The sequence below is a fragment of the Streptomyces sp. NPDC085931 genome (assembly GCF_044540565.1).
In the GTDB taxonomy this organism is placed as follows: Bacteria; Actinomycetota; Actinomycetes; order Streptomycetales; family Streptomycetaceae; genus Streptomyces.
On record NZ_JBITSK010000008.1, the window covers coordinates 173268 to 286007 of the forward strand.

105 protein-coding genes, 5 tRNA genes and 1 pseudogene (1 of these 111 cut by a window edge) are annotated in these 112740 nt (G+C 72.7%); 80 read left to right on the top strand and 31 right to left on the bottom strand.

Annotated elements, in window-relative coordinates; translation table 11 throughout:
• Positions 1-382: 382 nt before the first annotated feature.
• Positions 383-961 carry a hypothetical protein gene (locus ACIGAN_RS18875; RefSeq protein WP_365737053.1) on the top strand — a complete coding sequence of 193 codons (579 nt, stop codon included), beginning with the start codon at positions 383-385 and terminating at the stop codon, positions 959-961.
• A 60-nt stretch (positions 962-1021) separates the two neighbouring features.
• Here ACIGAN_RS18875 and ACIGAN_RS18880 read toward each other — a convergent pair whose 3' ends face one another.
• Positions 1022-1327, bottom strand: a complete 306-nt coding sequence (locus ACIGAN_RS18880; RefSeq protein ID WP_399858837.1) for a ferredoxin — start codon at positions 1325-1327, stop codon at positions 1022-1024.
• 246 nt (positions 1328-1573) lie between these two features.
• Here ACIGAN_RS18880 and arc point away from each other — a divergent pair, with 246 nt between their 5' ends.
• The 5 genes from arc (at position 1574) to prcA (ending at position 7466) form a co-directional block, all read left to right on the top strand.
• Entirely contained in the window at positions 1574-3340 is a 1767-nt protein-coding gene (gene arc, locus ACIGAN_RS18885; RefSeq protein WP_114251065.1) for a proteasome ATPase, read from the top strand.
• A 234-nt stretch (positions 3341-3574) separates the two neighbouring features.
• Complete coding sequence (gene dop, locus ACIGAN_RS18890) at positions 3575-5086, top strand: depupylase/deamidase Dop (RefSeq protein WP_399858841.1); 1512 nt, start codon at positions 3575-3577, stop codon at positions 5084-5086.
• Positions 5087-5264: 178 nt separating this feature from the next.
• Positions 5265-5483, top strand: a complete 219-nt coding sequence (locus ACIGAN_RS18895) for a ubiquitin-like protein Pup (protein ID WP_030244016.1) — start codon at positions 5265-5267, stop codon at positions 5481-5483.
• A gap of 325 nt (positions 5484-5808) precedes the next feature.
• Positions 5809-6654 carry a proteasome subunit beta gene (gene prcB, locus ACIGAN_RS18900; RefSeq protein WP_365090761.1) on the top strand — a complete coding sequence of 282 codons (846 nt, stop codon included), beginning with the start codon at positions 5809-5811 and terminating at the stop codon, positions 6652-6654.
• Positions 6655-6722: 68 nt separating this feature from the next.
• Positions 6723-7466 carry a proteasome subunit alpha gene (prcA, locus tag ACIGAN_RS18905; RefSeq protein WP_399858844.1) on the top strand — a complete coding sequence of 248 codons (744 nt, stop codon included), beginning with the start codon at positions 6723-6725 and terminating at the stop codon, positions 7464-7466.
• A 190-nt stretch (positions 7467-7656) separates the two neighbouring features.
• Here prcA and ACIGAN_RS18910 read toward each other — a convergent pair whose 3' ends face one another.
• Positions 7657-8667: a LacI family DNA-binding transcriptional regulator gene (locus tag ACIGAN_RS18910; RefSeq protein ID WP_365737047.1), complete on the bottom strand. Its 1011-nt coding sequence runs from the start codon at positions 8665-8667 to the stop codon at positions 7657-7659.
• Positions 8668-8755: 88 nt separating this feature from the next.
• Between ACIGAN_RS18910 and ACIGAN_RS18915 the strand changes: the two genes are divergently transcribed.
• From ACIGAN_RS18915 to ACIGAN_RS18995, 17 genes are all read left to right on the top strand, one after another.
• Positions 8756-10015, top strand: a complete 1260-nt coding sequence (locus tag ACIGAN_RS18915; protein ID WP_399858847.1) for an MFS transporter — start codon at positions 8756-8758, stop codon at positions 10013-10015.
• Between the two features lie 9 nt (positions 10016-10024).
• Positions 10025-11386: a Pup--protein ligase gene (pafA, locus tag ACIGAN_RS18920; RefSeq protein ID WP_365090770.1), complete on the top strand. Its 1362-nt coding sequence runs from the start codon at positions 10025-10027 to the stop codon at positions 11384-11386.
• Between the two features lie 132 nt (positions 11387-11518).
• Positions 11519-12520, top strand: coding sequence for an FKBP-type peptidyl-prolyl cis-trans isomerase (locus tag ACIGAN_RS18925; protein ID WP_399858850.1), 1002 nt, complete (start codon positions 11519-11521; stop codon positions 12518-12520).
• A gap of 61 nt (positions 12521-12581) precedes the next feature.
• The gene (locus ACIGAN_RS18930) at positions 12582-12953 is read left to right on the top strand and encodes an FKBP-type peptidyl-prolyl cis-trans isomerase (RefSeq protein WP_019754140.1); all 372 of its coding nucleotides are present in this window, start codon (positions 12582-12584) and stop codon (positions 12951-12953) included.
• A gap of 127 nt (positions 12954-13080) precedes the next feature.
• The gene (locus ACIGAN_RS18935) at positions 13081-14058 is read left to right on the top strand and encodes a helix-turn-helix transcriptional regulator (RefSeq protein ID WP_365737040.1); all 978 of its coding nucleotides are present in this window, start codon (positions 13081-13083) and stop codon (positions 14056-14058) included.
• Positions 14059-14099: 41 nt separating this feature from the next.
• On the top strand, positions 14100-15263 hold the full coding sequence (locus tag ACIGAN_RS18940; RefSeq protein ID WP_399859188.1) for a helix-turn-helix transcriptional regulator: 1164 nt from the start codon (positions 14100-14102) through the stop codon (positions 15261-15263).
• 87 nt (positions 15264-15350) lie between these two features.
• Positions 15351-15644 (top strand): hypothetical protein, encoded by a 294-nt coding sequence (locus tag ACIGAN_RS18945; protein ID WP_365090782.1) that lies wholly within the window; start codon positions 15351-15353, stop codon positions 15642-15644.
• A 45-nt stretch (positions 15645-15689) separates the two neighbouring features.
• On the top strand, positions 15690-15884 hold the full coding sequence (locus tag ACIGAN_RS18950) for a hypothetical protein (RefSeq protein ID WP_365090785.1): 195 nt from the start codon (positions 15690-15692) through the stop codon (positions 15882-15884).
• A 259-nt stretch (positions 15885-16143) separates the two neighbouring features.
• Positions 16144-16425, top strand: coding sequence for a Sec-independent protein translocase subunit TatA (gene tatA / locus ACIGAN_RS18955; protein ID WP_351365575.1), 282 nt, complete (start codon positions 16144-16146; stop codon positions 16423-16425).
• Between the two features lie 47 nt (positions 16426-16472).
• Positions 16473-17435: a twin-arginine translocase subunit TatC gene (gene tatC, locus ACIGAN_RS18960; protein ID WP_365090789.1), complete on the top strand. Its 963-nt coding sequence runs from the start codon at positions 16473-16475 to the stop codon at positions 17433-17435.
• Between the two features lie 31 nt (positions 17436-17466).
• Positions 17467-18357, top strand: coding sequence for a diacylglycerol kinase (locus ACIGAN_RS18965; RefSeq protein ID WP_365737034.1), 891 nt, complete (start codon positions 17467-17469; stop codon positions 18355-18357).
• 608 nt (positions 18358-18965) lie between these two features.
• Positions 18966-21812, top strand: a complete 2847-nt coding sequence (locus ACIGAN_RS18970; protein ID WP_365090795.1) for a DEAD/DEAH box helicase — start codon at positions 18966-18968, stop codon at positions 21810-21812.
• 341 nt (positions 21813-22153) lie between these two features.
• A complete protein-coding gene (locus ACIGAN_RS18975) occupies positions 22154-23797 on the top strand; it encodes a sensor histidine kinase (RefSeq protein ID WP_365737032.1) in 1644 nt (547 codons plus the stop codon).
• Positions 23794-24201 carry a roadblock/LC7 domain-containing protein gene (locus ACIGAN_RS18980; protein WP_010045319.1) on the top strand — a complete coding sequence of 136 codons (408 nt, stop codon included), beginning with the start codon at positions 23794-23796 and terminating at the stop codon, positions 24199-24201. The genes ACIGAN_RS18975 and ACIGAN_RS18980 overlap by 4 nt, the downstream gene beginning before the upstream one ends.
• Positions 24198-24602 carry a DUF742 domain-containing protein gene (locus ACIGAN_RS18985; RefSeq protein WP_365737030.1) on the top strand — a complete coding sequence of 135 codons (405 nt, stop codon included), beginning with the start codon at positions 24198-24200 and terminating at the stop codon, positions 24600-24602. The genes ACIGAN_RS18980 and ACIGAN_RS18985 overlap by 4 nt, the downstream gene beginning before the upstream one ends.
• Positions 24583-25203: a GTP-binding protein gene (locus ACIGAN_RS18990; RefSeq protein ID WP_365090804.1), complete on the top strand. Its 621-nt coding sequence runs from the start codon at positions 24583-24585 to the stop codon at positions 25201-25203. Before ACIGAN_RS18985 ends, ACIGAN_RS18990 begins: the two co-directional genes overlap by 20 nt.
• Before the next feature lie 63 nt (positions 25204-25266).
• Positions 25267-26814, top strand: coding sequence for a cytochrome P450 (locus ACIGAN_RS18995; RefSeq protein WP_365737029.1), 1548 nt, complete (start codon positions 25267-25269; stop codon positions 26812-26814).
• Here ACIGAN_RS18995 and ACIGAN_RS19000 read toward each other — a convergent pair.
• The 3 genes from ACIGAN_RS19000 to ACIGAN_RS19010 form a co-directional block, all read right to left on the bottom strand.
• Complete coding sequence (locus ACIGAN_RS19000) at positions 26808-27809, bottom strand: RluA family pseudouridine synthase (protein WP_399858857.1); 1002 nt, start codon at positions 27807-27809, stop codon at positions 26808-26810. The two genes, ACIGAN_RS18995 and ACIGAN_RS19000, sit on opposite strands and share 7 nt — an antisense overlap.
• A 95-nt stretch (positions 27810-27904) precedes the next feature.
• On the bottom strand, positions 27905-28747 hold the full coding sequence (locus ACIGAN_RS19005; protein WP_365090809.1) for a siderophore-interacting protein: 843 nt from the start codon (positions 28745-28747) through the stop codon (positions 27905-27907).
• A 102-nt stretch (positions 28748-28849) separates the two neighbouring features.
• Positions 28850-29779 (bottom strand): 5'-3' exonuclease, encoded by a 930-nt coding sequence (locus tag ACIGAN_RS19010; RefSeq protein WP_365737245.1) that lies wholly within the window; start codon positions 29777-29779, stop codon positions 28850-28852.
• A 195-nt stretch (positions 29780-29974) separates the two neighbouring features.
• On the opposite strand from ACIGAN_RS19010, the gene ACIGAN_RS19015 reads away from it, so the two are divergent.
• The 4 genes from ACIGAN_RS19015 to ACIGAN_RS19030 all read left to right on the top strand — a co-directional run bounded on the left by ACIGAN_RS19015 (position 29975) and on the right by ACIGAN_RS19030 (position 35300).
• Entirely contained in the window at positions 29975-31066 is a 1092-nt protein-coding gene (locus tag ACIGAN_RS19015) for a quaternary amine ABC transporter ATP-binding protein (protein WP_365737027.1), read from the top strand.
• A complete protein-coding gene (locus ACIGAN_RS19020; RefSeq protein WP_399858861.1) occupies positions 31059-33674 on the top strand; it encodes an ABC transporter permease/substrate binding protein in 2616 nt (871 codons plus the stop codon). Before ACIGAN_RS19015 ends, ACIGAN_RS19020 begins: the two co-directional genes overlap by 8 nt.
• A 337-nt stretch (positions 33675-34011) precedes the next feature.
• Complete coding sequence (locus ACIGAN_RS19025) at positions 34012-34584, top strand: helix-turn-helix domain-containing protein (RefSeq protein WP_365090821.1); 573 nt, start codon at positions 34012-34014, stop codon at positions 34582-34584.
• Positions 34581-35300, top strand: a complete 720-nt coding sequence (locus ACIGAN_RS19030; RefSeq protein ID WP_399858864.1) for a helical backbone metal receptor — start codon at positions 34581-34583, stop codon at positions 35298-35300. Before ACIGAN_RS19025 ends, ACIGAN_RS19030 begins: the two co-directional genes overlap by 4 nt.
• Here ACIGAN_RS19030 and ACIGAN_RS19035 read toward each other — a convergent pair.
• The gene (locus ACIGAN_RS19035; RefSeq protein WP_399858866.1) at positions 35212-36366 is read right to left on the bottom strand and encodes a TDT family transporter; all 1155 of its coding nucleotides are present in this window, start codon (positions 36364-36366) and stop codon (positions 35212-35214) included. The genes ACIGAN_RS19030 and ACIGAN_RS19035 overlap by 89 nt on opposite strands.
• 70 nt (positions 36367-36436) lie before the next feature.
• Between ACIGAN_RS19035 and ACIGAN_RS19040 the strand changes: the two genes are divergently transcribed.
• On the top strand, positions 36437-37366 hold the full coding sequence (locus tag ACIGAN_RS19040) for a LysR family transcriptional regulator (RefSeq protein WP_399858869.1): 930 nt from the start codon (positions 36437-36439) through the stop codon (positions 37364-37366).
• 37 nt (positions 37367-37403) lie between these two features.
• Here the strand turns inward: ACIGAN_RS19040 and ACIGAN_RS19045 are convergent, their stop codons facing one another.
• From ACIGAN_RS19045 to ACIGAN_RS19055, 3 genes are all read right to left on the bottom strand, one after another.
• Positions 37404-38078 carry a gamma-glutamyl-gamma-aminobutyrate hydrolase family protein gene (locus ACIGAN_RS19045; protein ID WP_365090978.1) on the bottom strand — a complete coding sequence of 225 codons (675 nt, stop codon included), beginning with the start codon at positions 38076-38078 and terminating at the stop codon, positions 37404-37406.
• Between the two features lie 35 nt (positions 38079-38113).
• Positions 38114-39559 (bottom strand): ethanolamine permease, encoded by a 1446-nt coding sequence (gene eat / locus ACIGAN_RS19050; RefSeq protein WP_365090830.1) that lies wholly within the window; start codon positions 39557-39559, stop codon positions 38114-38116.
• A gap of 151 nt (positions 39560-39710) precedes the next feature.
• On the bottom strand, positions 39711-40445 hold the full coding sequence (locus tag ACIGAN_RS19055; protein ID WP_365090832.1) for a FadR/GntR family transcriptional regulator: 735 nt from the start codon (positions 40443-40445) through the stop codon (positions 39711-39713).
• Between the two features lie 86 nt (positions 40446-40531).
• Here ACIGAN_RS19055 and ACIGAN_RS19060 point away from each other — a divergent pair, with 86 nt between their 5' ends.
• From ACIGAN_RS19060 to ACIGAN_RS19075, 4 genes are read left to right on the top strand one after another with little or no spacing between them, the layout of a single operon-like run.
• Complete coding sequence (locus ACIGAN_RS19060) at positions 40532-41896, top strand: glutamine synthetase family protein (protein WP_365737018.1); 1365 nt, start codon at positions 40532-40534, stop codon at positions 41894-41896.
• Between the two features lie 46 nt (positions 41897-41942).
• On the top strand, positions 41943-43316 hold the full coding sequence (locus ACIGAN_RS19065) for an aldehyde dehydrogenase family protein (RefSeq protein ID WP_399858873.1): 1374 nt from the start codon (positions 41943-41945) through the stop codon (positions 43314-43316).
• On the top strand, positions 43313-44098 hold the full coding sequence (locus tag ACIGAN_RS19070; protein WP_365090840.1) for a 3-oxoacyl-ACP reductase: 786 nt from the start codon (positions 43313-43315) through the stop codon (positions 44096-44098). Before ACIGAN_RS19065 ends, ACIGAN_RS19070 begins: the two co-directional genes overlap by 4 nt.
• A gap of 47 nt (positions 44099-44145) precedes the next feature.
• Positions 44146-45054, top strand: coding sequence for a DUF2510 domain-containing protein (locus ACIGAN_RS19075; protein WP_399859191.1), 909 nt, complete (start codon positions 44146-44148; stop codon positions 45052-45054).
• Between the two features lie 12 nt (positions 45055-45066).
• Here the strand turns inward: ACIGAN_RS19075 and ACIGAN_RS19080 are convergent, their stop codons facing one another.
• Positions 45067-46269, bottom strand: coding sequence for an amino acid deaminase/aldolase (locus tag ACIGAN_RS19080; RefSeq protein WP_399858877.1), 1203 nt, complete (start codon positions 46267-46269; stop codon positions 45067-45069).
• Positions 46270-46533: 264 nt separating this feature from the next.
• On the opposite strand from ACIGAN_RS19080, the gene ACIGAN_RS19085 reads away from it, so the two are divergent.
• From ACIGAN_RS19085 to ACIGAN_RS19095, 3 genes are read left to right on the top strand one after another with little or no spacing between them, the layout of a single operon-like run.
• Positions 46534-48711, top strand: coding sequence for a hypothetical protein (locus tag ACIGAN_RS19085; RefSeq protein ID WP_399858880.1), 2178 nt, complete (start codon positions 46534-46536; stop codon positions 48709-48711).
• Positions 48712-48727: 16 nt separating this feature from the next.
• The gene (mycP, locus tag ACIGAN_RS19090; RefSeq protein ID WP_399858882.1) at positions 48728-49906 is read left to right on the top strand and encodes a type VII secretion-associated serine protease mycosin; all 1179 of its coding nucleotides are present in this window, start codon (positions 48728-48730) and stop codon (positions 49904-49906) included.
• Between the two features lie 44 nt (positions 49907-49950).
• A complete protein-coding gene (locus ACIGAN_RS19095; RefSeq protein ID WP_365090850.1) occupies positions 49951-50679 on the top strand; it encodes an SseB family protein in 729 nt (242 codons plus the stop codon).
• 78 nt (positions 50680-50757) lie between these two features.
• Here the strand turns inward: ACIGAN_RS19095 and ACIGAN_RS19100 are convergent, their stop codons facing one another.
• Positions 50758-51114: a DUF1844 domain-containing protein gene (locus ACIGAN_RS19100; protein ID WP_086605687.1), complete on the bottom strand. Its 357-nt coding sequence runs from the start codon at positions 51112-51114 to the stop codon at positions 50758-50760.
• Positions 51115-51510: 396 nt separating this feature from the next.
• Between ACIGAN_RS19100 and infC the strand changes: the two genes are divergently transcribed.
• From infC to ACIGAN_RS19150, 10 genes are all read left to right on the top strand, one after another.
• On the top strand, positions 51511-52149 hold the full coding sequence (gene infC, locus ACIGAN_RS19105) for a translation initiation factor IF-3 (protein ID WP_399859194.1): 639 nt from the start codon (positions 51511-51513) through the stop codon (positions 52147-52149).
• A gap of 108 nt (positions 52150-52257) precedes the next feature.
• Entirely contained in the window at positions 52258-52452 is a 195-nt protein-coding gene (rpmI, locus tag ACIGAN_RS19110; RefSeq protein ID WP_003977225.1) for a 50S ribosomal protein L35, read from the top strand.
• A gap of 94 nt (positions 52453-52546) precedes the next feature.
• Positions 52547-52930 (top strand): 50S ribosomal protein L20, encoded by a 384-nt coding sequence (rplT, locus tag ACIGAN_RS19115; protein ID WP_003989074.1) that lies wholly within the window; start codon positions 52547-52549, stop codon positions 52928-52930.
• Between the two features lie 87 nt (positions 52931-53017).
• Positions 53018-53878, top strand: coding sequence for a TrmH family RNA methyltransferase (locus tag ACIGAN_RS19120; RefSeq protein ID WP_399858886.1), 861 nt, complete (start codon positions 53018-53020; stop codon positions 53876-53878).
• A 53-nt stretch (positions 53879-53931) separates the two neighbouring features.
• Positions 53932-55074, top strand: coding sequence for a sensor histidine kinase (locus tag ACIGAN_RS19125; RefSeq protein WP_365090856.1), 1143 nt, complete (start codon positions 53932-53934; stop codon positions 55072-55074).
• A gap of 154 nt (positions 55075-55228) precedes the next feature.
• Positions 55229-56356: a phenylalanine--tRNA ligase subunit alpha gene (pheS, locus tag ACIGAN_RS19130; RefSeq protein ID WP_365090859.1), complete on the top strand. Its 1128-nt coding sequence runs from the start codon at positions 55229-55231 to the stop codon at positions 56354-56356.
• Positions 56356-58869, top strand: a complete 2514-nt coding sequence (gene pheT, locus ACIGAN_RS19135) for a phenylalanine--tRNA ligase subunit beta (RefSeq protein WP_399858888.1) — start codon at positions 56356-56358, stop codon at positions 58867-58869. The genes pheS and pheT overlap by 1 nt, the downstream gene beginning before the upstream one ends.
• 132 nt (positions 58870-59001) lie before the next feature.
• Entirely contained in the window at positions 59002-60018 is a 1017-nt protein-coding gene (locus ACIGAN_RS19140; RefSeq protein WP_399858890.1) for a PP2C family protein-serine/threonine phosphatase, read from the top strand.
• Between the two features lie 271 nt (positions 60019-60289).
• Complete coding sequence (locus ACIGAN_RS19145; protein WP_094057198.1) at positions 60290-61630, top strand: transcriptional regulator; 1341 nt, start codon at positions 60290-60292, stop codon at positions 61628-61630.
• Positions 61631-61738: 108 nt separating this feature from the next.
• On the top strand, positions 61739-62284 hold the full coding sequence (locus ACIGAN_RS19150) for an NUDIX hydrolase (RefSeq protein ID WP_365090870.1): 546 nt from the start codon (positions 61739-61741) through the stop codon (positions 62282-62284).
• 11 nt (positions 62285-62295) lie between these two features.
• On the opposite strand, the gene ACIGAN_RS19155 is transcribed toward ACIGAN_RS19150, so the two are convergent.
• On the bottom strand, positions 62296-62553 hold the full coding sequence (locus ACIGAN_RS19155; protein WP_365090872.1) for a hypothetical protein: 258 nt from the start codon (positions 62551-62553) through the stop codon (positions 62296-62298).
• Positions 62554-62771: 218 nt separating this feature from the next.
• Between ACIGAN_RS19155 and ACIGAN_RS19160 the strand changes: the two genes are divergently transcribed.
• Positions 62772-63002: a hypothetical protein gene (locus tag ACIGAN_RS19160; protein WP_365737001.1), complete on the top strand. Its 231-nt coding sequence runs from the start codon at positions 62772-62774 to the stop codon at positions 63000-63002.
• 22 nt (positions 63003-63024) lie between these two features.
• Here the strand turns inward: ACIGAN_RS19160 and ACIGAN_RS19165 are convergent, their stop codons facing one another.
• Positions 63025-63900, bottom strand: coding sequence for a 3-hydroxybutyryl-CoA dehydrogenase (locus ACIGAN_RS19165; RefSeq protein ID WP_365736999.1), 876 nt, complete (start codon positions 63898-63900; stop codon positions 63025-63027).
• A 173-nt stretch (positions 63901-64073) separates the two neighbouring features.
• Between ACIGAN_RS19165 and ACIGAN_RS19170 the strand changes: the two genes are divergently transcribed.
• Positions 64074-65309 carry a glycoside hydrolase family 10 protein gene (locus tag ACIGAN_RS19170; RefSeq protein WP_399858895.1) on the top strand — a complete coding sequence of 412 codons (1236 nt, stop codon included), beginning with the start codon at positions 64074-64076 and terminating at the stop codon, positions 65307-65309.
• Position 65310: 1 nt separating this feature from the next.
• Here the strand turns inward: ACIGAN_RS19170 and ACIGAN_RS19175 are convergent, their stop codons facing one another.
• Both ACIGAN_RS19175 and ACIGAN_RS19180 read right to left on the bottom strand, forming a co-directional pair.
• A complete protein-coding gene (locus ACIGAN_RS19175) occupies positions 65311-65511 on the bottom strand; it encodes a DUF1918 domain-containing protein (protein WP_010045242.1) in 201 nt (66 codons plus the stop codon).
• Between the two features lie 95 nt (positions 65512-65606).
• Positions 65607-66527: a DMT family transporter gene (locus ACIGAN_RS19180; protein WP_399858897.1), complete on the bottom strand. Its 921-nt coding sequence runs from the start codon at positions 66525-66527 to the stop codon at positions 65607-65609.
• Here ACIGAN_RS19180 and ACIGAN_RS19185 point away from each other — a divergent pair.
• From ACIGAN_RS19185 to ACIGAN_RS19195, 3 genes are all read left to right on the top strand, one after another.
• Entirely contained in the window at positions 66526-67962 is a 1437-nt protein-coding gene (locus ACIGAN_RS19185) for a PLP-dependent aminotransferase family protein (protein WP_399858899.1), read from the top strand. The two genes, ACIGAN_RS19180 and ACIGAN_RS19185, sit on opposite strands and share 2 nt — an antisense overlap.
• Before the next feature lie 39 nt (positions 67963-68001).
• Positions 68002-68442, top strand: coding sequence for a GNAT family N-acetyltransferase (locus ACIGAN_RS19190; RefSeq protein ID WP_365736991.1), 441 nt, complete (start codon positions 68002-68004; stop codon positions 68440-68442).
• Between the two features lie 73 nt (positions 68443-68515).
• A complete protein-coding gene (locus ACIGAN_RS19195) occupies positions 68516-69109 on the top strand; it encodes a histidine phosphatase family protein (protein ID WP_399858901.1) in 594 nt (197 codons plus the stop codon).
• A gap of 53 nt (positions 69110-69162) precedes the next feature.
• Here the strand turns inward: ACIGAN_RS19195 and ACIGAN_RS19200 are convergent, their stop codons facing one another.
• The gene (locus tag ACIGAN_RS19200) at positions 69163-69603 is read right to left on the bottom strand and encodes a DUF6314 family protein (protein ID WP_399859197.1); all 441 of its coding nucleotides are present in this window, start codon (positions 69601-69603) and stop codon (positions 69163-69165) included.
• 137 nt (positions 69604-69740) lie between these two features.
• Between ACIGAN_RS19200 and ACIGAN_RS19205 the strand changes: the two genes are divergently transcribed.
• The 6 genes from ACIGAN_RS19205 to ACIGAN_RS19230 all read left to right on the top strand — a co-directional run bounded on the left by ACIGAN_RS19205 (position 69741) and on the right by ACIGAN_RS19230 (position 77199).
• Positions 69741-72224, top strand: a complete 2484-nt coding sequence (locus ACIGAN_RS19205) for an alpha-L-arabinofuranosidase C-terminal domain-containing protein (RefSeq protein WP_399858904.1) — start codon at positions 69741-69743, stop codon at positions 72222-72224.
• Between the two features lie 123 nt (positions 72225-72347).
• Positions 72348-73376 carry an N-acetyl-gamma-glutamyl-phosphate reductase gene (gene argC / locus ACIGAN_RS19210; RefSeq protein WP_399858907.1) on the top strand — a complete coding sequence of 343 codons (1029 nt, stop codon included), beginning with the start codon at positions 72348-72350 and terminating at the stop codon, positions 73374-73376.
• The gene (argJ, locus tag ACIGAN_RS19215) at positions 73373-74524 is read left to right on the top strand and encodes a bifunctional glutamate N-acetyltransferase/amino-acid acetyltransferase ArgJ (RefSeq protein WP_399858910.1); all 1152 of its coding nucleotides are present in this window, start codon (positions 73373-73375) and stop codon (positions 74522-74524) included. Before argC ends, argJ begins: the two co-directional genes overlap by 4 nt.
• Complete coding sequence (argB, locus tag ACIGAN_RS19220; protein ID WP_365090905.1) at positions 74521-75441, top strand: acetylglutamate kinase; 921 nt, start codon at positions 74521-74523, stop codon at positions 75439-75441. The genes argJ and argB overlap by 4 nt, the downstream gene beginning before the upstream one ends.
• Entirely contained in the window at positions 75438-76637 is a 1200-nt protein-coding gene (locus ACIGAN_RS19225) for an acetylornithine transaminase (protein ID WP_365090907.1), read from the top strand. Before argB ends, ACIGAN_RS19225 begins: the two co-directional genes overlap by 4 nt.
• 7 nt (positions 76638-76644) lie before the next feature.
• A complete protein-coding gene (locus ACIGAN_RS19230) occupies positions 76645-77199 on the top strand; it encodes an arginine repressor (protein ID WP_365736979.1) in 555 nt (184 codons plus the stop codon).
• Between the two features lie 75 nt (positions 77200-77274).
• Here the strand turns inward: ACIGAN_RS19230 and ACIGAN_RS19235 are convergent, their stop codons facing one another.
• From ACIGAN_RS19235 to ACIGAN_RS19260, 6 genes are all read right to left on the bottom strand, one after another.
• Positions 77275-78015: an FAD:protein FMN transferase gene (locus ACIGAN_RS19235; protein WP_399859199.1), complete on the bottom strand. Its 741-nt coding sequence runs from the start codon at positions 78013-78015 to the stop codon at positions 77275-77277.
• Positions 78016-78070: 55 nt separating this feature from the next.
• Complete coding sequence (locus ACIGAN_RS19240) at positions 78071-79150, bottom strand: FMN-binding protein (RefSeq protein WP_399858913.1); 1080 nt, start codon at positions 79148-79150, stop codon at positions 78071-78073.
• Positions 79151-79190: 40 nt separating this feature from the next.
• Positions 79191-80573 (bottom strand): ferredoxin reductase family protein, encoded by a 1383-nt coding sequence (locus tag ACIGAN_RS19245; protein ID WP_365736973.1) that lies wholly within the window; start codon positions 80571-80573, stop codon positions 79191-79193.
• 127 nt (positions 80574-80700) lie between these two features.
• Positions 80701-81393 carry a L,D-transpeptidase gene (locus tag ACIGAN_RS19250; protein ID WP_399858917.1) on the bottom strand — a complete coding sequence of 231 codons (693 nt, stop codon included), beginning with the start codon at positions 81391-81393 and terminating at the stop codon, positions 80701-80703.
• 3 nt (positions 81394-81396) lie between these two features.
• A complete protein-coding gene (locus tag ACIGAN_RS19255) occupies positions 81397-81984 on the bottom strand; it encodes a pyridoxamine 5'-phosphate oxidase family protein (protein WP_365090921.1) in 588 nt (195 codons plus the stop codon).
• A gap of 133 nt (positions 81985-82117) precedes the next feature.
• Positions 82118-83041 carry a hypothetical protein gene (locus tag ACIGAN_RS19260; RefSeq protein WP_399858920.1) on the bottom strand — a complete coding sequence of 308 codons (924 nt, stop codon included), beginning with the start codon at positions 83039-83041 and terminating at the stop codon, positions 82118-82120.
• A gap of 260 nt (positions 83042-83301) precedes the next feature.
• On the opposite strand from ACIGAN_RS19260, the gene argH reads away from it, so the two are divergent.
• From argH to ACIGAN_RS19280, 4 genes are all read left to right on the top strand, one after another.
• A complete protein-coding gene (argH, locus tag ACIGAN_RS19265; protein ID WP_399858923.1) occupies positions 83302-84735 on the top strand; it encodes an argininosuccinate lyase in 1434 nt (477 codons plus the stop codon).
• A gap of 175 nt (positions 84736-84910) precedes the next feature.
• Complete coding sequence (locus ACIGAN_RS19270) at positions 84911-85882, top strand: aldo/keto reductase (RefSeq protein ID WP_399858926.1); 972 nt, start codon at positions 84911-84913, stop codon at positions 85880-85882.
• Positions 85883-85968: 86 nt separating this feature from the next.
• Positions 85969-86520, top strand: coding sequence for a TetR/AcrR family transcriptional regulator (locus tag ACIGAN_RS19275; protein ID WP_399858928.1), 552 nt, complete (start codon positions 85969-85971; stop codon positions 86518-86520).
• On the top strand, positions 86517-88052 hold the full coding sequence (locus ACIGAN_RS19280; protein WP_399858931.1) for an MFS transporter: 1536 nt from the start codon (positions 86517-86519) through the stop codon (positions 88050-88052). Before ACIGAN_RS19275 ends, ACIGAN_RS19280 begins: the two co-directional genes overlap by 4 nt.
• 143 nt (positions 88053-88195) lie before the next feature.
• Here the strand turns inward: ACIGAN_RS19280 and ACIGAN_RS19285 are convergent, their stop codons facing one another.
• Positions 88196-88870, bottom strand: coding sequence for a lysophospholipid acyltransferase family protein (locus ACIGAN_RS19285; RefSeq protein WP_365090986.1), 675 nt, complete (start codon positions 88868-88870; stop codon positions 88196-88198).
• A 386-nt stretch (positions 88871-89256) separates the two neighbouring features.
• Here ACIGAN_RS19285 and ACIGAN_RS19290 point away from each other — a divergent pair, with 386 nt between their 5' ends.
• The 3 genes from ACIGAN_RS19290 to ACIGAN_RS19300 all read left to right on the top strand — a co-directional run bounded on the left by ACIGAN_RS19290 (position 89257) and on the right by ACIGAN_RS19300 (position 91561).
• Positions 89257-90423: a glycerophosphodiester phosphodiesterase gene (locus ACIGAN_RS19290; RefSeq protein WP_399858933.1), complete on the top strand. Its 1167-nt coding sequence runs from the start codon at positions 89257-89259 to the stop codon at positions 90421-90423.
• Positions 90424-90511: 88 nt separating this feature from the next.
• The gene (locus ACIGAN_RS19295; RefSeq protein ID WP_399858936.1) at positions 90512-91006 is read left to right on the top strand and encodes an RNA polymerase sigma factor; all 495 of its coding nucleotides are present in this window, start codon (positions 90512-90514) and stop codon (positions 91004-91006) included.
• A gap of 57 nt (positions 91007-91063) precedes the next feature.
• Complete coding sequence (locus ACIGAN_RS19300) at positions 91064-91561, top strand: GNAT family N-acetyltransferase (RefSeq protein ID WP_365090989.1); 498 nt, start codon at positions 91064-91066, stop codon at positions 91559-91561.
• Between the two features lie 69 nt (positions 91562-91630).
• Here ACIGAN_RS19300 and ACIGAN_RS19305 read toward each other — a convergent pair whose 3' ends face one another.
• Together ACIGAN_RS19305 and ACIGAN_RS19310 are read right to left on the bottom strand one after the other, a co-directional pair.
• Positions 91631-92059 (bottom strand): hypothetical protein, encoded by a 429-nt coding sequence (locus tag ACIGAN_RS19305; protein WP_365736955.1) that lies wholly within the window; start codon positions 92057-92059, stop codon positions 91631-91633.
• Complete coding sequence (locus tag ACIGAN_RS19310) at positions 92040-92399, bottom strand: hypothetical protein (RefSeq protein WP_365090945.1); 360 nt, start codon at positions 92397-92399, stop codon at positions 92040-92042. Before ACIGAN_RS19310 ends, ACIGAN_RS19305 begins: the two co-directional genes overlap by 20 nt.
• 69 nt (positions 92400-92468) lie before the next feature.
• Between ACIGAN_RS19310 and ACIGAN_RS19315 the strand changes: the two genes are divergently transcribed.
• The 10 genes from ACIGAN_RS19315 to ACIGAN_RS19360 all read left to right on the top strand — a co-directional run bounded on the left by ACIGAN_RS19315 (position 92469) and on the right by ACIGAN_RS19360 (position 105905).
• Positions 92469-93119 (top strand): HAD-IA family hydrolase, encoded by a 651-nt coding sequence (locus tag ACIGAN_RS19315; protein ID WP_399858940.1) that lies wholly within the window; start codon positions 92469-92471, stop codon positions 93117-93119.
• 374 nt (positions 93120-93493) lie between these two features.
• Positions 93494-94528, top strand: coding sequence for a methionine ABC transporter ATP-binding protein (locus ACIGAN_RS19320; protein WP_365090950.1), 1035 nt, complete (start codon positions 93494-93496; stop codon positions 94526-94528).
• A complete protein-coding gene (locus ACIGAN_RS19325) occupies positions 94525-95232 on the top strand; it encodes a methionine ABC transporter permease (protein ID WP_365090953.1) in 708 nt (235 codons plus the stop codon). The genes ACIGAN_RS19320 and ACIGAN_RS19325 overlap by 4 nt, the downstream gene beginning before the upstream one ends.
• Before the next feature lie 61 nt (positions 95233-95293).
• Positions 95294-96115, top strand: a complete 822-nt coding sequence (locus ACIGAN_RS19330) for a MetQ/NlpA family ABC transporter substrate-binding protein (protein ID WP_365090956.1) — start codon at positions 95294-95296, stop codon at positions 96113-96115.
• A 139-nt stretch (positions 96116-96254) separates the two neighbouring features.
• Positions 96255-96887, top strand: a complete 633-nt coding sequence (locus ACIGAN_RS19335) for a GNAT family N-acetyltransferase (protein WP_365090959.1) — start codon at positions 96255-96257, stop codon at positions 96885-96887.
• A gap of 145 nt (positions 96888-97032) precedes the next feature.
• Positions 97033-98253, top strand: a complete 1221-nt coding sequence (cbiE, locus tag ACIGAN_RS19340) for a precorrin-6y C5,15-methyltransferase (decarboxylating) subunit CbiE (RefSeq protein ID WP_399858945.1) — start codon at positions 97033-97035, stop codon at positions 98251-98253.
• A gap of 379 nt (positions 98254-98632) precedes the next feature.
• Complete coding sequence (gene cobT, locus ACIGAN_RS19345) at positions 98633-103183, top strand: nicotinate-nucleotide--dimethylbenzimidazole phosphoribosyltransferase (RefSeq protein WP_399858947.1); 4551 nt, start codon at positions 98633-98635, stop codon at positions 103181-103183.
• A 195-nt stretch (positions 103184-103378) separates the two neighbouring features.
• Entirely contained in the window at positions 103379-104620 is a 1242-nt protein-coding gene (gene cobA, locus ACIGAN_RS19350) for a uroporphyrinogen-III C-methyltransferase (RefSeq protein WP_399858950.1), read from the top strand.
• Positions 104621-104683: 63 nt separating this feature from the next.
• Complete coding sequence (locus ACIGAN_RS19355) at positions 104684-105502, top strand: TrmH family RNA methyltransferase (RefSeq protein WP_365090970.1); 819 nt, start codon at positions 104684-104686, stop codon at positions 105500-105502.
• Positions 105503-105512: 10 nt separating this feature from the next.
• Entirely contained in the window at positions 105513-105905 is a 393-nt protein-coding gene (locus tag ACIGAN_RS19360; RefSeq protein ID WP_399858953.1) for an NUDIX domain-containing protein, read from the top strand.
• Positions 105906-105940: 35 nt separating this feature from the next.
• On the opposite strand, the gene ACIGAN_RS19365 is transcribed toward ACIGAN_RS19360, so the two are convergent.
• The gene (locus tag ACIGAN_RS19365) at positions 105941-107395 is read right to left on the bottom strand and encodes a serine/threonine protein kinase (protein ID WP_399858956.1); all 1455 of its coding nucleotides are present in this window, start codon (positions 107393-107395) and stop codon (positions 105941-105943) included.
• A gap of 195 nt (positions 107396-107590) precedes the next feature.
• Between ACIGAN_RS19365 and ACIGAN_RS19370 the strand changes: the two are divergent.
• The 4 genes and pseudogenes from ACIGAN_RS19370 (at position 107591) to ACIGAN_RS19385 (ending at position 109878) form a co-directional block, all read left to right on the top strand.
• A pseudogene (locus ACIGAN_RS19370) lies at positions 107591-107862 on the top strand (hypothetical protein).
• Between the two features lie 233 nt (positions 107863-108095).
• Positions 108096-108302: a hypothetical protein gene (locus tag ACIGAN_RS19375; protein ID WP_351361118.1), complete on the top strand. Its 207-nt coding sequence runs from the start codon at positions 108096-108098 to the stop codon at positions 108300-108302.
• Positions 108303-108542: 240 nt separating this feature from the next.
• Complete coding sequence (locus tag ACIGAN_RS19380) at positions 108543-109517, top strand: phosphotransferase family protein (RefSeq protein ID WP_399858960.1); 975 nt, start codon at positions 108543-108545, stop codon at positions 109515-109517.
• Between the two features lie 79 nt (positions 109518-109596).
• Complete coding sequence (locus ACIGAN_RS19385) at positions 109597-109878, top strand: TFIIB-type zinc ribbon-containing protein (RefSeq protein ID WP_311684290.1); 282 nt, start codon at positions 109597-109599, stop codon at positions 109876-109878.
• A 59-nt stretch (positions 109879-109937) separates the two neighbouring features.
• Here the strand turns inward: ACIGAN_RS19385 and ACIGAN_RS19390 are convergent.
• The 5 genes from ACIGAN_RS19390 to ACIGAN_RS19410 all read right to left on the bottom strand — a co-directional run bounded on the left by ACIGAN_RS19390 (position 109938) and on the right by ACIGAN_RS19410 (position 110404).
• Positions 109938-110009, bottom strand: a tRNA-Val gene (locus tag ACIGAN_RS19390).
• A 43-nt stretch (positions 110010-110052) separates the two neighbouring features.
• Positions 110053-110124, bottom strand: a tRNA-Val gene (locus ACIGAN_RS19395).
• A gap of 23 nt (positions 110125-110147) precedes the next feature.
• Positions 110148-110219: transfer RNA gene (locus ACIGAN_RS19400), tRNA-Val, on the bottom strand.
• 1 nt (position 110220) lies between these two features.
• Positions 110221-110294 (bottom strand) — tRNA-Cys (locus ACIGAN_RS19405).
• 37 nt (positions 110295-110331) lie between these two features.
• Positions 110332-110404 (bottom strand) — tRNA-Gly (locus ACIGAN_RS19410).
• A 178-nt stretch (positions 110405-110582) separates the two neighbouring features.
• Here ACIGAN_RS19410 and ACIGAN_RS19415 point away from each other — a divergent pair.
• The 3 genes in view from ACIGAN_RS19415 to ACIGAN_RS19425 are tightly spaced (at most 52 nt apart) and all read left to right on the top strand, a layout consistent with a single transcriptional unit that may run on beyond the window.
• On the top strand, positions 110583-111626 hold the full coding sequence (locus ACIGAN_RS19415; RefSeq protein ID WP_399858964.1) for a chorismate-binding protein: 1044 nt from the start codon (positions 110583-110585) through the stop codon (positions 111624-111626).
• Complete coding sequence (locus ACIGAN_RS19420; protein ID WP_399858966.1) at positions 111623-112444, top strand: aminotransferase class IV; 822 nt, start codon at positions 111623-111625, stop codon at positions 112442-112444. Before ACIGAN_RS19415 ends, ACIGAN_RS19420 begins: the two co-directional genes overlap by 4 nt.
• A gap of 52 nt (positions 112445-112496) precedes the next feature.
• A protein-coding gene (locus ACIGAN_RS19425) for a GNAT family N-acetyltransferase (protein ID WP_399858969.1) crosses the window boundary here: on the top strand, positions 112497-112740 show its 5' portion. Its footprint extends 581 nt past the window's final position; the window shows 244 of its 825 coding nt (coding positions 1-244); its start codon is at positions 112497-112499; its stop codon lies off the right edge, out of view.

A 112740-nucleotide genomic window follows, 5' to 3' on the forward strand; every position in this document is an offset into this window, starting at 1 on the left:
CCGCCGGGCGCCCGCCGGCGCCCCCCTCCCAGCCCCCCCCCCCCCCCCCCCCCCCGGGGGCCCCCCGCCCCGGGGGGGGGCGGGCCGGGCCGCCCCCCCCCCCCCCCCCCCCCCCCCCCCCCCCCCCCCCCCCCCCCGCCGCTCCGTTGCCGGCCGGGGTGAACGTGCGCGCACCGCCGTTGACCTGCCCCGCGCCACCAGGCCGCCGTCCCGGGCCCCGGCAGCGGCCCGGGCGGGCACCGGCCCACCGGCACGGCGGCGGGAACCGCAACCCTTCTGACTTCCCCGGCACGGCCCGCGCACACCCCGCCGTTCCCTCGCGGTGTGACGTGTGGCACCATCTTGGCCACCCCACCGGCACAGCCCTCAGGAGACACTCCTAGTGCAGCCTTCCGCCGTTCCGGAGCTCGCCCACACCCACACCCGGCCCATCCACTGGCTCGCCACCGCCACGGCGCTCGCCGGCGTGGTGGCCCTCTCCTCGGTCCTGCAGCCGGGCGCCGCGACGGCCGCCCAGCCGGCCGCCCCCGAGACCAGAAGCGCCCCCGCGCCCCTGGCCGCGCCCGACCCGGCCGCGGTGGAGTTCCCCCTGGAGTGCGGCCCCGTGAAGGCCGTGGTGCAGAAGAAGGCGTCCGGGGACCTCGACGGCGACGGCCACCCCGAGACAGTGGCCGTGGTCCACTGCGACTCCCCGATGGGCACCCCGCCGGACGGCGTGTACGTCCTCACCCGCGGTGGCGCCGACGGCGAGCCGCGTGTGGTGGCCACCCTGCTCGACCCCGAGGACGGCACCACCGTCGGCGACTTCGCCGTCCGCGCGGGCGCGGTGACGGCCACGCTCCTCGGCTACTCGTCCCCGGACGTGCCGCGTTGCTGCCCCGACGAGAAGAGCGACGTGAAATGGCGTTGGCAGGACGGCGCGTTCGTCCGCTCCGCGCAGTCCGGCGCCCGCAGCGTGTGAAGCCCGTGTGGCCGAGGTGTGTGAGATATCAGACAGTCGTGACGCACGGTGGAGAACTGGTCACTCCGCGTCGGGGCCGTAGACCTCGGCCTTGTCCGAAACTCGCCGTACGTGGATGCACTCGCCCGGACACTCCTTCGCCGAGTCGATCACATCCGTGAGGAGCGGCAGCGGAACGGGCGTTGTCGCGCCCTTGTCCTGGAGCAACTCGTCGTCGGCGCTCTTCACATAGGCCAGACCGTCGATGTCCAGCTCGAACACCTCGGGCGCGTACTGGGCGCAGATGCCGTCACCGGTACACAGGTCCTGGTCGATCCAGACCTCCAGCGCCTCGCCCGCGACCCCGGCCTCCTGCTGCACGCTCATGTCTCCTGCCGTTTCATGCGTCGAGCCGCACCGGGAATCCGGCCAGCTCCGACGGGTGTTGAACGCTTCGACCGTACCTGAGGCTGGGTTCCAATCATGTTCGCTGGGTATCCCCCTGGCGTGAGGGAGAGCGCAAGGGTGAAGATCGGACACACCCCGACCGTCTTTGTGATCTAGGGGTTTCAATCGACACCCGCCCAGGTAGGGTCTGGAAGCGTCCAGCTCCCCTTGGAGGAGGTGAGGACCGTGGCAGCCCACGACGACGACATGAACCGCGGCATCCGCCCGGGACGCGGGTCCGACGACCCGGCCGGGCAGATCGCCTACCTTGAGCAGGAGATCGCCGTCCTGCGACGCAAGCTCGCCGACTCTCCGCGACACACGAGGATTCTCGAAGAGCGGATCGTCGAGCTGCAGACCAATCTGGCCGGCGTGTCCGCGCAGAACGAGCGACTCGCGAACACGCTCCGTGAGGCACGGGACCAGATCGTCGCCCTCAAGGAGGAAGTCGACCGGCTCGCACAGCCGCCGGCCGGCTTCGGAGTCTTCCTGACGGCGAACGAGGACGGCACCGCCGACATCTTCACCGGCGGCCGCAAGCTCAGGGTGAACGTCAGCCCCAGCGTCGAGCTCGAGGAGCTCCGGCGCGGCCAGGAAGTAATGCTCAACGAAGCGCTCAACGTGGTCGAGGCCATGGAATTCGAGCGCGTCGGTGACATCGTCACCCTCAAGGAGATCCTCGAGGACGGCGAGCGGGCCCTGGTGCTCGGGCACACCGACGAGGAGCGGGTGGTGCGGCTCGCCGAGCCGCTGCTGGACGTCACCATCCGCCCCGGCGACGCCCTGCTCCTGGAGCCCCGCTCCGGATACGTCTACGAGGTCGTCCCCAAGAGCGAGGTCGAGGAGCTCGTCCTCGAAGAGGTCCCCGACATCGGCTACGAGCAGATCGGCGGTCTCGGCGGCCAGATCGAGGCCATCCGGGACGCCGTCGAGCTCCCCTACCTCTACCCGGACCTGTTCAAGGAGCACGAACTGCGGCCGCCCAAGGGCGTGCTGCTGTACGGACCCCCTGGATGCGGTAAGACACTGATCGCCAAGGCCGTGGCCAACTCGCTGGCCAAGAAGGTCGCCGAGGTGACCGGCCAGGCCGCCGGCAAGAGCTTCTTCCTCAACATCAAGGGCCCCGAGCTGCTCAACAAGTACGTCGGTGAGACGGAGCGGCAGATCCGCCTCGTCTTCCAGCGGGCCCGTGAGAAGGCCAGCGAGGGCACCCCCGTCATCGTCTTCTTCGACGAGATGGAGTCCCTCTTCCGCACCCGTGGCTCCGGTGTCAGCTCGGACGTGGAGAACACCATCGTCCCGCAGCTGCTCGCCGAGATCGACGGTGTGGAGGGCCTGCAGAACGTGGTCGTGATCGGTGCCTCCAACCGCGAGGACATGATCGACCCGGCCATCCTGCGCCCCGGCCGGCTGGACGTGAAGATCAAGATCGAGCGTCCGGACGCCGAGGCGGCCAAGGACATCTTCGGCAAGTACCTCACCGAGCGCCTCCCGCTGCACGCCGACGACCTCGGCGAGCACGGCGGCGACAAGGGTGCCACGGTCCAGAACATGATCCAGACGGCCGTCGAGCACATGTACGCCGAATCCGAGGAGAACCGCTTCCTCGAGGTCACCTACGCCAATGGTGACAAGGAAGTCCTGTACTTCAAGGACTTCAATTCCGGCGCCATGATCGAGAACATCGTCGGCCGTGCCAAGAAGATGGCGATCAAGGACTTCCTCGAGAAGAACCAGAAGGGCCTTCGCGTCTCCCACCTCCTCCAGGCCTGCGTGGACGAGTTCAAGGAGAACGAGGACCTGCCCAACACCACCAACCCCGACGACTGGGCCCGGATCTCCGGAAAGAAGGGCGAGCGGATCGTGTACATCCGTACGCTCATCACCGGAAAGCAGGGCGCGGACACCGGACGCTCCATCGACACGGTGGCGAACACCGGTCAGTACCTGTAAAAGGCAGGGCGGCTGCGGGTGCCCGTCGCGGGTACCCGCAGCCGACTGTTTTTCAGGCCACGGCTGGAGCAACGCAATGACGCAAATGATCTCCCCACCAGCGCAAAGGCGTTCTAGGCTCTTGCGTACCGCCGAGTCGCGCAGTGCGGGGACGGGTACCGCACACGCAACCGAGCGCCAGCGGTATCTGAGTGGCGCCCACGACCGAGGGTGCCGCCGGGCAAGGAGGGCCGCATGACCGTACGGCGAGTAATGGGCATCGAGACGGAGTACGGGATCTCCGTCCCCGGCCACCCCAACGCCAATGCCATGCTCACCTCGTCCCAGATCGTGAACGCCTACGCGGCGGCGATGCACCGGGCCCGCCGGGCCCGCTGGGACTTCGAGGAGGAGAATCCGCTGCGGGACGCGCGAGGCTTCGACCTCGCCCGTGAGGCCGCCGACTCCAGCCAGCTCACCGACGAGGACATCGGCCTGGCCAACGTGATCCTCACCAACGGTGCACGGCTCTACGTCGACCACGCCCACCCCGAGTACAGCTCTCCCGAGGTGACCAACCCGCGGGACGCGGTCCTCTGGGACAAGGCCGGCGAGCGGATCATGGCCGAGGCCGCGGAGCGGGCCGCGCAGCTCCCCGGTGCCCAGCCGATCCACCTGTACAAGAACAACACCGACAACAAGGGCGCGTCCTACGGCACGCACGAGAACTACCTGATGAAGCGGGAGACCCCCTTCTCGGACATCGTGCGCCATCTGACGCCCTTCTTCGTCTCCCGCCAGGTCTTCGCCGGAGCGGGCCGCGTCGGCATCGGCCAGGACGGGCACGAGCACGGCTTCCAGCTCAGCCAGCGGGCCGACTACTTCGAGGTCGAGGTCGGGCTGGAGACGACGCTCAAGCGCCCGATCATCAACACCCGCGACGAGCCGCACGCGGACGCCGAGAAGTACCGGCGCCTGCACGTGATCATCGGTGACGCGAACCTGTCGGAGATCTCGACCTATCTGAAGCTGGGCACGACGTCGCTGGTGCTGTCGATGATCGAGGACGGCTTCATCGCCGTCGACCTGGCCGTCGACCAGCCCGTGCGCACCCTCCACCAGGTCTCGCACGACCCGTCCCTGAAGCGCCTGGTCACGCTGCGCAGCGGCCGTACGCTCACGGCGGTCCAGCTGCAGATGGAGTACTACGAGCTCGCGCGCAAGTACGTGGAGGAGCGCTTCGGCGCGGACGCCGACGAGCAGACCAAGGACGTCCTGTCCCGCTGGGAGGACACCCTCACCCGTCTGGAGCACGACCCGATGAGTCTGGCCGGGGAGCTGGACTGGGTCGCGAAGCGGGAGCTGATGGAGGGCTACCGCCGCCGGGACGACCTCGACTGGGACGCGGCCCGGCTGCACCTGGTGGACCTCCAGTACGCCGACGTACGGCCCGACAAGGGCCTGTACAACCGTCTGGTGGCGCGGGGGCGCATGAAGCGGCTGCTGACCGAGGAGGACGTCGAGCGGGCCCGTACGGTGCCGCCGGAGGACACCCGGGCGTACTTCCGCGGGCGCTGCCTGGAGCAGTACGCGGACGACGTCGCGGCCGCCTCCTGGGACTCGGTGATCTTCGATCTGCCGGGGCGGGACTCGCTGCAGCGCGTCCCAACCCTGGAACCGCTTCGCGGAACGCGTAATCACGTCAAGGAGCTCCTGGACCGCTGCCGTACCGCGGAAGACCTGGTCAGGGTGCTTTCGGGAGGATGAACGCGAGCAGTGGGTACTCGGGTCGGGCCCGCCGGACAGGGTGGAAAATCCCTGGTCCGGGAATCATCGAGGTGGTCCCCGTACGTTGGAGCAACTGCGGGGCCATGGTCGGACCCGGCGAGTAGGGTCTGATCTTGACCGAGCAACTGTGTCGGGCGAACCGAGCGGGGTGAGGGATATGGCGACCAAGGACACCGGCGGCGGACAGCAGAAGGCCACCCGGTCCACCGAGGAGGTCGAGGAGCAGGCGGCAGAGGCGCAGGCTTCCGAGGACCTCAAGGAGCGTCAGGAGAAGCTGAGCGACGACGTGGACTCGGTCCTTGACGAGATCGACGACGTCCTCGAGGAGAACGCCGAGGACTTCGTGCGGTCCTTCGTGCAAAAGGGTGGCCAGTAAGGCGCCTGTGCCTTCATTCCGAAGGTGAATGGGGTGCGCGGGTGACGGGCGGAGCGCGGAGCGCTGCGCGCGGGACAGGGCGTGACGCGTTGTCCTCGTGTGCGGCGCTCCGGGCGTCCGGCGGAGCCCGGTGGCCCGCCGCCGAGCGCGGCGGGCAAGTGCGGCGTCGCTCCGGCGGAGTTGGGGGCGCCGGGCATGTGGATCACCGCCGCAGGACGGGTAGGGTCCGTGGCATACCGTGCCCCCGGTCGCAACCGGACCGGGGTTGTTCCAAGCATCGGCCCGACGTCACAGGGCGGGCTGTCGCATACGTGGAAGGAATCGCGTGGAAGCCAACACTCGTAGCACCGGGCGTCTACCAGCTGCCTTCCTGACGCCAGGCTCTTCCTCCTTCATGGACTTCCTGTCCGAGCACCAGCCGGAGATGCTGCCGGGCAACCGGCAACTGCCCCCCACGCAGGGCGTGATCGAGGCACCGCACGGGACCACGATCGTCGCCGTGACGTTCCCCGGCGGCGTCGTCCTGGCCGGTGACCGGCGGGCCACCATGGGCAATGTCATCGCGCAGCGGGACATCGAGAAGGTCTTCCCCGCCGACGAGTACTCGGCGGTGGGCATCGCCGGCACGGCGGGTCTGGCCGTGGAGATGGTGAAGCTCTTCCAGCTGGAGCTGGAGCACTTCGAGAAGGTCGAGGGCGCACAGCTGTCCCTGGAGGGCAAGGCGAACCGGCTGTCGACGATGATCCGCTCCAACCTGGGCATGGCCATGCAGGGACTGGCCGTCGTCCCGCTGTTCGCCGGGTACGACGTCGACCGGGAGAAGGGCCGGATCTTCTCCTACGACGTCACGGGCGGGCGCTCCGAGGAGCACGGATACGCGGCCACCGGCTCCGGCTCGATCTTCGCGCGCGGCGCGATGAAGAAGCTCTACCGGGACGACCTGAGCGAGGACGAGGCCACGACGCTCGTGGTGCAGGCGCTCTACGACGCGGCTGACGACGACTCGGCGACCGGTGGTCCCGACGTCGCCCGCCGGATCTATCCCATCGTCACCGTGATCACCGAGGACGGCTTCCGCCGGCTCTCCGAGGACGAGGCGTCGCAGATCGCGCGCTCGATCCTGGAGCGGCGGCTGGAGCAGCCGGACGGTCCGCGGGCCGCGCTGCTGTGAGCGGCGGGCTGTCGTGACGAGGTGGTCCAGTGAATCGACGGAATCCTGAAGAGAGGGACGGATAACCGGTGTCGACGCCGTTCTATGTCTCACCCCAGCAGGCCATGGCCGACCGGGCGGAATACGCCCGGAAGGGCATCGCCCGCGGTCGCAGCCTGGTCGTGCTGCAGTACGCCGACGGCATCGTGTTCGTCGGCGAGAACCCGTCCCGTGCGCTGCACAAGTTCAGCGAGATCTACGACCGGATCGGCTTCGCGGCCGCCGGCAAGTACAACGAGTACGAGAACCTGCGGATCGGCGGCGTGCGCTACGCCGACCTGCGCGGTTACACCTACGACCGGGACGATGTGACGGCCCGGGGCCTGGCCAACGTGTACGCGCAGACGCTGGGCACGATCTTCTCCAGCGCGGCCGAGAAGCCGTACGAGGTGGAGCTGGTGGTGGCCGAGGTCGGGGAGACGCCCGACGGCGACCAGATCTACCGGCTGCCGCACGACGGGTCCATCGTGGACGAGCACGGCTCGGTCGCGGTCGGCGGCAACGCGGAGCAGATCAGCAGCTACCTGGACCAGCGGCACCGGGACGGCATGACGCTGGCGGAGGCGCTGAAGCTGGCGGTGCAGTCGCTGTCGCGCGACACCAACGGCAGCGAGCGGGAGATCCCCGCGGAGCGGCTGGAGGTGGCGGTGCTGGACCGGACGCGGCCGCAGAAGCGCAAGTTCAAGCGCATCAGCGGGCGCCAGCTGTCCCGGCTGCTGGAGGAGGCGGCCGCGGCGGGTGGTTCGGACACGGCGTCGAAGGACGCCGAGTAGTCGTGCCTGACAGCTGCGCACGGCATCGACGCCCCGGTCACGTTGTGGCCGGGGCGCGGTCGTGTGGGGGCGCGCGTGCCTGCGCGTGGCGCCGGGTGTGGGTCGGGGCCGCGCCGGGGGCCGCGGGAGCGTGGTGGCCCGCCCAGCGGGTCGCGGACCCGGCCAGCCTCCGTCGCACCGCCGCGTACGGCTAACGCGGCGGGGCCGTGGAGCCCCGGGTGACCAGCCGTACCGGGATGTCCCCGCTCTCGGGCTCGCGGTCCTCCAGGACGGCCAGCAGGGCCCGCATGCCCCGTTCCCCGAACAGCTCCGCGTCCAGGCGGACCGTCGTCAGCTCCGGGTCGATCGCCGTGGCCAGGGCCAGGTCGTCCAGGCCGGTGACCGACAGGTCGTCCGGGACGCGCAGGCCGAGGCGGCGGGCGGCCTTGTAGACGCCCGCGGCCAGGAGGTCGTCGTCGCAGACCACGGCCGTGGGATGCGGCCCTGGGGCTGACAGGGCGGCTTCCGCCACGGGTACCGCGCGCTCGATGGAGATGGGGGAGCGGGCCGTGGAGACCGAGGTGCCCGGCACTCCGGCCAGGCGGGCGGCGAGTTCCCGGGACCGCACCTCGAACGTCCAGGACGGTACGTCCGCCGCGAGGTGGAGGAAGCGGCGGTGGCCCAGGGCCAGCAGGTGCTCGGCGACCTGGCGGACACCGTCGGCGATGTCCAGGTTGACCGTCGCCGCGCCGAGGCTGCCCGCAGGGTCGCTGTCCAGCATGACCAGGGGGAGCGCCTCACCGCGGATCGCGGTCAGCGCGTCCGCCGCCATGGACGAGGCGATGACGCCGTCCAGGGCCGCCTGTGCGGAGGCGAACGGGTTACGGGCGGGGCCGATGCCCTCGGGGGAGGGGTAGAGGACCACGCCGAAGCCGTGTTCGGCGGCGACCCGGGACGCGCCCGTGTAGACACCCGCGAAGAACTCCGTGGTGAGGGCCGGGACCACCAGCAGGACCGTGCGCGTGCGGCCCAGCCGCAGGTGGCGGGCGGCCAGGTTCGGGCGGTAGCCCAGGTCGCGGGCGGCCTCGCGGACGCGTGCCGCGGTCGTCTCCGAGACGCGGCCGCGCCACTTGTCGCCCAGGACCAGCGAGACGGCCGCCTGGGAGACGCCGGCGGCCTGGGCGACGTCCCGGCTCGTGGGGCGGGTGCTGCCTCGTGCCACCGTGGGCCTGCTCTTTCGTATGGACGCGTGAACAGCGGACATGGTACGTATGGAACTCGACGTTATACGTAAAACCTAGGGCGGGGACATGGCCACGGGATACCTGGAGATCCTTCGGGCGCGACACGCCGCCCGGCTGCTCGTCGGCACGCTGGTCGGGCGGCTGCCCAACGCCACGGCCGCCATCGCGATCGTGCTCTTCGTGCGCGCGGAGGGCGGCACGTACAGCCTGGCCGGCGCGCTGGCGGCGGTGTACGGCGTGGCCAACGCCGTCGGTCAGCCGGTGCTGGGACGGCTCGTGGACCTGCGCGGGCAGCCGCGGGTGCAGCTGCCCGCCGCCGTGCTGTCGGCGCTGGCGATGGCGGCCTTCGCCTTCTCCGGCCCGGGTTCCCTCCCGCTCGCGTACCTCGCCGTGGCGGCCGCCGGTCTGTTCACGCCGCCCCTGGAGGGCGGGCTGCGGGCGCTGTGGCCCTCCGTGCTGCGCCGGGAGGACCAGGTGCACACGGCGTACGCCATGGACGCCGTGGCCCAGGAGGTGATGTTCACCGTCGGGCCGCTGCTGGTGACGCTGTGCGTGTCCCTGTGGTCCGCGCAGGCCGCCCTGCTCGTGCTGAACGTCATCGGGGTGCTGGGGGCGCTGTCCGTGGTCGTGTCGCCGCCCTCGCGGGCCTGGCGGTCGGCGCCGCGCGAGGCCCACTGGCTCGGCGCCCTGCGCTCGGCGGGGCTGCTGGCGCTGCTCGCGGCGTTCCTGTTCATCGGGATGGCGCTGGGGTCCATCACGGTCGCCTCCGTGCCCTACGCGGACGACCACGGCGGCGACGCCGTGTACGGGTGGCTGATGGCGGCGCTGGGCTTCGGCGCGCTGGTGGGCGGTGCCGTGTACGGGGCCCGGCAGTGGGCCGGTGAGCCCGCGCGGCGCCTGCGGGTGCTGGTGGCCCTCCTGGTGGTGTGCTACCTGCCCCTGATGCTCATGCCGGACGCGGTGCCCATGGTGGCGCTGACCGCGCTCGCCGGTGTCTTCCTCGCGCCCGCCATCGCCTGCGCGTTCGTCCTGGTCGACCGGCACGCCCCGCGCGGCACGGTCACCGAGGCGTTCTCCTGGCTGGTGACCACGTTCACCGTGGGCCACTCGGTCGGAACGGGCGTCGCGGGGCCCGTCGTGGAGGCGGGCGGGGCGCAGTGGGGCTTCGCCGTGCCGGCCGTCGCGGGTGGCGTGTCCCTGCTGGTTTTGGCCGCCACAGGACGGGTAGTCGCAGCTCCCGGCCAGGGAGCGGTCGTTGTGGCCGGTTCGGAAAATGATCCGAACCGTGCCGTCGAACCCCGTTTCAGTTCAGGGGATCGGGCGTAATGTTCCCTCATGGACCGCCGCATTTTCGGGCTGGAGAACGAGTACGGCGTCACGTGCACGTTCAGGGGACAGCGCCGCCTGTCTCCTGACGAGGTGGCGCGGTACCTCTTCCGCCGTGTCGTGTCATGGGGCCGCAGCAGCAATGTCTTTCTGCGAAACGGCGCCCGCCTCTATCTCGACGTGGGATCGCATCCGGAATACGCCACACCCGAATGTGACAACCTGATCGAACTGGTCACCCACGACAAAGCCGGCGAGCGCATTCTCGAAGGACTCCTGGTGGACGCCGAACGACGCCTGCACGAGGAGGGAATCGCGGGCGACGTCTACCTCTTCAAGAACAACACCGACTCGGCGGGCAACTCCTACGGGTGCCATGAGAACTATCTCGTGGCGCGGCACGGGGAGTTCTCGCGTCTCGCGGACATTCTGATCCCGTTCCTGGTCACGCGGCAGTTGCTGTGCGGCGCCGGCAAGGTGCTGCAGACACCGCGCGGGGCCGTGTACTGCGTCAGCCAGCGGGCCGAGCACATCTGGGAGGGCGTCTCCTCGGCGACGACCCGCTCCCGGCCGATCATCAACACCCGCGACGAGCCGCATGCGGACGCCGAGCGCTACCGCCGGCTGCACGTCATCGTGGGCGACTCCAACATGTCCGAGACGACCATGCTGCTCAAGGTCGGCGCCACCGACCTGGTGCTGCGCATGATCGAGGCGGGCACGGTGATGCGGGACCTGACCCTGGAGAACCCCATCCGGGCCATCCGGGAGGTCAGCCACGACATCACCGGCCGCCGCAAGGTCCGCCTGGCCAGCGGCCGCGAGGCCTCCGCCCTGGAGGTGCAGCGCGAGTACTACGAGAAGGCCCTGGACTTCTGCGAGCGCCGCGGCATCCGCACCGGCACCGTGGAGCGGGTCCTGGAGCTGTGGGGCCGCACGCTCGACGCGATCGAGTCCGAGGACCTCGACCGCATCGGCACCGAGATCGACTGGGTCATGAAGTACAAGCTCATCGAGCGCTACCGGGCCAAGAACAACATGACCATGTCGCACCCCCGGGTCGCGCAGATAGACCTCGCCTACCACGACATCCACCGCCGTCGTGGCCTGTACTACCTGCTCGAGAAGAAGGGGCAGGCGGCCCGCGTCTGCAACGACTTGAAGATCTTCGAGGGCAAGTCCGTCCCGCCGCAGACCACTCGGGCCCGGCTGCGCGGCGACTTCATCCGGCGCGCCCAGGAGCAGCGCCGCGACTTCACGGTCGACTGGGTGCACCTCAAGCTCAACGACCAGGCGCAGCGCACCGTGTTGTGCAAGGACCCGTTCCGGTCGGTGGACGACCGGGTGGAGAAGCTGATCGCCGGAATGTGAGCCGGCCGACCGGCCGGGAAAACCGCCGGAACGCCACACGGGCGCCGTACGTTACCAGTACGGCGCCCTGCTCACGCCGTAGAGTTGCGCGCACTTCCATCCAAGAGATCAACCGATTACGAGGCCCCCACAGTGCGCCGACGCTCACTTCTTCTCACCGTGCCCGCAGGTCTGGCCACGCTCGCCGCGTGCGGCGACGACAAGTCCGACTCGAGCAAGGCCAGCGACAGCCCGTCGCCCTCGGCGTCCGGCCCGTCCGCCGCTCCGTCGCCGAAGATCGTCGACGGCCCGCTGCCCCAGGTCACGGCCGGCACCAAGTTCGACGAGAAGCCCACGGTCGCGAAGGGCGGCGGCGAGCCGTCCAAGGACCTCGCGGTGAAGACCCTCATCGCGGGCAGCGGCAGGACCGTCGCGGAGAACGACTTCGTCGTCGCGAACTACCTGGGCCAGGTGTGGAACACCGCCAAGGTCTTCGACAACTCCTACGACCGCAAGGCCCGTCTGGCCATCCAGCTCACCCAGGGCCAGATCATCGACGGCTGGCGGTACGCGCTGGCCGGCAAGAAGGCCGGCAGCCGCGTCCAGATGGCCGTCCCGCCCACCTGGGGCTACGGCACGCAGGGCAACGCACAGGCGGGCATCAAGGGCACCGACACGCTGGTCTTCGTCGTCGACATCCAGGACGCGTTCAACGCCACCAGCTCGGCCAAGGGCAAGGAGGTCCCGCAGCAGAACGCGGATCTGCCCAAGGTCGGCACCAACACCGACGGCAAGGCCCCCTCCATCGAGGTGCCCAAGACGGCCGCCCCGAAGAAGCTCGTCGCGGAGTACGTCCTGGAGGGCGACGGCGAGGAGGTCGCCGCCGAGAACAGCGTCCTCGTGCAGTACAAGGGCGTGCTGTGGGACGGCGGCAAGGAGTTCGACTCCTCGTACGCCAACAAGCAGCTCGTGTCGTTCTCGCTGCAGCAGGTCGTCAAGGGCTGGGCGCAGGGCCTGACCGGCAAGAAGGTCGGCAGCCGGGTCCTGATCGTCATCCCGCCGGCGCTGGGCTACGGCGACAACCCGCCGCAGGGCAGCGGCATCAAGAAGGACTCCACGCTGGTCTTCTCGGTGGACATCCTCGCGAAGCTGTGAGGCGTGCGGGATGTAAGACTGTGCGTGTTCGCCTTTTCGCAGACAAGCAGGAGCAGCAGACGTGAGCATCGACAAGCCCGAGATCGACTTCCCGGGCGGCGAGCCCCCGGCGGACCTCGAGATCAAGGACATCTGGGAAGGCGACGGCCCGGTCGCGCAGGCCGGCCAGACCGTCACCGTGCACTACGTGGGTGTCGCCTTCAGCACGGGTGAGGAGTTCGACGCCAGCTGGAACCGCGGCACTCCGTTCCGCTTCCCGCTGGGCGGCGGCCGGGTCATCAAGGGCTGGGACCAGGGCGTGCAGGGCATGAAGGTCGGCGGCCGCCGCCAGCTGACCATCCCCGCCCACCTCGCCTACGGCAACCAGAGCCCGACCCCGGCGATCAAGCCCGGCGAGACGCTGATCTTCGTGGTCGACCTGCTCGGGGTCTGAGCAAGGACCGACAGACTCGATCACCTGGGGCCCATGCCTGCTCGGCATGGGCCCTCGGCTTTTGCCGTACCACCCTGTGGCGGTACGGTCATCGCTCGTAAGCACCATAGGGAGGCGAAGCGCGTCGATGGCCATTGCCAAGGCCGAGCGGCTGATGAACCTGGCACTGTGTCTGCTCGGGACCCGCCGGCCGCTCAGCAAGCGCGAGCTGCGTGACTCCATCGAGGCCTATGTCGAGGCCTTCGGGCCGGGCAACGGCCCGTCCGGTTCCGACGACTCGTTCAACCGCATGTTCGAGCGGGACAAGGACGACCTGCGGGAACTCGGCCTGGTGATCGAGACGGTCGAGAGTCTGGAGGGCGAGGTGGGCTACATGGCCCGCCGCGACAGCAACCGCCTCCCGCCGATCACCCTGGACGCCGAGGAGGCCGCCGCGCTCGGGCTGGCCGCCAAGGTGTGGCAGCAGGCCCGGCTCGCTGGCGCGGCCAGCGGCGCCCTGCAGAAGCTGCGCGCGGCCGGACTGCCCGAGGACGTCGACCCGTACGGCTCGCACGGCGCGCTGGAGCCGCGGATCCCCGTGCACGAGGCGGCGTTCGAGCCGCTGATGCTGGCCTGCCGGGACCGGCGGCCCGTCGTCTTCGACTACCGCAAGGCGACGGCCGCCCACCCCGAGCAGCGGCACGTGGAGCCGTGGGCGCTGGAGTGCTGGCGGGGCCACTGGTACCTGGCGGGCTGGGACCGCGACCGGGGCGCCGAGCGGGTGTTCCGGCTGTCCCGGATCACCGGCAAGGTCCGCTCCCGCGGCGGCCGCTACACCGCCCCCGTGCCGGACGTCGTCACGGTCCGGGAGACCGTCGCCGGCTGGGCCGGGGAGATCGCCGACCGCTCGGCCCGGATCCGGCTGCGCTCCGACGCCGGGTACCCCCTTCGGGCGAAGGCCACCTCCGTCCGGGAACTCGGCGACGGCTGGGACGAGTTGGAGATTCCGTACGGCCACGGGCTGGACGCCTGGCTGGTGGAGTTCGGGCCGGACGTGGTCGTCCTGGAGCCCGCCGAGCTGCGGGCCGACGTGGTGGACCGGCTGCGGGCCGTGGCCAAGGGCTGAGGGGGAGCGGAGCGACAGTGGCAGGCAAACCGGTCAGGGCCGTGAACGCCATCGACCAGACCCGGCGGATGCTCTCCCTGGTGACGTATCTCAGGGAGCGCCCCGGGGCGAGGATCGAGGACGTCGCGCGCGCCTTCGGCATCACCGAGGACGAGCTGGTCTCGGACCTCGACGTGCTGCCCATGTGCGGCACGAGCTTCCGCGGCGGCGATCTGCTCGACATCGACACCGACGGCGAGCGCATCTGGTGGCACAACCCGGCCGCGCTCGCGGCGGAGGCCGCCGAGCCGCTGCGCCTCGCCGCCGACGAGGCCACCGCGCTGCTCGTCGCCGCCCGGGCCGTGGCCACCCTGCCCGGACTGCGCGAGAGCGACCGGCAGGCGCTGCTGCGGGCGACGGCCAAGGTGGAGACCGCGGCAGGCGAGGCCGCGGGCGCCAGTTCGCGGCTGTCGGTGACCTTCGAGTCCGAGGGCGGTGTCTTCGCGGACGTCGACCGGGCGATCGCCGAGCGCCGCCGGCTGTGGATCCGCTACTACTCGCCCGCCCGCGACGAGGTCACCGAGCGGGAGATCGACCCGATCCGCCTGGTCAGCGTCGGGCACACTTATGTCGAGGCCTGGTGCCGCCGTTCCGAGGCGCGCCGCACGTTCCGGCTGGACCGTGTCGCCGAGATCAAGATCCTGGACGAGCCGTCCGCACCGCCCGAGATAGAGCTGCGCGACCTGTCCGAGGCGCTGGTGCAGCCCGCGGCCGAGGACCCCGAGGTCGTGATCGAGGTCGGGCCCGGCGGCCGCTGGGTCGCCGAGTACTACCCGCACGACAGTGCGGATGAGCTGGCGGACGGCGGGCTGCGTATCACTCTGCGGACGCCCGAGCCGGCGTCGCTGCGCCGCCTGGCGCTGCGGCTCGGACGGGACGGCCGGATCGTCTCCCCGCCGGAGCTGGCCGACAGCGCCCGGCAGGCGGCCCGTGAGGCACTGGCGGCGTACGACGGCGTCGAGGCCGCCGGTGCCGCCGCCGCGAGTGAGCCGGCGGGAACGGCCGTCGCGACCGAGGCGCCCGCCGCGGCCGTCGCGACCGAGGTGCCCGTGGTACCGGAGGCGCCCGTCGCACCCGGGGCGCCCGAGGTGCGTGACGGTCCCGGGGCACAGGCCGTCGCGGCGGCGCAGGCGGTTCCGGACGGACCGGGCGGCGGACGCGGGTGAGTCCGGGCGCTCACCGCACGGGCGGTCCGCGGAGGCCGCCGCGTGCGGCCCCGGAGGCGAACGACCCCAGAAAGAGGAGCGAGGGCTGTGACCGAGTCGGCGACGTCCGGTGCGCGGGGCATGACGGTGGAGTCCGCGTTCGCCGGGATGAGAAGCGTGTCCCCCGTGGTGTTCCGGGCGGGCTGCCCGGACTGCCGGGAGCGCTTCGAGCTCACCGCGAGCGCCCTGCGCCTGGCCATCGGCGCCACGAGCCGTACGACCTTCTACTCCTTCACCTGCCCGCAGTGCGGCGCGTCCGTCCGCAAACCCGCGGGGGAGCGGATCGTGGAACTGCTCACCGGTGGCGGTGTGCGGACCCTGCGGCTGCACTCCACCGTCTAGAGGGTCGCGGCGTCCGGCCCGGCGGGACGGTCTAGGCTCGGCGTCATGTTCTGGCCGATGTTCGCGATCGCTGTGGGTTTCGTGGGTCTCGCCGTGCTCGGGGTGCTCGCCGTACGGGTGTTCGTGGAGGCCCAGCGCCTGGGCAGGCAGGTCACTGACTCGGCGCGCCGGATCAACCGGGCCGCCGAGGACCTGGAGCGGGCCGCGGAGAGCGCCGCCCGGTCCGTGGACGCCCTGTGAGCCGTCGGGCAGGCGGCCGTGCGGCGCGCTTTGCGCCACTTCGCCCTGTCATCCCGCCGGTTCGGGCAGGTACCCTGCTGGTCGCGGTCCGGTTAACGAGGCACGGGTCGCGGACGGGAGTACGCACAGGGATTGCAGAGGGATTGCCTCACGTTCACCCCCGGGCGTTACGATCGCTGTCGAGACGATCGTTCGGACATGTGTCCGACCAATCGGACAGCACCCCACCACAGCCGCCTCGGTGAGAAGGTAAAGACTTATGTTCGGAAGGCTCGGAGCCCCCGAGATCATTCTCATCCTCGTCGTCATCATCCTGCTGTTCGGCGCGAAGAAGCTTCCGGACATGGCTCGGTCGCTCGGCAAGTCGGCCCGCATCCTCAAGAGCGAGGCCAAGGCCATGAAGGACGAGAACAAGTCGTCCACGACCCCGGCCGGCCCGCCCAACACCGACGAGCCCGCGCAGCGCACCATCCAGGCCGCCCCCGGTGACGTGACCAGCTCGCGCCCGGTCAACGAGCCGACGGACACGACCAAGCGCTGACGCAGGGCCGGTGACCTCCGGCCCGCCGCACGAGATGGGAACGTGGGTTGCTGAAGTCTGCCCGCAAGAAGGAGAAGGACCCCGAGGGGCGGATGCCCCTCGCGGAGCACCTTCGCGAGCTCCGCAACCGGCTCGCCAAGGCGATCCTGGCGATCGTCGTCGTCACCGTCTTCGCCGCGTTCTTCTACAACGACATCATCAACTTGATCACCGAGCCGATTCTCGACTCGGTCGGCTGCGACAAGACCTTCGCGGAACTGGCCAAGTCGCAGGTGGGCACCGAGCCGTGTGCCCAGATCACCATCAACGGCCTGCTCACGCCCTTCACGCTGGCGCTGAAGGTGTCCCTCATGGCCGGTGTCGTGCTGGCCTCGCCGGTCTGGCTCTACCAGCTGTGGGCCTTCGTCGCGCCCGGACTGCACCGGCACGAGAAGAAGTACGCCTACGCCTTCGTGGCCACGGGCGCCCCGCTGTTCATCATCGGCGCCTACTTCGCGTACACGGTCCTTCCCACCACCGCCAAGGTCCTGCTCGAATTCACGCCGGGCGGCACGTCCAACCTCCTCCCGCTGGACGACCTGCTCGACCTGGTCATGCGGATGGTGCTCGTCTTCGGCCTCTCGTTCGAGCTGCCGCTGCTGCTGGTCATGCTCAACCTCACCGGCGTGATCAGCGGCAAGCGCATGCTCGGCTGGTGGCGCGGCATGATCATGGGCATCACGGTCTTCGCGGCCGTCGCCACGCCCAGCACGGACCCGCTGACCATGCTGGCGCTCGCGGCGCCGATCTGGATCCTGTACTTCGCGGCCGTCGCCTTCTCCCTCGTGAACGACCACCGCCGCAGCCGGCGCGAGGCCCTCGGCCCGGCCGACGACGAGGCCTCCGAACTGGACCTCACCCCCGAGGACATCGGCGAGATCGAGCCCGTGACGACCAGCCGGGCCGCCCTGCCCGAGCAGGCGAGCGCGGACCGGACGGAACGCGTCAACGGTTATGACGACGTGACCTGAGGACCGGCGGGCAGCTCATAAGGTCACTCTCGTGACCAGCGAGATCACCCTCTTCGTCAACCCCACCGCGGGCCGCGGCCGGGGCGCCCGCGCGGCGCAGCCGGCCGCTTCCGCGTTGCGGGCGGCCGGTTTCTCCGTCCGCACCGTGCTCGGCGAGGACGCCGACGACGCCCTCGTCCGCGCGCGTGCCGCCGTCGAGGGCGGCACCGGGGCGCTGATCGCCGTCGGCGGCGACGGCATGGCCGGGCTCGCGCTGCGGGCGGTCGCGGGCACGCGCACCCCGCTCGGCCTGGTCGCCGTCGGCACCGGCAACGACTTCGCCCGCGCCCTCGGACTGCCCGTGCGCCGGCCGGACGCAGCGGGCCGCATGATCGCCGATGCCCTGAAGTGCGGCCGGATCCGGGAGGTCGACCTCGGCCGGGTCGGTGACCGCTGGTTCGGCACGGTCCTCGCCTCCGGCTTCGACTCCCGCGTCAACGACCGCGGCAACCGGATGCGCCGGCCCGCCGGGCGCCTCAAGTACGACCTGGCGATGGTGGCCGAGCTGGCGGCGTTCCGGCCCCTGCCGTACCGCATCCGGCTCGACGACGGCGAGGTGCGCGAGATCGAGGCCACGCTGGTGGCCGTCGGCAACGGCTCCTCCTACGGCGGTGGCATGCGGATCTGTCCCGGTGCCGACCTGACCGACGGGCTGTTCGACATCACGGTGGTCGGTGACTGCAGCCGCACGACGCTGCTGCGGGTGTTCCCGAGGGTGTACCGGGGGACGCACGTCGACCACCCCGCGGTGACGGTGCTGCGGGCGGCCCGGGTCGAGATCGCCGCCGAGGACGTCACCGGCTACGCCGACGGCGAGCCGCTCGGTCCGCTGCCGCTGACCGCGCGCTGCGTACGCGGGGGCGTCCGGATCATCGGCCCCTGAGCCGCCGCCGCGCGGTCCATGGGGTGCGTCGCCCCGGCGGGCTCCTGGGATTCGTCGCCGCGGCAGGTTCCTGGGATTCGTCGCTGCGGTGGGCTCCTGGGGACTCGTCGCCGTGGCGGGCCCCTGGACTCGTTGCGCGTGGTCTTTCGAGGGCGTCGCCCCGGGCCCTGGGGCTCATTGCCGGGGGGCCCTGGGACGTGCCGTCCCGCGCGTGCCTGGGGCGCGCCACCGCGGCGGGGTCCCCGGAGCCGTCGCCCCGCCGTTCCCTGGGACCTGTCACCGCGCCGCTCCCTCGGTTCGTCGCCCCGCGGGTCGCCGGGGCTCGTCGGCCAGCGGTCCTCGGGGCGCGTGGCCCCGGGGGGTCCCGGAACGCGTTGCCGCGTGGTCCCTCGCACTCGTCGCCCCGGCGGACCCCTGGCCCCCCACGCCGTGCGGTCCCCGGGAAGCGGCGGCTCCGTTCGTGGGAGCTGCCGTTCCGGCCGGCCGCGAGTCGGTCGTTCCCGGCCCCGGTCCCGTCGCCCCGCCGAGGGCCCCGGAGATCGGCGCATCGCGGGTCCGGTGTCCCTGAGCTGCGTCGATCGCCGGGCTCCCGGGAACGGATCCGGATAATGATCGTCCTGTTGTCAGTGCGGCCCGGTACGCTCGAAAGCACGATGACAGAGGATCTCTCACCGGCCGAGCGGTACGCGGCAGCCCGTAAGCGCGCTGCCGAGCAGGCCACCGCGCTCGCCTCCTTCCGCGAGATGTACGACTTCGGCCTCGACCCCTTCCAGATCGAGGCCTGCCAGGCGCTCGAAGCGGGGAAGGGCGTCCTGGTGGCCGCGCCCACCGGCTCCGGCAAGACGATCGTCGGCGAGTTCGCCGTCCACCTCGCCCTCCGGCAGGGCAAGAAGTGCTTCTACACGACACCCATCAAGGCGCTGTCGAACCAGAAGTACGCCGACCTGTGCCGCCGCTACGGCACGGACAAGGTGGGCCTGCTCACCGGCGACAACAGCGTCAACTCCGACGCCCCGGTGGTCGTGATGACCACCGAGGTGCTGCGGAACATGCTGTACGCCGGTTCCCAGACCCTCCTGGGCCTCGGCTACGTGGTCATGGACGAGGTGCACTACCTCTCCGACCGGTTCCGGGGCGCCGTCTGGGAAGAGGTGATCATCCACCTGCCCGAGTCGGTCACACTGGTCTCGCTCTCGGCGACCGTGTCGAACGCCGAGGAGTTCGGCGACTGGCTCGACACGGTCCGCGGCGACACCGAGGTGATCGTCTCCGAGCACCGGCCCGTGCCGCTGTTCCAGCACGTGCTGGCCGGGCGGCGGATGTACGACCTGTTCGAGGAGGGCGAGGGCCACAAGAAGGCCGTCAACCCCGACCTCACGCGCATGGCGCGCATGGAGGCGAGCCGGCCGTCGTACCAGGACCGCCGGCGCGGCCGTCTGCGGGAGGCCGACCGCGAGCGCGAGCGCCGACAGCGCTCCCGGGTGTGGACGCCGAGCCGGCCCGAGGTCATCGAGCGGCTCGACGCCGAGGGGCTGCTGCCCGCCATCACCTTCATCTTCAGCCGCGCCGCCTGCGAGGCCGCCGTCCAGCAGTGCCTGTACGCGGGCCTGCGGCTCAACGACGACGAGGCGCGGCACCGGGTGCGCTCCCTGGTGGAGGAGCGCACGGCGTCCATCCCGCGCGAGGACCTGCACGTCCTGGGCTACTACGAGTGGCTGGAGGGCCTGGAGCGCGGTATCGCCGCCCACCACGCGGGCATGCTGCCGACCTTCAAGGAGGTCGTCGAGGAGCTGTTCGTGCGCGGCCTGGTCAAGGCCGTGTTCGCGACCGAGACGCTCGCCCTCGGCATCAACATGCCCGCCCGCTCGGTGGTCCTGGAAAAGCTCGTCAAGTGGAACGGCGAGCAGCACGCCGACATCACCCCGGGCGAGTTCACCCAGCTGACGGGCCGGGCCGGGCGGCGCGGCATCGATGTCGAGGGCCACGCGGTGGTGCTGTGGCAGCGCGGCATGAACCCCGAGCACCTGGCCGGTCTCGCGGGCACGCGCACGTACCCGCTGCGCTCGAGCTTCAAGCCGTCGTACAACATGGCGGTCAACCTGGTCGAGCAGTTCGGGCGGCACCGCTCGCGCGAGCTGCTGGAGACGTCGTTCGCGCAGTTCCAGGCGGACAAGTCGGTCGTCGGGATCTCGCGTCAGGTGCAGCGCAACGAGGAGGGCCTGGAGGGTTACAAGGCCTCGATGACCTGCCACCTCGGCGACTTCGAGGAGTACGCGCGGCTGCGCCGCGAGCTGAAGGACCGGGAGAACGAGCTGGCCCGGCAGGGCGCGGCGCAGCGGCGCGCGGAGGCCGCCGTCGCGCTGGAGAAGCTGAAGCCCGGTGACGTCATCCACGTGCCCACGGGCAAGTTCGCGGGCCTGGCGCTGGTGCTGGACCCGGGCCTGCCCGCGGGCCGTTCCAACGGCCATCGCGGCTTCGACCACCACGACGGGCCGCGCCCGCTGGTGCTGACCGCCGAGCGGCAGGTGAAGCGGCTGGCGGCCATCGACTTCCCGGTGCCGGTGGAGCCGCTGGAGCGGATGCGGATCCCGAAGACCTTCAACCCGCGCTCCCCGCAGTCCCGTCGGGATCTCGCCTCGGCGCTGCGCACCAAGGCCGGGCACATCCCCGCCGACCGGCACCGCAAGCGGCGCTCCCAGGCGGCGGACGACCGCGAGATCGCCCGGCTGCGGACCGCGCTGCGCGCCCACCCGTGCCACGGGTGCAGCGACCGGGAGGACCACGCCCGCTGGGCCGAGCGGTACCACCGGCTGCTGCGGGACACCTCGCAGCTGGAGCGGCGGATCGAGGGCCGGACGAACACGATCGCCCGGACGTTCGACCGTATCGTCGCGCTGCTGACCGAGCTGGACTACCTGCGCGCGGACGAGGTCACCGAGCACGGCAAGCGGCTGGCGCGCCTGTACGGCGAACTCGACCTGCTGGCCAGCGAGTGCCTGCGCGAGGGCGTCTGGGAAGGGCTCGGCCCGGCCGAACTCGCCGGATGCGTCTCGGCGCTGGTCTACGAGTCGCGCGTCGGGGACGACGCGATGGCGCCGAAGCTGCCGACGGGCAAGGCCAAGGCCGCGCTGGGCGAGATGGTGCGGATCTGGGGGCGGCTGGACGCGCTGGAGGAGGAGTTCCGGATCACCCAGACCGAAGGGGTCGGGCAGCGCGAGCCCGACCTCGGCTTCGCCTGGGCCGCGTACGAGTGGGCCTCAGGGAAGGGGCTCGACGAGGTGCTGCGCGAGGCGGAGATGCCGGCGGGGGACTTCGTGCGGTGGTGCAAGCAGGTCATCGACGTGCTGGGGCAGATCGCGGCGGCGGCGCCGCAGGGGTCCTCCGTGGTGAAGAACGCGCGCAAGGCCGTCGATCTGCTGCTGCGGGGAGTCGTCGCCTACTCCTCGGTGGGGTGACCGCGCCCACCTCGTACTGAAGCCCGTACTGAAGCCCGTACCGAAGCCCATTCACCCGTCACGGTGAGTGGGCTTTCGTACGCGAGTTCGTGATCGCGCTGCGTATTCGAACGGTGTCGCAGCGTACAACCGAGTGAGCCTACTATCCCTCCGCGTCCGGTTTCCGGCACTTGCTGAATATGACACGGCGATGATCCGGTCGGACTAAGCTCGCCCGCAGCGCACCGGCTTGAGGTGAATTCGTGCGCTTGTTCCCCCATGTGTGGAAAGTCCAACGGTTTCATGACATACCCATCTGCACCTTCCCCTGAACCCCAGCCGACTCCTGTCAGAAGGCCTACATGGTGAGTGTTCAATCCCCCCCGGTTCGCGGTGAACTCCCTTCCGCGCGGCTGCTGTTGCTGCCCGCCATAGCGATGGCCGCGGCGACCGGAGCCGCTGTCGCCCTGGTGTCGGCGCCGGCCCGGCCCGCCGTCGGCTGGCTGGGTGGCCTGGCCACCGTGCTGGTCATCGCCATGGCGGTCGTAGCGGTGCGTCGCGGCCGTGCGCTGCGCAGGCAGCAGGATGAGCACGCCCGTCACAGCGCGTATCTGGAACAGCGGATCGCCGCCCACGAGAAGGAGTTCTTCCGCTTCGCCCGGGAGATCTTCCCCGCCGCGCTCCAGCTGCTGCACACCGGAGAATCCCCCAGAGAGGTGATTCGCAAGCTCGGCCTGCGCAACCCCGAGTACCGCGACCTCCCGAAGCCCCTGCACGAGACCCTGCTGACGGTCCTGAAGATCGTCGACCACGAAGTGGTCATGCGGGACGCCGCCGCGCGGTCCTTCGTCAGTGTCGCCCGGCGCGTCCAGGCGATCATCCACCAGCAGGCCCAGGAACTGCGGGAGATGGAGGAGGACCACGGCCGCAACCCCGAGGTCTTCGACGACCTGCTGCGCATCGACCACGGCAACGCCCTGATCGGCCGCCTCGCCGACTCCGTCTCCGTCCTCGGCGGCGGCCGCCCCGGCCGCCAGTGGCCCGAGCCGGTGTCCCTGTACAGCACGCTGCGCGGCGCCATGTCCCGCATCCTGGAGTACCGGCGCATCCAGCTCGCCTCCATCGCGAAGGTCAGCGTCAAGGGCATCTACGTCGAGCCGGTCATCCACGCCGCCGCCGAACTCCTCGACAACGCCACGCGCTACTCGCCGCCCCAGACCAAGGTCCACGTCACCGCTACCGAGGTGCAGACCGGCGTCTGCATCGAGATCGAGGACGGCGGCGTCAACCTCAACGAGGAGGCCCGGACCCGGATCGAGGGCATGCTGGAGGCCGCCAAGGCCGGCGTCGACCTCCAGGACATCGGTGAGCACCCGCGCCTCGGCCTGGCGGTCGTCGGCCGGCTGTGCACGGCGTACAACATGGAGGTCTCGCTGCGCGCCTCCGCCTACGGCGGCGTCCGGGCCATCCTGATCGTCCCGAGCGAGATGATCACGCACGCGCCCGGTGTGGGACTCGCCCACGGCATCGGCGCCACCGGCATCCCCATGACGGTCGGCATCCCCGAGGGACCGAAGCGCACGCCGAAGAAGCGCCGCCCCACCATGCCCAAGCTCCCCGCCACCGTCTCCTTGGAGGACGACGACGTCCCCGAGGTCACCGAGTGGACGGCGAACGGCCTGCCGCAGCGCCGCAGCCGCGTGAAGATGCCGCTCGCCGAACGGCTCGCCCAGCAGGCCGCCTACGAGAAGGAGGACCGGGAGGCCGAGGAGCGCGGCGAGTACAACCCGTGGGCCGCGGCCAAGGAGCCCGAGGTGCCGCCGCTGCGCGACATGAGCGCCCCCGACGCCCCCGGCAAGGGCCTGGAGGCCTTCTGGGAGGGGCTCAAGCAGGGCATCGAACCCGGCACCCACCCGACCGACTTCATCCGCAACCCCACCAAGTACCTGCACCTGCTCAACGATCCGGCGCCCACCGAGGCCGATGACGAGGGGGATCTCAAGTGATCCAGCAGCGAGGCAACTTCGACTGGATGCTCAAGCAACTCGCCGACGGCGTACCGGGCATCGAGATGATCGTGGTGCTCTCGGCCGACGGCCTGCGCATCGCCCGCTACGGCGGTGAGCCGGACGCGGCCGACCGGGTCGCCGCGGCCTGCGCCGGCCTGCAGTCGCTGGCGAGCAGCGTCTGCCAGGAACTCACCGTCGGCGACGGCGAGATGAAGCTCGTCATGATCGAGATCGACCGCGGCTACTTCTACCTGATGAACGCGGGCGCCAACGCCTTCCTCGCGGTGCTGTCCGACGTGCGGTGCGAGCCCGGCCGGATGAGCGCGATGATGCGCGACCTCGTCGTCCGGATCGGCGGCCACCTGACCAGTCCGCCCCGGCGGAACGGGCAGATCGTATGACCCCTCCGCAACGCCAGAGGCGCAGCCCCGCACCCGAACCGCCCCCGCAGCCCGCCCAGGAGGGCGAGGGCAAGGTCAAGAACCCCGAGCGGATGTACGTGGTGGCCGGCCCGGACGGCGAACGGGCCGAGCTGGACCTGGTGACGCTGATCGTGGCGCGTGCCACGGACCCGCCGCCCTCCGCCTCCCCCGAGCAGGCGGCGCTGCTCCGGCTCTGCGCCGCCCCCCTGTCCGTGGCCGAGCTGTCGGCCTACCTCCACCTGCCGTTCAGCGCGATGGGCGTGCTGCTCACCGAGATGCTGACGGCGGAACTGGTACAGGCGCGCGCCCCGATCGTCCGCAAGGCGCGTTCCGACCGGTCCCTTCTCGAAGCGGTGATGAATGGACTTCAAAGGCTCTGACACCATCCCGGGCCCCCGGGCCGAGGACCAGCTGCCCCACACGGCACAGGCCGCGGCCAAGATCGTGATCGTGGGTGGCTTCGGCGTCGGCAAGACGACCATGGTCGGCTCGGTCAGCGAGATCACACCGCTGACCACCGAGGAGACCATGACGCAGGCCGGCATCGGTGTCGACGACAACTTCGGCTCCGCGTCCAAGACGGCCACCACCGTCGCCATGGACTTCGGCCGCATCAGCATCACCGAGCAGCTCGTGCTGTACCTGTTCGGCACGCCCGGACAGCAGCGCTTCTGGTTCCTGTGGAACGGCCTGTTCGAGGGCGCGCTCGGCGCGGTGGTCCTGGTCGACACCCGCCGGCTGGAGGTCAGCTTCGACGTCATGGGGCGCCTGGAGGAGCGCGGGGTGCCCTTCGTGGTCGCCATCAACACCTTCCCCGACGCGCCCCGTTACGACATCGAGGAGCTGCGCACGGCGCTCGACCTCACCCCGGACATCCCGATCATGGAGTGCGACGCACGCCGCCGCGCCTCCAGCCGGGACGTCCTGATGACGCTGATGCGCTTCCTGCACTCGCTCGCCATGCAGGGCGCGGCCACCTGATCCCGTCCCGCCCCTCACCCCCACCTCCCCCCAGACACCCTGGAAAGCCTCGGAGCGACCACTGTGACGCCTGAATCCCACGCCCGGACCGGTACGGATGGACCCCGGCTCGATCCGCCCCCCGGCTGCCCCGCGCACGGCCTCGGGCCCGGAGGGCTGCACCGGCTGCACGAGTCGGAGGACCTGGGAGCGCTGTACGAGAAACTGCGGGAGGAACACGGCCCCGTCGCGCCCGTGCTGCTCCACGACGACGTGCCGATCTGGATCGTCCTCGGCCACACCGAGAACCTGCACATGGTGCGCTCACCCTCGCAGTTCTGCCGGGACAGCCGTATCTGGACGCCGTTGCGGGAAGGGCTGGTCAAGCCCGACCACCCGCTGATGCCGCACATCGCCTGGCAGCCCATCGCCTCGCACGCCGAGGGCGACGAGCACAAGCGGCTGCGCGGCGCGGTGATGGGCGCGATCTCGACCATCGACTTCCGCAGCCTGCGCCGCTACATCAACCGCAGCACGCAGGCCATCGTCAACCGCTTCTGCGAGCACGGCGAGGCCGACCTCGTCGGCCAGTTCACCGAGCACCTGCCGATGGCCGTGATGTGCGAGATCCTCGGCATGCCCGACGAGTACAACGACCGGCTGGTGGAGTCCGCCCGCGACGCGCTCAAGGGCACCGAGACCGCCATCGCCAGCCACACCTACGTCATGGAGGCGCTCAGCCGCCTCACCGCCCGGCGCCGTGCCCAGCCGGAGGAGGACCTCGCCAGTTACCTGATCACGCACCCGGCCCGGCTGACCGACGACGAGGTCAGGGAGCACCTGCGCCTGGTCCTCTTCGCGGCCTACGAGGCCACCACGAACCTGCTGTCCAACGTGCTGCTGACGGTGCTGATCGACCCCCGCTTCCGGGCCCAGCTCAACGGCGGCCAGATGACGGTGCCGGAGGCGGTGGAGCAGTCGCTGTGGAACGAGCCGCCGTTCAGCACGGTCTTCGCGTACTTCGCCAAGCAGGAGACGGAACTCGGCGGGCAGCGCATCCGCCGGGGTGACGGACTGCTGTTCGCCCCGCTCCCGGCCAACGTCGACCCCCGGGTGCGGCCCGACCTGAAGGCCAGCATGCAGGGCAACCGGTCCCACCTGGCGTTCGGCGGCGGACCGCACGAGTGCCCGGGCCAGGACATCGGCCGCTCCATCGCCGACGTCGGCGTCGACGCGCTGCTGCTGCGGCTGCCGGACGTCGAACTCGACTGCGACCAGGACGAGTTGCGCTGGACGGCGTCCATCGCCTCGCGGCACCTGGTGGAACTGCCCGTGCAGTTCTCGCCCAAGCCGCCGCAGGACGTGTCGGAGACGCCGCACCACAAGGCGGTGCCCACCCAGCGTGCCGACTGGCAGATCAGCATCACGCAGCCGGATCCGCAGCCCGCCCCGGCGGCCGCCCAGCCCCCGTCGCAGCCCCAGCCCCCGTCCCACTCCCCGTCGCAGCCCCAGCCCGAGCCGGCTCCGGTGCAGCCGCAGCCCGTCCCGGTGCCCCCGCAGCCCGCGGCCGCGGAACCGGTGCGCCGCACGGGCGTGTGGCAGCGCTTCCTGCTCTGGTGGCGCGGCTACTGACCGTCCGGCGGGCCGTCGTACGTCCCGGCGGCCCACCGGGCGTACGACGCCCAGGCGGCGAGCGTCCGGCCGCTGCGGAACCGGCGCTCCTCACCGGTGACCGGATCGGTGAACCGCAGTGTCCGGGCCAGCAGTTGCAGCGGGCGCCGGAAGTCGCCGGCCGGTACGGGACCGGTCACCACCGGGTAGAGCGGGTCGCCGAGGATCGGCACGCCCAGTGCGGTCATGTGCACCCGCAACTGATGGGTCTGCCCGGTGGCGGGGACCAGCCGGTAGCGGGCGAGTCCGCCCGGGCCCTCCGCGGCGCCGTCCGGCGGGCGGTGGCCGAGGAGTTCGACGCGGCTCTCGGCGTTGGGCTCGCCCGGCACCTCCCGGGCGGTGAGCACTCCGCGCTCCTTCACGATCCGGCTGCGCACGGTGCGCGGGAGAGAGAGGGAGGGCTCGTAAGGGGCGACGGCCTCGTACTCCTTGTGGACCCTCCGGTCGCGGAACAGCGTCTGGTACGCGCCGCGCTCCTCGGGGCGCACGGTGAACAGCACGAGCCCCGCGGTGAGCCGGTCCAGCCGGTGTGCGGCGGTGAGTGCGGGAAGGTCCAGCATCCGGCGGAGCCGGGCCAGCGCCGTCTCGGCGACATGGCCGCCGCGCGGGGTGGTGGCGAGGAAGTGCGGCTTGTCGGCGACGACGATGTGCTCGTCCCGGTGCACGATCTCCAGCGGGAACGGCACGGGCACCTCGTCGGGCAGGTCCCGGTGGAACCACACGAACATCCCGGGCACGTAGGGCGCGTCAGCCGGGACCGGCCGGCCGTCCGCCCCGACGATCCGGCCCGCCTCGAACAGGCCGTCGACGGTTCCGTCCCCCGCCCCGGTGAGCCGTTCCACCAGATGCTCGCGCACGGTGGACCACGGACCGGTGGCGGGCAGGCGCACCCGTACCGGGTCCACGCCGTGGCGCTGCGGCAGGGGAGAGGGGGGAGTGCGAGTGGGGCGTCTCATCGCGGCCCAGCGTACGGGGGCGCGGCAGGCGGCGTGGGCGGCGACGTCGGCCCGGTCGCGCGGGATCGCGGCGGCCGGGTGCCGGCCCGGGCCGCTCACGCGGCGGGCGCGCTCTCCTGCTCCGCCTCGATGCGGGCGTTCCACTCGCGCTTCGACGCCTGCCAGCCGTCCTCGTTGTGGCCGAGGCGCCAGTAGCCGGAGATCGACAGGTCCTCGCGCGGGATGCCGCGCTCGACCCGCAGCAGACGGCGCAGCTCCTTCACGAAGTGCGCCTCGCCGTGGACGAAGGCGTGCACCCGGCCCGCGGGGAACTCCAGGTCCCGCACGGCCTCGACCAGCGCCTCGCCGCGGGGCCGGGCCCCGCGGTGCAGCCAGACGACATCCACGTCCGAGTCGATCTTCTGCTCCTCCTCGGGGCCGGAGATCTCCACGAAGGCGTACGCCCTGGCCCCGTGCGGCAGGGACTCCAGGGCGCGGGCGATCGCGGGCAGCGCGCTCTCGTCGCCCACCAGCAGATGCCAGTCGGCCTCCGGGTCGGGCGCGTAGGCCCCGCCGGGTCCCAGGAAGCGCACCGTCTCACCCGGCTGGACCCGCATGGCCCACGGACCCGCCAGGCCCTCGTCGCCGTGGATCACGAAGTCCAGCGTCAGCTCGCGGTGCTCGGCGTCCCACTGGCGCACCGTGTACGTCCGGGTCACCGGCCACTGTTCGCGCGGCAGCTCGTCGCGGACGCGCTGCAGGTCGAAAGGCTCCGGGTAGGTCACGCCCGCCGGGGGGAACAGCAGCTTCACATAGTGGTCGGTGCACGTGTCCGCCGCGAAGTCGGCGAGGCCCTCGCCGCCGAGCACCACACGCTGCATGTGCGGGGTCAGCCGCTCGGTGCGGACGACCTGAGCGGAATGCGGCTTGCGCGGCTGGCGTCCCGGTCGCTCTGCCATGAGGGCCTCCCTGTGTCGCATAGTTAGGGTTACCTAAGTTAGCACCCCGCCCCCGTTTCCCACCTCTCGAACACGAAGGTCGCGTCGCTCTGTCCCCGGCAGTCACACCGCCAGCGTCGTCAGCAGGCGCTCCAGGGACCCGCCCAGTCCCCAGCGGGCCGCCAGCGCCTCCAGCGCCGCCGGGTCGCGCGGGGTCCGCGGCAGCGCCGTCGACACCTCGGGCAGGGGTACGTCGTCCGCGACCCGGACCACCTTCGGCGCGACCGCGAGGTACGGGCGCGACTCGTCCAGCCGCCTGCGCTGCGCCGGCGTCAGCTTCGAGCGCCGGTCCTCCACCGCCGCCAGGATCCCGGGCAGGTCCCCGAACTCCGCCAGCAGCTTCGCCGCCGTCTTCTCGCCGATGCCCGGCACCCCCGGCAGTCCGTCGCTGGGGTCGCCGCGCAGCAGGGCCAGATCCGCGTACCCGCTCCCGCCGACCCCATACTTCGCACGCAGCACCGCCTCATCGGTGAGCTGCAGCGAGCCCACGCCCTTCAGCGGGTACAGCACACGCACCCCGCGCGCGTCGTCCACCAGCTGGTACAGGTCGCGGTCGCCCGTGACGATGTCGACCGGGCCCTTCGCCCGCGCCGTGAACGTGCCGATCACGTCGTCCGCCTCGTACCCCGCGACCCCCACGCGCGCGATGCCCACCGCGTCCAGCACCGCCTCGATGACCGGCACCTGCGGTGAGAGCGTGTCGGGCACCTCCTCCTCGTCCGGGCCGGCCGCGCGCTCCTCTGCGACGCGGTGGGCCTTGTAGGAGGGGATCAGCTCCACCCGCCACTGCGGCCGCCAGTCGGCGTCCATGCAGGCCACCAGGGCGTCCGGCCGGTGGTCCCTGACCAGGCGGTCGATGAAGTCGAGCAGTCCGCGCACGGCGTTCACCGGTGTGCCGTCCGGTGCCTTGACCGACTCGGGCACGCCGAAGTAGGCGCGGAAGTACAGGGAGGCGGTGTCGAGGAGCATCAGTCGTCCGGTCACGCCACGCATCATGCCGTACGCCACCGACAGCCGGTCGCGTCGCGCAACGCGTTGCGCAGAGCGCGTCCCGTGTGAAGCGGCCCACTCCTGCGTTTGCTTCCGGGCAATGGGGGGAGGCGCGGCCACGGAGCGAGGCTGGTTGCGCATTTCAACTGTTGCGTCCTGTCCTCGCTCCGTTCTGTCCCCGAGGAAACAGAGGTGCACGTGTCAGCGACCCTTGAGGCAGAGAGCCTGTACAAGGTGTTCGGCAGGAGACCGGACCGGGCGGTCGAACGGCTCCGGGCCGGCGCCGACCGGGAGGACCTGCGCGCCGAGGGCGCGACCGCCGCGGTGATCGACGCGACCTTCACCGTCGAGCCCGGGCAGATCTTCGTCGTCATGGGGCTGTCCGGCTCCGGCAAGTCGACCCTGCTGCGCATGCTGAACGGCCTGCTCGAACCGACCGCCGGGCAGGTGCGCTTCGACGGCCAGGACCTGACCGCGCTGAGCGACCGCGAGCTGCGCGAGGTCCGCTCGAAGAAGATCAGCATGGTCTTCCAGCACTTCGCGCTCTTCCCCCATCGCAGTGTCCGCGAGAACGCCGCCTACGGTCTGGAAGTGCAGGGCGTGCCCCGCGCCGAGCGCGAACGCCGCGCCGACGAGGCGCTCGCCCTGTGCGGCCTGGCCGGCTGGGAGAAGTCCTGGCCCGACGAACTGTCCGGCGGCATGCAGCAGCGCGTCGGCCTCGCCCGGGCGCTGGCCACGGACGCCGACCTGCTGCTGATGGACGAGTCGTTCAGCGCCCTGGACCCGCTGATCCGCCGCGACATGCAGGACCAGCTCCTGGAACTCCAGCAGAAGCTCGAGAAGACGATCGTCTTCATCACCCACGACCTGAACGAGGCCATGCGCCTGGGCGACCGCATCGCCGTCATGCGCGACGGCCGCATCGTCCAGAACGGCACCGCCCAGGACATCCTGCTGCGGCCGGCCGACGACTACGTCGCCTCCTTCACCCAGGACGTCGACCGCTCCCGGGTCCTGACCGCCGGCGAGCTCATGGACCCCACCGTCACCGCCGACGGCCCCGGCTGCCACTGCCAGACCGCCACGCCCGACACCCCCTTCACCGAACTGTGCGCGATCAGCGCCCGGCTCACCCACCCGGTCTCGGTCGTGGACCGGGACAACCGGCAGGTCGGCGTCGTCCCGCGGCAGCGCCTGGTCGGCTTCCTCGGCGACGAGGAGGACACCGTCCCGCAGCCCTGCGACTCCCCGAGCGGCCGGGGCGGAGAGAAGGTGATCGCCCGTGCCTAGGATCCAGCTCGGCACCTGGGTCAACGACGCGGTCGACTGGCTCACCACCCACATGGCGTGGCTGTTCGACTTCTGCAAGACCGTCTTCCTCGGCCTCTACGACGGCATCAACGCCGTCCTCCAGGCACCCGAACCGCTGCTCCTCGCGGGCATCTTCGCCGTGATCGCCTTCTGGCTGCGCGGCACCCTCGCCGGTGTCCTCGCCTTCGCCGGGTTCGCGTTCATCGACTCCCTCGAACTGTGGGAGAACGCGATGATCACCCTGGCGCTCGTCCTCGTGGCGACCGTCATCGCCCTGGTGATCGCCCTGCCCGTGGGCATCTGGGCGGCCCGCTCGGACCGCGTCAGCGGTCTGGTCCGGCCCGTGCTGGACTTCATGCAGACGCTGCCCGCGATGATCTACCTCATCCCGGCGATCCTGTTCTTCGGCACCGGCGCCCCCGCGGGCATCGTCGCCACCCTGATCTTCGCGCTCGCCCCGGGCGTGCGCATGACCGAGCTGGGCATCCGGCAGGTCGACAAGGAACTGGTCGAGGCGGCCGAGGCGTTCGGCACCACGCCCCGCAACACGCTGCTGCGCGTCCAGCTCCCGCTCGCCCTGCCCACCGTCATGGCCGGCGTCAACCAGGTCATCATGCTGGGCCTGTCCATGGCCGCGATCGCCGGCATGGTCGGCACCGGCGGCCTCGGCGGCGACGTCAACGAGGCCATCGGCCAGCTCAACGTCGGGCTCGGCTCCGAGGCGGGCGTCGCCATCGTGATCCTGGCGATCTACCTCGACCGCATGACCAGCGCGCTCGGCACCCAGGTCTCCCCGCTCGGCCGCCGCGCCGCCGCCCGGCTGCGGGCCGCGCAGGGGCTGAAGATCTGGTCGTACCGGCCCCGCCCGGTCGTCGCCATGGCCGGGGTGCTCGTCCTCGCGCTCACGGCGGGCGGCATGGGCGTCCTCGGCGGCGGCGACTCCGGCACCGGGGCCGCGGCCGGCGGCAAGGACATCGGCCAGGGCAAGAAGATCAGCATCGGCTACATCCCGTGGGACGAGGGCGTCGCCTCCACCTTCCTGTGGAAGGAGGTGCTGGAGCAGCGCGGCTACGAGGTCGAGGCCAAGCAGTTCGACGCGGGCCCCCTGTACACCTCGCTCGCCCGGGGCGACGTCGACTTCCAGACCGACGCCTGGCTGCCCACGACCCACGCCCGGTACTGGAAGAAGTACGGCAAGCAGCTCGACGACCTGGGCGCCTGGTACGACAAGACGTCCCTGGAGCTTGCCGTGCCCTCCTACGTGAAGGGCGTCGACTCCCTGGCGGACCTCAAGGGCAAGGCGGCGCTCTTCGGCGGCAGGATCACCGGCATCGAGTCCGGCGCCGGCGAGATGGCCCTGCTGAAGAGCAAGGTCGTCAAGGAGTACGGCCTGGACGAGGAGTACGAGGTCGTCGACAGCTCCACGCCCGCGATGCTGGCCGAGCTCAAGCGCGCCTACGCCCGGAAGAAGCCGATCGTCGTCACGCTCTGGTCGCCGCACTGGGCGTACAACGACTACGACCTCAAGAAGCTGAAGGACCCCGAGGGCGCCTGGGGCGAGGGCGACGCGGTGCACACCCTGGCCCGCAAGGGCTTCGCCGCCGACGACCCGACGGTCGCCGGGTGGCTGAAGAAGTTCCGGATGAGCGAGAAGCAGCTCACCAGCCTCGAAGCCGAGATCAACAAGGCGGGCAAGGGCCATCAGCAGGACGCCGTGCGCGCCTGGCTCGGACAGAACCCCGGCTTCGCCGACCGGATGGCCCCGGTGGAGGACGCCGCGGGCACCCCCGCCGAGGCCGAGCGGCCCCTGGACGTGGCCTGGTTCCCCTGGGACGAGGACATCGCCGTCACCTACCTGTGGAAGAACGTCCTGGAGCGGCGCGGCTACCGGATGAACCTGAAGCAGATGGACGTCGGCCCGGTCTACACCGGCCTCGCCTCGGGCGACATCGACCTCAACTTCGACGCCTGGCTGCCCCACGCCCAGAAGAACTACTGGGACAAGAACAAGGACCGGCTCGAGGACCTCGGCACCTGGTACGAACCGACCTCCCTGGAGATCGCGGTGCCGTCCTACGTGAAGGGCGTCGACTCCCTGGAGGATCTCAAGGGCAAGTCGGACACCTTCAAGGGCAAGATCATCGGCATCGAGCCGGGCACCGGCGAGATGGACCTGGCGAAGAACAAGGTCCTGCCCGCCTACGGCCTGGACGAGGAGTACGAGGTCGTCGACGGCTCCACCCCGGCCATGCTGGCCGAGCTGAAGCGCGCCTACGCCAAGAAGGAGCCGATCGCCGTCACGCTCTGGTCGCCGCACTGGGCCTACAGCGACTACGAGCTCACCAAGCTGAAGGACCCGAAGAAGGCCTTCGGCGAGGGCAACACGATCCGCACCATCTCCAACGAGGAGTTCCCCGAGCGGTACCCGCAGCTCACGAAGTGGATCAAGAACTTCAGGATGAGCGAGGAGGAGCTCGGCAGCCTGGAGAGCGAGATCAAGGACCGCGGCCAGGGCCATGAGGAGGAGGCCGTCGCCGCGTGGCTGAAGCGGCACCCGGACATGGTGAACCGGATGACACCGCAGTAGGGTTCCGGGGTGGGACGTGCGACACGCCCGCGTCCCGCCCCGCAACCCCCGGATCCACGATCAGGATCCGGACAACCACAGAGCGCCACGGCACCCCCCGCACACCCCTCTCCCTCCGTGTTCCTCCCGGAGGAGGAAACCCGCCCCGGCCCCTCCGGACCGCGGATCCCCTGGCGCGATCCGAGAGGTCGCGCCCCGCCCCGGACGACGTCGATGCGACGGGCGTATGCAACGGTTCGCCGAACCTGCGTAGGGTGCAGACAACTCGACAGAAGCCGTGCGCCGGACCGTCGGCGCACGGGACGCGGAACGACGGGCGAAGGAGGGAGCCGGAGCGATGGGCGACCACAAAGAACAGCCCCTGCGGGTGGGCGCGGCCGTGCGCCGGCGGCGCCGCGCGCTGGATCTCACCCTCGCCGTCGTGGCCGAGCGCAGCGGCCTGTCGGTGCCGTTCCTGAGCCAGATCGAGAACGACCGGGCGCGGCCCAGCACCAGTTCCCTGGAGAAGGTCGCCGACGCCCTGCGCACCACCGCCGTCGAACTGCTCGCCGCGGCCGATCCGGCGTGCAGCGTCGACGTCGTCCGCGCCGACGCCACCGAGCCGCCGTCCGCCCTGCCGCGGACCCGCTCCCTGGTGCGCGGCCACCACCAGATGCACGCCTCGGAGTTCACCGGCGACCATGACGCGGGCCGTGAATTCCAGTACCGCAACGACCAGTTGATGTACGTCGCCGACGGTGCCGTGGAGATCGAGGCGGAGGGCCGCGCCTACCGGCTGGGCCGCGGTGACACGCTGTACCTGACCGGTGGTGTACGGCACCGCTGGCGGGCGACGGAGTCCGACACGCGCCTGATCGTCGTCGCCGTGGCGGAGCACATCGAGGCGGTCCGGGACCGGCCCCGCCGGTGAGGGTGGTCTCGCTCGTCCCCTCGCTGACCGAGGCGGTGGCCCGGTCGGCGCCCGGCGTCCTGGCCGGCGCCACCGACTGGTGCACGCATCCGCCGGACCTGGACGTCGTCCGCGTCGGCGGCACCAAGAACCCGAAGACCGACCGGATCGTCTCCCTCGCGCCCGACCTCGTCATCGCCAACGAGGAGGAGAACCGCGAACCCGACCTGGCCGCGCTGCGGGCGGCGGGCCTGCAGGTCCTGGTCACGGAGGTCCGCGGCGTTCCGCAGGCCTTCCGGGCACTGGACCGGGTCCTGAGCGCCTGCGGGGTCACGGCCCGGCCGCGCTGGCTGGACGAGGCGGAGGAGACCTGGTCGGCCCTGCCGCCACCGGAGGCCCGCCGCACGGCGGTCGTGCCGGTCTGGCGCCGCCCCTGGATGGTCCTGGGCCGCGACACGTTCGCCGGCGACGTGCTGGCCCGCCTCGGTGTGGACCATGTGCACGCGGCGCACCCCGAGCGCTACCCCCGCATCCCGCTGGAGGAGCTGCGCGCGGCGGCGCCGGACGTGGTGGTGCTGCCGGACGAGCCGTACCGCTTCACGGCGGACGACGGCCCCGAGGCCTTCCCCGGCCTGGCGTGCGCGCTGGTCAGCGGACGGCACCTGACGTGGTACGGGCCGTCGCTGGCCGAGGCGCCACGGGTGCTGGGCCGGGCCCTGCGAGCAGCTCGCCCCTGACCAGCCCGCGCACGGTGCCCACGACGGCCGTGCCCCAGGCGGCGACCAGCACCCCGAACAGGACGACCGCCGGCCCCGCGTAGGCCACCAGCCCGGTGTGCCGCCCCAGCGCCTCGGCGCCCGTGACGCAGGTGCCGACCGGGAAGGTGAACGACCACCAGGTCATCGCGAACCGCATCCCGCGCCGCCGGGCGCGCCACACATGGACGCCGGCCAGGCAGGACCACAGCAGCGCGAACCCCATGACGGGCACGCCGTAGAGCACGGCCAGGGCGTCGAAGCCGTGGCCGTACGGCTCCGGTACGACCCCGGGGGCGACGTCCGCGAAGGCGCCGACGGCGGTCGTGGACTGGCCGAGCGGGCCCAGCACCAGGAACAGCGTCGGGGTGAGGGCGAGCGGCAGCGGACCGCCGGTGAGCAGCCGGGCGAAGACCAGGGGCAGCATGAGCAGGGTCGCGAGCAGGCTGAGCCCGAACAGGGCGAGGCAGACCAGCAGCAGCGTCCGGCGGGCCTGACCGGGAGGCAGATACGGCACCAGCCGCGGCCCCACGGCGGCCGACACCATGGGCGCGACCAGCGGCAGCAGCCACACCGGCGTGGCCTGCCCCGGCTCCACCCGGCGGCCTACGGCCATCAGGTACGGAACGGCCACGGCGGCGGCCAGCCCGACAGCGGTGCCGGCGGTGAACAGCACGGCGTCGAGCGCCACCGCGGCCCGTGGGCCGATCACGTCCCGGCCGACGGCGAGGGCACCGCCGCCGACGGCGAGCAGGGCCATGGCGAGGCAGCCGTAGAAGGGCGCCGTCGCCGGGTCGAGCAGGTCGGCGCGGGCCTGGTCGCGGTGGCGGGCCCAGTGTGCCGACCGGGCGAGGAGCAGGACCAGGAGCAGCACGAGCGACAGGCCCCAGACACCGGCGAGGACGCCGCGCAGCCCGGGGAGGCGCTCCAGCGGGAGAGCGGCTCCGGCGGTGGCCACGACGGCCGTGCCCATGACGGTGGCGTACCAGTTGGGTCCGAGGTGCCGGACGGACAGCGGGGACGCGACGGGCGGAGCTGCGGTGACCATGACTCCACGGTCGGGCCGCGGGAGGCGCACCACCAGGGAGTGCGTCTCTATGGCGACATAAGCTGGCTTTATGAGCAACACGGAGGAGCAGGCCGGCCCGTCGGCCGCCGGGTCCCTGGCGCACCGGGTGCCGGACCTCGGCGCCCTGGAGCTGCTGCTGGCGGTGGCACGGGTCGGCAGTCTCGGCGGGGCGGCGCGGGAGATCGGCATCACCCAGCCCGCGGCCAGCAGCCGGATCCGGTCGATGGAGCGGCAGCTGGGCGTGGCGCTGGTCGACCGCTCGCCCCGCGGGTCCCGGCTCACGGACGCCGGCGCGCTGGTCACGGACTGGGCGCGGCGGATCGTGGAGGCGGCGGAGGCGTTCGACGCGGGGGCGCAGGCGCTGCGCGACCGCCGTGACTCGCGGCTGCGGGTGGCGGCGAGCATGACGATCGCGGAGTACCTGCTGCCGGGGTGGCTGCTCGCGCTGCGGGCCCAGCGGCCGGACACGGCGGTGTCCCTGCACGCGGGCAACTCCACGGTGGTCGCGGAGCGACTGCTGTCGGACGAGGCGGACCTGGGGTTCGTGGAGGGGCTGACGGTGCCGACCGGGCTGGACTCGGTCGTCATCGCCCATGACCGGCTCATCGTGGTCACGGCGCCCGGGCATCCCTGGGGCCGTCGCGGGCGGCCGGTGGCGGCCGGGGAACTGGCCTCGACGCCGCTGATCCTGCGGGAGAAGGGCTCCGGGACCCGCCAGGTGCTGGACGCCGCGCTGGGCGGACTGGCCCGGCCGCTCATCGAGCTGTCCTCGACGACCGCGGTGAAGGCCGCGGCGGTCAGCGGGGCCGGACCGGCCGTGCTGAGCGAGCTGGCGGTGGGGGAGGAGCTGGCGATGCGGCGGCTGGTGCGGGTGCCGGTGGCCGGGGTCGCCCTGGCGCGTGACCTGCGCGCGGTGTGGCCGACGGGCCACCGCCCGACCGGCCCGGCCCGCGACCTGCTGTCCCTGACCCGGGACTAGGAAGTCCCGCGGGGGGCGCCCGTCCACCGGCCCCGGCTCACCTCGACGCCGCCGCCTCCACCAGGGCCCGCATCACCCGAACGTCGTCCCCCATCTCCGGGTGCCACTGCACTCCGAGGACCCAGTGGGGGGCGGGGAGTTCCACCGCCTCCACCGTGCCGTCCGCCGCGTACGCCGACGGCACCAGGCCCGCGCCGAGCCGGTCCACGGCCTGGTGGTGGTAGGTCGGCACCGACGTCTCCTCCGGCACGATCCCGCCGTACAGCGTGCCCGGCACCGGCTTGACGGGGTGCCCGCCGAACACGCCGACGACCTCCGCGTGCCCGTCGAGGTGCTGCACGAGCGAGCCGCCCAGGGCGACGTTCAGCAGCTGCATGCCCCGGCAGATCCCCAGCAGCGGCACACCCCCCGCCAGGGCCGCGTCGATCAGGGCCAGTTCCCACGCGTCCCGCTCCGGCGCCGGCGGCCCCGTCCGCGGGTCGCGCTCGGCGCCGTAGCGCACCGGCTCCACATCGGGACCGCCCGCGATGACCAGCCCGTCCAGCCGGGCCACGGTCTCCGCGGCCCGCGCCGGGTCGTCCGGCGGCAGCATCGCGGCCAGGCCCCCGGCCCGCTGCACCAGCCGGGGGTAGCCGACCGGCAGCAACGCCGCCTCCAGCTCCCACACCCCCCAGCGCGCGGCGGACTCCAGATAGGTGCTGACCCCGATCAACGGCCTGGCCACAGCGACTCCTCCCGTCCGACGCCTCAGTCCCGTGCCAACTCTGCCTCGGCCGCGGCCAGCGCCGCGAACTCCTCCTCCGGCGCCTTCGCCACCAGCCGCTTACGGCTGTACAGGCCGAAGTACGCCACGGCCACGGCGTACACCACGAGCGCGATGAACGCGGCCGTCACATCCACCAGGAACGTCGCCACCAGCGCCGCGCAGGCCAGCACCAGCGCGACCGAGGAGGTCAGCACACCGCCCGGCGTGCGGTACGGCCGGGGCAGCTCCGGCTCACGGCGGCGCAGCACGATGTGCGACAGGGACATCAGCGCGTAGGAGATGGTCGCGCCGAAGACGGCGATGTTCAGCATGCGGGCGCCGTTGCCGGACACCGCGGCCAGCAGGAAGCCGATCGTGCCGGGCACCAGCAGGCCCAGGTAGGGCGCCTTGCGGCGGCTGGTCAGGGACAGGAAGCGGGGCAGGTAGCCCGCGCGGGAGAGGGCGAACAGCTGGCGCGAGCCCGCGTAGATCAGCGAGAAGAACGACGCCACCAGGCCCGCCAGGCCCGCGTAGTTGACGATCCGGCTCAGGGTCGTCGCCTCGCCGTCCGGCTGGAGCGCCTCGACCAGCGGGTTCCCCGCCTCCTGGACGGCCGCCGACCCGCGTGCCCCGGCCGCCGCGACGAACGTGACCACCGCGAGCACCACCAGGATGCCCATCGACCAGCGGATCGCCTTCGGCAGCGTACGGGCGGGGTCCCGGGTCTCCTCGGCCGCCAGCGGCACACCCTCCACGCCCAGGAAGAACCACATGCCGAACGGGAACGCCGCCCAGATGCCGAGCAGCCCGAACGGCAGCCAGGAGTTCGACCCGGCGGCCGAGGCGTCGACCGGGATGTCGTCCAGCGCCGAGAAGGAGAAGTCCGGCAGCGCGGCCAGCGCGAACACGACCAGGGCGGCCACCGCGATGCCGGTGACGACGAAACTGAACCGCAGCGCCTCGCCCACGCCCCACAGATGGATGCCGAGGAAGATCGCGAAGCAGACCAGGTACAGCGGCCAGCCCGACTCCAGGCCGAACAGGCCCAGCGACTCGACGTAGTCGCCGATGAAGATGACGATCGCGGCCGGTGCGAGGACGTACTCGATGAGGATCGCCGTGCCGGTCAGGAAGCCGCCCCAGGGGCCCAGCGCGCGGCGGGCGAAGCCGTAGCCGCCGCCCGCCGTGGGCAGGATCGAGGACAGCTCGGCGAGGGCGAAGACCATGCAGGCGTACATGGCGCCCATCAGCACCATGGCGATGGCCAGGCCCCCGAAGCCGCCCTCGGCCAGGCCGAAGTTCCAGCCCGAGTAGTCGCCGGAGACGACGTAGGCGACGCCGAGGCCGGTCAGCAGCACCCAGCCGGCGCTGCCGCGGCGGAGCGCTCTGCGCTCCAGGTAGTCGTCGCCCTCCGGGGCGACGGGTGGGGTGGTGGGTTCCTCGGACATGGGCAGACTCCCGACGGGGCGGCGATCACGGGGCCGAGCGCGCTACGACTCAATGGAATGAGGCCATACCTTTGCGGTGCCGACCGAGAGAAGGCAAGACCCGTGCGTTAATCGCCCGTAAATCCTCACCGCGCCCCGGCCGCCGCGCGGTTCAGCCGAGGAACCCGCGCAGGAGCGCCGCGGTTCCCCCGCAGTGCTCGCGCATGATCTCCCGCGCCTGGTCGGCGTCGCCCTCGATCACGGCCTCCACCAGGGCCGTGTGCTGCCGCTGGGAGTGCTCCAGGTTGCGCACCAGCAGCGGGATGCAGTCGAGCAGGTCGTTCACGCTCGCGCGCACCGCCGCGTACTGGGCGGTCAGCGTGGGGGAGCCGGACAGTTCGGCGAGCGTGAGGTGCAGCAGCGTGTCCCGGCGCCGGTAGTCGCTCAGCGGGGCGTCGTGCGTGCCCGCCAGCGCCGCGCGCAGCCGTGCCTCCTGCTCCCCGGTCAGCCCGTGCGCCGCGCACAGCCCGGCCGCGCCGACCTCCAGCACCTCCCGGAACCGCAGCACGTCCTCTATGTCGGTCTCGGCGATCCGGCGCCGCAGTTCGTCCTCGCCGCCCGCGTCGGAGCGCGGCAGCACGAACGTGCCCCCGTAGCGCCCGCGCCGCGACTCGACCAGACCCTGGTCCTGGAGCACCTTCAGCACCTCGCGCAGCGTCACCCGGCTGATCCCGAGCCGCTCCGCCAGCTCCCGCTCGGCGGGCAGCCGCTCGCCCCCCGCCACCAGGCCCAGCCGCACGACCTGGAGGATCTGCTCCAGCGCCTCCTCGAAACCGTTGCCAGCGCGTACCGGCCGCAGCACCGGCGCCAGCCGGTCCCGCACCCCGCCGACCGCTTCCTCCGGCATGTGGCCGTACCCCCTTCCCAAGCAATGGTCTCCCGCAATACCTTATGGCTCCCGGCTCGCCGAAAGAAGCCGAAGGAGGCTCTCCCGTGGCAGACCGCACACCCCCGCTGAGCGTCGAGGAGCTGCACGCCCTCGTCGCCGGCGGTGAGATCGACACTGTCGTCCTGGCCTTCCCCGACATGCAAGGGCGGCTCCAGGGCAAGCGGTTCGCCGCACGCTTCTTCCTCGACGAGGTCCTGGAGCACGGCACCGAGGGCTGCAACTACCTGCTCGCCGTCGACACCGAGATGAACACCGTCGACGGCTACGCGATGTCCTCCTGGGACCGCGGCTACGGCGACTTCGCCATGCACCCGGACCTGGCCACCCTGCGCCGGGTGCCCTGGAACGCGGGCACGGCGATGGTGCTGGCCGACCTCGCCTGGGAGGACGGCTCCCCGGTCGTCGCCGCCCCCCGCCAGATCCTGCGCCGCCAGCTGGAGCGCCTGGCCGAACTCGGCTACACCGCGCAGGTGGGCACCGAGCTGGAGTTCATCGTCTTCAAGGACACCTACGAACAGGCCTGGGACGCGGGCTACCGCGGCCTGACCCCGGCCAACCAGTACAACATCGACTACTCCGTCCTCGGCACCGGCCGCATCGAGCCCCTGCTGCGCCGCATCCGCAACGAGATGGCCGCCGCCGGGCTGACCGTCGAGTCCGCCAAGGGCGAGTGCAACCCCGGCCAGCACGAGATCGCCTTCCGCTACGACGAGGCCCTGGTCACCTGCGACCAGCACGCCGTGTACAAGACCGGCGCCAAGGAGATCGCCGCCCAGGACGGCATGTCGCTCACCTTCATGGCCAAGTACAACGAGCGCGAGGGCAACTCCTGCCACATCCACCTCTCGCTCGCCGACGCCGACGGCACCAACGCCATGGCCGGGGACGGCCCGGGCGGCATGTCCGACGTCATGCGGCACTTCCTCGCCGGCCAGCTCGCCGCCCTGCGCGAGTTCTCCCTGCTCTACGCCCCCAACATCAACTCCTACAAGCGGTTCCAGCCCGGCTCCTTCGCCCCGACCGCCGTCGCCTGGGGCCGCGACAACCGCACCTGCGCGCTGCGCGTGGTCGGCCACGGCCGCTCGATGCGCTTCGAGAACCGCCTGCCCGGCGGCGACGTCAATCCCTACCTCGCCGTCGCCGGACTGATCGCGGCCGGGCTGCACGGCATCGAGCAGAAACTGGACCTGCCCGAGCCGTGCGCCGGCAACGCCTACACCGCCGGCTTCGCCCACGTCCCCACCACCCTGCGCGAGGCCGCCGAGCTCTGGGAGCACAGCGCCATCGCCCGGGCGGCCTTCGGGGACGAGGTCGTCGCGCACTACCGCAACATGGCGCGCGTCGAACTGGACGCGTTCGACGCCGCGGTGACCGACTGGGAGCTGCGCCGCTCCTTCGAACGTCTGTGAGGCCCCGTTGTCTTCAGAGTCCGCAAAGTCCTCAGAGTCCTCGGTGGTGTCTTCCGAGCACCTGCTGGACGTGCTGAACCCCGCGACCGAGGAGGTCGTCGCCGTCGTCGCCGGGGCGAGCCCGGCCGACGTCGACACGGCCGTCGCCCGCGCCGCCCGGGCACAGCGCACCTGGGCCGCCCTCGCGCCCGGCGACCGCGCCCGGCTGCTGCGCCGCTTCGCCACCACCGTCGACGAGCACCTGGAGGAACTGGCCCGTCTGGAGGTCCGCGAGGCCGGCCACCTGATCGGCAACGCCCGCTGGGAGGCAGGCAACGTCCGCGACCTGCTGGACTACGCGGCCGGGGGAGTGGAGCGGCTCACCGGCCGGCAGATCCCGGTGCCCGGCGGCCTGGACGTCACGATCCTCGAACCGCTCGGTGTGGTCGGCGTGATCGCCCCCTGGAACTTCCCCATGCCGATCGCCGCCTGGGGCAGCGCCCCCGCCCTCGCGGCCGGCAACGCCGTCGTGCTCAAGCCCGCCGAGACCACCCCGCTCACCGCCCTGCGCCTGGCCGAACTCGCCCTGGAGGCCGGCCTGCCCGAGCACCTCTTCCAGGTCCTGCCCGGACGCGGCGCCATCACGGGCGACGCTCTCGTGCGCCACCCCGGCGTCGCCAAGATCGTCTTCACTGGCTCCACCCGCACCGGCACACGCGTCGCCGCCCTCGGCGCCGAGCAGGTCAAGCCGGTCACCCTCGAACTCGGCGGCAAGAGCCCCAACGTCGTCTTCGCCGACGCCGACCTGAAGACCGCCGTCGACCCCTTCTCCTTCCTCGACAACTCCGGCCAGGACTGCTGCGCCCGCACCCGCGTGCTGGTCCAGGAGTCCGTGTACGACGAGGTCCGCGACCTGCTCGCCGACGCCCTGTCCGCCGTGGTGGTGGGCGACCCGGCCGACGACAAGACGCAGATGGGCCCGCTCATCTCCCGGCAGCAGCTCGACCGCGTCCGCGGCTTCGTGCCCGACGACGCCCCGGCCCTGCGCGGCAGCGCCCCCGACGGACCCGGCTTCTGGTTCCCGCCGACCGTCCTCACCGGCGAGCGGCCCGACTCGCGCGCCGCCCGCGAGGAGATCTTCGGCCCCGTCGCCGTCCTGCTGCCCTTCACCGACGAGGAGGACGCGATCCGCCTCGCCAACGACACCCCCTACGGCCTCTCCGGCTCCATCTGGACCCGGGACATCGGCCGAGCCCTGCGCGTCTCCCGGGCCGTCCGCGCCGGCAACCTGTCCGTCAACTCCCACTCCAGCGTCCGCTACTGGACCCCGTTCGGCGGCTACAAGCAGTCCGGCGTCGGCCGCGAACTCGGCCCCGACGCCCTGGCCGCCTTCACCGAAACCAAGAACGTCTTCATCAGCACGGAGGGCCCCGCACAGTGACTGCCCAGGACATCATCTGCCGCCGCCTGGCCGGCCGTACCGCCGTCGTCACCGGAGCCGGCAGCGGCATCGGACTGGCCGCCGCCCGCCGTCTCGCCTCCGAGGGCGCGCACGTCGTCTGCGGCGACGTCGACGAGACCCGCGGCAAGGCCGCCGCCGAGGAGACCGGCGGCACCTTCGTCAAGGTCGACGTCACCGACCCCGAGGAGGTCGAGGCCCTGTTCAGGACCGCCTACGACACCTACGGCAGCGTCGACATCGCCTTCAACAACGCCGGCATCTCCCCGCCCGACGACGACTCCATCCTGGAGACCGGCCTGGAGGCCTGGAAGCGCGTCCAGGAGGTCAACCTCACCTCCGTCTACCTGTGCTGCAAGGCCGCCATCCCCTACATGCGGCGCCAGGGCAAGGGCTCCATCATCAACACGGCCTCCTTCGTGGCCAGGATGGGCGCGGCCACCTCCCAGATCTCCTACACCGCCTCCAAGGGCGGCGTCCTCGCCATGTCCCGGGAACTGGGCGTGCAGTTCGCCCGCGAGGGCATCCGGGTCAACGCCCTGTGCCCGGGGCCGGTCAACACCCCGCTGCTGCAGGAGCTGTTCGCCAAGGACCCGGAGCGGGCCGCCCGCCGCCTGGTCCACATCCCACTGGGCCGCTTCGCCGAAGCCGACGAGATCGCCGCCGCCGTGGCCTTCCTCGCCAGCGACGACTCCTCCTTCGTGAACGCCACCGACTTCCTCGTCGACGGCGGCATCTCGGGGGCGTACGTCACACCCCTGTAGGTCGCGTCCGCGCGGCCCGGGGCGCGGCCTACAGTGCCGGGATGAGCATGACGCCCCCGCCCGGCTGGTATCCGGACCCGCACGCACCGCACCTGCAGCGCTGGTGGGACGGCACGGCCTGGACCGAGCACCGCCGCACCCCCGAGGCCCCCACCGTCCCGGTGCCCACGCCCACGGGCGGCGGCACCGGGCGGGGCAGGACCGTCGCCCTGGTCACGGCGGGGACCGTCCTGGTCGCGGCGATCGCCGTGGGGGCGGCGGTCCTCGGCAGCGGCGACGACGGCGGGGCGGAGACCAGGACGGCCCCGACGTCCACCACCTCCGTCGCGCCCGAGTCGCCGGAACCGACCCCCGAGGAGTCCGCCTCCGAGCCGTCCCCGGACGACCCCTCGGTCGTCGAGGACCAGCTCAACGGCGTCACCTTCCCGCTCCTCGACGGCTGGGTCCGCCCCCGGTACGTCGCCCAGGACGACGTCGTCATGACCACGGACGGCACGTACGACTGCCCCGGCGACGGCGCCGTCTGCCGCCACGGCCTGGTCATCTCGCGCACCGTGACCGCGAACGACGAGACCTCACCCGAGGCCCTCGCCAAGGCGGACATCTCCGACGCGGCCGAGGACGCCTTCGACCGCGACGCGATCGGCCGGAAGCCCTACGGGGGCATGACGTCCCACACGCCGGTCGAGTCCGGGCCGGTCGCGGTGGCGGGCCGCGCCGGGTACTTCGTGCGCTGGCGCGTGCACACCGCCGAGGGCCCGGGCGGCTACGTCCAGTCGCTGGTCTTCCCCTCCAGCGTCGGCACCGAGTCCCCGGTGCTGGTCCGGTTCGTCTTCGACGCGGGCGAGGACGGGCCGCCGCTCGCCGACATGGACCGCATCACCAAGGGCATCCGCCCGGTGGGCGACGCGGCCACCGGCGGCGGCGTGGGCAGCAGCATCGGCCCGACGGACTGACCGGATGGCCGGCTACAGGAACGTGTGGCCCTCGCCGCGGTAGGTCGGCACGGTCGCCGTCACCGCCTCGCCCTCGACCAGGTGCAGCGCCTCGAACCGCTCGCACAGCTCACCGGCCTTCGCGTGCCGGAACCACACCTTGTCGCCGATCAGCAGGTCGTCGGCGGGCGAGCCGAGCAGCGGTGTCTGCACCTCACCGGCGCCCTCCTGCGGGTCGTAGCGCAGTCCCTCGGGCAGGTACGGCACGGGCGACCGGTCCGGCCCGGCCGCACCGGAAGCCGGATAGCCGCCGCCGAGCACCGTCACGACCCCGACCCCCGGCCGCCGCACCACGGGCTGCGCGAACAGGGCGGCCGGCCTGCCGCGGAACGAGGTGTAGTTGTCGAACAGCCGCGGCACGTACAGCCCCGAACCGGCCGCGATCTCGGTGACCGCGTCCTCGGCCGCCGTGTGCTGCACCGAGCCGGTGCCCCCGCCGTTGACGAACTCCAGCCCCGGCACCACGGCCCGCACCGCGCGCACCACCTCCGCGCGGCGCTCGGCCAGTTCGCGCCGGGCGGCGGCCTGCATCAGCCGGACGGCACGCGAGCGCAGCGGCCGCCCCGCCACGGCGTCCCCGACCCCGGCGACATGACCCTCGTACGCCATGATGCCCACGACCTCGAAGCCGGGCCGCCGGGTCACCGCGCGGGCCATCTCGGCGACCTCGGCGGGGGAGTGCAGCGGCGAGCGCCGGGCGCCGATCCGCACCCGCCCGCCCAGCAGCCTCAGGGACGTGTCCAACTCCAGGCACACCCGCACGACTTCGCGTCCGCCGCCCCGGGCGGCGTCGATCAGGTCCAGTTGCGCCACGTCGTCGACCATGACGGTCACGGCGGCGGCGAGCTTGGGATCACCGGCCAGCTCGGCGTACGCGGCGCGATCGGCGGACGGGTAGGCGAGCAGCACGTCCTCGAACCCCGACCGGGCCAGCCACAGGGACTCGGCGAGCGTGAACGACATGATCCCCGCGAAGCCGTCCCGGGCCAGGACGCGTTCGAGCAGCGCCCGGCACCGCACGGACTTGCTGGCGACCCGGATCGGCTTGCCCCCGGCCCGGCGGACCAGGTCGTCGGCGTTGGCGTCGAAGGCGTCCAGGTCCACGATCGCGAGAGGGGCGTCGAGATGGGCGGTGGCCCGGTCGTAACGGGCCCGGTCGGCGGCGCGCGCAGTCATGGACGCAGCCTGCCAGACCCGATTACCGCAGGGTAGGGGGACGTTCCGGGCAGATGCCCCGGGCTCGCGGACTGGTTCCCGCTCGCCCCGGGACACGCCGTAGAGTGACGCGCACGTACGGCGGACGCCGCCGGCCGCGCAGCCGTGCCGGGATGACGCTCCGTCCGTACGGGTATGTGTGCCCGGACGAGTCGGTGCCGGGCCCCGGGCGGAACGACACCGGCCGGCGCGCGAAGCGGCCCGGGCCGAGGAAACGGGGGGTGCATGAGCACGGAAGCGCCACGCGCCTCCTTCCCCCCACGCCCCGCGCATCCACCGGCCCCCACCCAGCCCCCGGCCACCGCGCCCGGCCCCCGGGACCCCGGCTCCCGCACCCCCGGCGACACCCCGCCCCCGGACGACACCGGCCCCGCAGCCGCCGACACCTCGGCCGACCGCCGCCGCACGGGTTCGGTGGGCACGACGGGCCCGGCCGCCGCGGGCACCGCGAACGACCACCGTCGCACCGCTCCCGCCCCGGCGAGCCCGACCGCCGGCGGCACTGCTCCCGCCCCGGCGAGCCCGACGGCTGCCGGCACCGGTTCGGCCCGGGTCGGCCCGGCGGGCCAGGCCGCGGCGGGCACCGCGAACGACCACCGTCGCACCGCTTCCACCCCGGCGGGCCCGACCGCCGGCGGCACTGCTTCCGCCCCGGCGAGCCCGACGGCTGCCGGCACCGGTTCGGCCCGGGTCGGCCCGGCGGGCCAGGCCGCGGCCGGCACCGCGAACGACCACCGTCGCACCGCTCCTGCCCCGGCGAGCCCGACCGCTGCGGGCGGGTCGGACGACCGCCGCCGCACGGGTTCGGTGGGCACGACGGCCCCGGCCGCAGCCGACACCGCGAACGACCACCGTCGCACCGCTTCCACCCCGGCGGGCCCGACCGCCGGCGGCACCGCTTCCGCCCCGGCGAGCCCGACGGCTGCCGGCACCGGTTCTGCCCCGGTCGGCCCGGCGGGCCCGGCCGCTGCCCGCACCCCGGACGACCGTCGCCCCCACAACCCCCGCTTCCCGAGCTTCGGCGCGGCGGCGGCGCGGCGTGACGAACCGGCTTCTCCTCCGCCGCCCGACCCGTCGTCCCACTTCCCGGACCCGCCGCCCGACCCGTCGTCCCGCCTCCCGGACGCGCCGCCCGACCCGTCGTCCCGCTTCCCGGACGCGCCGCCCCACCCCTCGTCCCGCCTCCCGGACGCGCCGCCCCGCGCGTCGTCGCGCCTGACGGACACGGCGCCCCGCCCGGAGGGCGACCGCGAAGTCGCGCCCCAGGCACCCACCCGCCCCTTTCGCCTGACCCCGCGGGGCGGCACGCGACCGCACGGAACCGGCAGCGCGCAGCGCCCGGCCGGGGGCGGCGGTACGAGGGCGACCGGGGAGTCGCAGCGGCCGGTCCCGCCCCTCCCCGCCGAGCCGCCGCGCGGCGCCGTGCCCCCTCAGCGGTCGCTCCAGCGGCCCGTTCCGCCCGTTCCGGCCCACCGTCCCGGTCCCGACGCCCGGCCGGGCACGGACACCGCCCCCGTCTCACCCGACCCCGCGCTCTCCTGGAGCGCACCGCTCAGCCCCGGCGGCGCTCCGGGCGCCACGCGCCCCCACGTGTCGTTCGGGGAGCCCGAGGGATACGACGGCGACGCCCGGCCCCGGCCGCTCGGGCGGCGCGGGGCGTCGCAGGCCGCCGCAGCCGCCGTCTGCCTGGTGCTCGGGCTCGGGCTGATGTCGGGCGCGGTCACCGGCGGCTGGCTCGTCGGCGACCCCGGCGAGAAGGGCGCGCGCAGCGCGTTCAGCGCCGCCGGCAGCCTCTGGCACAGCGTCCCGGTCGACCAGTTGTTCCCCCGCACCGTCCAGGGCCGCGGTGCCGGCCCCGGCGGCGCCGACCGCACCTGGACCCGCATAGCCGTCGCCCCGGACAGCGGCTGCAAGGACGCCTTCGACCCCTTGCTCCGCAAGGCCCTCGCCCCGGTCGGCTGCGCACGCCTCCTGCGCGCCACCTACACCGACGCCACCGAGAGCCATGTCACCACCGTGGGCCTGCTGTTCACCAAGGCCGACGCCCCGGCCATGACCTCCCTCGCCGACCGCTTCCGCACGGAACGCCTGGACCGCCGCAGCGACCTGATGCCCCTGCCGTACGCCGCGAAGGACACCCCCGCCGCGGACTTCGGGGCGAGGCAGCGCGCCTCCTGGACCGTCTCCGTGCTCACCGAGGCCCCGGTCGTCGTCTACGCCGTCTCCGGCTGGGCCGACGGCCGCACGGTCGACGACCCCCAGCCCGCCGGGGACGCCATGGAATCGGGCGCCACCACCGCCCCCGCCCAGGCCGGCCTCGGCCACGAGGCCCAGGGCCTCGCCGACCGCGTCGAACGCGACCTCCGCAAGAACGTCCGCTCGGCCACGGAGCAGCCGTCGTGAAAACGGAGCAGCCGTCGTGAAAGCCCTCACCTCCCGCGCGGGCGGGCTCCTGAGCGTCCTCCTCGCCGCGGGCCTCGCCCTGGTCCCGGCCGCCACCGCCCAGGCCGACGGCATCCGCGCCCAGCAGTGGGCCCTGGAGGCCATGCACACCGCCGAGGCCTGGCAGACCACGAAGGGCACCGGCGTCACCGTCGCCGTCCTGGACACCGGTGTCGAGGCCGACCACCCCGACCTGGCCGGCAACGTCCTGCCCGGCAAGGACCTGGTCGGCTTCGGAGCCGAGCCCGGCGACCGCGCCTGGGCCCGCCACGGCACCGCCATGGCCGGCATCATCGCCGGGCACGGACACGGCCCGGGCAACGCCGACGGCGTCCTCGGCATCGCCCCCGAGGCGAAGATCCTCCCCGTGCGCGTGATCCTGGAGGACGGCGATCCCTCCCGCGCCAAGGCCCGCAGCACCCGGGGCAACGCCCTCGCCGAGGGCATCCGCTGGGCCGCCGACCACGGCGCCGACGTCATCAACCTCTCCCTCGGCGACGACTCCGCCTCCGCCCACCCGGAACCCACCGAGGACCAGGCGATCCAGTACGCCCTGAAGAAGGGCGTGGTCGTCGTCGCCTCCGCCGGGAACGGCGGCGAGAAGGGCGACCGCATCTCCTACCCGGCGGCCTACCCGGGCGTCATCGCCGCCACCGCCGTCGACCGCGCGGGCACCCGCGCCTCCTTCTCCACCCGCCGCTGGTACGCCACCGTCAGCGCGCCCGGCGTCGACGTCGTCATCGCCGACCCGGACCACAAGTACTACGAGGGCTGGGGCACCAGCGCCGCCGCCGCCTTCGTCTCCGGCGCCGCCGCCCTGGTCAAGGCCGCCCACCCGGGCCTGACCCCGGCCCAGATCAAGACGCTCCTGGAGGACACCGCCCGCAACGCCCCCGTCGGCGGCCGCGACGACTCGCGCGGCTTCGGCTTCGTCGACCCGGCCGCCGCCATCAGGGCCGCGGCCCGGCTGAAGCCCCAGGACCTGCAGTCGGCGTCCTACGGTGAGCGGTACTTCGGCAGCGGCCCGGACGCCGCCACCTCCGGCGACGGCACCGCCGGCTGGGCCGCCCCCCTCGCGGGCGGCGCCGGCGGTGTGCTGCTGGTCGCGGCGGTGGTCCTGTGGCGCGGCCGGCGCACGGGCCACCAGGACCACTGAGCCGCCGCCGGGCCGGCGCCGCCCGGCCGATAGGGTCGACGACCGTGGCGAACAAGAACATCCCCGACCCCGGCTTCTCCGACGACGACGGCTCCGCCGACCCCCGGCTGAGCGCGGCCCTCGCCGCCTGGTCCGCGGACCGCACCGCCGTCGGTCCCGTGCTGGAGGCGCTCAGGGGCGCCCGGCTGCTGGTGCCCGTCGTGGCCGTGCTCGGCGAGGTCGAGGAGGACGAGCGGGGACTGCGCCGCGAGAAGACCAGCGACATGGCCGTACCGACCCTCAAGGCCGGGAACCGCACCGCCCTGCCGGCCTTCACCTCCACCGACTCCCTCGCGCGCTGGGATCCCGGGGCCCGCCCCGTCGCCGTACCGCTGCACCAGGCGCTGCAGGCCGCAGCGCACGAGAAGGCCGACACGATCGTGCTGGACCTGGCCGGACCCGTGCCGTTCGAACTCACCGGCCCCGCCCTGCTCGCCCTGGCGGAGGGCCGCGCCAGCACCGACCCGCTGGCCGACCCGGCCGTCGTCGCAGCCGTACGCGAGGCCGTGGCCGCCGAGCCCGCCGTGCTGCGCGCCCACCTCGGCCCCGGGCAGGCCGACGGCACCCTGGCCCTGGTCCTGGATCCGTCCGCGGCCCCGGCCGAGGCCGCGCGGGCCGTCGCCGAGCGTCTGGCCGCCGACGAAACACTGCGGGCCCGCCTGGTGCGCGGCCTCGACCTGGCACTGCTGCCGGCCGAGGCCACACCCCCGGGCGAGCCCCTCTTCGTACGCTGAACGAGCTGCGCTGGACGACCTGCGCTGGACGACCTGCGCAGAACGCCGGCGCGGTACTGCAGCGCGCCGCGCGACCCGCTAGCCGTAGACCGGGCCCGTGTACTTCTCGCCCGGGCCCTGGCCGGGCTCGTCCGGGACGAGCGAGGCCTCGCGGAAGGCCAGCTGCAGCGACTTCAGGCCGTCGCGCAGGGGGGCCGCGTGGAACGAGCTGATCTCGGTCGTGGACGCGTCCAGCAGACCGGCCAGCGCGTGCACCAGCTTGCGGGCCTCGTCCAGGTCCTTGTGCTTGTCGCCCTCCTCGGTCAGACCGAGCTTCACGGCGGCCGCGCTCATCAGGTTGACGGCGACCGTCACGATCACCTCGACCGCCGGGACCTCGGCGATGTCGCGGGCCATGGCGTCGAAGTCGGGGGACTCAGGAGGGGTCTCACTCATGCCCCACACGATAGGCGCAGGACGCGGCGGCGCCGCACCAGGCCCCGACGCGCCCGGTTAGCCCTTCCTGGCCATTGCTGGTAACCTCGTGTAACGACCGGTCGGACACGTATGCCTCACGGCCCGCGAGCCCGACCCACAAGTGGAGGCTTTCGAACTCCCACCTGACCGCCCTCAGGGCGTCGGGTCACCGGTCAGACGGTCCCGTCCCAGCGGCGGCGATCCGTCCGAAAGCGCGCCCCGCGGTTCCCCCGCGACGGTGCTCCGGTAGTTCGAGGAGCCCCGCCTGGGAATCGTCCGGGGCATTTTTCTTGCTTCGGCGCGGTTAGGTCTGTCGAAAAGAGACGTTACGCGGCCGTCCGCCAGACCGTCGCGTGGTGCTACCGAGGAGGATCCATCAGCGCCGAGCCCCGCATCAACGACCGGATTCGCGTTCCCGAGGTGCGACTTGTCGGTCCCAGTGGTGAGCAGGTGGGCATCGTCCCCCTGGCCAAGGCACTGGAGCTTGCGCAGGAGTACGACCTGGACCTGGTCGAGGTCGCGGCGAACGCCCGTCCGCCCGTGTGCAAGCTCATGGACTACGGGAAGTTCAAGTACGAGTCGGCCATGAAGGCCCGTGAGGCGCGCAAGAACCAGGCGCACACGGTCATCAAGGAGATGAAGCTCCGGCCGAAGATCGACCCGCACGACTATGACACCAAGAAGGGTCACGTCGTTCGGTTCCTCAAGCAGGGCGACAAGGTCAAGATCACGATCATGTTCCGTGGTCGCGAGCAGTCCCGGCCCGAGCTGGGCTACCGGCTGCTGCAGCGTCTCGCGGAGGACGTGGCCGACCTCGGGTTCGTGGAGTCGAACCCGAAGCAGGACGGCCGCAACATGATCATGGTCCTCGGTCCGCACAAGAAGAAGACCGAGGCGATGGCCGAGGCTCGCCAGGCGCAGGAAGCCCGCAAGGCGGACGCGAAGGCCAACCCCGGCAAGTCGCAGAACGCCGCGGAGACCGAGGCGCCGGTTGAGGAGCCCGCCGAGGCGTGACTCCCCGGGACGCCAGTCCCAGGAAGCAACCGAAACAAGACGACGCTCCACCGTGCCCGGTTTCACGACCGGGCACCGGAGCGCCACCGACGAGGAGAGAACGGCGCTATGCCGAAGAACAAGTCGCACAGCGGTGCCAGCAAGCGCTTCAAGATCACCGGCTCCGGCAAGGTGCTCCGCGAGCGCGCCGGCAAGCGCCACCTGCTCGAGCACAAGTCGTCCCGTGTGACGCGTCGCCTCACCGGCAACGCCGAGATGGCCCCGGGCGACGCCGCGAAGATCAAGAAGCTTCTCGGCAAGTGACGCCCGGCGCGTGAGCGCCGCACGTCAGGACCGGGACCCAATCGAATTCGGGCCGTGTGAGGATCACCGCGGCCCCGCTACAAGGAGTTAAGAAGTGGCACGCGTCAAGCGGGCAGTCAACGCCCACAAGAAGCGCCGGGCGATCCTCGAGCAGGCCTCCGGCTACCGCGGTCAGCGTTCGCGCCTGTACCGCAAGGCCAAGGAGCAGGTCACCCACTCGCTGGTCTACAACTACAACGACCGCAAGAAGCGCAAGGGTGACTTCCGCCAGCTGTGGATCCAGCGCATCAACGCCGCTGCCCGCGCCAACGGCATGACCTACAACCGCTTCATCCAGGGTCTGAAGGCGGCCAACGTCGAGGTCGACCGCAAGATCCTGGCCGAGCTGGCCGTCAACGACGCCGGTGCGTTCGCCGCGCTCGTCGAGGTCGCCCAGAAGGCGCTGCCGAGCGACGTCAACGCCCCCAAGGCGGCCTGACGCCGGCTTCTGGCCGATGTGACTGACAGGACCCGCAGGCCGGACGGCCTGCGGGTCCTGCTGTGCAGCTACGAGAAAGCGAACAGGATGTCCCCTGCCACCCCCGAGCTCATCTCCCCCCGCTCCGCCCGCGTCCTGGCGGCACGCCGGCTGGCCAAGCGGAACTTCCGGGGGAAGGAGCGGCTGTTCCTCGCGGAGGGACCGCAGGCCGTGCGCGAGGCGGCCGGGCACCGGGCCGGGGGCGAGGCCACGCTCGTGGAGCTGTTCGCGACGCCGGAGACCGCCGACCGGCACGCCGACATCGTCGGGGCCGCCCGGGACGCCGGAGCGCGGGTGCACCTGGCCGCCGAGCAGGTCATCGCCGACATCTCCACCACCGTCACCCCCCAGGGCCTCGTCGGGATCTGCCGGTTCCTCGACACGCCCTTCGAGGAGGTCCTCGCGGCCCGCCCGCGGCTCGTCGCCCTCCTCGCCAACGTCCGCGACCCCGGCAACGCGGGCACCGTGCTGCGCTGCGCCGACGCCGCCGGCGCCGAGGCGGTCGTACTGACCGACGCCTCCGTCGACGTCTACAACCCCAAGGCCGTCCGCGCCTCCGTCGGCTCGCTGTTCCACCTGCCCGTCGCCGTCGGCGTCCCCGTGGAGCGGGCCGTCGAGGCGCTGCGCGCCGCCGGTGTCCGCGTCCTCGCCGCCGACGGGGCGGGCGACCGCGACCTCGACGACGAACTCGACAAGGGCACCATGGGCGGGCCCACCGCCTGGGTCTTCGGCAACGAGGCCTGGGGTCTGCCGGAGGAGACCCGCGCCCTCACCGACGCCGTCGTACGCGTCCCGATCCACGGGAAGGCCGAGAGCCTGAACCTCGCCACCGCCGCCGCCGTATGTCTCTATGCGTCGGCGCGTGCACAGCGCGCCCCCGGAGGGTGCCGCTCCGTCACCGGGAACTAGTAGGGTGACCAGCTCAGGGACCCTCCGCGGAGCCTGAGAGGTGGGGTACGGGGATGAGCGTCGGCACGAGCAGCGCACCGGGGGCCCGGGACGCCGGGAGCCCGACCGCCGCGTCCCGGCCGTCCGGTGATCTCGCCGGGCTCGGCATCGACCCCGACCACCTGCCCGACGGGCTCGTCGTCGCCGACGAGCAGGGCCGCGTCCTCTGCTTCAACGCCGCCGCCGAGCGCATCACCGCCGTCCGCGCCCGCGACGCCCTCGGGCAGAGCCTGGAGAAGGCCCTGCCGTTAGAGGACCTCGAAGGGCGCCGCTGGTGGCAGCTGACCGACCCCTACGGCGGCCTCGCCATCCGGGTCGGACAGCCCGAGCGCAACCTCCTGCTGCCCGGCGGACGCGAGGTGCTGGTCTCCGCGCGCTACGTCCGCAGCCACCCCACCGGACCCGTGCGGCGCCTGATCGTCACCCTGCGCGACACCGAGGCACGCCGCCGCACCGAGCGCAGCCACGCCGAGCTGATCGCCACCGTCGCCCACGAGCTGCGCTCCCCGCTCACCTCCGTCAAGGGCTTCACCGCCACCCTGCTCGCCAAGTGGGAACGGTTCACCGACGACCAGAAGCGGCTGATGCTGGAGACCGTCGACGCCGACGCCGACCGCGTCACCCGGCTGATCGCCGAACTGCTCGACATCTCGCGCATCGACTCCGGCCGCCTGGAGGTGCGCCGCCAGCCCGTCGACATCGGCGCCGCCGTCGGACGCCACATCCAGGCCTACGTCGCCTCCGGGCAGCCCGCCGACCGCTTCCTGCTGCGCGTCCAGCAGCCGCTGCCCGACCTGTGGGCCGACCCCGACAAGATCGACCAGGTGCTCAGCAACCTGCTGGAAAATGCCGTGCGGCACGGCGAGGGAACTGTCACGATCGACATCACGGCCACGGCGTCCCCCCGGGAGGGTGAGGACACCGGCACGTCGGTCACGGTGAGCGACGAGGGGCCCGGCATCCCGGAGGAGTCCATGAACCGCGTCTTCACCCGCTTCTGGCGGGGCAGCAAGCGCGGCGGCACGGGCCTCGGGCTCTACATCGTCAAGGGCATCGTCGAGGCCCACGGCGGCACCATCACGGTCGGCCGCGCCCCCGGCGCCGGCGCCGAGTTCCGATTTACGTTGCCCGTGGCGGCCCCGGCGTATCTCGCCTGAGGACCACGGGCGCATTCGTATACCTCCACCCCGTTAGACTCGGCCATTGGCACCTTTGTGTCCCGTAGACGGCCGTCGGAGTCGGTGACGGGGACCTTCAGCCAGGGGGCACCTCCCAGCGGCAGCTGGGGGACAATCGGAAGCACGGGAAGAGATGTCGGCACCGAATAAGTCGTACGACCCGGTAGAGGTCGAGGCGTTGAAACCGGAAGAGATCGAGCGCATGCGGGACGAGGCGCTCGCCGCCTTCGCCGCCGCGGACTCCCTCGACGCGCTGCACGAGGCCAAGGTCGCCCACACCGGCCCCGCCTCGCCGCTGGCCCTCGCCAACCGCGAGATCGGCGCCCTGCCCCCGCACGCCAAGGCCGAGGCCGGCAAGCGCGTCGGCCAGGCCCGCGGCGCCGTCAACAAGGGCCTCGCCGCGCGCCAGACGGAGCTGGAGGCCGAGCGGGACGCCCGCGTGCTGGTCGAGGAGGCGGTGGACGTCACGCTGCCCTACGACCGCGTGCCGTCCGGCGCCCGCCACCCGCTCACCACCATGATGGAGCGGGTCGCCGACGTCTTCGTGGCCATGGGCTACGAGGTCGCCGAGGGGCCGGAGGCCGAGGCGGAGTGGTTCAACTTCGACGCGCTCAACTTCCTGCCCGACCACCCGGCCCGGCAGATGCAGGACACCTTCTTCGTGCAGGGCCCCAAGGGCACCGAGGAGTCCGGCTCCGGCGTCGTGCTGCGCACGCACACCTCCCCGGTGCAGGCGCGCGCCCTGCTCGACCGTGAGCTGCCGGTCTACATCGTCTGCCCCGGCCGGGTGTTCCGCACCGACGAGCTGGACGCGACGCACACGCCGGTCTTCCACCAGATCGAGCTGCTCGCGGTGGACGAGGGCCTGACGATGGCCGACCTCAAGGGCACCCTGGACCACATGGTCCGGTCCCTGTTCGGCGCGGACATGAAGACCCGGCTGCGGCCGAACTACTTCCCGTTCACCGAGCCCAGCGCCGAGATGGACATGCTCTGCTACGTCTGCAAGGGCGAGTCCGTCGGCAACCCCGACCGTGCCTGCCGCACCTGCTCCTCCGAGGGCTGGATCGAGCTCGGCGGCTGCGGCATGGTCAACCCCCGCGTGCTGCGGGCCTGCGGGGTCGACCCGGAGAAGTACAGCGGCTTCGCCTTCGGGTTCGGCATCGAGCGGATGCTGATGTTCCGCCACAACGTCGAGGACATGCGAGACATGGTCGAGGGTGACGTCCGGTTCACCCGGCCGTTCGGGATGGAGATCTGATGCGGGTCCCGCTTTCTTGGCTGCGGGAGTACGTCGACCTGCCGGCGACGGAGACCGGCCGGGACGTCCAGGCCAAGCTCATTTCGGCCGGTCTGGAGGTCGAGACCGTCGAGCGGCTCGGCGCCGACCTCAAGGGCCCGCTGGTCGTCGGCCAGGTGCTGACCATCGAGGAGCTGACGGAGTTCAAGAAGCCGATCCGCTTCTGCACCGTCGACGTCGGCCGGGCCAACGGCACCGGCGAGCCCCAGGAGATCGTCTGCGGCGCCCGCAACTTCGCCGTCGGCGACAAGGTTGTCGTGGCCCTGCCCGGCTCCGTCCTGCCCGGTGACTTCCAGATCGCCGAGCGCAAGACCTACGGCAGGATGTCGCGCGGCATGATCTGCTCCAGCGACGAGCTGAGCATGGGCGACGACGGCACCAAGGGCATCATCGTGCTGCCGCCGGAGACCGAGGTCGGCAAGGACGCCGTCGAGCTGCTGGAACTGGTCGACGAGGTCCTCGACATCGCCGTCACGCCCGACCGCGGCTACTGCCTGTCCATCCGCGGCGTCGCCCGCGAGACCGCCATCGCCTACGGCCTGCCGCTGCGCGACCCGGCCCTGATCGACGTGCCCGGCCCGAACGCGTACGGGTACCCGGTGCGGATCTCCGACCCGACCGGCTGCGACCGCTTCACGGCCCGCACGGTCACCGGCCTGAGCGCCGAGGCCCGCTCGCCGATCTGGCTCCAGCGCCGGCTGCAGAAGGTCGGCATGCGCCCGATCTCGCTCGCCGTCGACGTCACCAACTACGTGATGATGGAGCTGGGCCAGCCGCTGCACGCCTACGACCGGTCCCTGGTCCAGGGCACCATCGGTGTGCGCCGCGCGGAGCCGGGCGAGAAGCTCACCACCCTCGACGGCGTGGAGCGCACGCTGGACGCCGAGGACCTGGTGATCACCGACGACCGCGGCCCGATCGGTCTCGCCGGTGTCATGGGCGGCGCCAACACGGAGATCGCCGACCACGACGACACGGAGAACGCCACCGCGGACGTCGTCATCGAGGCCGCGCACTTCGACGCGGTGTCGATCGCGCGCACGGCCCGCCGGCACAAGCTGTCCTCCGAGGCGTCCCGGCGCTTCGAGCGCGGCGTCGACCCGCAGGCCGCCGCCGCTGCCGCGCAGCGCACGGTCGACCTGCTGGTCCTCCTCGCCGGCGGCACCGCCGAGGCCGGTGTCACCGAGGTCCTCGCGCCGAGCGCGCCGCGCACCATCACCATCCCGGCCGACCACCCGGACAAGGTCGCGGGCGTCGCCTACGGCCGCGAGACCGTCGTCCGGCGGCTGCAGGAGATCGGCTGCGACGTGTACGGGCAGGACGAGCTCCTGGTCACCGTGCCGTCCTGGCGGCCCGACCTGACCGACCCGAACGACCTGGCCGAAGAGGTCATCCGGCTGGAGGGCTACGAGAACCTGCCCTCCACGCTGCCCAAGCCGCCGGCCGGCCTCGGCCTGACGGACCGGCAGCGGCTGCACCGCCGCGTCGGCCGCGCCCTGGCCGGCGCCGGCTACGTCGAGGCGCTGAACTACCCCTTCATCGGCGAGCAGGTCTTCGACCAGCTCGGCCTGGACAAGGACGACCCGGCCCGCCGGGTCGTGAAGCTCAGCAACCCGCTGAGCGACGAGGAGCCCGCGCTGCGCACGACGCTGCTGCCGGGTCTGCTCGCCGCGCTCCGCCGCAACGACGGCCGGGGCTCGCACGACCTCGCGCTGTTCGAGTCGGGCCTGGTCTTCCGGCCGCGCGAGGAGCGGCGCGTCGCCGCCGTGCTGCCCGTCGACCGCCGTCCCACCGACGAGGAGCTCGCCGAGCTGAACGCGGCCCTGCCCGAGCAGCCGCGGCACGTCGCCGTCGTGCTCGCCGGTGCGCGCGAGCAGGCCGGCTGGTGGGGCAAGGGCCGTCCGGCGGACTGGGCCGACGCGGTCGAGGCGGCGCGGTCCGTCGCCCGTGAGGCCGGTGCCGACCTGATCGTGCGCAAGGGCCAGTACGGGCCGTGGCACCCGGGCCGGTGCGCGGAGCTGGCCGTGACCGTGGACGGTGCCGAGCGGGTCGTGGGCCACGCCGGTGAACTGCACCCGCGGGTCGTGAAGGCCCTGGGCCTGCCGGCGCGCACGTGTGCGATGGAGCTGGACCTGGACGCGGTGGAGTCGGCGGGCGACGCCACGGTGGGGGCCCCGCGGATCTCCACCTTCCCCGTCGCCACGCAGGACGTGGCCCTGGTCGTCGACGCCGTCGTGCCGGCCGCGGAGGTCGAGGAGGCCCTGCGCGACGGGGCCGGTGAGCTGCTGGAGTCGATCCGGCTGTTCGACGTGTACGAGAACGCCGAGCAGCTGGGCGACGGCCGCAAGTCGCTCGCCTACGCGCTGCGGTTCCGGGCGGCCGACCGGACCCTGACCGTGGACGAGGCGTCCGCCGCCCGGGACGCGGCCGTCGCCCTCGCCGGTGAGCGGGTGGGGGCCGAGCTGCGGAGCTAGGGTCACCTCACTCGTTCGAGTGGTAAAGGTGGGCGATCCCGCCTTTTCGGGTGGACTGTCCCACAGAATCGGACCGGCCTTCTCGGGCCGGTCCGATTCTGTGTGTCAGGGGCCTGATGGGGGGCCATCGGCATGATCCGCGTCAGAGGCCGGATGCGTTGCCTCGGACTGCCGGCGGTGTGGGGCGCGGCGGCCGTCGTGTACAAGCTGGCCTGTCCGCTCGCCCAGCAGAACGATCTTCCGTCGCGCATTCTCACCAGCGCCGTCTTCTTCGTGGTCGGCACCGGGCTGATCGTCCACGTGCGGCGGTCGCTGACGCGTGAGCTGCGGCAGCTGCGCCGGATCGCGGGCGCCGCTCAGCACGCGCTGCTGCGACCGCCGCCGTCCCACGTCGGCGGGCTGGACGTCGCCGCCGCCCAGGTGTCGGCGGAGCGCGGCGCCGCCATCGGCGGCGACCTGTACGAGGTCGTCGCCACCGACCACGGCGTCCGGGCCGTGATGGGCGACGTCCGCGGGCACGGGATCGGCGCGCTCGGCACCGCCGCCGCCATGCTCGGCTGCTTCCGCGAGGCGGCACACGACGAGAAGGACCTCGGCGGTGTGCTGCGCCGGCTGGAGCGCGCCCTGGACCGGCACCTGCGCCGGCAGCATCCCACCGGCGACATCGAGGAGTTCGTGACCCTGCTGCTGGTGGAGGTCCGGGCGGACGGCGAAATCCTCGCGCTGAACTGCGGTCACCCGTGGCCGTACCGGCTCAGCGGCTCCCAGGTGGCGCAGCTCGCCGCCGGTGACCCGTATCCGCCCCTGGGGCTGTTCCCGCTGCCGGACACCGACCTGCCCACCGTCCGGCTGGGGTGTCTGCGCCCCGGTGACGGCCTGTTCCTCCACACGGACGGGGCCCAGGACGCGCGGGACGGGCGCGGCCGGTTCTTCCCCCTGGCGGACGTCCTGGAGCGCGCCGTGCGGGACGGGCCCACCTCCTCGCGGGAGGTGCTCCACCGCGTCTCCACGGCGCTGCGGCACCACGTCCGCGGCGCACCGGCCGACGACATCGCCCTGCTGGTGCTGACCAACGGCCCGGGCGGGCCGCCCGGGGCGCGGGGAGCCGCGCAACCGGCCACGTGCCCACGGCCGGCGAAGCACCTCTGATGCCGCGGCGGCGTACGCCCGGTGGGCCGGCGATGCCGTCCGCCCCGCCACGGAGTGTCGGGCAGGCGGCCGGGCGGACGGCGGTGACGGGCCGCCGCACTGTACGAGGGGGAGCCGGCGGCCCGGCCGGCCTCTTGCGAGGCATTTCAGTCAACCGGCCGGCGACTGTGAGCGACAGCGCGCACACAGCGCGGATTCGAGCACTCCGTTCACACCCCGTGTGAACCCGGAACCACTAATCTGTCCGCACCGAGCCACCCGGGGGGCCCACATGCAGCCCAACACTCTGCTCGACGCGATCCTGGACGAGGCGGGGATCTCGCACGCGGGGCTTGCCGCACACGTCAATCAGGCGGGACGGGCACGCGGTCTGTCCCTGCGCTACGAACACACCGCCGTCGCCCGGTGGCTGAAGGGGCAGCGGCCCCGGGGCCAGGTGCCCGACCTGATCTGCGAGGTGCTCGCCGCCCGGCTGCAACGACAGGTCACGCTCGACGACATCGGCCTCGGCGTGCCCGGCGAGCCGTCCGCCCCGCACACCGGCTCGCTCTCCGGGTTCGTCGAACGGGCCACCGCCCTGTGGCGCTCCGACCAGCAGCAGCGCCCGCACATCCTGGGCGCGCCCGCTCTCACCGGCACGCCCGCCGTGATGCCCGTGTGGGAGTGGGAGAACCCGCCCGAGGACGTCGACGTCTCCCGGGGCGGCAGACACCGGGTCACCCCGGGCGACCTGGAGATGCTGCGGGCGGCCCGCACCCACTACGAGCAGATGTACCGCAAGGCCGGAGGCATCGCGACGCGCGCCCGGATCGTCGGTTTCCTCAACGCCGAGGCCGCTCCGCTGCTGCGCGGCAGCTACACCGACGAGACCGGCCGCCAGCTGCACCGCGCCACCGGCGGACTGGTCGCCGTCGCCGGCATCTGCGCCTACGACTCCGACGCGCACGGCCTCGCCCAGCGCTACTTCCACCAGGCGCTGCGCCTGGCCAAGGCCAGCGGGGACCGGGGACTCGGGGCGTACGTCATCGCCCTGCTGGTCAACCAGTCGCTGTTCATGCGCGAGTACCGGCAGGCCGTCGCCTTCGCGGAGGCCGCGCTGCGGGCGGCCGGCAAGCACATCACCCCGGCGCTCGCCTCCGACCTCTACGCGATGCAGGCCAAGGCGTACGCGCATCTCGGCGACGGCGGCAGTGCCCTGTCCTGCATCCGGCGCGCCGAGCAGGCCGCCGAGCGCATCCGGCGCGGCTACGAGCCCGACGAGACCGGTTATGTCCAGCCGGGCCTGGTCAACGTCCAGGTGGCGGAGGCGCTGCTCAGCCTCGGGGAGATCGCGGCCGCCGGGGAGCACGCAGCGGCCGCCGTCGACAACCCGGCGCACGACCGGGGGCGTGTGCACCGGCTCGCGATGCTCAGCACCATCGAGCTGCGGCAAGGCAACGCCGACAAGGCCGTCGCCATCGCCGTGCAGATGGCCGAGCAGGCCCGTGGCATGGAGTCCCAGCGGTTGCGCGACCGGCTGCGCGCGGTGCGCGAGCACCTGGTGCGCAGTGGGTGCGCCGGTACGTCCGAGGCCGCCGAACTCATCGACGGGGCCCTGCGCGTACCGCTGTAGACCCCGTGGGCGGGTCACCCGCCTGATCCCGCACCGCTTCCCGTGCGCCTGCTGTCCTCACGTCCCTGCTGCGATATTGCCCCTTACTCGACGGAAGGTGGCAGAACCGTGCAGTGGACGAAACACAACGAACAGACTGTGTACTCAAATCGCTGGTTCAGCGTCAACCTGGCGGATGTCGAACTGCCGGACGGCCGGCACCTGGACCACTTCCTCATCCGGCTGCGCCCGGTCGCCGTCGCCACGGTGGTCAACGAGGCCAACGAGGTGCTGCTGCTGTGGCGGCACCGCTTCATCACGGACAGCTGGGGGTGGGAACTCGCGGCGGGGGTCGTGGAGGACGGCGAGGACGTCGCCCGCGCGGCCGCCAGGGAACTGGAGGAGGAGACCGGCTGGCGGCCGGGACCCCTGCACCACCTGATGAGCGTGGAGCCGTCCAACGGGCTCACCGACGCCCGGCACCACGTGTACTGGGCCGACGAGGGCGAGTACGTCGGGCACCCCGTGGACGACTTCGAGTCGGACCGCCGGGAATGGGTGCCCCTCAAACTCGTCCCCGACATGGTCGCCCGCGGCGAGGTCCCGGCCGCCAACATGGCGGCCGCGTTACTTCTGCTGCACCATCTCAGGCTCGGACAGGACACGTTGCCCTGACCCGGTGTGGCCTACCGTCCGAACGCCTGCCAGATCGCCACGACGAGGGCACCCACGGCGGTGAGGGCGGCTACCGCGGGCAGCGGCCAGCGCGCGTGTTCCAGTGTGTGGATCCGGGTGTTGAGTTCCTCGATCTCCTTGGCGGTCTCCTGGGTGCGGTGACTGAGCAGGGCCAGGCCGCCCTCGACGCGGGCGTACGCCACATCGAGGCGGCGTCGTAACTCTGCGAGTTCTCCATGGACGACGGGATGTTCGGGATCGACGGTCACGAGTCCGCTCCTTTCCGTAGTCATGACACATCCCTGGTCTGCGCACAGGAGTCAACTCCCCTGGTGGGCGCCTGGGGAGAGTGTGCGAGGGGCATATGCGAGCCCGGCGCGCACACGGTGTGTGAATGCCGCGGGCCCGGCACCAATTCCGGTGCCGGGCCCGCTGCTTGGCCGAAATCTGACCGTCCGTAATCGGCCTCGGAGGGTACTCGGGGGTCATGACGAAGTGGCAGAAGGACGTGGCGATCGCGCTGGCGCTCTACGCCCTCATGGCCGTGGTGATCCGGTACTCCTCCGGTGGCACGGGATGGGGCACGGCGCTGCTGGTGGCCCTCGTGGCCACTCCGCTCGCCCTGTGGATGGGATGGCTGCGCCGCCGCCTCAACGAGCAGGCGGTGGAATGGGGACGCCGCCGCGTCCGTCCGTGGCCGGAGGAGCGGCGGCGCTGAGGTGGCGGCCGCGGCCGGGCGGTCAGCCGTAGGTGTAGAAGCCCGAGCCCGTCTTGCGGCCCAGGCGGCCCGCGTCGACCATGCGCTGCAGCAGCGGGGGAGCGGCGTACAGCGGCTCCTTGTACTCCTCGTACATCGACTGCGCGACCGAGGCGACCGTGTCCAGGCCGATCAGGTCGGAGAGCTTGAGCGGGCCCATGGGGTGGGCGCAGCCCATCTCCATGCCGTTGTCGATGTCCTCACGGCTGGCGATGCCTGTCTCGAACATACGGATCGCGGAGAGCAGGTACGGGATCAGCAGCGCGTTCACCACGAAGCCGGACCGGTCCTGGGCGCGGATCGCGTGCTTGCCGAGCAGCTTCTCGGTGAACAGCTGGGCCCGGCTGATCGTGCCCTCGGACGTGGTGAGCGCCGGGATCAGCTCGACGAGCTTCTGCACCGGGGCGGGGTTGAAGAAGTGGATGCCGATGACCTGGTCCGGCCGCGAGGTCGCCACCGCCAGCTTCACCAGCGGGATGGAGGAGGTGTTGGAGGCCAGGATGGCGTCCGGCCGGGTCACGACCTGGTCGAGCACCTGGAAGATCTCGGTCTTGACCTGCTCGTTCTCGACGACCGCCTCGATCACGAGGTCACGGTCGGCGAACTCGCCGAGGTCCGTGGTGAAGCTCAGGCGGGCCAGCGTGGCCTGCTGCTCCTCCTCGGTGATCTTGCCGCGCTCGGCTGCCTTGGCCAGGGAGGTGAACAGCCGGGTGCGGCCGATCTCCAGGGCCTCGCCGGTGGTCTCGGCGACCATGACGTCCAGGCCGGCCCGGGCGCACACCTCGGCGATTCCCGCGCCCATCTGACCGCAGCCCACGACTCCGACGCGTGCAATGTCTCCCGCTGGGGTGTCCGTCACATCGTCCCTTTCGCTGCTGATCCACGACCGGGCAGGCCGGCCGGGTCCCGGCGCCTGCTCCGTTCGTGCACGTTACCGCCAAGTATCGATGATCGATCGCAGGGGGCGGGCCCGGTTCGGGCATGCTGGGCGCGGAGCGATCCGCGACCGGGCGGATCCGCGGCATTTGGGGCATGCGCATGGGACGAGTCTCACGCAGGGCGTTCGCCGTGGCGGCGCTGTCGGCTTTCGCGATGACGCCCGCGGCATCGGCCGCCCCCGGGCGCAGGGGCGGCGCGCCGGTCTCCGAGATGCGGGGAGTGTGGCTGGCGACGGTGGCCAACCGTGACTGGCCGTCGAAGCCGGGCCTGTCCGCCTCGCAGCAGCGCTCCGAGCTCCTCACCCACCTGGACACGGCCGTCCGCAACCGCCTCAACACCGTCGTCTTCCAGGTTCGGCCCACGGCCGACGCCCTGTGGCCCTCGCCGTACGAGCCGTGGTCGCAGTACCTCACCGGCACCCAGGGCAAGGACCCCGGCTGGGACCCGCTGGGCACGGCGGTCGAGGAGGCGCACGCCCGGGGCCTGAAGCTGCACGCCTGGTTCAACCCCTACCGGGTCGCCGCCCACGCCGACCCGACCCGGCTCGCGGCCTCGCACCCCGCCCGCCGCAACCCGGACTGGGTGGTCGCCTACGGCGGGAAGCTGTTCTACAACCCGGGGCTGCCCCAGGTCAGGGCCTTCGTCGAGGACGCGATGCTGGACGCGGTGGCCCGCTACCCCGTCGACGGCGTGCACTTCGACGACTACTTCTACCCCTACCCGGTGGCGGGGGAGACGTTCGACGACGACGCCGCCTACGAGGAGCACGGCGGTGGCTTCCCGGACCGGGCCGCCTGGCGGCGGGACAACATCGACCGGCTGGTGCGCGAGACCGCCGACCGGGTGAAGGAGATCCGGCCGGGCGCCCGCTTCGGGATCAGTCCCTTCGGCGTGTGGCGCAACGCCTCGACGGATCCGGCGGGTTCGGACAGCCGGGCCGGGGTGGAGACGTACGACGATCTGTACGCGGACACCCGCAGGTGGGTGCGGGAGGGCTGGATCGACTACATCGTCCCGCAGCTGTACTGGAACATCGGCTTCGCCGCCGCCGACTACGCCAAGCTGCTGCCCTGGTGGGCGGAGGTGGCGCGCGGCAGCTCGACCCAGCTGTACGTGGGGGAGGCGCTGTACAAGGCCGGCGACCCCGCGCAGGCGGCGCCCTGGCAGGACCCGGCCGAACTTTCCCGCCACCTGGCGCTCGCCAAGGAGCACGCGCCGGTGCGCGGGCACGTGTTCTTCGGCGCCAGGGACGTGGCGGCCGACCGGATCGGGGCGATGGCGAGGGTGGTCGCCGACCACTACGGGCAGCCGGCGGAGCCTCCGCGCTGAGTCACGGACCGGTGGTGGTCTCCCGGTGGCGGATCTCGGTGTCGGGCCCCGGCGAGCACACGCCCTCGTGCCCGTCCTCGAACCGGACGCGGTAGGGCGGGTTGCCCTCCTGGCCGAGCACTTCGACGATCTCGCCGACCTTGTCGTGCTGACCGACCACCCTGCCGTGCTGGACAAGCTGGTCGCCCACGGTTGCGCGCATCTGGGGCCTCCTCACGGGCAGCGGAGCAGCGGTCCGTGGCGCTGCCGGGCCCACGGCCGCGGACGCGTGACGGCAGGGGCCGTGCGCCGCCCCGCTCAGCCGCGCGCCCGTTGGGTCACGGCGATGCAGACGAGCACCGCCGCCGCCGTCAGCGGGGCGGCCGCCGTCAGGTGCTCGCCCAGCAGCAGCACCGACCACACCAGTGTGAGCAGGGGCTGGGCGAGCTGCAACTGGCTGGCCTTCGGGATGCCGATGGCCGCCATGCCCCGGTACCAGACGACCAGCCCGACGAACTGGGAGCCCGCCGCGACCCACAGCAGCCCGGTGACGCTGTGCGCGGTCAGCTGCCACGGTTCGTGTGCCAGCGCGAGGGCGGCCACGGGCACGGTCAGCGGCAGGCAGAGCACCAGCGCCCAGCCGATCACCTGCCAGCCCGGCATGACCCGGGCCAGCCGGCCGCCCTCGGTGTAGCCGGCCGCGCACACCAGCAGTGCCGCGAAGAGGTACAGGTCGGCGGTGGTCAGGGCGCCGCCGCTCTGCTGCACGGTGAAGGCGGCCACGGCCGCCGCGCCGGCGAGCGCCGCGACCCAGAAGGTGCGCGAGGGCCGGGTGCCGACGCGCAGCGCGGAGCAGAGCGCGGTGGTCAGCGGGAGCAGGCCCACCACGACGGCGGCGTGCGCGGTGGTGGAGGTCCGCAGCGCCAGCGTCGTCAGCAGCGGGAAGCCGAGGACGACACCGGCCGCGACGACCGCCAGGCCCGGCCAGTGGCGGCGGGCGGGCAGCGGTACCCGCAGGGCGAGCAGGGCGCCGCCCGCGATCAGTGCGGCCAGGACGCTGCGCACGGCGACGAGCGACCAGGGCCCGAACCCCTCCAGGCCCCAGGCGGTGGCGGGGAAGGTCAGGGAGAAGGCGACGACGCCGAGGGCCGCCTGGAGGGTGCCGAAGCCGGGGCGCTCCCGCTCCGGGGCGGCGACTGCTATCCGGGGTGCGGCAGTAGCGCTACTCTGTGCTCTCATGCAAGAGCGTAGCAGCGTGGCTGAACTGGCGGAACAACTCAGGCGAGAGCTCGACCGCTACTCACCTGGTGGAAAGCTGCCGTCCAGCCGGGCGCTGGTCGAACGGTTCCGGGTCAGCCCGGTGACGGTGTCGCGGGCGCTGGCGCAGCTCGCCGCCGAAGGCCTCGTCGTCACCCGCCCCGGCGCGGGTGCCTTCCGCGCACAGCCCCGGACGGCACCGGCACCCACCGGTGACACCTCCTGGCAGGAGGTCGCGCTCAGCGCGGACGGGTCCGCCGACTCCGTACCGCGCTCGGTGGACGCCTCCGGGGTGCTGGTGTCGCTGGCCGCGCCGCCGCCCGGCGTGATCGAGTTCAACGGCGGTTATCTGCACCCCTCGCTCCAGCCCGAACGGGCGATGGCTGCCGCCCTGTCCCGGGCCGGGCGGCGCCCCGGTGCCTGGGGGCGGCCGCCCATGGAAGGGCTGCCGGAACTGCGCGAGTGGTTCGCTCGGGCCATCGGCGGCGCCGTCACCGCCGCCGAGGTGCTGGTGACCGCGGGCGGCCAGTCCGCGCTCACCACCGCCCTGCGCGCCCTCGCCCCGCCCGGCGCCCCCGTCCTGGTCGAGTCGCCGACCTACCCCGGCATGCTCGCCATCGCCCGGGCCGCCGGCCTGCGCCCGGTGCCCGTCCCGGTGGACGCCGACGGGGTCAGGCCGGAGCTGCTCGCCGACGCGTTCCGCGCCACCTCAGCCCCGGTCTTCGTCTGCCAGCCGCTCTTCCAGAACCCCACCGGCGCCGTGCTCGCACCCGGGCGGCGCGCCGAGGTGCTGCGCATCGCCCGGGGGGCGGGGGCGTTCGTCGTCGAGGACGACTTCGTGCGGCGGCTGGTGCACGAGGACGCCGGGCCGCTGCCGCGCCCGCTGGCCGCCGACGACCCCGACGGCGTCGTCGTGCACGTCTCCTCGCTGACCAAGGCGACCTCGCCGAGCTTCCGGGTGAGCGCGCTGGCCGCCCGCGGGCCGGTCCTGGAGCGGCTGCGCGCCATCCAGGTCGTCGACACCTTCTTCGTGCCCCGCCCTCTGCAGGAGGCCGCCCTCGAACTCGTCGGCTCGCCCGCCTGGCCCCGGCACCTGCGGGCCGTCTCGGCGGAGCTGAGGGCACGCCGGGAGACGCTGACCGGCGCGCTCGGGCTGCACCTGCCGGAACTGGAGCTCGCGCACGTCCCGTCGGGCGGCTACCACCTGTGGCCGCGCCTGCCCGACGGCACGGACGAGGCGGCCCTGACGGCGGCCGCCCTGCGCGCCGGCGTCGCCGTCACACCCGGCCGCCCCTACTTCAGCGCCGAGCCGCCCGCCCCGCACCTGCGGCTGAGCTTCGCCGCGGTCGCCGGGACCGGGGAGATCACGGAGGGCGTGCGGCGGCTGCGCACGGCGTGCCAGGAGGTGCTGGGATAACCCCTCGACCACGGGCGGTCCATTTGCGAGCATCCCGTCATGACCGACACACCGAGCCTGCCCGAGGGCTACGAGATATCCACCGACTCCTCCCGCGTCGACGCCGAGCGCGTGCACCGCTGGCTGTCCACCGACGCGTACTGGGCGCTGGGCCGCCCCCGCGAGAAGCAGGACCGTGCCATCGAGGGCTCGCTCAACTTCGGTGTGTACGACACCGCCTCCGGGGAGCAGGTGGCCTACGCCCGGGTCGTCACCGACCGGGCGACCTTCGCGTGGCTGTGCGACGTGTACGTGGACCCCTCGGTGCGCGGCAAGGGCGTCGGGACGGCGCTGGTGACGGCCGTACGGGAGGAGGTGCGGTCGTACGGGGTGCGGCGGGTGCTGCTGGCCACGCACGACGCGCACGGGGTGTACGAGAAGATCGGGTTCGCGCCGCTGGCCCGCCCCGACCACTGGATGGTGCTCCTCTTCGAGCAGTGAGGGGCGCCGCACCCTCGGTAACTCCCAGGTAACACCTCTTGACCTGCGCACTTGCGGCGCCCACGATCGCCGCATGTCACTTCGGGTCACGTTCGTCGCCGCGGCGCGCAGCTCCTCGGTGCTCCCCGAGCGTTTCGAGGACGACCGGCCGCTGGACCAGGTCGGCTGGGGCGAGGTGGAGCGCGCCGCCCAGGAGCTGCTGCCGCTCGCGGCGGCCGAGCTGCGCTACTGCTCGCCGGCTCCGCGCAGCCGGGCCACGGGGGACGGGCTCGGTTATGCGCCGCTGGTCCAACTGGGGCTGCGGGACTGTGACATGGGCCGGTGGCGCGGGCTGACCCTGGGGGAGGCGATGGCCCGGGAGCCCGAGGCTGTGGACGCCTGGCTGGCCGACCCGCGGGCCACGCCGCACGGGGGTGAGTCCCTGGTGGACTTCATCACCCGCGTCGGCGGCTGGCTCGACACCCGGCCGGTGGAGGACGGCTGCCGGGTGGTGGCGGTGGCCGAGCCGTCCGTCATCCGCGCCGCGCTGGTGTACGCCCTGAAGGCGCCGCCCACGACGTACTGGAACATCGACGTCCGCCCGCTGTCGACGGCCACGGTGACGGGCCGCTCGGGGCGCTGGCACCTGCGGTTCGACGCGACGACGGCCCAGCGTTCGCGCGCCTAGCGCGTCCAGGCCGTGTCCGCCCGCGGGCAGGGGGCCGGTGCCCCCGTCCGCGTTCACGCCTCGCGTGCGTACTCCGTGCGCAGCACCAGGTCCTTCGCCGGTCCGCGGACGCGCCACACCGTCCGCCAGTGGCCGGCGTCGTGGACCGTGAACTCGCCGCGGTAGAGGTCCGCCGCGCAGGGATGGTCGGCGACGTGCCGCCCGGACGTCAGATCCAGGTCGTGGAAGGGCCGGCCGTCCGCGAACCGCACGTCCGCCGTGCCGCCCGGCCCCGGCAGGAACCGCAGCGTCCGCTCGGCGGGCCGGGCCACGCCCTGCCAGACGAACGTGCCCGACTCCACGTGCAGCAGCCCACCGCTCTCCAGCGGCTCGAACCGGGTGCCGCCGGCGAACTCGCCCTCCGCGCCGCTCGCGAGATCCCGCACCGACCGCGTCACGCGCCAGCGGCCCGCCAGGTACGCCAGTGCGTCCGGCACTGGCCAGAACTCGCCCATCTTGCCCCGCTCTCCGTCCCGTCCGGTGCTGCGCGACCCATTGACGCGCACCTGCCCCCTCCCTATCTTGCCGTTCGAAGTGCTGACCAATGTCTGATATTTCGAACACTCCTCTAGCAGAGAGCCGCGGAGTATCCATGCCACGCACCGCCCGCACCCGAGGGAGAGCCGGCCTCACCGCCACCGCCCTCCTGACGGCAGCAGCCCTCGTACCGGCCCCCGCCCACGCCGAGGACGTCACCGACTACACGATCACCGTCGACCCGTCCGCCCGGGGCGCGGCGATCGACGACACGATGTACGGCGTCTTCTTCGAGGACATCAACCGGGCCGCCGACGGGGGTCTGTACGCCGAGCTCGTGCAGAACCGCTCCTTCGAGTACTCCACCGCCGACAACGGCGCGTACACGCCCCTGACCTCCTGGACGGCCGGCGGCGCGGCGGAAGTCGTCAGCGACTCGGGCCGGCTCAACGAGCGCAACCGCACCTACCTCTCGCTGGGCGCCGGTTCGTCGGTCACCAACGCCGGCTACAACACCGGCATCCGGGTCGAGCAGGGCAAGAGGTACGACTTCTCCGTGTGGGCCCGCGCCGCGAGCGGCAGCACCCTCACCGTCTCGCTGAAGGACGCCGCGGGCAGCCTGGCGTCCGTCCGCCAGGTCGCCGTGCGGGGCGGCTGGACCAAGTACAAGGCCACCTTCACCGCGACTCGCACCAGCAACCGAGGCCGGCTCGCCGTGGCCACCACGCACGCCGCCGCGCTCGACATGGTGTCGCTGTTCCCGCGCGAGACGTACAAGAACCAGCCCAACGGCCTGCGCAAGGACCTCGCCGAGAAGATCGCCGCCCTCAGGCCCGGCTTCGTGCGCTTCCCGGGCGGCTGCCTGGTCAACACCGGCTCCATGGAGGACTACAGCGAGGCGAGCGGCTGGCAGCGCCGGCGCAGCTACCAGTGGAAGGACACGGTCGGACCGGTCGAGGAGCGCGCCACCAACGCCAACTTCTGGGGCTACAACCAGAGTTACGGCCTCGGCTACTACGAGTACTTCCGCTTCTCCGAGGACATCGGCGCCATGCCGCTGCCCGTCGTCCCGGCCCTGGTGACCGGCTGCGGCCAGAACAAGGCCACCGACGACGAGGCGCTGCTGAAGCGGCACGTCCAGGACACCCTCGACCTCATCGAGTTCGCCAACGGCCCGGCGACCTCCACGTGGGGCAAGGTCCGCGCGAAGATGGGCCACCCCGAGCCGTTCCACCTGACCCACATCGGCGTCGGCAACGAGGAGAACCTCCCCCGCGAGTTCTTCGCCCGCTTCGAGAAGTTCCGGGCCGCCATCAAGGCGAAGTACCCGGACATCACCGTCATCTCCAACTCCGGCCCGGACGACGCCGGCACGACCTTCGACACGGCCTGGCAGCTCAACCGCGAGGGCGGGGTCGACATGGTCGACGAGCACTACTACGACAGCCCGGACTGGTTCCTGCAGAACAACGACCGCTACGACTCCTACGACCGCAACGGCCCCAAGGTCTTCCTCGGCGAGTACGCCTCCCAGGGCAACGCCTGGAAGAACGCCCTGGCCGAGGCGGCCTTCATGACCGGCCTGGAGCGCAACGCGGACGTCGTGAAGCTGGCCTCCTACGCCCCGCTGCTCGCCAACGAGGACTACGTGCAGTGGCGGCCGGACATGATCTGGTTCAACAACCGGGCCTCCTGGAACTCGGCGAACTACGAGGTGCAGAAGCTGTTCATGACCAACGCCGGCGACCGTGTGGTCCCGTCCACGGCCACGACCACCCCGGACGTCAGCGGGCCGATCACCGGCGCCGTCGGCCTGTCGACCTGGGCGACCAGCGCCGCGTACGACGACGTGAAGGTCACCTCGGCGGACGGTGCGACGCTGCTGAGCGACGACTTCTCCGGTGACGCCGCGCAGTGGCGGCACAGCGGTGCGGGCAGCTGGAGCATCCAGGACGGGCAGTACGTCCAGACCGACACGGCCGCCGAGAACACCCTGGTCACGGCGGGCGACCCGGCCTGGAGGGACTACGACCTGCATGTGAAGGCCACCAAGAAGTCCGGCAAGGAGGGCTTCCTGGTCGCCTTCGGGGTCAAGGACACCGGCACCTACTACTGGTGGAACCTGGGCGGCTGGAACAACACCCAGTCCGCGATCGAGCAGGCCGTGGGCGGCGGCAAGAGCACCCTGCTGACCAAGGCCGGGTCGATCGAGACGGGCCGCGCCTACGACATCGACATCAAGGTGCGCGGCCGCCAGGTCACCCTGTTCCTCGACGGCCAGGAGTGGGGCAGCTTCCGTGACGACAAGCCGGCCGAGCCGTTCCGCCAGGTCGTCACCGAGGACGCCAGGACCGGTGACCTGATCGTCAAGGTCGTCAACGCCCGGCCGGCCGAGGCCCGCACGGCCGTCGACCTCGGTGGCGCGAAGGTCGCCTCCACGGCCCGCGTGACCACGCTCGCCGCCGACCAGGACGCGGTGAACACCGAGACGGACACACCGGTGACGCCGGTGACGTCCACCTTCCGGGGGGTGGCCGGGAAGTTCACCTACACCTTCCCGGCGAACTCCGTGACGTTCCTGCGGATCAAGCGGGGGTAGGACCCGTCCGCCCTGGTGGGCCGCCGCCTCCGGGCGGCGGCCCACGCGCGTGACGACCACCGGAAAGGATTGCATAAACGTGCAACGAAACGTATAGTCATGCCCTCTGAGGAGGAGGATTTCATGGCGGTACGCGCGGCAGTGGCCGGAGCGAGTGGATACGCGGGCGGGGAACTGCTGCGTCTGCTCCTGGCCCACCCCGAGGTCGAGATCGGTGCCCTGACCGGCAACTCCAACGCCGGGCAGCGGCTCGGCACGCTCCAGCCGCACCTGCTGCCGCTGGCCGGCCGCGTGCTGCGGGAGACCACCCCGGAGGCCCTCGACGGCCACGACGTCGTCTTCCTGGCGCTGCCGCACGGGCAGTCCGCCGCCGTCGCCGAGCGGCTCGGCCCCGACGTGCTCGTCGTCGACATGGGCGCCGACTTCCGGCTCACCGACGCCGCCGCCTGGGAGAAGTTCTACGGCTCGCCCCACGCCGGGACCTGGCCCTACGGCCTTCCCGAACTGCCGGGTGCCCGCGCCGCGCTGGAGGGGTCCAGGCGCATCGCGGTACCCGGCTGCTACCCGACCGCCGTCTCCCTCGCCCTCGTCCCCGCGTACACGGCGGGCCTGGCCGAGCCCGAGGCGGTGATCGTCGCCGCGTCCGGCACGTCCGGCGCGGGCAAGGCGCCCAAGCCGCACCTGCTGGGCAGCGAGGTCATGGGCTCGATGTCCCCGTACGGCGTCGGCGGCGGGCACCGGCACACCCCCGAGATCACCCAGAACCTCAGCGCCGCCGCGGGCGCGACGGTCTCCGTGTCCTTCACCCCGACCCTCGCGCCGATGCCGCGCGGCATCCTCGCCACCTGCAGCGCGAAGGCCACCGTCGGCGTCACCGGCGAGTCCCTGCGGGCCGCCTACGAGAAGGCGTACGCCGACGAGCCCTTCGTGCACCTGCTGCCCGAGGGCCAGTGGCCCGCCACGGCGTCCGTTCACGGTTCGAACGCCGTTCAGCTGCAGGTCGCGTACGACGAGGCCGCCGGACGGATCATCGTGATCAGCGCCATCGACAACCTCACCAAGGGCACCGCGGGCGGTGCCGTCCAGAGCATGAACATCGCCCTGGGTCTCGACGAGACCACCGGACTGACGACGATCGGAGTTGCGCCGTGAGCGTGACGGCAGCGAAGGGATTCACGGCGGCGGGCATCGCCGCCGGGATCAAGGACAACGGCAACCCCGACCTGGCCCTCGTGGTCAACAACGGGCCGCGCCGCGCCGCCGCCGGCGTCTTCACCGCCAACCGCGTGAAGGCCGCCCCGGTGCTGTGGTCCGAGCAGGTCCTCAAGAGCGGCCAGGTCTCCGCCGTCGTCCTCAACTCCGGCGGCGCCAACGCCTGCACGGGCCCGAAGGGCTTCCAGGACACGCACGCCACCGCCGAGAAGGCCGCCGAGGTCCTCGGACGGGGCGCCGTCGAGATCGCCGTCTGCTCGACCGGCCTCATCGGGGTCCTGCTGCCCATGGACAAGCTGCTCCCCGGCGTCGAGCAGGCCGCCGCGGCCCTCAGCGAGCACGGCGGGGAGAAGGCCGCCATCGCCATCAAGACCACCGACACCGTCCACAAGACGTCGGTCGTGACCCGGGACGGCTGGACGGTCGGCGGCATGGCCAAGGGCGCGGGCATGCTCGCCCCCGGCCTCGCCACCATGCTCGTCGTCCTCACCACCGACGCCGACCTCGGCGACGAGACCCTGGACAAGGCGCTGCGCGCGGCGACCCGCACGACCTTCGACCGCGTCGACTCCGACGGCTGCATGTCCACCAACGACACCGTCCTCCTGCTCGCCTCGGGCTCCTCGGGCGTCGCCCCCGCCTACGAGGACTTCGCCGACGCCGTGCGGCAGGTCTGCGACGACCTCGGCCGGCAGCTCATCCGCGACGCCGAGGGCGCCAGCAAGGACATCAAGGTCGAGGTGATCAACGCCGCGACCGAGGACGACGCCGTCGAGGTGGGCCGCTCCATCGCCCGCAACAACCTCCTCAAGTGCGCCCTGCACGGCGAGGACCCCAACTGGGGCCGCGTGCTCTCCGCCATCGGCACGACCCGGGCCGCGTTCGAGCCGGACCGGCTCAACGTCGCCATCAACGGCGTCTGGGTCTGCAAGAACGGCTCCGTCGGCGAGGACCGCGAGAAGGTCGACATGCGCTACCGCGAGGTGCACATCGTCGCCGACCTCGCCGCCGGGTCCGAGACCGCCACCATCTGGACCAACGACCTCACCGCCGACTACGTCCACGAGAACAGCGCGTACTCGTCATGAGCAGTGGAGCGACACGCAAGCACACCGCGCTGCCCAAGGCCCAGATCCTCATCGAGGCCCTGCCCTGGCTGGTCCGGCACAACGGCAAGACGGTCGTCATCAAGTTCGGCGGCAACGCCATGGTCGACGAGGACCTCAAGGCCGCCTTCGCCCAGGACGTGGTCTTCCTGCACCACGCCGGCCTCAAGCCGGTCGTCGTGCACGGCGGCGGACCGCAGATCAGCGCCGCGCTCGACCAGCACGGCATCGTCAGCGAGTTCAAGGCGGGCCTGCGGGTCACCACCGAGGACGCCATGGACGTCGTCCGCATGGTGCTGGCCGGGCAGGTGCAGCGCGAACTGGTCGGCCTGCTCAACCGGCACGGCCCGCTCGCCGTCGGCCTGACCGGCGAGGACGCCCACACCATCACCGCCACCAAGCACCAGCCGGAGATCGACGGTGAGCTGGTCGACATCGGGCGGGTCGGCGAGATCACCGCGATCGACACGGGCGCCATCCAGGCCCTGCTCGCCGACGGCCGCATCCCGGTCGTCTCCTCGATCGCCCGCTCCCAGGACGACGGTGATTCGGGACATGTCTACAACGTCAATGCTGATACGGCGGCTGCGGCACTCGCTGCTGCACTGGGCGCCGAAACCCTCATGGTCCTCACGGACGTCGAGGGACTCTACGAGGACTGGCCGCACAGCGACGAGGTGATCAGCCGCCTCACCGCCTCCGAGCTGGAGCGGCTGCTGCCGGACCTGTCCTCCGGCATGGTGCCGAAGATGGAGGGCTGCCTGTACGCCGTGCGCAACGGCGTGACCAACGCCCGCGTCATCGACGGCCGGGTGCAGCACTCGATCCTGCTGGAGATCTTCACCGACGAGGGCATCGGCACGATGGTCGTGCCCGACGAGAAGGGGGACGCCGTATGACCGCCAACGAGGAACTCGCCGAACGGTGGCGGGGCGCGCTCATGAACAACTACGGCACCCCGCTGCTGCCCCTCGTGCGCGGCGCGGGCACCACGGTGTGGGACGCCGACGGCAGGTCCTACCTCGACTTCGTGGGCGGCATCGCGACCAACGCCCTCGGCCACGCCCACCCGGCGATCGTCGAGGCCGTGACCCGGCAGATCGGCTCCCTCGGCCACATCTCCAACTTCTTCATGGCCGACCCGACCGTCACCCTCGCCGAACGGCTGCTGAGGCTGTTCGGCCGGGACGGCAGGGTCTTCTTCTGCAACTCCGGCGCCGAGGCCAACGAGGCCGCCTTCAAGATCGGCCGGCTGACCGGGCGCACCCACGTCGTGGCCACCGAGGGCGCCTTCCACGGACGGACCATGGGCGCCCTGGCCCTCACCGGCCAGCAGGGCAAGCGGGAGCCGTTCCTGCCGCTGCCCGGCGAGGTCACCCACGTGCCGTTCGGCGACGCCCAGGCCCTGGCCGCCGCGGTCACCGAGGAGACCGCGCTCGTCGTCCTGGAGCCGATCCAGGGCGAACTCGGCGTCGTCGTCCCGCCCGCCGGGTACCTCAAGGCCGCCCGGGCCATCACCGCCGCGACCGGGGCGCTGCTCGTCCTGGACGAGGTGCAGACCGGCATCGGCCGCACCGGCCACTGGTTCGAGTACCAGGCCCACGAGGGCGTCCTGCCCGACGTCGTCACCCTGGCCAAGCAGCTCGGCGGGGGACTGCCGCTCGGCGCGACCGTCGCCTTCGGGCGCGCCGCGGAGCTGCTGCAGCCCGGCCACCACGGCACGACCTTCGGCGGCAACCCCGTCGCCTGCGCCGCCGGACTCGCCGTCCTCGACACCATCGAGAACGAGGGGTTGCTGGAGAACGTCAAGCGGCAGAGCGAGACGTTGCGGGACGGGATCGAGGGGCTCGGACACCGGTTGATCGACTCCGTCCGGGGCGCGGGGCTCCTCCTGGGTATCGTGCTCACCGAGCCGCTCGCGCCGCAGGTGCGCCAGGCGGCTCAGGAGGCCGGTTTCCTGGTGAACGCGCCCGCCCCCGACGTCGTCCGGCTGATGCCGCCGCTGAACCTCCGCGACGCCGACGTGGACGCCTTCCTGGGGGCACTTCCCGGCATCCTCCAGGCAGTGGACGGGGACGGACGATCCGGGGAATGAGACGACGATGAGCCAGGCGCAGGACCACGAGCAGCCGGGGGCGAACGGGCCCGCCGTGCCGCAGACCCGCACCGCACGCCACCGCCGGATCGTGGACATCCTCAACCGGCAGCCGGTCCGCTCGCAGAGCCAGCTGGCGAAGCTGCTCGCCGACGACGGGCTGAGCGTCACGCAGGCGACGCTCTCCCGGGACCTGGACGAGCTGAACGCGGTGAAGATCCGCAACACCGACGGAGACCTGATCTACGCGGTGCCGAGCGAGGGCGGGTTCCGCACGCCGCGGGCTCCGCTGGGCGGGTCGGCGAAGGAGGAGCGGATGCGGCGGCTCTCCCAGGAGCTGCTGATCTCCGCCGAGGCCTCGGCGAACCTCGTGGTCCTGCGCACCCCTCCGGGGGCGGCGCAGTTCCTGGCCTCGGCCATCGACCAGGCCGAGCTGCACGACATCCTGGGCACGATCGCCGGGGACGACACGCTGCTGCTGATCAGCAGGGAGCCGACGGGCGGGCAGGCCCTGGCCGACCATCTGCTGCGGCTGGCGCAGAACGGGCAGGGAGCGCCGTAGGGGTGACGGTCGTGGGCGGCTGCGGGTGCGCTGGGGGCGGCCGCGCGGTTCCCCCGCCCCCCGGGGCGTGGCCGCTCAGCCCAGCCTGGCTGCCAGGCCGTCCGTGCAGCGCACCTCGTCACCGGCCGTGATCAGCAGGGCCTCCACGTCCGGCAGCGACTCCAGCCAGGCCAGCCCTTCCCGCGAGCCCATCGCGAACGCCGCCGTCGCCCAGCAGTCCGCCCAGGTCAGCCGGGGCCCCACCACCGTCACGGCGACCAGGTCGGTCACGGCCGAACGGCCGGTGCGCGGGTCGACGATGTGCGCCCCCCGCTCCGCCGTACCGGACGTGGCCACGGACAGCTCCGCCGCACCGGCCGCCGAGACCACTGCCGCCAGCCCGCCCGGCCGCAACGGGTCCGACATCCCCACGCGCCACGGCCGGTGCGGCTCCGGCGCCCCCAGCAGCTGCACGTCCCCGCCGCCGTTGACGCTCACCCCGCACACCCCGGGCACCTCCGCCAGCCGCCGCGCCGCCCGCTCGACCGCCCAGCCCTTGACGATGCCGGTCGGGTCGAGGCGCCCCTGGTACGACGTGCTGAACCAGCCGTCGCTCACCCGCTCCGCCTCGGCCGCGAGCTCCAGCACCTCGGCGACCTCGGCGTCGCACTCCGGGACGCCCACCTCACCGCGCTGCAGCCGGGAGACCTGGCTGTCCTCGCGGTAGGTGCTGAACACCTCGTCGACCCGGTGCAGCCCGGCCACGACCTCGTCCAGGGCCGCGCGCACGGCGGCCGGTTCCCCGCCGCGGACGTCGAGCGAGAAGACGGTCCCCATCGTCTCCTCCACGTGACGCACCGCGGCGGGAGCCTGTGCCGAGCCGGCCACCGGGTCAGCCACCGGCCTGGTCCAGCGCCGACTGGAGGGACTTCTTATAGCCGGCGCTGGTGTAGGTGGCGCCGGAGACGGAGTCGATCTGCGCGGTGCCCGCGGCCACGGCGGCCTGGTTGAGACGGGGGACGGAGGCGGAGGTGATCTGGTCGCTGCGGCCGCCCTTGGGCGCCTGCACCGCCTCGGCCTTGGTGATCTTCCCGTCCGTCACGGTCACCCGCACCTGCACCGGCCCGTACTGCGTCTGCGCCACGCTGCCGGTGACCGTCCGGGTCCCGGCCTGCCCCCCGCCGCCGCCGCCCGCACCGGACGCCTGCGAGGAGCCGCCCCCGGCCGGGGCCTTGTCGAGGGCCGACTGGAGGGACTTCTTGTAGCCGGCGCTGGTGTAGGTGGCGCCGGAGACGGAGTCGATCTGTGCGGTGCCCGCGGCCACGGCGGCCTGGTTGAGGCGGGGGACGGAGGCGGAGGTGATCTGGTCGCTGCGGCCGCCCTTGGGCGCCTGCACCGCCTCGGCCTTGGTGATCTTCCCGCCGGCGACGGTGATCCTGACCTGGACCGGCCCGTACTGCGTCTGCGCGACATCGCCGGTCACGGTCCGGGCGGTGCCCGCGCCCGCGCCCCCGCCCTGCGCGGCGCCGGCCGCGGCCTTCGCCTTGTCCAGGGCGGACTGGAGGGACTTCTTGTAGCCGAGGCTGGTGTACGTCGCCCCGGACACGGCGTCGATGTCCGCGCTCTGCGCCGCCACCGCCGCCTGGTTGAGGCGCGGCACGGCACTGGCGGTGATCTGGTCGCTCCGGCCGCCCTGGGGGGTCCGGACCGCCTCGGCCTTGGTGATCTTGCCGTTGGCCATGGTCACGCGGACCTGCACCGGGCCGTACTGCGTCTGTGCCGCGTCACCGGTCACCGCGCCGTTCACACCGCCCTGGGGCGCCTGCCCGGCCGCCGCCGGCGGGAGCTGGCCCCCCGCGGCCTGGGCGGCGCCCGGGTCGGTGGCGGGCTTGAGCGACAGCAGCAGCACGATCCCGGAGACGGTGGCTGCGCCGGCGAGCACGGCACGCCGGACGGGGTGAGACTTCCTCATCGTTTCCCAAACTCCTGAAGGGCCGTTGATGTCCCGTCGCTCACATCTCGAACGACTCGTGATGGATACGGCGGGCGGGGACCCCCGCGCCGCGCAGTGCCTCGTAGACCGACTGCGCGAAGCCGGGCGGCCCGCACATGAAGACGTCGTGGTCGCCGATGTCCGGGATCTTCCGCTGGAGGGACTCGGCGGAGATGTCGGGGCGCTCCCCGTCCGGGCTGTTGACCGCGTACATCAACCGCGCGCCGCGCTCGTCGGCGATCTTGGCCAGTTCGCCCCACAGGGCCAGGTCCTGGGTGCTGTTCGCGCGGTAGAGCAGCGTGATGTCACCGGCGGCGCCGGGCAGCGTCTCGAAGAGCGCCCGCATCGGGGTGATCCCCACCCCGCCCGCCACCAGCAGCACCTTGCCGCGGCTGCGGCGCTGCGCGGTCAGCGCGCCGTACGGCCCCTCCGCCCACACCCGGGTCCCGGGCGTCAGCTCGCGCAGCCGCTCGGTGTGGTCGCCGATCGCCTTGACGGTGATCCGCAGCATGTCCGGGCGGGGCGCCGCCGACAGGGAGTACGGGTGGGAGCTGAAGCGCATGCCCGGCGCCAGGAACCGCCAGCGGAAGAAGTGCCCCGCCTCCGCGCCCATCCGGTGCAGCTTGCGCCCGCCGATCAGCACGGACACGATGCCCGGGGTCTCCTCGATGACCGCCTCGACGCGCATGCGGTGCCGCATGTTCAGCCGGATCGGGGTGAGGATCCGGTACCAGACCACCAGCGCGGTCACCACTCCGTACAGGCCGTACCAGAAGGTCTTCGCGGTGGGCTCGACGGCGAACTCGTTGCCCGTGGTGATCTGGTGCCAGAACGTCAGGTACACCGCCGCGTAGGTGAGCAGGTGCACGTGGTACCAGGTGTCGTACCCGATGAGCCGGCGCACGCCGCCGATCGACAGGATCCCGATGAGGAACAGCAGGCCGGTGCCGATGGCCGCCTTGCCCATGTCCGGCAGCTGGTTGACGGAGTCGACGGTCTGCTGGACGACGTCGCCGAGCCCCTTGCCCGCCTGCAGCGCGTAACCCCACATGATGAGGAAGACGTGGGCGAGGACCAGGCAGAGGGTGTAGCGGCCGGTCATGGCGTGCCAGCGCGCGACCCGGTCGGTGCCCACCCGCCGCTCCAGTGCCGGCACCCGCGCCATCTGGAGCACCACCAGCGCCATCAAATAGCCGGCGAGCAGGCCCGTGATCCGGCCGGCCGCCACGATCTTGCTCGTGGTGTCCGCGAGGGACGGTGTGTTGTCCCACCACAGCCACAGCACGGCCGCCGCACCGGCCCACAAGGCGATCAGCAGCGGGACGGCCGGGGAGCGGCGCGGGCGGATGCGGCGCATCGTCTGGCGGCGGGCGGCACGGCCGCCTGCGAGCGTGGTGGTCACGGTTCCTCCGTGGGGACTTGACCCTTGGCCCACAGATACGTGCCGGGACACAGGAGTGTTCAGCCGTGCACCGAGTCGGGTGCGAACAGCCGTGACCGGTGGTAACACCAGCTCGGCCGACGGCTCCTCACCACCGGGTGACGGCGGTGCTCCCGCTCTGCGTCCCCACCGCGATGTGCGGCCGCCGCGCGGGGTCCGCCCAGGCCAGGATCCGCCGCATCGCGGCCCGGGAGACGGACACGCAGCCGGCCGTCGGGCCCCGCCCGTGGACGTGGAGGAAGATGCCCGCGCCGCGCCCCCGCACGGGACGCGCGTAGTTGAAGCCGATGACCAGCGCGTGCGCGTACTGCGTCCGGTAGGTGATCAGGTGTTCGGACTCCGCGGCCCGGCAGTCGGCGGCACGGGGTTCGCTCCAGCGGTTGTAGGAGCGCGAGTCGTTGTCCTGGCACCACCAGGAGTCCGGCCCCACCCGGCGGTACGGGTACGCCGTCCCGCGTGGCGCCGCCTCGATGCCGAACGCGTAGGGCAGGTCGTACAGGCCGGCGGGTGTGGTCTCGGTGCCCTGGCGGCGAGCGCCGCTCGCGACGAGCCCGTTCGCCCCGAATCGCGCCGGTGCGGAGCCGGCCTTCACCCACCGGCCGCCCCGGGTGCGGTTCCACCAGGTGACCGTGCCCGTGGCCGAGGTTCTGGCCGGGGCCACCGCGGTGATCAGCTGGGAGCCGCCGCCCGTGTCCGCCATCCGCGCCGGCAGCGGCGGCGGCGCCGGCGGACCGGAGCCGAGCAGCAGGAGCGCGGAGACGGCGAGGGCGACGGGGCGCATGCCTCAGACCGTAGAGGGCGGCAGCGGCAGCGGCAGCCCGGGTAGTCCGTCCAGGCTGGTGGCGATGTGCTCCTTCTTGGCGAAGTACGCGCCGAGCGAGGCGTCGTCCTCCCGGGCGAACCGCTTGCCGTGCAGGTCCCGGTCCTCCTCGTACGTCATGAACGGCACGGCGTAGCCACAGGTGTCGCGGACCAGTTCGGCGGTGACGACGATGATCGCGCGCAGGCCGTGCGGGGCCGGGTCGATGTCCGGGAAGCGGGCGAGCAGCTCCCCGAACCGGGGGTCGTCGCGGAAGACCGGCTCGCCCCTGCCGTGCACGCGCACGATGTTGGGCGGGCCCTGGAAGGCGCACCACATCAGGGTGATCCGCCCGTTCTCGCGCAGATGGGCGATGGTCTCGGCGTTGGAGCCGGCGAAGTCCAGATAGGCCACGGTGCGTTCGTCGAGCACCGCGAAGGAGCCCTTGAGCCCCTTGGGGGAGAGGTTGATCGTGCCGTCGGCGGACAGGGGCGCGGTGGCGGTGAAGAAGACCGGCTGCGCCTCGATGAACGAGCGGAGCCGGCCGTCTATCCCCTCATAGGTCTTTCCCATGTCTAAGGATTATGGGCGCAGGTCCTTCGACTGTCTAAGGAATTGCGGGATCCGGTCACCTCTGCCGGATCCCGCACCCGTCCGTGGCCGCCCCGGCCGGCGCTCCCACGGGGCGGCCACGGCGCCTGTCACGTCACTTGGTGAGCGTGCAGGCGGCCAGGGAGTCCAGACCGGCCGGGCGCTCGGCCGTGCGGCCGATGGCGGTCGCGATGCGGTTGATCGCGGCGACGCGCTTGTCCTCCAGCGGGCCGAGGATGGCGTTCTGGACGAAGTTGGGCCCGCCCTGGCCGACGGTGTCGACGAGCCGCTTGTTGGCCTCCTGGATCTGGGTGTCCAACTGCCCCAGGTTGCGGTCGACCTCGGCCCGGGCGGAGGCCGGGACCGCGGGCAGCCGCGAGGCGACGTCCGGGCAGCTGATGGCACCGGCGCCACCACCCTCACCGGCCCCGCCTTCTCCGGCCCCGGCCCCGCCTTCTCCGGCCCCGGCCCCGCCTTCTCCGGCACCCGCGCCACCGTCTTCGGCTCCGGCCCCGCCCCCGCCCTCTTCGGCCCCGGCACCGCCTTCTTCAGCCCCGGCCCCGGCACCCGCGCCCGCCTCACCCGCCCCGCCGTCGGCGTTGAGCTGACAGGCCGCGAAGGCCTCCAGGCCCTCCGGCTTGGCGGCGGCCCGCCCGATGGCGGTCTCGATGCGGTTGAGGGCGGCGACCCGCTTGTCCTCCAGCGGGCCGAGGATGGCGTTCTGGACGAAGTTGGGCCCGCCCTGGCCGACGGTGTCGACGAGCCGCTTGTCGGCCTCCTGGATCTGCGTGGCCAGCTGGGCCAGGTTGCGGTCGACCTCGGCCCGGGCGGAGGCCGGGACCGCGGGCAGCCGGGAGGTGACGTCCGGGCACGTGATGGTGCCGGGGCCCGCCAGCGTCCGGGCGTTCGTCCCGCCGTTCCCGGAGGTCTCCCCGGCGAGCGCGAAACCGGCGATCGCGGTGCCGGACAGCGCCACCGCTGCCGCGCCGCCGATGAACGCGACGCGACGCTTGTTGTACTTCGGAAGAGCCCTGGACATGGGGGTGCCTCACTAGGGGTCGGTGGGTCCTGTGGGTACGAAACGCGGCGCCTGCGTTCGGCGAGAGGTACGGGTAAGCGGTTTCCCGCGTTCAACGAACCCGCGAATTCCTCCCACCTGACTCCCGCGTGACCGGAAACCGACGCCGGATCCTCCCGGGACACCCCGGAACCCCGATTGACGAATCATGCGGGAGTCTGCATAATCATGCAGAACACTGCCCGTGGCGGTGCCCATCCCACCAGTGAGGAGCGCAGCAGGTGAGCAGCAACAGCGGTGACGTCCGGCTCTGGGGCGGCCGTTTCGCCGACGGTCCCGCCGAGGCGCTGGCGAAGCTGTCCGCGTCCGTCCACTTCGACTGGCGGCTCGCGCCGTACGACATCGCCGGATCGCGTGCGCACGCGCGCGTGCTGCACAAGGCGGGCCTCCTCACGGACGACGAGCTGACCCGGATGATCGCCGGGCTCGACCGGCTGGAGGCGGACGTCGCCGACGGCTCCTTCACCGGCACGATCGCCGACGAGGACGTGCACACGGCCCTGGAGCGGGGCCTGCTGGAGCGTCTCGGCCCCGACCTCGGCGGCAAGCTCCGGGCCGGCCGCTCCCGCAACGACCAGGTCGCCACCCTCTTCCGCATGTACCTGCGCGACCACGCCCGGGTCATCGGCGGCCTGATCGCCGAGCTCCAGGACGCGCTGATCGGCCTCGCCGAGGCCCACCCGGACGTGGCCATGCCCGGCCGCACGCACCTCCAGCACGCCCAGCCGGTCCTCTTCGCGCACCACGTCCTCGCCCATGTGCAGTCCCTCTCCCGGGACGCGGAGCGGCTGCGCCAGTGGGACACGCGCACGGCCGTGTCGCCGTACGGCTCGGGCGCCCTGGCCGGCTCCTCCCTCGGCCTGGACCCGGAGGCGGTGGCGGCGGACCTCGGCTTCGAGCACGGCTCGGTGGCCAACTCCATCGACGGCACGGCCTCGCGCGACTTCGTCGCCGAGTTCGCCTTCATCACGGCGATGATCGGGGTCAACCTCTCCCGGATCGCCGAGGAGGTCATCCTCTGGAACACAAAGGAGTTCTCCTTCGTCACCCTGCACGACGCCTTCTCGACGGGCTCGTCGATCATGCCGCAGAAGAAGAACCCGGACATCGCGGAGCTGGCCCGCGGCAAGTCCGGCCGCCTGATCGGCAACCTGACGGGCCTGCTGGCCACTCTCAAGGCCCTCCCGCTCGCCTACAACCGCGACCTGCAGGAGGACAAGGAGCCGGTCTTCGACTCCATCGACCAGCTGGAGGTCCTGCTCCCCGCCTTCACCGGCATGATGGCCACCCTCACCGTCCATCGCGAGCGCATGGAGGAACTGGCCCCGGCCGGCTTCTCCCTCGCCACGGACATCGCCGAATGGCTGGTCAGGCAGGGCGTCCCGTTCCGGGTGGCGCACGAGGTCGCCGGCGAGTGCGTCAAGGCCGCCGAGGCCGAGGGCAAGGAGCTGGACGAGCTGACGGACGAGCAGTTCGCCAAAATCTCCTCCCATCTGACGCCGGAGGTCCGCTCGGTCCTCGACGTCCCCGGCGCGCTCGCCTCCCGCAACGGCAGGGGCGGTACGGCTCCGAGCGCGGTGGCGGTCCAGCTGGCGGAGGTGAAGCAGGACGTGGCGGCCCAGCACGAGTGGGCCCGGGCGAAGAAGCAGGGCTGAGGGCGACGCCCCCCTGGGGCGCGGGGGCCGCGCGAGCGAGCGAGGACGGCGGCCCCCGCGAACGAGCGAGGACGGCCCGCGCCCGTCCGGAACACGGCAGGCCCGGGCGCGGAGGCGGAGGTCATCGACGGGGTTACGTTGGTCGAAAGCCGCAGTCGACCGAACGGAGCCCTCGATGCCCTTCGCCCGCCTGGCCACAGCGACAACCCCGACCTGCCACATCGGCCTCGGCCTCGCCGCCGTCGGACGCCCCGGCTACATCAACCTGGGCCGTGACCAGGACCTCGGGGAAGACCGCAGCGTCGAAGCGCTACGCGCCCGCACCCACGAACTGCTCGACGCCGCCTACGCCCAGGGCGTCCGCTACTTCGACGCGGCCCGCTCCTACGGCCGCTCGGAGGAGTTCCTGGCCGGCTGGCTCGCGGAGCGGCCCGGCCTGGACGACATCGTCGTCGGCAGCAAGTGGGGCTACACCTACACCGCCGGCTGGTCCACCGACGCCGACACGCACGAGGTCAAGGACCACAGCCTCGCCACCTACGAACGGCAGCGCGCCGAGAGCGGCGCCCTGCTCGGTGACCGGCTCGACCTCTACCAGATCCACTCGGTGACCCCGGACAGCCCGGCCCTCACCGACAAGGAACTGCACGCCAGGCTCGCCGAGGCCGCCGCCGACGGCCTGACCGTCGGTTTCTCCACCAGCGGCCCCGCGCAGGCGGACGCGATCCGCGCCGCCCTCGCCGTGACGGTCGACGGCGAACCCCTCTTCCGTACCGTGCAGTCCACCTACAACGCGCTGGAGACCTCCGCCGGCCCCGCCCTCGCCGAGGCGCACGACGCCGGCCTCACGGTGATCGTCAAGGAGGGCATGGCCAACGGGCGCCTCGCCGGGCCGCACGCCCCGGCCGTCCTCCGGGAGATCGCCGAGCGGACCGGACTGGGCTGCGACGCCGTCGCCCTGGCCCTCGTGCTGCGCCGGCCCTGGGCCGGCGTCGTCCTGTCCGGCGCCGCCACCACCGCCCAGCTCGCCTCGAACCTGCACGCCGCCGTGGTCGACCTCGACGACGACCAGCTCGCCCGCCTGGCCACGCTGGCCGAGGACCCGCGCGCCTACTGGGAGCGGCGCGGACAGCTGCCCTGGCACTGATCTGCCCACCGCCCCCCGAGCGGCAGTGATGATTCACGCATGCCTGCAGTGAGACACTGATGTCTCATATGGGGTATCGTCGTCTCATGGCTGTCGATCGCGACCATGTGCTGCGCTCCGCCGCGGCCCTGCTGACCCGCAAATCCACCGCGACCATGGACGAGGTCGCCAGGGTCGCCGGCATCAGCCGGGCCACGCTGCACCGGCACTTCGCCGGGCGCGACGCCCTCGTCCGCGCGCTGGAGGCGCTCGGCATCGCCGAGTGCGAGGCCGCACTGGACGCGGCCCGGCTGGAGGAGGGCACGGCGAGCGAGGCCGTACGCCGGCTCGTCGGGGCCCTCGAACCGGCCGCCGGACTGCTCGCCTTCCTCTACACCGAGAACCAGCTGTTCGAGGGCGAGGAGCAGAACGCGGGCTGGGCCCTGATCGACGACCGGATCTCCGCCCTGTTCCGGCGCGGCCAGCACGACGGCGAGTTCCGCATCGACCTCACGCCGGCCTGGCTCACCGAGGCGCTGTACGGCCTGCTCGCCTCCGGCGCCTGGCTGGTGCAGAGCGGCAAGGGCGCCCCCAGGGACTTCCCGCACATGATCGTCGAGCTGCTGCTCGGCGGCGCACTCAGGAGAGAGGAATCATGACCAGCACCCTGCGGCCGACGACCACGACCGAGGCGGTGAAGCGCCCGGGCCGCTGGCTCGCGCTGAGCGTCCTCGTGCTCGCCGTGCTGCTGGTGGCCGTCGACGCGACCGTCCTCGGTCTGGCGACCCCCTACATCAGCGAGGACCTCGAACCGTCCGGCACCCAGTTGCTGTGGATCGGCGACGTCTACTCGTTCGTCATCGCCGGTCTGCTCGTCTCCATGGGCAGCCTCGGCGACCGCATCGGCCGCAAGCGGATCCTGCTCGTGGGCGCCACGGCGTTCGGCGCGATATCCGTCCTCAACGCCTACGCCGGCACGCCCGAGCTGCTGATCGTCGCCCGGGCGCTGCTCGGCGTCGCCGGCGCGACCCTGATGCCGGCCACCCTCGCCCTGATCCGCAACCTGTTCCACGACCCGCGCGAGCGCAGTCTCGCCGTCGGCATCTGGGGGGCGACGGCCTCCGCCGGTACGGCCGTCGGGCCGATCGTCGGCGGCTTCCTGCTGGAGCACTTCTGGTGGGGGTCGGTGTTCCTGATCAACCTGCCCGTGATGATCGTGCTGGTCCTCGTCGGCATCAGGCTGCTGCCCGAGTCGCGCACCGCGAACCCCGGCCCCTGGGACCTGGGCAGCGTGGTGCTGTCCCTGGTCGGCATGATCGGCGTCGTCTACGCGGTCAAGGAGGCGGCGACCCACGGCTTCGCCTGGAGCACGGTGGCGGCCGGCCTGCTGGGCGCGGCGGCCCTGTACGGGTTCGTCCGCCGTCAGCTGCGGCTCCCGGCGCCGCTGCTGGACATGCGGCTGTTTCGCCACCGCGGCTTCAGCGGGGCGGTGCTCGCCGACCTGCTGACCATTCTCGGCCTGTCCGGCCTGGTGTTCTTCCTCTCGCAGTACCTGCAACTCGTGCAGGGCAGGCGCCCCTTCGAGGCGGGTCTGGCCGAACTGCCCGCCGCCGTCGGCGCGGTGGTGGCCGGTCTGGTCGCCGGACGTGCGGCCCGCCGCTTCTCGGTGCGCGTCGTCGTCTCCGGCGGACTCGCGGCGATCGGGCTGGCGCTGGCCGCGCTCACGCTGATCGGCCGGTCCACCGGCTACCCGCTGCTCGGGGCGGCGCTGCTGGTCGTCGGCGTCGGGGCGGGTTTCTCCTTCACCGTGACCGCCGACGTCATCCTCTCCAGCGTGCCCAAGGAGCAGGCGGGCTCCGCGTCCGCCGTCTCCGAGACGGCGTACGAACTGGGCGCCGCGCTCGGTATCGCCGTGCTCGGCTCGATCGTGACGGGCGTCTACCGCGACTTCACCGGCCCGGCCGGCACGCCGGACGCGGCGCACGAGTCGCTGGGCGGTGCCGTCGAGGCCGCCGCGGGCATGCCCGCGCACAGCGGCGCCGTGATGCTGGACGCGGCCCGCACGGCCTTCGTCGACGGACTGACCCTCGCGGCGGGCGCCGGCGCGGCCGTCCTGCTGGCGGCGGCGGGGGCGGCGTGGTTCCTGCTGCGGGGCCAGAAGCTGGAAGGCGGCCCGGCCCACCACGCGTGACCATCGCTCAGTCGGCCAACGCCCCTGGGGTCATGCCTCAGGGGCGCGGGGAACCGCGCGGCAGGAACCGTGCGGCAAACCCACCACGACCCGCGGCCGCCGGCGCTCCACGGGCATCCGGGCCCGAAGGCGTCCCGGGAAACCTACGCCGCTTCCTTCGCCTTGCTCGCGTACATGTCCACGTACTCCTGCCCCGACAACCGCATGACCTCGGCCATCACCGAGTCGGTCACCGCCCGCAGCACGTACCGGTCCCGGTCCATGCCCTCGTAGCGGGAGAACTCCATCGCCTCGCCGAAGCGCACGGTGACCTTGCCCGGCCGGGGCAACCCCGCCCCGCCCGGCTGCAGCTTGTCCGTGCCGATCATCGCGAACGGCACCACGGGCGCCCCGGTCATCAGGGTCAGGCGGGCGATCCCCGTCCGTCCCCGGTACAGCCGGCCGTCGGGCGAGCGCGTGCCCTCGGGGTAGATGCCGAACACCCGCCCCTCCTCCAGCACCCGGCGCCCGGTCATCAGGGCGGCGACCCCGCCCCGGCCCCCGTCGCGGTCCACCGGGATCATGCCGACGCCGGTGAAGAACCAGGCCATCAGCCGGCCCTTGAGGCCCTTGCCGGTCACGTACTCGTCCTTGCCGATGAAGAAGACCTGACGGTCGCAGACCAGAGGAAGAATCATCGAGTCGATGAACGTCAGATGGTTTCCGGCCAGGATGACGGGACCGTCGCCGGGAATGCGCTCCGCGCCCTCCACCTGGGGGCGGAACATCAGGCGCATGATCGGGCCGAGCACTGCCTTGATGAGCGCGAAGCGGGACAACGGACCCTCCGGTGTCAAGGGATTCACTATGAGTCTGTGCAGGTGAGGACGATACTCGTGGGCCCCGGGGTCGCGCACATCGGGCGCGGCGACTTCACCGAGGCCTTACGCACTGTTGACGCGTGTTCACCTGCGGTGGCGTGTCGCCGACGGTCCGTAACGCGGTCGACATGGTGTGACGCACATCGCCCCCGGGCCTGAGGAACGCGTTCCCGCAACGGCCGCTCCGAATCGAGCCGAGGGCGACGAACCGTCAGTTCACCGGCCCCACCGGCCACGAGTGACATCCGGCGTCACCCGCGTGTTCCGCGCGCGGTCTCCCGCCGGTCATGTACGCGCCCCTACGATCGGCCCGCACTGACGAGCCGACGGCAGGAAGGGCGCTCATGGGAACGCAGGAGTCGAACGAGATCACGGGTGGGACCGGACGGCGGGCCCTGCTCGGCGCGGCGGTGCTCGGCGCCGGCGGAGCGGTCCTCGGCATGACCGGCACGGCCCGGGCCGACGGTGCCCGGCACGGCGGCGGGGGAGTGCGCAGCCTGCCCAAGCCGACGATCATCGGTCACCGCGGTGCCAGCGGCTACCGCCCGGAGCACACCTTCGGCTCCTACCAGCTGGCCCTGGACATGGGCGCCGACATCGTCGAGGCGGGCGACCTGGTGCCGACGAAGGACGGCCACCTGGTCTGCCGTCACGAACCGGAGATCGGCGGCACCACCGACGTCGCCGCCCACCCCGAGTTCGCCGACCGCAAGAAGACCAAGCTCCTCGACGGAGTCTCCACCACCGGCTGGTTCACCGAGGACTTCACGCTCGCCGAACTCAAGACCCTGCGCGCGACCGAGCGCATCCCGGCCAACCGCCCGCACAACACGCTCTACGACGGGCGCTGGGAGATCCCCACCTTCGAGGAGGTGCTGCGCTGGCAGGACGAGCAGACCCGCGCGCGCGGCAAGCAGGTGTGGATCTACCCCGAGCTGAAGCACCCCACCTACTTCCGCAAGCAGGGCCTGCCGCTGGAGGAGCGCGTCGCCAAGCTGCTGCGCAAGTACCGCAAGGACCGGCGCACCTCCCCGGTCATCCTGCAGTCGTTCGAGCCCACCAGCATCGAGCGCCTGAACAAGCTCGTCGACAACCCGCTGGTGGTCCTGCTGTCGTCGGCCGGCTCCCGCCCCTGGGACTTCGTCGAGACCGGCGACCCGCGCACGGTCGCCGACCTGGTCAAGCCGGCCGGCCTCCGGGAGATCGCCTCCTACGCGCAGGGCATCGGGCCGACCCTGGACCTGATCATCCCGCGCGACGCCCAGGGCAACCTCACCCGCCCGACCACGCTCGTCGCCGACGCCCACAAGGTCGGGCTGATCCTGCACCCGTACACCCTGCGCAACGAGAACCCCTTCCTGCCCGCGAACTTCCGCGAGGGCACGGACGCGGACGCCTACGGCGACGTCTTCGGCGCGTACCGGGCCTACTTCGCGACCGGCATCGACGGCGTCTTCACCGACCAGCCCGACACCGGCCTGCTGGCCCGGGAGGACTTCCGCAACGGCTGAGCGTCAAGCCGTGCGCGCACACCCACCGTTCGAGTGAGGTTCGGCCGCCCGGGCAACCCGCCGCCCGGGCGGCCGCGTCGCTCCGCATATGACGCACGACCTGGTCACCGCCCTGCGCCCGCTGCTCACCGCCGAGGCCTCCGCGGAGGCATATGCCGCCGGAACCGAGCCCGGCGATCTGGAGCAGGCGGTCTGGCTCCGCCTGCTGGAGCGCCTCGACGCCGACGGCCCGCCGGCCGACCCCGAGGAATGGCTGCGCCGGGCCGTCCGCTCCGAGGTGCGCCGCAGCCGCCGTACCAGCCGCCTCGAACGGCCGTACGCCCTCGAACCGGTCGACGACGCCGGCCGCGACCCCGAGGAGCTGGCCCTCGTCGCGGCGCGCGGCCGGGCCCTGCGCGAGGCCGTGCGCCGCCTGCCGGGCCGCTGCCCCCGCCTGATGGAGGCCCTGCTGTCGCCCAAGGACCTGACATACCGGGAAATCGCAGGGGAGTTGGGTATCTCACAGGGGAGTCTTGGCCCGGAACGTTCCAGATGCCTGGGATGTCTGCGCAGATTGCTCACACCGGAGGTTGCGGCCCGCTGAGGACGGGGATAGGAGTGAGGAACCACCGGTGATCAGATGAGCGGGAGGCGTGCGCACATGGGCATGAGCGTGACCATCTCTGCGGCGACCGAGCAGGACGCGGAGCAGATCTTCAGGCTGCAGTACCTGTGCTTCCAGACGGAGGCGGCGCTGTACGGGAACTACCGCATCGACCCGCTGGTCCAAACCCTCGACTCGGTCCGCGAGGAGGTCGCCCGGGACTGCGTCTTCGTCGCCCGGCTCGGTGAGGAGGTCGTCGGCTCGGTCCGCGGCTCGGTCACCGAGGACGGCGCCGCCGCGATCGGCAAGCTCTGCGTCCACCCCCGCCTCCAGGGGCACGGCATCGGCGCCCGTCTGCTCCGCGCCGCCGAGGCGGCCCTGGCCGACCGGCACGGCGCGACCCGCTTCCGCCTGCACACGGGCCACCGCAGCGAGGGCAACCTCCGCCTCTACCGCAAGGTCGGCTACGAGACGGTGGGCACGCTGCAGGGCGCGGACGGCGTACCGATGATCGTCCTGGAGAAGCCGGCGGGCGCGTACGCGGCGACGGCTTGAGCTACGCCCTGCAGGGACGGGGGGAACTGCGCGAGCAACCACACACGGGCCGCGGCCGCCTGACGAACCTCAGGCGGCATCCTCCCGGGGCGCACCCCTGCGCAGCCAGTAGATCGCCGACAGCGGCAGGAGCACGGGGATGAAGAGGTAGCCCATCCCGAAGTCGGACCAGACGGTCGCGTCCGGGAAGGCGGACGGCTCGATCAGCGTCCACGTCCCCACCGTCACCACGCCCAGCAACTCGGCGGCACAGCACGCCAGCGCCGCCTTCCGCGCCGTCTCCCCGCCCCGCACCAGCGAGTACGTGATGAAGCCGTACACGACACCGGCCACGGCCGACAGCGTGTACGCCAGCGGCGCCCGGTCGAACTCGGTCGCGATCTGGTACGCCGAGCGCGACACCGCGCCCACGACCATCACGCCGTAGAGCCACACCAGCAGCGTCCCCGGGCCGGACGTCAGCCGCCGCCGGCTCACCTCAGCCTCCCCAGATGTCATAGAGCCGCACCTCCAGCACCGCCAGCACCACGCCGCCCGCCGCGACCGTCACCGAACCCCACCGGGTCCGCTCGGCCAGCGACATGAACCCCGCCGCCGGCACGCACGCGAACGCCCCCAGCAGATACGCCACGAAGATCGTCGTGCCCTGCTCGGGCTTCTCGCCCTGCGCCAGCAGCACGATCCCGACCACCAGCTGGACCAGCGACAGCAGGGTGACCACGGCCATCCCGATGAAGTGCCAGTCCTTCGTCGGCTGGTCACGGTAGGCAGCCCAGCCGCACCAGGCGGCGAGCAGCAGCGCGGCGACGCCGGTCACCAGCGTCAGGACAGTGAGCATGCAGCGACCTTATTACGGCCGAAAAGGCCCGATGCCTCCGCCCCTGACCCGCACCGTAGGGTCGAGGACATGACGATCCGCGCACACGCCCTGCTGTTCGACAACGACGGAACCCTGGTCTCCTCCCTCGCCTCGGTGGACCGCTGCTGGGCCCGCTGGGCGGCGGAGTACAGGATCACGCCCGAGCGCTTCGCGCGCACCGAACTGCACGGCCGCCCGGCCGCCGAGATAGCCGCCGACCTGCTGCCGGCCGGGATCGTGCCGGAGGCCGTCGCCCGGATCGAGGACCTGGAGGTCGAGGACGTCCCGAACGGCGGTGTGGAGCTGCTGCCCGGCACCCGCGCCTTCCTCGACTCCCTGCCGGCCGAGCGCTGGGCCGTCGTCACCTCCGCCACCCGGCGCCTGGCCGAGGCCCGCCTCGACGCCGTCGGCATCCTGCCCAAGACGCTGGTGGCCGCCGACGACGTCACCCGCGGCAAGCCCGACCCCGAGCCCTACCTGCTCGCCGCCCGCGCCCTGGGTGTCGACCCCGCCCACTGCGTCGTCTTCGAGGACGCCCCCGCGGGTCTCGCGGCCGGCCGCGCCGCCGGCATGACGACCGTGGCGTTGACCACAACCCACCAGGCCCACGAACTCCGTGCCGACCTGGTCGTGAAGGACCTGTCGGCCCTGTCCGCACTGGTCACCGAGGAAGGCGTGGAGATCGCCGAGCGCCGCTGACCGGCGGCCGCCGCTGTCCACCACTGTCCAGCATCCGGACAGCGGCGGCCGGTCAGGACCGTACACGTGTTTTACTGACCGCATGACCACGACGAGCGACCGCATCCTGGCGACCGAGGCGACCATGACGCCCGGTGCTCGTTGTATGTGTCGAATGTGCGCCTGCTAGAGGGCCCCCGCACCACCCCTGAGCTCGCGCCCCGAAGCGAGACCGCGGCCCGTCCGCGCGCTGAGCGCCGCGTGACAGCGAGCCGCCCCGCGCACACGTTCTCTCCGGTTCCACGCCCCAGCGAGAACCGTGCCGCGTCCCCGACCGAACGCACCCGTGCCCGGGACCACCCACGCCCGCGCACTCGACTGTGACGGAAACCCACGTGATCACCACCACGGACCTCACCAAGGTCTACCGTGCACGCGGCCGCGAGGTCACCGCCCTGGACGGCGTCGACCTGCACGTCCGCGAAGGCGAGGTGTACGGCGTCATCGGCCAGTCCGGCGCCGGCAAGTCCTCGCTCATCCGCTGCGTCAACCTGCTGGAACGCCCCACCTCCGGCACCGTGAGCGTCGACGGGCAGGACCTCACCGCCCTGGCCGGCCGCGGCCCGCGCGCGGGGAAGGAACTGCGCCGGGCGCGCAGCCGCATCGGCATGGTCTTCCAGCACTTCAACCTGCTGTCCTCCCGGACCGTGCAGGACAACGTCGAACTGCCCCTGGAGATCCTCGGCAAGTCCGGCAGGGAACGCTCCCGCAAGGCCCTGGAACTGCTCGACCTGGTCGGCCTCGCCGACAAGGCGGGGGCCTACCCGGCCCAGCTCTCCGGCGGCCAGAAGCAGCGCGTCGGCATCGCCCGCGCCCTCGCCGGGGACCCCAAGGTGCTCCTCTCCGACGAGGCCACCAGCGCCCTGGACCCGGAGACCACCCGGTCGATCCTGGCGCTGCTGCGCGACCTGAACCGGCAGCTCGGCCTGACCGTGCTGCTCATCACGCACGAGATGGACGTCGTGAAGTCGGTCTGCGACTCGGCCGCGCTCATGGAGAACGGCCGCATCGTCGAGTCCGGCACGGTCAGCGAGCTGCTGGCCACCCCCGGCTCGGAACTGGCCGCCGCGCTGTTCCCGCTCGACGGCGAGGCCTCCGGCGACAACCGCACCGTCCTGGACGTCACCTTCCAGGGCGAGAGCGCCACCCAGCCCGTCATCTCGCAGCTCTCCCGCACCTACAACATCGACATCTCGATCCTCGGTGCCGCCATCGACACCGTCGGCGGCCTCCAGGTCGGCCGGATGCGCATCGAACTGCCCGGCCGCTACGAGGACAACGTCGTGCCGATCGGCTTCCTGCGCGAGAAGGGCCTGCAGATCGACGTCCCGGGCCACGAGTCCGCGCTGGTGAAGGAAGGTGCCAAGTGACCTGGTCCGAGATGCGGCCGCTGCTGGAGCAGGCGTGTTGGGACACGCTCTACATGGTCGGCTGGTCCACGCTCATCGCGGTCGTCGGCGGCCTCCCGCTCGGCATCCTGCTGGTCCTGACCGACCGCGGCGGCCTGCTGCAGAACCTCGCCGCCAACAAGGTCATCGGGCAGGTCGTGAACATCGCCCGCTCCCTGCCGTTCATCATCCTCATGGTCGCGCTGATGTCCTTCACCCGGTGGATCACCGGCACGACCATCGGCCGCGAGGCCGCCATCGTGCCCCTCGCCGTCGGCGCCATCCCGTTCTTCGCGCGGCTGGTCGAGACGGCCGTGCGCGAGGTGGACCACGGGCTCGTCGAGGCCGTGCAGGCGATGGGCGGCAACACCTGGACCATCGTCCGCAAGGTCCTCGTCCCCGAGTCCCTGCCGTCGCTGATCTCCAGCACCACCACCACGGTCGTCGCCCTCATCGGCTACTCGGCCATGGCGGGCACGGTCGGCGCCGGCGGCCTCGGCGACATCGCCATCCGCTACGGCTACCAGCGCTTCGAGACCGGGCTGATGTGGATCACCGTCGCGATCCTCGCCGTCGTGATCTCCCTCATCCAGTTCGCCGGCGACTACGCGGCCCGCTCCCTGCACCGCCGCGGCGCCCACTCGGGACCCGCCCCCAGACTGCGGCTGCTCAAAGCCGCCTCCTGAACCCCCCGTCCACCCACGACGGGGTCGCATCCTCGCAAGGTCATAAGGAAAGGCACTTTTCGTGCGTAACACCGCCAAGATCACCACCGCCGTCCTCGCCGCCGGAGCCCTCACCCTCGGGCTCACCGCCTGCGGCGGCGACAGCTCCTCCTCCACCGACGGACCCCTGATCGTCGCCGCCAGCCCCGTCCCGCACGCCGAGATCCTCACCTTCGTGAAGGACAACCTGGCGAAGAAGGAGGGCCTGGACCTGGAGGTCAAGGAGTTCACCGACTACGTCACGCCCAACACGGCGACCCAGGACGGCTCGGTCGGCGCCAACTACTTCCAGAACAAGCCGTACCTCGACGACTTCAACAAGAAGAACGGCACCGACATCGTGCCCGTCGTCACGGTTCACCTGGAGCCCCTCGGCCTCTACTCCCGCAAGGTGAAGAAGGCCGACGACCTGAAGAGCGGTGCGACCGTCGCCATCCCCAACGACACCGTCAACGAGGCCCGCGCGCTCAAGCTCCTCGCCGCCAACGGGATCATCACCCTCAAGGCCGGCGTCGGCAACGAGGCGACCCCGTCGGACATCACCGAGAACCCCAAGAACCTGAAGTTCAAGGAGCTGGAGGCGGCCCAGACCCCGCGCTCCCTGGACGACGTGGACGCCGCCGTCGTCAACGGCAACTACGCCATCGAGTCCGACCTCAAGCCCGCGCAGGACGCCCTCGTCCTGGAGTCGCCGAAGAACAACCCCTACGGCAACTTCCTCGCCGTGAAGAAGGGCAACGAGGACGACCCGCGCGTGAAGAAGCTCGCGAAGCTCCTCACCTCGCCCGAGGTGAAGAAGTTCATCCAGGACAAGTACGCCGGCTCCGTGCTCGCCTCCTTCTGAGCCCGCACCCGGCAGCCGTGAACACGGGGTCCGCCCTCGCCCGGTGGGGGAGGGCCCCGTGGTGCGAATCAGTGCTTTCATGCTGCATGCTGGGCAGTTCAGCAGGCCCCGAAGGTTCCCGAAGGTTACGGAGCGGCGCATGACGAGCACCTTCCCCAACGTCTCCATCAGCACGGAGCGGTTGGTCCTGCGCCCCTTCGAGGAGCCGGACGTCCAGGCGTTCGCCGACATGATGAACGACGAGCTCGTCACCGCCTGGACCTCCGTCCCGCACCCCTACACCGCGGACCACGCCCGCACCTGGATCACCGAACAGGCCCCCGCCGAGCGGACCACGGGCCGCGGCATCGTCTTCGCCGTCACCGAGTTCCTCACCCAGCGCCTGGTCGGCGTCGTCCACCTCAAGAACACCGACTGGCGCATCCGCTCCAGCGAGATGTCCTACGTCATCGCCCCCTGGGCCCGCGGCGAGGGCTACGCCTCCGAGGCCGCGCTCGTCACCGCGCGCTGGCTGTTCGACGACCAGAAGTTCGAGCGCCTCGAACTGCGCACCGCCGCCGACAACACCGCCTCCCAGCAAGTGGCCCAGAAGATCGGCTGCATCAGCGAGGGCGTGCTGCGCGGCGCCTGGATAGCGCGGACCCGCACCGACGGCGGGGAGTGGACCGAGGTGCGCACCGACCTCATCGTGTGGAGCCTGCTCCCCGAGGACCTGGAGGGCGTCGGCGACCAGCTGCCCGGCGGTTTCACGTCCTTCGGCGACTGGAACTGACCGGAACCACCCGCCGCCCGACGGCGACGACGGCACCGCCGCTTCCGCCGCAACCTCGACCGGGTACCCTCACGGAGCCCGCCCGCGGGCCGCACCCCCCCACGACACACAGACGAGCTGCGCAAACCCCTGGAGACTGACGACGATGGCCGACCGGGTCACGGTGATCGGCTGGGACGGTTCGCCGCTGACCACCGCGGCACGCGCCGCGCTGGGCGCCGCGACACTCGTGGCGGGCGCCGCCCACCACCTGGCACTTCCCGAAGTACCCGCGGGCGCCGAGCGCATCCGCCTCGGCAGCGTCGCCCTCGCCGCGCGCCGCATCGCCGCCCACCGCGGCACGGCCGTCGTGCTCGCCGACGGCGACCCGGGCTTCTTCGGCGTCGTACGCACCCTGCGCGCCCCCGAGTTCGGCCTGGAGATCGAGGTCGTCCCCGCCGTCTCCTCCGTCGCCACCGCCTTCGCCCGCGCCGGCATGCCCTGGGACGACGCGGAAGTGGTCGTCGCACACCCCCGCACGCTGCGACGCGCCGTGAACGTGTGCCGCGCCCACCCCAAGGTCGCCGTGCTCACCTCACCGGGCGCCGGCCCCGCCGAACTCGGCCTGCTCCTCGAAGGAGTCCACCGCTCCTTCGTCATCTGCGAGGAGCTGGGCACCGACCACGAGCGCGTCACGATCGTCACCTCCGACAAGGCCGCCGACCACACCTGGCGCGACCCCAACGTCGTCATCGTCCTCGGCGGCCCGGCCCGCCCCGACACGGCAGGAGAGGCCGGCGGCTGGCTCGCCGGCCGCGACCCCTCCGCCGGTCCGCGCGGCTGGTCCCTGCCCGCCGAGGCCTACGGCGGCGACCTCGGCGAGGGCGAGACCCAGCTGCTGCGCGCCTCCCAACTCGCCCGCCTCGGGCCCCGCGTCGGCGACCTCGTGTGGGACATCGGCTGCGGCAGCGGCGCCTTCGCCGTCGAAGCGGCACGCGCCGGGGCCGCCGTGCTCGCCGTCGACAGCGACCCGGCCGCCTGCGCCCGCACCGACGCCACGGCCCGCCGCCTCGGCGTCCAGCTCCAGATCGTCCACGGCACCGCCCCGCACGTCCTGGAGAACCTCCCCGAACCCGACGTCGTGCGCGTCGGCGGCGGGGGAGCGGCCGTCGTCTCGGCGGTCGCCGACCGCCGCCCGCAGCGCATCGTCACGCACGCCGCCACCCGCGACGCCGCCGAACTCATCGGCCGCGACCTCACGGAGCACGGCTACGGCGTCGAGTGCGCCCTGCTGCAGTCCGTCGAACTCGACACCAGGGCCTGGTCGGAGAAGGAGCGGAGCGTCGCGTTCCTGCTCAGCGGCGTTCTGCCGAAGCGCGGCGCCTGACCCCCGGACCCTCTCCGCGACCGTCCCCGTGATCGGTTTGTCGTACTGCGCGCGGTAGGCTGGCCGATCGCTGCACCGCACGCGGACGTCCGGCAGTTCGTCGGCCAATGTCCGGAAAACCCGCCCGTTTTGGGGTGGGTGTGGTACGGCAGAACCGGAGGACGCGCAACGTGGCGCAGTCCACAGCGGAACCGTCGCGGATCAAGCTGCCGTGAGGGTGCCACGGCCGCAACAATGCCAGTGAATGGCTTTGTCGCCTTTTCCGGGCGGGCCGCTCGTGCCGCTGGGGACGCACGCTCGTTCTTCACTGTGGGGCGGTCGGTGCGCCGTTCCGGGTGAGCTGGTCGTAGGAGCACTAACCGATGGGCGAGGGGTACGCATGACCGACACCGGCCAGGTCCCGGGCGAGGGACTGCCGGAGAACTCAGGCATGGTGGAGCAGCCGGGCGCCGCGCACGGTTCGCACACCTACCTCTCCGAGACTTCCGCCGAGGACGAAGACCTCCTGCTGCCGGGTGCCCAGGGTGCCTGGGGCCACGAGGTCGCCCCGCCCGCGCCGGAGCCGGTCGTCGAGACCGTGCACGAGCCGGGCCCGCACGAGCTGTCCGGCCGCGACAGCGGCTCGGTCGACCTCGGCGGGGTCCGCCTGCCCGATCCGCTGCCGATCCCGCCCATCACGCCGCGCAGGCCGCTGCACCTCGGGCCGCCGCTGCCCGACAGCTCCGCCAGCCCCGTCCGCTCCCTGGCCGACCGCGGCCCCGCCGACGCGCCCGTGCGGCAGCCCGCGCCGTCGCCCGGCCCCGAGTACCTCGACGCCCCGCGTGCCGCGGAGGCGCCCTCCGCCCCGGCGGCGCCCTGGGGCGCACCGGCCGTACCGCAGCCCCAGTCGGGCGCCGGGGCGACGCCTGCCGAAACGGTTGTTCCGGCTCCGGAGCCCGTGGGAGCGGCCCAGGCCGTGGTGACCCGCGTGGCAGCCGAGGCGGGCCGGACGATCCCGGCCCAGGCACCCGAGGCGGTCGTGACGGCTTCCGGGCCGCAGGGCGCCGAGGCGGGGGCCGCGGCCGCCGCGCAGATGGCCGGGGCGCAGACGGCTGAGGCTCAGCAGCCCGCGGCGCAGGTCGCCGAGGCGGCGCTTGCCGCGCCCGCGCAGGTGGCCGGGGCCCAGCAGGCCGTGGTGGAGGCACAGCAGCCGGTGGCGGGCCAGGTGGCCGAGGCCGCAGCGGTGGCGCCCGCGCAGGGGGCTGAGGCGGCGCATGCCGCTCCCGCGCAGGTGACCGAGGCGCAGGTGCCTGAAGCGCAGGTGACCGAGGCGCAGACGCCCGAGCCCTCGCAGGCGGTGGGGGCGCAGGCGGCCGAGGCCGGGGCTGTGGCAACCGTGCCGACCGACGAGTCCGGGGCCGCGGCGTCCATGCCGACCCCCCAGGCCGGGCGGATGGTGCCCGGTCAGGCCGTGACCGAGCCGGCGGGCGTCGCCGGTCAGGGCGTCGCCGACCCGGGCGCCGCGCAGACGGCTGCCGCCGAGGCCGGGCAGCCCGCGCCGGCCGCAGCGGTTCCCGGGAGCCCGGAGCCGGAGCAGGCCGCCGCTGCGGAGACAGCGCAGGGCACGGAGGCCGCGGGCGACTCCGTCGCCGCTTCCCTGGCGGCGGCTCAGGTCGCCGAAGCCGAGGCCGCCCCCGTGCAGGACGGGGCCGCTGCCGCTCCCGCCGCGGGCGTCGGCCCGGAGGCGGGGCAGATCGCCGGTGCCGGGCCCGAGCAGGGCGTGGTGGCCGCGGGCGACTCCGTCGCCGCTTCCCCGGAGGCGGCGGCTCAGGTCGCCGAAGCCGAAGCAGCCCCCGTGCAGGACGCGATGGTCACCCCCGTCCCCGCCGCTACCGCCCCGGACGCGCCCGAGGAAACCGGGGAGGAAACCGGTGTCGAGGCCGCGCAGCCCGTTGCCGGCGAGCCGGCCCCCGCCGGTCCCGACGCGATTACGCAGCTCGCCCCCGCCGGTCCCGACGCGATTACGCAGCTCGCCCCCGCCGGTCCCGACGCGACCGCGCAGCCCGCCCCCGCCGGTCCTGACACGGCCGCCCAGCCGGCCCCCGCCGAGGTCTCCGCCGAAGCCGCCGTCGTGCCCGCGCCGGGACAGGTGCCGGGCGAGGAGGCCGACGCGGTCGTCCGCGCGGTGGCCGACGCGCCCGCCGAGGGCGTCGCCGCCGGTGCCGAGCAGGGCGCGGTGCCCGCCCCCGCCCCGGAAGCCGCCCCGGAAGCCGCCCCCGCCCTCGCACAGACCCCCGAGGCGATCCCCTTCCCCGACGCGCCTGCCGGGCCCGAACAGGCCGACCAGTCGCCGCCCGAGGCCGTGTCCGAGGAACCGGTCGCCGCTGCCGGGCCCGCCGAGCAGGTGCCGGGCCCGATGAACGCCGAGGGCGCCGACCCCGCCGGGCAGGCGGCCCCCGCCGCGCCCTCCGGCACCGCCGAGACCGAGGCCCCGGCCACTCCCGAGGCCTCCGTTCCCACCCCGGCCGCACCCCTCGCCGAAGCCGTGGCGCAGGGACTCGTCGCCCCCGTCGGCGACACCGCCGCACAGCCCCCGGCTCAGCTCGCGCAGCCGGCCGACCCCGAGGCCATCGCACCCCAGCCCGACATGACAGCTCCTCAGACCGCCGCCCCCGCCTCCGAGGCCGCGGGCGACCCGGCCACCACCCCGGCGCCGGCCGCTCCCGCGACCGGGCCTGCCGAGCTCACCGCAGCCGCCGCGGCGACCGGCACCCCGGCCCCCGCCGAAGCCGCCCACCCCACCGCACCCACCGAGACGGCGCCCCCGGCGGCACCCGCCCCGGCACCCGCCTCCGAGGCGACCACCCCCGCCCCGGCGGAGCCGGTCACCCCGGCGCCCGTCTCCGAGGACCCGACCCCGGCCCCGGCCCCGGAAAGCGGTCCACCCGCCGGGCAGGACGTCACCGTCGTGCTGCCCACCCCGCCCGTGGACGAGCACGGCGGTCAGCCCGTCCAGGGCCCGCAGCAGTCGGGGCCCGCGCAGCCCGGCGCCGCGGACCCCGCCGCCCTCGTCCCCGCCCCCCGCGACGGCGACACCGCACCCGCGCAGAACGCCGACGACCTGGACACCCGGGCCGCCGAACAGGAAGACCTGGCGGACCAGGAACGTCTACAGGGAGAGGGCGCGCCCGCAGTGACAGAGGCACGAGAGTCCACCGGACCGGCCGCACCCCCCTACGACCCCGCCGAGCGCGAGGCCGTCCTGAAGGTCATGCGTGAACGCCGCGACATCCGCAACGGCTTCCGCAGCGACCCCATCCCGCACGAGGTGCTGCTCCGGGTCCTGGAGGCCGCGCACCACGCGCCCTCCGTGGGCCACTCGCAGCCCTGGGACTTCGTCGTCATCCGCTCCGCCGACACGCGGCGCGCGATGCACGAACTGGCCATGCGCCAGCGCGACGCGTACGCGAAGTCCCTCCCCAAGGGCCGGGCCAAGCAGTTCAAGGAACTGAAGATCGAGGCCATCCTCGACACCCCGGTGAACATCGTCGTCACCGCCGACCCGACCCGCGGTGGCCGGCACACCCTCGGCCGCCACACCCAACCCCAGATGGCCCCGTACTCGGCCGCCCTGGCCGTGGAGAACCTCTGGCTCGCCGCCCGCGCCGAAGGCCTCGGCGTCGGCTGGGTCAGCTTCTTCGACGAGCGCGAGATGGTCCGCGCGCTCGGGCTGCCCGAGCATCTCGAGGTCATCGCCTACCTGTGCGTCGGTTACGTCGACGAGTTCCCGGACGAGCCCGAGCTGCTGCAGGCGGGCTGGTCCAAGCGCCGCCCGCTGTCGTGGGTCGTGCACGAGGAGACGTACGGCCGACGCGCACTGCCCGGAGAGGAACCGCACGACCTGCTCGCCGAGACCGTCGCGCAGATCCGCCCGCTGGACGCCAAGGCGCTCGGCGAGGCGTGGGAGCGCCAGAAGCGCATGACCAAGCCGGCCGGAGCGCTCGGCATGCTGGAGATCATCTCCGCCCAGCTGTCGGGGCTGTCCCGGCAGTGCCCGCCGCCGATCCCGGAGCCCGCGGCCGTCGCGATCTTCGCCGGCGACCACGGTGTCCACGCGCAGGGGGTCACCCCCTGGCCGCAGGAGGTCACGGCCCAGATGGTGGCCAACTTCCTCGGCGGGGGCGCCGTCTGCAACGCCTTCGCGACCCAGGTGGGCGCCGAGGTGTGCATCGTCGACGTCGGGGTCGCCGCCGACCTCCCGGCCACGCCGGGCCTGCTGCCCCGCAAGATCCGGGGCGGCACGTCCGACATGACGACCGGCCCCGCCATGACCCGCGAGGAGGCCAGGCAGGCCATCGAGGTGGGCATCGAGACGGCCCGCGACCTGGTCGCGGCCGGCAACAAGGCCCTGCTCACCGGTGAGATGGGCATCGGGAACACCACCGCGTCCGCCGCCCTCATCTCGGTCTTCACGGGCGCCGACCCGGCCGAGGTCACGGGCCGGGGCACCGGCATCAACGACGAGACCCTCGCCCGCAAGACCGAGGTCGTCCGCCGTGCCCTGGAGCTCCACCAGCCGGACCCGGCCGACCCGATCGGCGTGCTCGCCGCGATCGGCGGCTTCGAGCACGCCGCCCTGGTCGGCCTCCTCCTCGGCGGCGCCTCGCTGCGCACACCGGTGATCCTCGACGGCGTCAGCGCCGGTGCCGCGGCCCTGGTGGCCCGGGCGATCGCGCCGGAGGTCCTGGCCGCCTGCATCGCGGGCCACCGCAGCGCCGAGCCGGGCCACGTGGCGGCCCTCAACAAGCTGGGCCTGCGTCCCCTGGTCGACCTCGACCTGCGCCTCGGCGAGGGCACGGGCGCCCTGCTGGCCCTGCCCCTGGTCCAGAGCACGGCCCGGGCGATGCACGAGGTGGCGACGTTCGACTCGGCGGGCGTGACCGAGAAGTAGGGCTCCGGCCGTCCGCGGTGATCCGTCCCCACCCGTTCCGCGCGGCGGAGCGGGTGGGCACGGACCGTGTCCGGCACCGGCCGGTCTGCCCACCGGCCTGCCCAGCCACCGGACCACCCGGGCCGCCCTTCCGCCCGCCCATTAAAATCCGCACGTCAGGGCCACCGCACCGCCGTCCACAGGAGCCGCACCCTCATGGCCGAACACCCCGCCTACCCCGTAGGCCTCCGCCTCACCGGCCGTCGCGTGGTCGTCCTCGGCGGTGGCCAGGTCGCCCAGCGCCGCCTCCCGGCGCTCGTCGCCGCCGGAGCGGACGTCCTCCTCGTGTCCCCGCAGGCCACCCCCTCGGTGGAGGCGATGGCGGACGCCGGCGAGATCACCTGGCTCCGCCGCCCGTACCAGGAGGGCGACCTGGCCGACGCCTGGTACGCCCTGATCGCCACCAGCGACACCGAGGCCAACACCCGGGCCTCGGCCGAGGCGGAACGCCACCGCGTCTGGTGCGTCCGCTCCGACGACGCCGACCGGGCCACCGCCTGGACCCCGGCCACCGGCCACAGCGAGGGCGTCACGATCGCCGTGCTCACCACCGACGCGCGCGGCCGCGACCCCCGCCACACCGCCGCCATCCGCGACGCGGTCGTCGAGGGACTGCGCGACGGCACGCTGGTCGCCCCGCACCACCGCACCCGCACGCCCGGAGTCGCCCTGGTCGGCGGCGGCCCCGGCGACCCGGACCTGATCACCGTGCGCGGCCGCCGCCTGCTCGCCGAGGCCGACGTGGTCATCACCGACCACCTGGGCCCGCGCGACCTGCTCGCCGAACTCTCCCCGAACGTCGAGATCATCGACGCGGCCAAGCTCCCGTACGGCAGGTTCATGGCCCAGGAGGCCATCAACGACGCCCTGATCGCGTACGCCAGGCAGGGCAAGTCCGTGGTACGGCTCAAGGGCGGCGACCCCTTCGTCTACGGGCGCGGCATGGAAGAGGTCCAGGCACTGGCCGAGGCGGGCATCCCGTGCACGGTCGTGCCCGGCATCTCCAGCTCCATCTCGGTCCCGGGCGCCGCCGGCATCCCGGTCACCCACCGGGGCGTCGCCCACGAGTTCACGGTCGTCAGCGGTCACATCGCCCCCGACGACGAGCGCTCCCTGGTCGACTGGCCCTCCCTCGCCAAGCTCACCGGCACGCTGGTGATCCTCATGGGCGTCGGCACGATCGGGAAGGTCGCCGAGACGCTCATCGCCCACGGCAAGTCCCCCGATGCGCCCGTCGCCCTGATCCAGGAGGGCACCACGGCCGGCCAGCGCCGCGTCGACGCCACCCTGGCCACCGTCGGGGAGACCGTGCGCAGCGAGGACGTGAAGCCCCCGGCGGTCATCGTCGTCGGCGAGGTCGTGAACGTCGGCCCGAAGACCGCCTCACCCCGCCAGTAGCCCCGGGCAGCACACCCGTACCGAGCCGTTGGCACCCCACCCAGGACAAGGCGGTATCACCCTGTGGCCGATCTCATCACCGTCGAGGATCCCGACGACCCGCGCCTGCGCGACTACACCGGCCTGACCGACGTGGAGTTGCGCCGCAGGCGCGAACCCGCCGAGGGCCTGTTCATCGCCGAGGGCGAGAAGGTCATCCGAAGGGCCAAGGAGGCGGGCTACGCGATGCGGTCCATGCTGCTCTCGGCCAAGTGGGTCGACGTCATGCGCGACGTCATCGAGGAACTCCCCGCCCCGGTCTACGCGGTCAGCCCCGAGCTCGCCGAGCGGGTCACCGGCTACCACGTGCACCGCGGCGCCCTCGCCTCCATGCAGCGCAAGCCCCTGCCCACCGCCGCCGACCTGCTGCGGACCGCCCGCCGCGTCGTCGTCATGGAGTCGGTCAACGACCACACCAACATCGGCGCCATCTTCCGCTCCGCCGCCGCCCTCGGCATGGACGCGGTCCTGCTCTCCCCGGACTGCGCCGACCCGCTGTACCGCCGCAGCGTGAAGGTCTCGATGGGCGCGGTCTTCTCCGTGCCGTACGCCCGGCTCGACACCTGGCCGAAGGGCCTGGACTCGGTCCGCGAGGCGGGTTTCACGCTCCTCGCCCTCACCCCCGACGAGAAGGCCAGGTCCCTGGACGAGGCCGCGCCGCACACCATGGACCGCGTGGCCCTCATGCTCGGCGCCGAGGGCGACGGCCTGTCCACCCAGGCCCTGGTCGCCGCCGACGAGTGGGTGCGCATCCCCATGTCCCACGGCGTGGACTCGCTCAACGTGGGCGCCGCGGCCGCCGTCGCCTTCTACGCGGTGGCCACCGGCCGCCCCCGGGTCTAGGACGGTCCCCGTGGAGCAGCGCGACGCCGTCGTGGCCGTACTCCTGCGCGGCGAGCGCCTGCTCGCGATCCGGCGCGGTCCCGGTGTCGCCCGCCCCGGCTACTGGCAACCGCTCAGCGGCAAGGTCGAACCGGGCGAGACCCAGGAGCAGGCGGTCGTCCGGGAGGTCCGCGAGGAGGTCGGCCTCACCGTCGTGCCGGAGGCGAAGGTATGGGAGTCGGAGACCGACGACCACCGCTTCCGCCTGCACTGGTGGACCGCCCGCGCGGACACCGGAGAGGTGGTCCCCGACCCGGACGAGGTCGCCGACGCGCGCTGGGTCACCCCCGAGGAGTTCCTGGCCCTGGACCCGGTCTTCGACGGCGACCGCCCGTTCTTCGAGCGGATCCTCCCGGGACTGTGACGGCCTGGGGGCCCGCACCCCGCGGACGGGCCCGGCTACGACCCGTGCCCGGGCGGCCCGGAGTCGGGCCGCACCTGCTCCTGCCGTACCCCCGTCCCGTCGCCGCCGAGCCCTCGCGCCGGACCCTGGCAGCCCTGCACCAGCGCGATGCCGACGGCCACCAGCAGCGTGACCACGACGAACACGAACAGCCGCTGGCGCAGCAGCCGCGGATTGGCGGGCCGCAGCCCGGTCCCGGTGTTCCTGGGCGCCGGGCGCCCGGTGCCGCTGTGCGGCGCCGACCGGCTGCCGCCGCCCGGCCGGCTGCCGTTGCGTCCGGTGGGCGTCGGCCGCGCACCCGAGCGCGACGGCGTGCCGCCCCGCGCGGCGCCGGTACCGCGCACCGGGGTCCGGCCCCGCCGGCCGTCGCCCGGGGTCCGGTTCCCGGTGCCGGAGGCCCGCGACGCGCCCCGCGCGCCGGATCCGCCCTGGGACGCCGGGCCGCCGTCCGGCGGCGCGGCACCGTCCCGTGCCGGAGCGGCACCGCGCGGCGGGGGAGTGCCCCGGCCGCGCTGCCCCCCGGACGTGCCCTGGCCCTGCCGGCGGGCGCGGTCGGGATAGGTGTCGGCGGACCGCTCGGATTCGGCGCCGCGCGGCGCGGGCGGCCGCACCCCGGCGAGGTCCTGGGACTCGCGGGCCGCGATCTCCTTGAGCCGCAGCGACAGTTGGAGGGTGCTGGGCCGCTCCTCGGGGTCCTTCGCCAGACAGGCCCGGATCAGCGGGGCCAACGCGTCGGGTACACCGTGCAGCTGCGGCTCCTCGTGCACCACGCGGTACAGCATCACCTCGGAACTGCCGTGCCCGAAGGGCGAGTCGCCCATCGAGCAGTAGGCGAGGGTGGCGCCGAGCGAGAACACGTCCGTGGCCGGTGTGACGGCGGCCCCGCGCACCTGCTCCGGCGCGAGGAAGCCCGGCGAGCCGACGGCCGTGCCGACGTGGGTGAGGGTCGAGGCGCCGGTCGCCCAGGCGATGCCGAAGTCGATGATCCGCGGTCCCTTCGGGGACAGCAGGATGTTCGACGGCTTCAGGTCCCGGTGGACGACCCCCGCCTCGTGCACCGCGACCAGACCCTCCGACAGGGCGGCCCCGACGGCGGCGACGTCGGCCGCGCCGAGCGGCCCCTCGGCGGCGACCTTGTCGTGCAGGGAGGGGCCGGGCACGTACTGGGTGGCGAACCAGGGCCGGTCCGCGTCGAGGTCGGCGGCCACGAGCCGTGCCGTGCACCCGCCGCGGATCCGTCTGGCGGCCGAGACCTCACGGGCGAACCGCGAGCGGAACTCCTGGTCCTCCGCGAGATCGGGCCGGATGACCTTGAGCGCGACCCGCTGCCCCTTCTTGTCGGAGCCCAGGTAGACCACGCCCATCCCGCCCGCGCCCAGCCGTCGGTGAAGCTTGAACGAGCCGACGACGCGCGGGTCCTCGCGCCTCAGGCGCATCATCGCCATGTTCATCCCCGCTGCCCGGTCCTGTGACGAGCCACAGCTTACGTTTCCACGGCCGCCCGCGCGCAGAGGCCGCGCCCTCTCCGGGTGATGGATTGTCAGTGCTCGGCGCGCGACGTGAAAGGTGGTCAGGGAGGGCGCGGGGAGGCGGACTTCACGCCGTTGGTGATCCCAACCACCGGTCACAGAAGGGGGATTGGTCCTGTGAGGGGGGATCGCGTGGAGATGGCCGTGGATGCCGGGGACACGACGCGCGCCCGCGAGGGGGTGGCGAGCCGGGCCGGACAAGGGGTGGGGAGGGTGGTGCGCCGAGGCGTCGTGGAAGTGAGCGAAGTCACGCGCGGGCAACCGCTCACGCCCCGCAGACAGGGGGGGCAAGGCGGTCGTCCGTACGGCGCGGTGCGCGGCGAACCGGGGTGCCGGTGCCGGCCGGGCAGCCCGTTCCACGGCAGAGGAGCCCGGAGGAAGCGGGATGATCCCGGCGCCCCGTCGGGGAAGACCCTGAGACCGGCACCGGCGTCTCCACCCAGGGGAGTACATCGCGGGGGACGGCTCATCCTCCGGGAGGCCAGGCAATCGGTACGAGGGCATGACGCCCGCGACGGGCCGCGCGCCTAGATTTGAGGTCAAGCGGCGGGTGCAGCACTCGTCCCCCGAGGTCAGACACCCGCCGCTGCAGACGACAACCAGAACGGTCAGGAGAGGGATCATGGCCCACACGGCACCGCGGACACTGATCCGCGAGGAGGGACGCAAGGTGTACGCCGCCGCGTTCCCCCGCCGCCAGGGCCGACGCCACCCCGTGGTGGCGACGCTGATGGCCCTTCCCCTGGCGGTCCTGCTCCTCCTCGTCTTCGACGGGTGGGAGACAGTGGCCACACAGGCGTCGTCCGTGGGAGAGATGCTGGGGCGCTGAGCGGCGACCCCAGGCCCGGAAGAGCGGTCCGGGCGGGGACATCCACCCATGAAACCCCGTGGGGACGGGGGTGCGGCGGACGGCACAAATGCCGGCGCAGCTGGGGAGCTGCGCCGGCATTGCCATGCCCCGGCGGGGTTCACCCGGCTGCGGGCCACCGCGCGGCCAGGAGCCGGCGGTACCTCGCGACGGCGCCGAGCGGTACCCCCGGCCTCGGCAACCCGGGCGTACCCTCACCGCGTGACACCCGCCCAGCTCATACCCGCCCTCACCGCCAGGGCGCGGGCCGCCGCGCACGCCCGTCTCACCCCCTGCCCCTGCGGCGCGGCCACCCTCGCGGACCGCCCCGACGGCACCGTCGTACGCCACGGCGACACCGTCGCGAAGGCCCACCCGCCGGGCACCGGACCCGCCGAGCTGACCGGCCGCCTCGCCGTCGCGGCGAGCCACCCCGGCATCCTCCTGCCCCCGCTCACCCCGGCCCCCCTCGACCTGCACGGCCGCCTCGTCACCCTCTGGCCCCACGGCACCCCCGTCGACCCGGACGATCCGGACGCCGCCCCCTGGGAGGCCGCCGCCACCCTGCTCGCCCGCCTCCACCGCACCCCGCCCCCCGACGGCCTGCCCCCCATGCGCGGCCCGGTCAAGGCGGCCCAGGCCATCACCCGTCTGCGCGCGACGACCGCCCCGCCCTCCGGGACCGGACCGCACGGCGCCACGGACCCGCACCCCGCGGCCGCCCTCGTCCTGCGGGCCTGGGCCACCCTCCCCGCCTGGGCCCGCGCCGAGGCGCCCCCGCCGGACGGCGGCACCCTCTGCCACGGCGACCTCCACCTCGGCCAGCTCGTGCGCCACCCCGTCCCGGACGGCCCCTGGCTGCTGATCGACGTGGACGACCTCGGCGTCGGCATGCCGGCCTGGGACCTCGCCCGCCCCGCCGCCTGGTACGCCTGCGGCCTGCTCCCGCCCGACGCCTGGGCCCGTTTCCTCGCCGCCTATCGCCAGGCGGGCGGCCCGGCCGTACCCGCCGACGGCGACCCCTGGCCCGCCCTCGACGTACCGGCGCGCGCCCTCACCGTGCAGACCGCGGCCCGGGCCGTCACCAAGGCGGTGGTGGCCGGACGGCCCCTGGACGAGGTGGAGCAGGCGGTCCTGGACGCCTGTGACCGTATGTCCGCACTCCCGCGGCAGTCGGGGCGGGACCGGGCGACGTAGGGTGCAACCGACCGCAGCGGGACGGAGTCTGTCCTGGCGAGACGCGAAGCAGGACCGACCGGCGAGGAGTTGAACGACCATGCAGTGTCCGAAGTGCCGTGCGCCGATGCACACGTACAACCGCAACGGTGTCCAGATCGAGCAGTGCAGCGGCTGCCGAGGGATCTTCCTCGACTACGGCGAGCTGGAGTCGCTGACCCGGCTGGAGGCCCAGTGGTCCCAGCCGGCCCCGCCGCCCCCGCCCGCGCCGCAGGCCTACCCGGCCCCTCCGGCCCCCGCCTGGGGCGCCCCGCACGGCGGCCACGGCCACCACGGTCACCACCGCCACAAGAGCTTCGGGCACATGCTGTTCTCGTCCTGAGTCGCGCCACGCACGACGAAGCCCCCGGCCGTCGAACGGCCGGGGGCTCCGGTGCGGTGTGGACGATACTGGGATTGAACCAGTGACCTCTTCCGTGTCAGGGAAGCGCTCTCCCGCTGAGCTAATCGTCCTCGGGACCATGGCCACCGACTGCGAGGGACCATGGGCACTGCGTGCGCGATACTGGGATTGAACCAGTGACCTCTTCCGTGTCAGGGAAGCGCTCTCCCGCTGAGCTAATCGCGCGGGGGATCTTCGAGAAGATCCAGTGGACGATACTGGGATTGAACCAGTGACCTCTTCCGTGTCAGGGAAGCGCTCTCCCGCTGAGCTAATCGTCCTTGGAGGTGGAGACGGGATTTGAACCCGTGTAGACGGCTTTGCAGGCCGTTGCCTCGCCTCTCGGCCACTCCACCAGGAGTGCGGGGAACCGGGAGTCCCCCTCTTCCTTCGAGCGGACGACGAGGTTCGAACTCGCGACCTCAACCTTGGCAAGGTTGCGCTCTACCAACTGAGCTACGTCCGCCTGTCGGTTCGGCCCGCTCTCGCGGCCCGGCGACGTGTTGAACTCTAGCGGATTCCGGTGCCAGGACAAAAACGCGTTTGCGCAGCGTGCTGCGCTTGCCCTGCTCAGGGGCGCCGGGAGCGTCCCCGAGGGGACATCCCCCGGTCGCCCGCCGGACACCCGCCATAGACTCGAGCGCGTGCTCGACCTCCCTGCTCTCGCCCGCTTCGGCGACCGCGTCGCCACCGGGCTCCTCGACGTCACCGACGACCCCGAAGCCCTGGAATCCAGCGGCTTCTGGGCCGTGTGCGCCGACTTCGAGGGCCGTCTGACCTGCGCCCGCTTCGCTCAGGTGCGCACCGCGCGGGTGCCCGCGCCCGTGCCGGGCGCGTGGCGCGGACCGCACGCGGGTGACTGGACGTCGTCGCTCGACCGCGCCGCGTACACGGCCGCGGTGCGGCGGATCCGCGAGCACATCGCGGCCGGCGAGGTCTACCAGGCGAACCTGTGCCGGGTGCTGTCCGCGCCCGTCGCGCCCGGCGCCGACGTCGACGCCCTCACCGCACGGCTGGCCCGCGGCAACCCGGCCCCCTACGCAGGAACGATCCGCCTGCCCCGGCAGGGGGTGGAGATCGCCACCGCGTCCCCCGAACTCTTCCTGCGCCGCGACGGACGGGTCGTGGAGTCCGGCCCGATCAAGGGCACCGGCCGGACCGAGGCGGACCTGCTGGAGAAGGACTACGCCGAGAACGTGATGATCGTGGACCTCGTCCGCAACGACATCGGGCGGGTCTGCGCCACGGGCAGCGTCACCGTGCCCGACCTGTGCGCCGTCGAGAAGCACCCCGGACTGGTCCACCTGGTGTCGACGGTCCGCGGTGAGCTGGCGCGGGGAGCCGGCTGGGCCGAGCTGCTCGGCGCCGCCTTCCCGCCCGGCTCGGTCACCGGCGCCCCCAAGTCCAGTGCCCTGCGGATCATCGACGCCCTGGAGACGGCCCCCCGCGGCCCGTACTGCGGCGGCATCGGCTGGGTCGACGCCGACCGGGGCACCGGAGAGCTGGCCGTCGGCATCCGCACCTTCTGGATCGACCGGGCCGACGGCATGCTGCGCTTCGGCACCGGCGCCGGCATCACCTGGGGCTCCGACCCCGAGGGGGAGTGGCGCGAGACCGAGCTGAAGGCCTCCCGGCTGCTCGCGATAGCGTCGGGAACGTACGAGGTGAGTGGAGAGGACCTGACGTGAAGATCTGGCTCGACGGCGGGCTGCAGGACATCGAGTCCGCCCGCGTCTCCGTCTTCGACCACGGGCTGACCGTGGGCGACGGCATCTTCGAGACCGTGAAGGCCGTGGACGGCCGGGCGTTCGCGCTCACCCGGCACCTCGACCGGCTCACCCGCTCCGCGCGCGGCCTCGGCCTGCCCGACCCCGACCACGACGAGGTGCGCCGCGCCTGTGCCGCCGTCCTCCGGGCCAACCCCGTGCCGCTGGGCCGTCTCCGCATCACCTACACCGGCGGCCACGGCCCGCTCGGCTCCGACCGCGGCGACCACGGCCCCACCCTCGTCGTCGCCCTCGGCGAGACGACCCGCCGCCCGGACTCCACCGCCGTGATCACGGTCCCCTGGACCCGCAACGAGCGCGGCGCGCTGACCGGCCTGAAGACCACCTCCTACGCCGAGAACGTCGTCGCCCTGGCCCGCGCCCGGGAACAGGGCGCCTCCGAGGCCCTGTTCGGCAACACGGTGGGACAGCTCTGCGAGGGCACCGGGTCGAACGTCTTCGTCGTCCTCGACGGAGAGATCCACACCCCGCCGCTCGGCTCCGGCTGCCTCGCCGGCATCACGCGGGCGCTGACCGTCGAATGGACCGGCGCCCGGGAGACCGACCTGCCGCTGGACGTCCTGGAACGGGCCGACGAGATCTTCCTGACGTCCACGCTGCGGGACGTGCAGGCCGTGCACCGGGTCGACGGCCGGGAACTGCCGGGCGCGCCGGGCCCGGTGACCGCCAAGGCCATGCGGATCTTCGAGGAGCGGTCCGGGGACGACCTCGATCCCTGACCCGGCGTTTATTGGGCTGAACCGGGCCGCGGTTACGGGTAGAACACCCCTGATGACCACGACCCTGCGGCCGACCGAGCCGCTTCAGCAGAACGCCGACGGGACGCGCTCGCGCCGCTACCAGGTGTGCGTGAACGGCCGTCCCGTAGGGGCGGTACACCTCGGCACGCATCCCGTGTTCGGCGACGCGGTGGCCCGGATCATGGAGCTCGGCATCGAGGAGCCGGAGCGCGGGCGCGGCCGGGGCACGGTCGCCGCGCTCGCCGCCGAGGAGGTGGCGCGCGGCTGGGGGTGCC

What these genes read in the sequence shown, in the direction of transcription:
- ACIGAN_RS18880 (WP_399858837.1), bottom strand. Translation starts at nt 1,327, where the DNA reads ATGAGCGTGCAGCAGGAGGCCGGGGTCGCGGGCGAGGCGCTGGAGGTC.
- dop (WP_399858841.1), top strand. Translation starts at nt 3,575, where the DNA reads ATGACCGTACGGCGAGTAATGGGCATCGAGACGGAGTACGGGATCTCC.
- ACIGAN_RS18895 (WP_030244016.1), top strand. Translation starts at nt 5,265, where the DNA reads ATGGCGACCAAGGACACCGGCGGCGGACAGCAGAAGGCCACCCGGTCC.
- ACIGAN_RS18915 (WP_399858847.1), top strand. Translation starts at nt 8,756, where the DNA reads ATGGCCACGGGATACCTGGAGATCCTTCGGGCGCGACACGCCGCCCGG.
- pafA (WP_365090770.1), top strand. Translation starts at nt 10,025, where the DNA reads ATGGACCGCCGCATTTTCGGGCTGGAGAACGAGTACGGCGTCACGTGC.
- ACIGAN_RS18935 (WP_365737040.1), top strand. Translation starts at nt 13,081, where the DNA reads ATGGCCATTGCCAAGGCCGAGCGGCTGATGAACCTGGCACTGTGTCTG.
- ACIGAN_RS18950 (WP_365090785.1), top strand. Translation starts at nt 15,690, where the DNA reads ATGTTCTGGCCGATGTTCGCGATCGCTGTGGGTTTCGTGGGTCTCGCC.
- tatA (WP_351365575.1), top strand. Translation starts at nt 16,144, where the DNA reads ATGTTCGGAAGGCTCGGAGCCCCCGAGATCATTCTCATCCTCGTCGTC.
- ACIGAN_RS18970 (WP_365090795.1), top strand. Translation starts at nt 18,966, where the DNA reads ATGATCGTCCTGTTGTCAGTGCGGCCCGGTACGCTCGAAAGCACGATG.
- ACIGAN_RS18975 (WP_365737032.1), top strand. Translation starts at nt 22,154, where the DNA reads ATGGTGAGTGTTCAATCCCCCCCGGTTCGCGGTGAACTCCCTTCCGCG.
- ACIGAN_RS18985 (WP_365737030.1), top strand. Translation starts at nt 24,198, where the DNA reads ATGACCCCTCCGCAACGCCAGAGGCGCAGCCCCGCACCCGAACCGCCC.
- ACIGAN_RS18990 (WP_365090804.1), top strand. Translation starts at nt 24,583, where the DNA reads ATGGACTTCAAAGGCTCTGACACCATCCCGGGCCCCCGGGCCGAGGAC.
- ACIGAN_RS19000 (WP_399858857.1), bottom strand. Translation starts at nt 27,809, where the DNA reads ATGAGACGCCCCACTCGCACTCCCCCCTCTCCCCTGCCGCAGCGCCAC.
- ACIGAN_RS19005 (WP_365090809.1), bottom strand. Translation starts at nt 28,747, where the DNA reads ATGGCAGAGCGACCGGGACGCCAGCCGCGCAAGCCGCATTCCGCTCAG.
- ACIGAN_RS19010 (WP_365737245.1), bottom strand. Translation starts at nt 29,779, where the DNA reads ATGCGTGGCGTGACCGGACGACTGATGCTCCTCGACACCGCCTCCCTG.
- ACIGAN_RS19025 (WP_365090821.1), top strand. Translation starts at nt 34,012, where the DNA reads ATGGGCGACCACAAAGAACAGCCCCTGCGGGTGGGCGCGGCCGTGCGC.
- ACIGAN_RS19035 (WP_399858866.1), bottom strand. Translation starts at nt 36,366, where the DNA reads ATGGTCACCGCAGCTCCGCCCGTCGCGTCCCCGCTGTCCGTCCGGCAC.
- ACIGAN_RS19040 (WP_399858869.1), top strand. Translation starts at nt 36,437, where the DNA reads ATGAGCAACACGGAGGAGCAGGCCGGCCCGTCGGCCGCCGGGTCCCTG.
- eat (WP_365090830.1), bottom strand. Translation starts at nt 39,559, where the DNA reads ATGTCCGAGGAACCCACCACCCCACCCGTCGCCCCGGAGGGCGACGAC.
- ACIGAN_RS19055 (WP_365090832.1), bottom strand. Translation starts at nt 40,445, where the DNA reads ATGCCGGAGGAAGCGGTCGGCGGGGTGCGGGACCGGCTGGCGCCGGTG.
- ACIGAN_RS19075 (WP_399859191.1), top strand. Translation starts at nt 44,146, where the DNA reads ATGACGCCCCCGCCCGGCTGGTATCCGGACCCGCACGCACCGCACCTG.
- ACIGAN_RS19080 (WP_399858877.1), bottom strand. Translation starts at nt 46,269, where the DNA reads ATGACTGCGCGCGCCGCCGACCGGGCCCGTTACGACCGGGCCACCGCC.
- ACIGAN_RS19085 (WP_399858880.1), top strand. Translation starts at nt 46,534, where the DNA reads ATGAGCACGGAAGCGCCACGCGCCTCCTTCCCCCCACGCCCCGCGCAT.
- ACIGAN_RS19100 (WP_086605687.1), bottom strand. Translation starts at nt 51,114, where the DNA reads ATGAGTGAGACCCCTCCTGAGTCCCCCGACTTCGACGCCATGGCCCGC.
- rpmI (WP_003977225.1), top strand. Translation starts at nt 52,258, where the DNA reads ATGCCGAAGAACAAGTCGCACAGCGGTGCCAGCAAGCGCTTCAAGATC.
- ACIGAN_RS19120 (WP_399858886.1), top strand. Translation starts at nt 53,018, where the DNA reads ATGTCCCCTGCCACCCCCGAGCTCATCTCCCCCCGCTCCGCCCGCGTC.
- ACIGAN_RS19125 (WP_365090856.1), top strand. Translation starts at nt 53,932, where the DNA reads ATGAGCGTCGGCACGAGCAGCGCACCGGGGGCCCGGGACGCCGGGAGC.
- pheS (WP_365090859.1), top strand. Translation starts at nt 55,229, where the DNA reads ATGTCGGCACCGAATAAGTCGTACGACCCGGTAGAGGTCGAGGCGTTG.
- pheT (WP_399858888.1), top strand. Translation starts at nt 56,356, where the DNA reads ATGCGGGTCCCGCTTTCTTGGCTGCGGGAGTACGTCGACCTGCCGGCG.
- ACIGAN_RS19140 (WP_399858890.1), top strand. Translation starts at nt 59,002, where the DNA reads ATGATCCGCGTCAGAGGCCGGATGCGTTGCCTCGGACTGCCGGCGGTG.
- ACIGAN_RS19145 (WP_094057198.1), top strand. Translation starts at nt 60,290, where the DNA reads ATGCAGCCCAACACTCTGCTCGACGCGATCCTGGACGAGGCGGGGATC.
- ACIGAN_RS19160 (WP_365737001.1), top strand. Translation starts at nt 62,772, where the DNA reads ATGACGAAGTGGCAGAAGGACGTGGCGATCGCGCTGGCGCTCTACGCC.
- ACIGAN_RS19170 (WP_399858895.1), top strand. Translation starts at nt 64,074, where the DNA reads ATGCGCATGGGACGAGTCTCACGCAGGGCGTTCGCCGTGGCGGCGCTG.
- ACIGAN_RS19175 (WP_010045242.1), bottom strand. Translation starts at nt 65,511, where the DNA reads ATGCGCGCAACCGTGGGCGACCAGCTTGTCCAGCACGGCAGGGTGGTC.
- ACIGAN_RS19185 (WP_399858899.1), top strand. Translation starts at nt 66,526, where the DNA reads ATGCAAGAGCGTAGCAGCGTGGCTGAACTGGCGGAACAACTCAGGCGA.
- ACIGAN_RS19180 (WP_399858897.1), bottom strand. Translation starts at nt 66,527, where the DNA reads ATGAGAGCACAGAGTAGCGCTACTGCCGCACCCCGGATAGCAGTCGCC.
- ACIGAN_RS19190 (WP_365736991.1), top strand. Translation starts at nt 68,002, where the DNA reads ATGACCGACACACCGAGCCTGCCCGAGGGCTACGAGATATCCACCGAC.
- ACIGAN_RS19195 (WP_399858901.1), top strand. Translation starts at nt 68,516, where the DNA reads ATGTCACTTCGGGTCACGTTCGTCGCCGCGGCGCGCAGCTCCTCGGTG.
- ACIGAN_RS19200 (WP_399859197.1), bottom strand. Translation starts at nt 69,603, where the DNA reads ATGGGCGAGTTCTGGCCAGTGCCGGACGCACTGGCGTACCTGGCGGGC.
- ACIGAN_RS19205 (WP_399858904.1), top strand. Translation starts at nt 69,741, where the DNA reads ATGCCACGCACCGCCCGCACCCGAGGGAGAGCCGGCCTCACCGCCACC.
- argC (WP_399858907.1), top strand. Translation starts at nt 72,348, where the DNA reads ATGGCGGTACGCGCGGCAGTGGCCGGAGCGAGTGGATACGCGGGCGGG.
- argB (WP_365090905.1), top strand. Translation starts at nt 74,521, where the DNA reads ATGAGCAGTGGAGCGACACGCAAGCACACCGCGCTGCCCAAGGCCCAG.
- ACIGAN_RS19225 (WP_365090907.1), top strand. Translation starts at nt 75,438, where the DNA reads ATGACCGCCAACGAGGAACTCGCCGAACGGTGGCGGGGCGCGCTCATG.
- ACIGAN_RS19230 (WP_365736979.1), top strand. Translation starts at nt 76,645, where the DNA reads ATGAGCCAGGCGCAGGACCACGAGCAGCCGGGGGCGAACGGGCCCGCC.
- ACIGAN_RS19235 (WP_399859199.1), bottom strand. Translation starts at nt 78,015, where the DNA reads ATGGGGACCGTCTTCTCGCTCGACGTCCGCGGCGGGGAACCGGCCGCC.
- ACIGAN_RS19240 (WP_399858913.1), bottom strand. Translation starts at nt 79,150, where the DNA reads ATGAGGAAGTCTCACCCCGTCCGGCGTGCCGTGCTCGCCGGCGCAGCC.
- ACIGAN_RS19250 (WP_399858917.1), bottom strand. Translation starts at nt 81,393, where the DNA reads ATGCGCCCCGTCGCCCTCGCCGTCTCCGCGCTCCTGCTGCTCGGCTCC.
- ACIGAN_RS19255 (WP_365090921.1), bottom strand. Translation starts at nt 81,984, where the DNA reads ATGGGAAAGACCTATGAGGGGATAGACGGCCGGCTCCGCTCGTTCATC.
- ACIGAN_RS19260 (WP_399858920.1), bottom strand. Translation starts at nt 83,041, where the DNA reads ATGTCCAGGGCTCTTCCGAAGTACAACAAGCGTCGCGTCGCGTTCATC.
- ACIGAN_RS19270 (WP_399858926.1), top strand. Translation starts at nt 84,911, where the DNA reads ATGCCCTTCGCCCGCCTGGCCACAGCGACAACCCCGACCTGCCACATC.
- ACIGAN_RS19275 (WP_399858928.1), top strand. Translation starts at nt 85,969, where the DNA reads ATGGCTGTCGATCGCGACCATGTGCTGCGCTCCGCCGCGGCCCTGCTG.
- ACIGAN_RS19280 (WP_399858931.1), top strand. Translation starts at nt 86,517, where the DNA reads ATGACCAGCACCCTGCGGCCGACGACCACGACCGAGGCGGTGAAGCGC.
- ACIGAN_RS19290 (WP_399858933.1), top strand. Translation starts at nt 89,257, where the DNA reads ATGGGAACGCAGGAGTCGAACGAGATCACGGGTGGGACCGGACGGCGG.
- ACIGAN_RS19295 (WP_399858936.1), top strand. Translation starts at nt 90,512, where the DNA reads ATGACGCACGACCTGGTCACCGCCCTGCGCCCGCTGCTCACCGCCGAG.
- ACIGAN_RS19300 (WP_365090989.1), top strand. Translation starts at nt 91,064, where the DNA reads ATGGGCATGAGCGTGACCATCTCTGCGGCGACCGAGCAGGACGCGGAG.
- ACIGAN_RS19305 (WP_365736955.1), bottom strand. Translation starts at nt 92,059, where the DNA reads ATGACATCTGGGGAGGCTGAGGTGAGCCGGCGGCGGCTGACGTCCGGC.
- ACIGAN_RS19310 (WP_365090945.1), bottom strand. Translation starts at nt 92,399, where the DNA reads ATGCTCACTGTCCTGACGCTGGTGACCGGCGTCGCCGCGCTGCTGCTC.
- ACIGAN_RS19315 (WP_399858940.1), top strand. Translation starts at nt 92,469, where the DNA reads ATGACGATCCGCGCACACGCCCTGCTGTTCGACAACGACGGAACCCTG.
- ACIGAN_RS19335 (WP_365090959.1), top strand. Translation starts at nt 96,255, where the DNA reads ATGACGAGCACCTTCCCCAACGTCTCCATCAGCACGGAGCGGTTGGTC.
- cbiE (WP_399858945.1), top strand. Translation starts at nt 97,033, where the DNA reads ATGGCCGACCGGGTCACGGTGATCGGCTGGGACGGTTCGCCGCTGACC.
- cobT (WP_399858947.1), top strand. Translation starts at nt 98,633, where the DNA reads ATGACCGACACCGGCCAGGTCCCGGGCGAGGGACTGCCGGAGAACTCA.
- cobA (WP_399858950.1), top strand. Translation starts at nt 103,379, where the DNA reads ATGGCCGAACACCCCGCCTACCCCGTAGGCCTCCGCCTCACCGGCCGT.
- ACIGAN_RS19365 (WP_399858956.1), bottom strand. Translation starts at nt 107,395, where the DNA reads ATGAACATGGCGATGATGCGCCTGAGGCGCGAGGACCCGCGCGTCGTC.
- ACIGAN_RS19375 (WP_351361118.1), top strand. Translation starts at nt 108,096, where the DNA reads ATGGCCCACACGGCACCGCGGACACTGATCCGCGAGGAGGGACGCAAG.
- ACIGAN_RS19385 (WP_311684290.1), top strand. Translation starts at nt 109,597, where the DNA reads ATGCAGTGTCCGAAGTGCCGTGCGCCGATGCACACGTACAACCGCAAC.